Origin of the sequence: Desulfosarcina variabilis str. Montpellier, assembly GCF_048565275.1 — a bacterium.
Lineage (GTDB): Bacteria > Desulfobacterota > Desulfobacteria > Desulfobacterales > Desulfosarcinaceae > Desulfosarcina > Desulfosarcina variabilis.
Map to the genome: position 1 here is coordinate 1 of NZ_CP159846.1, position 115,343 is coordinate 115,343.

107 protein-coding genes, 1 tRNA gene, 1 pseudogene and 1 riboswitch (1 of these 110 running past the window's edge) are annotated in these 115,343 nt (G+C 50.4%); of the genes and pseudogenes, 49 read left to right on the forward strand and 60 right to left on the reverse strand.

Translation table 11 applies throughout. The annotated features are described in order from the left end of the window. Window positions 1–704: 704 nt before the first annotated feature. Entirely contained in the window at window positions 705–986 is a 282-nt protein-coding gene (locus Dvar_RS00005; protein ID WP_419659674.1) for a hypothetical protein, read from the reverse strand. 675 nt (window positions 987–1,661) lie between these two features. Between Dvar_RS00005 and Dvar_RS00010 the strand changes: the two genes are divergently transcribed. After that, window positions 1,662–1,913, forward strand: a complete 252-nt coding sequence (locus Dvar_RS00010) for a hypothetical protein (protein WP_419659675.1) — start codon at window positions 1,662–1,664, stop codon at window positions 1,911–1,913. Here Dvar_RS00010 and Dvar_RS00015 read toward each other — a convergent pair. The 6 genes and pseudogenes from Dvar_RS00015 to Dvar_RS00040 form a co-directional block, all read right to left on the reverse strand. Beyond that, window positions 1,855–2,223 (reverse strand): annotated as a pseudogene (locus Dvar_RS00015) (DUF6144 family protein); the annotation flags it as partial. The gene Dvar_RS00010 and the pseudogene Dvar_RS00015 overlap by 59 nt on opposite strands. Window positions 2,224–2,250: 27 nt before the next feature. Beyond that, the gene (locus Dvar_RS00020) at window positions 2,251–2,538 is read right to left on the reverse strand and encodes a hypothetical protein (protein ID WP_419659676.1); all 288 of its coding nucleotides are present in this window, start codon (window positions 2,536–2,538) and stop codon (window positions 2,251–2,253) included. Window positions 2,539–2,748: 210 nt separating this feature from the next. Continuing rightward, complete coding sequence (locus Dvar_RS00025) at window positions 2,749–3,120, reverse strand: type II toxin-antitoxin system VapC family toxin (protein ID WP_419659677.1); 372 nt, start codon at window positions 3,118–3,120, stop codon at window positions 2,749–2,751. Then, window positions 3,117–3,326, reverse strand: a complete 210-nt coding sequence (locus Dvar_RS00030; protein ID WP_419659678.1) for an AbrB/MazE/SpoVT family DNA-binding domain-containing protein — start codon at window positions 3,324–3,326, stop codon at window positions 3,117–3,119. Before Dvar_RS00030 ends, Dvar_RS00025 begins: the two co-directional genes overlap by 4 nt. A 114-nt stretch (window positions 3,327–3,440) precedes the next feature. Next, window positions 3,441–4,199 (reverse strand): substrate-binding periplasmic protein, encoded by a 759-nt coding sequence (locus Dvar_RS00035; RefSeq protein ID WP_419659679.1) that lies wholly within the window; start codon window positions 4,197–4,199, stop codon window positions 3,441–3,443. A 157-nt stretch (window positions 4,200–4,356) separates the two neighbouring features. Further along, window positions 4,357–4,473, reverse strand: coding sequence for a hypothetical protein (locus Dvar_RS00040; RefSeq protein ID WP_419664243.1), 117 nt, complete (start codon window positions 4,471–4,473; stop codon window positions 4,357–4,359). 977 nt (window positions 4,474–5,450) lie between these two features. On the opposite strand from Dvar_RS00040, the gene Dvar_RS00045 reads away from it, so the two are divergent. The 3 genes from Dvar_RS00045 (at window position 5,451) to Dvar_RS00055 (ending at window position 9,114) form a co-directional block, all read left to right on the forward strand. Further along, a complete protein-coding gene (locus tag Dvar_RS00045; RefSeq protein WP_419659680.1) occupies window positions 5,451–7,613 on the forward strand; it encodes an SUMF1/EgtB/PvdO family nonheme iron enzyme in 2,163 nt (720 codons plus the stop codon). A 376-nt stretch (window positions 7,614–7,989) separates the two neighbouring features. Continuing rightward, window positions 7,990–8,811: an HD domain-containing protein gene (locus Dvar_RS00050; RefSeq protein ID WP_419659681.1), complete on the forward strand. Its 822-nt coding sequence runs from the start codon at window positions 7,990–7,992 to the stop codon at window positions 8,809–8,811. 36 nt (window positions 8,812–8,847) lie between these two features. Next, window positions 8,848–9,114 (forward strand): hypothetical protein, encoded by a 267-nt coding sequence (locus Dvar_RS00055; protein WP_419659682.1) that lies wholly within the window; start codon window positions 8,848–8,850, stop codon window positions 9,112–9,114. 166 nt (window positions 9,115–9,280) lie between these two features. Here the strand turns inward: Dvar_RS00055 and Dvar_RS00060 are convergent, their stop codons facing one another. Next, complete coding sequence (locus Dvar_RS00060) at window positions 9,281–10,270, reverse strand: tyrosine-type recombinase/integrase (protein ID WP_419659683.1); 990 nt, start codon at window positions 10,268–10,270, stop codon at window positions 9,281–9,283. 133 nt (window positions 10,271–10,403) lie between these two features. Here Dvar_RS00060 and Dvar_RS00065 point away from each other — a divergent pair, with 133 nt between their 5' ends. From Dvar_RS00065 to Dvar_RS00130, 14 genes are all read left to right on the forward strand, one after another. Next, window positions 10,404–10,898 carry a MerR family transcriptional regulator gene (locus Dvar_RS00065; protein ID WP_419659684.1) on the forward strand — a complete coding sequence of 165 codons (495 nt, stop codon included), beginning with the start codon at window positions 10,404–10,406 and terminating at the stop codon, window positions 10,896–10,898. Window positions 10,899–10,953: 55 nt separating this feature from the next. Further along, complete coding sequence (locus Dvar_RS00070; protein ID WP_419659685.1) at window positions 10,954–11,151, forward strand: helix-turn-helix domain-containing protein; 198 nt, start codon at window positions 10,954–10,956, stop codon at window positions 11,149–11,151. After that, the gene (locus Dvar_RS00075) at window positions 11,144–11,323 is read left to right on the forward strand and encodes a hypothetical protein (RefSeq protein WP_419659686.1); all 180 of its coding nucleotides are present in this window, start codon (window positions 11,144–11,146) and stop codon (window positions 11,321–11,323) included. The genes Dvar_RS00070 and Dvar_RS00075 overlap by 8 nt, the downstream gene beginning before the upstream one ends. Further along, window positions 11,320–13,560, forward strand: a complete 2,241-nt coding sequence (locus tag Dvar_RS00080) for a DUF3631 domain-containing protein (RefSeq protein ID WP_419659687.1) — start codon at window positions 11,320–11,322, stop codon at window positions 13,558–13,560. The genes Dvar_RS00075 and Dvar_RS00080 overlap by 4 nt, the downstream gene beginning before the upstream one ends. Continuing rightward, a complete protein-coding gene (locus tag Dvar_RS00085) occupies window positions 13,557–13,916 on the forward strand; it encodes a hypothetical protein (RefSeq protein ID WP_419659688.1) in 360 nt (119 codons plus the stop codon). The genes Dvar_RS00080 and Dvar_RS00085 overlap by 4 nt, the downstream gene beginning before the upstream one ends. After that, a complete protein-coding gene (locus Dvar_RS00090) occupies window positions 13,903–14,061 on the forward strand; it encodes a hypothetical protein (protein ID WP_419659689.1) in 159 nt (52 codons plus the stop codon). The genes Dvar_RS00085 and Dvar_RS00090 overlap by 14 nt, the downstream gene beginning before the upstream one ends. A 12-nt stretch (window positions 14,062–14,073) precedes the next feature. Further along, window positions 14,074–14,283: a hypothetical protein gene (locus tag Dvar_RS00095; RefSeq protein WP_419659691.1), complete on the forward strand. Its 210-nt coding sequence runs from the start codon at window positions 14,074–14,076 to the stop codon at window positions 14,281–14,283. Continuing rightward, window positions 14,276–14,482: a hypothetical protein gene (locus Dvar_RS00100; RefSeq protein ID WP_419659692.1), complete on the forward strand. Its 207-nt coding sequence runs from the start codon at window positions 14,276–14,278 to the stop codon at window positions 14,480–14,482. Before Dvar_RS00095 ends, Dvar_RS00100 begins: the two co-directional genes overlap by 8 nt. Window positions 14,483–14,519: 37 nt before the next feature. Beyond that, window positions 14,520–14,867 (forward strand): P27 family phage terminase small subunit, encoded by a 348-nt coding sequence (locus Dvar_RS00105; protein ID WP_419659693.1) that lies wholly within the window; start codon window positions 14,520–14,522, stop codon window positions 14,865–14,867. Window positions 14,868–15,245: 378 nt separating this feature from the next. Beyond that, window positions 15,246–15,434 carry a helix-turn-helix transcriptional regulator gene (locus tag Dvar_RS00110; protein ID WP_419659694.1) on the forward strand — a complete coding sequence of 63 codons (189 nt, stop codon included), beginning with the start codon at window positions 15,246–15,248 and terminating at the stop codon, window positions 15,432–15,434. Between the two features lie 97 nt (window positions 15,435–15,531). Further along, window positions 15,532–15,756 (forward strand): hypothetical protein, encoded by a 225-nt coding sequence (locus Dvar_RS00115; RefSeq protein WP_419659695.1) that lies wholly within the window; start codon window positions 15,532–15,534, stop codon window positions 15,754–15,756. Between the two features lie 28 nt (window positions 15,757–15,784). Next, a complete protein-coding gene (locus Dvar_RS00120) occupies window positions 15,785–17,143 on the forward strand; it encodes a phage major capsid protein (RefSeq protein ID WP_419659696.1) in 1,359 nt (452 codons plus the stop codon). A gap of 521 nt (window positions 17,144–17,664) precedes the next feature. Further along, window positions 17,665–18,105, forward strand: coding sequence for a Panacea domain-containing protein (locus Dvar_RS00125; protein ID WP_419659697.1), 441 nt, complete (start codon window positions 17,665–17,667; stop codon window positions 18,103–18,105). 2 nt (window positions 18,106–18,107) lie between these two features. Further along, window positions 18,108–18,545: a hypothetical protein gene (locus Dvar_RS00130; protein ID WP_419659698.1), complete on the forward strand. Its 438-nt coding sequence runs from the start codon at window positions 18,108–18,110 to the stop codon at window positions 18,543–18,545. A 158-nt stretch (window positions 18,546–18,703) separates the two neighbouring features. On the opposite strand, the gene Dvar_RS00135 is transcribed toward Dvar_RS00130, so the two are convergent. The 9 genes from Dvar_RS00135 to Dvar_RS00175 form a co-directional block, all read right to left on the reverse strand. Continuing rightward, window positions 18,704–18,779 (reverse strand) — tRNA-Ala (locus Dvar_RS00135). Window positions 18,780–18,854: 75 nt separating this feature from the next. Beyond that, window positions 18,855–20,114, reverse strand: a complete 1,260-nt coding sequence (locus Dvar_RS00140) for a peptidoglycan DD-metalloendopeptidase family protein (RefSeq protein ID WP_419659699.1) — start codon at window positions 20,112–20,114, stop codon at window positions 18,855–18,857. Window positions 20,115–20,288: 174 nt separating this feature from the next. Then, a complete protein-coding gene (locus Dvar_RS00145) occupies window positions 20,289–21,083 on the reverse strand; it encodes a general secretion pathway protein GspB (RefSeq protein WP_419659700.1) in 795 nt (264 codons plus the stop codon). A gap of 262 nt (window positions 21,084–21,345) precedes the next feature. Beyond that, complete coding sequence (locus Dvar_RS00150) at window positions 21,346–23,130, reverse strand: ExeA family protein (RefSeq protein WP_419659701.1); 1,785 nt, start codon at window positions 23,128–23,130, stop codon at window positions 21,346–21,348. Window positions 23,131–23,151: 21 nt separating this feature from the next. After that, window positions 23,152–23,994 carry a VacJ family lipoprotein gene (locus tag Dvar_RS00155; protein WP_419659702.1) on the reverse strand — a complete coding sequence of 281 codons (843 nt, stop codon included), beginning with the start codon at window positions 23,992–23,994 and terminating at the stop codon, window positions 23,152–23,154. 73 nt (window positions 23,995–24,067) lie between these two features. Then, a complete protein-coding gene (locus Dvar_RS00160; RefSeq protein ID WP_419659703.1) occupies window positions 24,068–24,697 on the reverse strand; it encodes an MlaC/ttg2D family ABC transporter substrate-binding protein in 630 nt (209 codons plus the stop codon). Window positions 24,698–24,821: 124 nt separating this feature from the next. Beyond that, the gene (gene mlaD / locus Dvar_RS00165; RefSeq protein ID WP_419659704.1) at window positions 24,822–25,274 is read right to left on the reverse strand and encodes an outer membrane lipid asymmetry maintenance protein MlaD; all 453 of its coding nucleotides are present in this window, start codon (window positions 25,272–25,274) and stop codon (window positions 24,822–24,824) included. After that, on the reverse strand, window positions 25,271–26,083 hold the full coding sequence (locus Dvar_RS00170; protein ID WP_419659705.1) for an ABC transporter ATP-binding protein: 813 nt from the start codon (window positions 26,081–26,083) through the stop codon (window positions 25,271–25,273). The genes mlaD and Dvar_RS00170 overlap by 4 nt, the downstream gene beginning before the upstream one ends. A 27-nt stretch (window positions 26,084–26,110) precedes the next feature. Beyond that, complete coding sequence (locus Dvar_RS00175) at window positions 26,111–26,965, reverse strand: MlaE family ABC transporter permease (protein ID WP_419659706.1); 855 nt, start codon at window positions 26,963–26,965, stop codon at window positions 26,111–26,113. Window positions 26,966–27,147: 182 nt separating this feature from the next. Between Dvar_RS00175 and Dvar_RS00180 the strand changes: the two genes are divergently transcribed. From Dvar_RS00180 to Dvar_RS00190, 3 genes are all read left to right on the forward strand, one after another. Continuing rightward, entirely contained in the window at window positions 27,148–27,666 is a 519-nt protein-coding gene (locus Dvar_RS00180; protein ID WP_419659707.1) for a GIY-YIG nuclease family protein, read from the forward strand. Between the two features lie 214 nt (window positions 27,667–27,880). Continuing rightward, complete coding sequence (locus Dvar_RS00185) at window positions 27,881–28,573, forward strand: GntR family transcriptional regulator (protein ID WP_419659708.1); 693 nt, start codon at window positions 27,881–27,883, stop codon at window positions 28,571–28,573. Window positions 28,574–28,844: 271 nt separating this feature from the next. Further along, window positions 28,845–33,287: an acyl-CoA dehydratase activase gene (locus Dvar_RS00190; RefSeq protein ID WP_419659709.1), complete on the forward strand. Its 4,443-nt coding sequence runs from the start codon at window positions 28,845–28,847 to the stop codon at window positions 33,285–33,287. Between the two features lie 6 nt (window positions 33,288–33,293). Here the strand turns inward: Dvar_RS00190 and uvsE are convergent, their stop codons facing one another. Further along, window positions 33,294–34,223 (reverse strand): UV DNA damage repair endonuclease UvsE, encoded by a 930-nt coding sequence (gene uvsE / locus Dvar_RS00195; protein ID WP_419659710.1) that lies wholly within the window; start codon window positions 34,221–34,223, stop codon window positions 33,294–33,296. A gap of 185 nt (window positions 34,224–34,408) precedes the next feature. On the opposite strand from uvsE, the gene Dvar_RS00200 reads away from it, so the two are divergent. Further along, window positions 34,409–35,257 (forward strand): HDOD domain-containing protein, encoded by an 849-nt coding sequence (locus Dvar_RS00200; protein WP_419659711.1) that lies wholly within the window; start codon window positions 34,409–34,411, stop codon window positions 35,255–35,257. A 167-nt stretch (window positions 35,258–35,424) separates the two neighbouring features. Here the strand turns inward: Dvar_RS00200 and Dvar_RS00205 are convergent, their stop codons facing one another. The 3 genes from Dvar_RS00205 to Dvar_RS00215 all read right to left on the reverse strand — a co-directional run bounded on the left by Dvar_RS00205 (window position 35,425) and on the right by Dvar_RS00215 (window position 40,094). Continuing rightward, entirely contained in the window at window positions 35,425–38,229 is a 2,805-nt protein-coding gene (locus Dvar_RS00205; protein WP_419659712.1) for a choice-of-anchor J domain-containing protein, read from the reverse strand. Window positions 38,230–38,290: 61 nt separating this feature from the next. Further along, window positions 38,291–38,602: a hypothetical protein gene (locus Dvar_RS00210; protein WP_419659713.1), complete on the reverse strand. Its 312-nt coding sequence runs from the start codon at window positions 38,600–38,602 to the stop codon at window positions 38,291–38,293. Window positions 38,603–38,804: 202 nt separating this feature from the next. Continuing rightward, window positions 38,805–40,094, reverse strand: coding sequence for a caspase family protein (locus Dvar_RS00215; protein ID WP_419659714.1), 1,290 nt, complete (start codon window positions 40,092–40,094; stop codon window positions 38,805–38,807). A gap of 525 nt (window positions 40,095–40,619) precedes the next feature. Continuing rightward, window positions 40,620–40,713, forward strand: a riboswitch (SAM riboswitch). Window positions 40,714–40,953: 240 nt separating this feature from the next. Between Dvar_RS00215 and Dvar_RS00220 the strand changes: the two genes are divergently transcribed. Then, a complete protein-coding gene (locus Dvar_RS00220) occupies window positions 40,954–42,255 on the forward strand; it encodes an O-acetylhomoserine aminocarboxypropyltransferase/cysteine synthase family protein (protein WP_419659715.1) in 1,302 nt (433 codons plus the stop codon). On the opposite strand, the gene Dvar_RS00225 is transcribed toward Dvar_RS00220, so the two are convergent. Continuing rightward, on the reverse strand, window positions 42,252–42,860 hold the full coding sequence (locus Dvar_RS00225; RefSeq protein ID WP_419659716.1) for a PilZ domain-containing protein: 609 nt from the start codon (window positions 42,858–42,860) through the stop codon (window positions 42,252–42,254). The two genes, Dvar_RS00220 and Dvar_RS00225, sit on opposite strands and share 4 nt — an antisense overlap. Window positions 42,861–43,130: 270 nt before the next feature. On the opposite strand from Dvar_RS00225, the gene Dvar_RS00230 reads away from it, so the two are divergent. The 4 genes from Dvar_RS00230 (at window position 43,131) to Dvar_RS00245 (ending at window position 47,347) form a co-directional block, all read left to right on the forward strand. Continuing rightward, window positions 43,131–44,447, forward strand: a complete 1,317-nt coding sequence (locus Dvar_RS00230; protein ID WP_419659717.1) for a TIGR04283 family arsenosugar biosynthesis glycosyltransferase — start codon at window positions 43,131–43,133, stop codon at window positions 44,445–44,447. Continuing rightward, window positions 44,444–45,820, forward strand: a complete 1,377-nt coding sequence (locus Dvar_RS00235; protein WP_419659718.1) for a radical SAM protein — start codon at window positions 44,444–44,446, stop codon at window positions 45,818–45,820. The genes Dvar_RS00230 and Dvar_RS00235 overlap by 4 nt, the downstream gene beginning before the upstream one ends. After that, complete coding sequence (prmA, locus tag Dvar_RS00240; protein ID WP_419659719.1) at window positions 45,817–46,737, forward strand: 50S ribosomal protein L11 methyltransferase; 921 nt, start codon at window positions 45,817–45,819, stop codon at window positions 46,735–46,737. Before Dvar_RS00235 ends, prmA begins: the two co-directional genes overlap by 4 nt. 211 nt (window positions 46,738–46,948) lie before the next feature. Continuing rightward, window positions 46,949–47,347, forward strand: a complete 399-nt coding sequence (locus Dvar_RS00245) for a hypothetical protein (RefSeq protein ID WP_419659720.1) — start codon at window positions 46,949–46,951, stop codon at window positions 47,345–47,347. Window positions 47,348–47,481: 134 nt separating this feature from the next. Here the strand turns inward: Dvar_RS00245 and Dvar_RS00250 are convergent, their stop codons facing one another. The 9 genes from Dvar_RS00250 to ftsE all read right to left on the reverse strand — a co-directional run bounded on the left by Dvar_RS00250 (window position 47,482) and on the right by ftsE (window position 57,861). Further along, window positions 47,482–48,543, reverse strand: coding sequence for a hypothetical protein (locus Dvar_RS00250; RefSeq protein ID WP_419659721.1), 1,062 nt, complete (start codon window positions 48,541–48,543; stop codon window positions 47,482–47,484). Window positions 48,544–48,617: 74 nt separating this feature from the next. After that, window positions 48,618–50,339: a tetratricopeptide repeat protein gene (locus Dvar_RS00255; protein ID WP_419659722.1), complete on the reverse strand. Its 1,722-nt coding sequence runs from the start codon at window positions 50,337–50,339 to the stop codon at window positions 48,618–48,620. Between the two features lie 9 nt (window positions 50,340–50,348). Next, window positions 50,349–51,512 (reverse strand): caspase family protein, encoded by a 1,164-nt coding sequence (locus tag Dvar_RS00260; RefSeq protein WP_419659723.1) that lies wholly within the window; start codon window positions 51,510–51,512, stop codon window positions 50,349–50,351. A 208-nt stretch (window positions 51,513–51,720) separates the two neighbouring features. Next, window positions 51,721–52,467: an EI24 domain-containing protein gene (locus tag Dvar_RS00265; protein ID WP_419659724.1), complete on the reverse strand. Its 747-nt coding sequence runs from the start codon at window positions 52,465–52,467 to the stop codon at window positions 51,721–51,723. Between the two features lie 4 nt (window positions 52,468–52,471). Continuing rightward, window positions 52,472–53,461, reverse strand: a complete 990-nt coding sequence (locus Dvar_RS00270) for a divergent polysaccharide deacetylase family protein (protein ID WP_419659725.1) — start codon at window positions 53,459–53,461, stop codon at window positions 52,472–52,474. Then, window positions 53,454–54,833 (reverse strand): S41 family peptidase, encoded by a 1,380-nt coding sequence (locus tag Dvar_RS00275; RefSeq protein ID WP_419659726.1) that lies wholly within the window; start codon window positions 54,831–54,833, stop codon window positions 53,454–53,456. Before Dvar_RS00275 ends, Dvar_RS00270 begins: the two co-directional genes overlap by 8 nt. Window positions 54,834–54,843: 10 nt before the next feature. Then, entirely contained in the window at window positions 54,844–56,283 is a 1,440-nt protein-coding gene (locus Dvar_RS00280; RefSeq protein WP_419659727.1) for a peptidoglycan DD-metalloendopeptidase family protein, read from the reverse strand. Beyond that, complete coding sequence (ftsX, locus tag Dvar_RS00285; RefSeq protein WP_419659728.1) at window positions 56,280–57,158, reverse strand: permease-like cell division protein FtsX; 879 nt, start codon at window positions 57,156–57,158, stop codon at window positions 56,280–56,282. The genes Dvar_RS00280 and ftsX overlap by 4 nt, the downstream gene beginning before the upstream one ends. A gap of 13 nt (window positions 57,159–57,171) precedes the next feature. Further along, window positions 57,172–57,861, reverse strand: coding sequence for a cell division ATP-binding protein FtsE (gene ftsE, locus Dvar_RS00290; protein ID WP_419659729.1), 690 nt, complete (start codon window positions 57,859–57,861; stop codon window positions 57,172–57,174). Window positions 57,862–58,212: 351 nt separating this feature from the next. On the opposite strand from ftsE, the gene pyrE reads away from it, so the two are divergent. Beyond that, a complete protein-coding gene (pyrE, locus tag Dvar_RS00295) occupies window positions 58,213–58,782 on the forward strand; it encodes an orotate phosphoribosyltransferase (protein WP_419659730.1) in 570 nt (189 codons plus the stop codon). Between the two features lie 98 nt (window positions 58,783–58,880). Here pyrE and queD read toward each other — a convergent pair whose 3' ends face one another. Both queD and dnaJ read right to left on the reverse strand, forming a co-directional pair. Continuing rightward, window positions 58,881–59,252 (reverse strand): 6-carboxytetrahydropterin synthase QueD, encoded by a 372-nt coding sequence (gene queD / locus Dvar_RS00300; RefSeq protein WP_419659731.1) that lies wholly within the window; start codon window positions 59,250–59,252, stop codon window positions 58,881–58,883. Between the two features lie 74 nt (window positions 59,253–59,326). Then, window positions 59,327–60,442: a molecular chaperone DnaJ gene (gene dnaJ, locus Dvar_RS00305; protein ID WP_419659732.1), complete on the reverse strand. Its 1,116-nt coding sequence runs from the start codon at window positions 60,440–60,442 to the stop codon at window positions 59,327–59,329. Between the two features lie 108 nt (window positions 60,443–60,550). Here dnaJ and ubiE point away from each other — a divergent pair, with 108 nt between their 5' ends. The 5 genes from ubiE (at window position 60,551) to Dvar_RS00330 (ending at window position 66,809) form a co-directional block, all read left to right on the forward strand. Further along, complete coding sequence (gene ubiE / locus Dvar_RS00310; protein WP_419659733.1) at window positions 60,551–61,255, forward strand: bifunctional demethylmenaquinone methyltransferase/2-methoxy-6-polyprenyl-1,4-benzoquinol methylase UbiE; 705 nt, start codon at window positions 60,551–60,553, stop codon at window positions 61,253–61,255. 238 nt (window positions 61,256–61,493) lie between these two features. Continuing rightward, window positions 61,494–62,441, forward strand: a complete 948-nt coding sequence (locus Dvar_RS00315; protein ID WP_419659734.1) for a PhnD/SsuA/transferrin family substrate-binding protein — start codon at window positions 61,494–61,496, stop codon at window positions 62,439–62,441. After that, the gene (locus Dvar_RS00320; protein WP_419659735.1) at window positions 62,441–63,385 is read left to right on the forward strand and encodes a phosphate/phosphite/phosphonate ABC transporter substrate-binding protein; all 945 of its coding nucleotides are present in this window, start codon (window positions 62,441–62,443) and stop codon (window positions 63,383–63,385) included. The genes Dvar_RS00315 and Dvar_RS00320 overlap by 1 nt, the downstream gene beginning before the upstream one ends. Then, on the forward strand, window positions 63,386–65,053 hold the full coding sequence (locus Dvar_RS00325; protein ID WP_419659736.1) for a sensor histidine kinase: 1,668 nt from the start codon (window positions 63,386–63,388) through the stop codon (window positions 65,051–65,053). After that, window positions 65,031–66,809: a response regulator gene (locus tag Dvar_RS00330; RefSeq protein WP_419659737.1), complete on the forward strand. Its 1,779-nt coding sequence runs from the start codon at window positions 65,031–65,033 to the stop codon at window positions 66,807–66,809. Before Dvar_RS00325 ends, Dvar_RS00330 begins: the two co-directional genes overlap by 23 nt. 51 nt (window positions 66,810–66,860) lie before the next feature. On the opposite strand, the gene glpK is transcribed toward Dvar_RS00330, so the two are convergent. After that, on the reverse strand, window positions 66,861–68,372 hold the full coding sequence (gene glpK / locus Dvar_RS00335) for a glycerol kinase GlpK (protein WP_419659738.1): 1,512 nt from the start codon (window positions 68,370–68,372) through the stop codon (window positions 66,861–66,863). Window positions 68,373–68,810: 438 nt separating this feature from the next. Between glpK and Dvar_RS00340 the strand changes: the two genes are divergently transcribed. Further along, complete coding sequence (locus Dvar_RS00340; protein ID WP_419659739.1) at window positions 68,811–69,614, forward strand: YkgJ family cysteine cluster protein; 804 nt, start codon at window positions 68,811–68,813, stop codon at window positions 69,612–69,614. 77 nt (window positions 69,615–69,691) lie between these two features. Here Dvar_RS00340 and dapA read toward each other — a convergent pair whose 3' ends face one another. Beyond that, entirely contained in the window at window positions 69,692–70,726 is a 1,035-nt protein-coding gene (dapA, locus tag Dvar_RS00345; RefSeq protein ID WP_419659740.1) for a 4-hydroxy-tetrahydrodipicolinate synthase, read from the reverse strand. 387 nt (window positions 70,727–71,113) lie between these two features. Here dapA and Dvar_RS00350 point away from each other — a divergent pair, with 387 nt between their 5' ends. The 6 genes from Dvar_RS00350 (at window position 71,114) to Dvar_RS00375 (ending at window position 77,597) form a co-directional block, all read left to right on the forward strand. Beyond that, the gene (locus tag Dvar_RS00350) at window positions 71,114–71,737 is read left to right on the forward strand and encodes a tetratricopeptide repeat protein (protein ID WP_419659741.1); all 624 of its coding nucleotides are present in this window, start codon (window positions 71,114–71,116) and stop codon (window positions 71,735–71,737) included. Between the two features lie 84 nt (window positions 71,738–71,821). Continuing rightward, window positions 71,822–72,982: a hypothetical protein gene (locus Dvar_RS00355; protein WP_419659742.1), complete on the forward strand. Its 1,161-nt coding sequence runs from the start codon at window positions 71,822–71,824 to the stop codon at window positions 72,980–72,982. 338 nt (window positions 72,983–73,320) lie between these two features. After that, window positions 73,321–74,631: a dissimilatory-type sulfite reductase subunit alpha gene (gene dsrA / locus Dvar_RS00360; protein WP_419659743.1), complete on the forward strand. Its 1,311-nt coding sequence runs from the start codon at window positions 73,321–73,323 to the stop codon at window positions 74,629–74,631. Window positions 74,632–74,646: 15 nt separating this feature from the next. Beyond that, entirely contained in the window at window positions 74,647–75,792 is a 1,146-nt protein-coding gene (dsrB, locus tag Dvar_RS00365) for a dissimilatory-type sulfite reductase subunit beta (protein ID WP_419659744.1), read from the forward strand. A 74-nt stretch (window positions 75,793–75,866) separates the two neighbouring features. Next, window positions 75,867–76,106, forward strand: coding sequence for a dissimilatory sulfite reductase D family protein (locus tag Dvar_RS00370; RefSeq protein ID WP_419659745.1), 240 nt, complete (start codon window positions 75,867–75,869; stop codon window positions 76,104–76,106). 57 nt (window positions 76,107–76,163) lie between these two features. Beyond that, entirely contained in the window at window positions 76,164–77,597 is a 1,434-nt protein-coding gene (locus Dvar_RS00375; RefSeq protein ID WP_419659746.1) for a cobyrinate a,c-diamide synthase, read from the forward strand. A 59-nt stretch (window positions 77,598–77,656) separates the two neighbouring features. Here Dvar_RS00375 and Dvar_RS00380 read toward each other — a convergent pair whose 3' ends face one another. The 8 genes from Dvar_RS00380 to mobA form a co-directional block, all read right to left on the reverse strand. Beyond that, on the reverse strand, window positions 77,657–78,136 hold the full coding sequence (locus Dvar_RS00380) for a cytochrome c3 family protein (protein WP_419659747.1): 480 nt from the start codon (window positions 78,134–78,136) through the stop codon (window positions 77,657–77,659). A 102-nt stretch (window positions 78,137–78,238) separates the two neighbouring features. Next, window positions 78,239–79,963 carry a YcaO-like family protein gene (locus Dvar_RS00385; RefSeq protein WP_419659748.1) on the reverse strand — a complete coding sequence of 575 codons (1,725 nt, stop codon included), beginning with the start codon at window positions 79,961–79,963 and terminating at the stop codon, window positions 78,239–78,241. Then, window positions 79,960–80,730, reverse strand: coding sequence for a twin-arginine translocase subunit TatC (gene tatC / locus Dvar_RS00390; RefSeq protein ID WP_419664050.1), 771 nt, complete (start codon window positions 80,728–80,730; stop codon window positions 79,960–79,962). The genes Dvar_RS00385 and tatC overlap by 4 nt, the downstream gene beginning before the upstream one ends. 20 nt (window positions 80,731–80,750) lie before the next feature. Beyond that, entirely contained in the window at window positions 80,751–81,191 is a 441-nt protein-coding gene (locus tag Dvar_RS00395) for a twin-arginine translocase TatA/TatE family subunit (protein ID WP_419659749.1), read from the reverse strand. A 255-nt stretch (window positions 81,192–81,446) separates the two neighbouring features. Further along, window positions 81,447–82,679 carry a murein transglycosylase A gene (locus Dvar_RS00400; protein ID WP_419659750.1) on the reverse strand — a complete coding sequence of 411 codons (1,233 nt, stop codon included), beginning with the start codon at window positions 82,677–82,679 and terminating at the stop codon, window positions 81,447–81,449. Next, window positions 82,676–83,161 carry a cyclic pyranopterin monophosphate synthase MoaC gene (gene moaC / locus Dvar_RS00405; protein WP_419659751.1) on the reverse strand — a complete coding sequence of 162 codons (486 nt, stop codon included), beginning with the start codon at window positions 83,159–83,161 and terminating at the stop codon, window positions 82,676–82,678. Before moaC ends, Dvar_RS00400 begins: the two co-directional genes overlap by 4 nt. Window positions 83,162–83,185: 24 nt before the next feature. Then, window positions 83,186–83,545: a molybdenum cofactor biosynthesis protein MoaE gene (locus tag Dvar_RS00410; protein WP_419659752.1), complete on the reverse strand. Its 360-nt coding sequence runs from the start codon at window positions 83,543–83,545 to the stop codon at window positions 83,186–83,188. Between the two features lie 11 nt (window positions 83,546–83,556). Further along, a complete protein-coding gene (gene mobA / locus Dvar_RS00415) occupies window positions 83,557–84,162 on the reverse strand; it encodes a molybdenum cofactor guanylyltransferase (RefSeq protein WP_419659753.1) in 606 nt (201 codons plus the stop codon). A gap of 397 nt (window positions 84,163–84,559) precedes the next feature. Between mobA and Dvar_RS00420 the strand changes: the two genes are divergently transcribed. Together Dvar_RS00420 and Dvar_RS00425 are read left to right on the forward strand one after the other, a co-directional pair. Next, window positions 84,560–85,060, forward strand: coding sequence for a MogA/MoaB family molybdenum cofactor biosynthesis protein (locus tag Dvar_RS00420; RefSeq protein ID WP_419659754.1), 501 nt, complete (start codon window positions 84,560–84,562; stop codon window positions 85,058–85,060). Next, window positions 85,050–85,409 carry a nucleotide pyrophosphohydrolase gene (locus Dvar_RS00425; RefSeq protein WP_419659755.1) on the forward strand — a complete coding sequence of 120 codons (360 nt, stop codon included), beginning with the start codon at window positions 85,050–85,052 and terminating at the stop codon, window positions 85,407–85,409. Before Dvar_RS00420 ends, Dvar_RS00425 begins: the two co-directional genes overlap by 11 nt. Window positions 85,410–85,420: 11 nt before the next feature. Here Dvar_RS00425 and pabB read toward each other — a convergent pair whose 3' ends face one another. The 12 genes from pabB to hisI form a co-directional block, all read right to left on the reverse strand. Further along, window positions 85,421–87,670 (reverse strand): aminodeoxychorismate synthase component I, encoded by a 2,250-nt coding sequence (gene pabB, locus Dvar_RS00430; RefSeq protein WP_419659756.1) that lies wholly within the window; start codon window positions 87,668–87,670, stop codon window positions 85,421–85,423. Continuing rightward, entirely contained in the window at window positions 87,670–88,347 is a 678-nt protein-coding gene (locus Dvar_RS00435; protein WP_419659757.1) for an anthranilate synthase component II, read from the reverse strand. Before Dvar_RS00435 ends, pabB begins: the two co-directional genes overlap by 1 nt. 211 nt (window positions 88,348–88,558) lie before the next feature. Continuing rightward, entirely contained in the window at window positions 88,559–89,677 is a 1,119-nt protein-coding gene (locus Dvar_RS00440) for an HD domain-containing protein (RefSeq protein ID WP_419659758.1), read from the reverse strand. A 131-nt stretch (window positions 89,678–89,808) separates the two neighbouring features. Then, window positions 89,809–91,296 (reverse strand): ATP-binding protein, encoded by a 1,488-nt coding sequence (locus tag Dvar_RS00445; RefSeq protein WP_419659759.1) that lies wholly within the window; start codon window positions 91,294–91,296, stop codon window positions 89,809–89,811. After that, window positions 91,280–92,776 (reverse strand): ATP-binding protein, encoded by a 1,497-nt coding sequence (locus Dvar_RS00450; RefSeq protein ID WP_419659760.1) that lies wholly within the window; start codon window positions 92,774–92,776, stop codon window positions 91,280–91,282. The genes Dvar_RS00445 and Dvar_RS00450 overlap by 17 nt, the downstream gene beginning before the upstream one ends. Window positions 92,777–93,247: 471 nt before the next feature. Next, the gene (locus Dvar_RS00455; RefSeq protein WP_419659761.1) at window positions 93,248–93,550 is read right to left on the reverse strand and encodes an HNH endonuclease; all 303 of its coding nucleotides are present in this window, start codon (window positions 93,548–93,550) and stop codon (window positions 93,248–93,250) included. After that, on the reverse strand, window positions 93,547–94,428 hold the full coding sequence (locus Dvar_RS00460) for an ATP-grasp domain-containing protein (RefSeq protein WP_419659762.1): 882 nt from the start codon (window positions 94,426–94,428) through the stop codon (window positions 93,547–93,549). Before Dvar_RS00460 ends, Dvar_RS00455 begins: the two co-directional genes overlap by 4 nt. Then, entirely contained in the window at window positions 94,428–95,333 is a 906-nt protein-coding gene (gene era / locus Dvar_RS00465; RefSeq protein ID WP_419659763.1) for a GTPase Era, read from the reverse strand. Before era ends, Dvar_RS00460 begins: the two co-directional genes overlap by 1 nt. Then, window positions 95,326–95,922, reverse strand: a complete 597-nt coding sequence (gene yihA / locus Dvar_RS00470; RefSeq protein WP_419659764.1) for a ribosome biogenesis GTP-binding protein YihA/YsxC — start codon at window positions 95,920–95,922, stop codon at window positions 95,326–95,328. The genes era and yihA overlap by 8 nt, the downstream gene beginning before the upstream one ends. 22 nt (window positions 95,923–95,944) lie before the next feature. Beyond that, window positions 95,945–97,087 (reverse strand): pyridoxal phosphate-dependent aminotransferase, encoded by a 1,143-nt coding sequence (locus Dvar_RS00475; protein WP_419659765.1) that lies wholly within the window; start codon window positions 97,085–97,087, stop codon window positions 95,945–95,947. 24 nt (window positions 97,088–97,111) lie between these two features. Continuing rightward, window positions 97,112–97,987: an ATP phosphoribosyltransferase gene (hisG, locus tag Dvar_RS00480; protein WP_419659766.1), complete on the reverse strand. Its 876-nt coding sequence runs from the start codon at window positions 97,985–97,987 to the stop codon at window positions 97,112–97,114. After that, the gene (hisI, locus tag Dvar_RS00485) at window positions 97,984–98,361 is read right to left on the reverse strand and encodes a phosphoribosyl-AMP cyclohydrolase (protein ID WP_419659767.1); all 378 of its coding nucleotides are present in this window, start codon (window positions 98,359–98,361) and stop codon (window positions 97,984–97,986) included. The genes hisG and hisI overlap by 4 nt, the downstream gene beginning before the upstream one ends. 439 nt (window positions 98,362–98,800) lie before the next feature. Between hisI and Dvar_RS00490 the strand changes: the two genes are divergently transcribed. Beyond that, the gene (locus tag Dvar_RS00490) at window positions 98,801–101,110 is read left to right on the forward strand and encodes a penicillin-binding protein 1A (RefSeq protein ID WP_419659768.1); all 2,310 of its coding nucleotides are present in this window, start codon (window positions 98,801–98,803) and stop codon (window positions 101,108–101,110) included. 92 nt (window positions 101,111–101,202) lie between these two features. Beyond that, a complete protein-coding gene (locus Dvar_RS00495; protein WP_419659769.1) occupies window positions 101,203–101,841 on the forward strand; it encodes a response regulator in 639 nt (212 codons plus the stop codon). 46 nt (window positions 101,842–101,887) lie between these two features. Here the strand turns inward: Dvar_RS00495 and Dvar_RS00500 are convergent, their stop codons facing one another. The 3 genes from Dvar_RS00500 to Dvar_RS00510 are packed head-to-tail and all read right to left on the reverse strand — an operon-like array spanning window position 101,888 to window position 106,560. Then, entirely contained in the window at window positions 101,888–102,769 is an 882-nt protein-coding gene (locus Dvar_RS00500) for a HEAT repeat domain-containing protein (protein WP_419659770.1), read from the reverse strand. Window positions 102,770–102,771: 2 nt separating this feature from the next. Beyond that, entirely contained in the window at window positions 102,772–103,152 is a 381-nt protein-coding gene (locus Dvar_RS00505; protein ID WP_419659771.1) for a hypothetical protein, read from the reverse strand. A gap of 9 nt (window positions 103,153–103,161) precedes the next feature. Continuing rightward, window positions 103,162–106,560, reverse strand: coding sequence for a UvrD-helicase domain-containing protein (locus Dvar_RS00510; RefSeq protein ID WP_419659772.1), 3,399 nt, complete (start codon window positions 106,558–106,560; stop codon window positions 103,162–103,164). Window positions 106,561–106,783: 223 nt separating this feature from the next. Between Dvar_RS00510 and Dvar_RS00515 the strand changes: the two genes are divergently transcribed. From Dvar_RS00515 to gyrB, 4 genes are all read left to right on the forward strand, one after another. Further along, window positions 106,784–107,398: an exonuclease gene (locus tag Dvar_RS00515; RefSeq protein ID WP_419659773.1), complete on the forward strand. Its 615-nt coding sequence runs from the start codon at window positions 106,784–106,786 to the stop codon at window positions 107,396–107,398. A 10-nt stretch (window positions 107,399–107,408) separates the two neighbouring features. Then, on the forward strand, window positions 107,409–107,933 hold the full coding sequence (locus Dvar_RS00520) for a hypothetical protein (RefSeq protein ID WP_419659774.1): 525 nt from the start codon (window positions 107,409–107,411) through the stop codon (window positions 107,931–107,933). A 97-nt stretch (window positions 107,934–108,030) separates the two neighbouring features. After that, the gene (dnaN, locus tag Dvar_RS00525) at window positions 108,031–109,149 is read left to right on the forward strand and encodes a DNA polymerase III subunit beta (protein WP_419659775.1); all 1,119 of its coding nucleotides are present in this window, start codon (window positions 108,031–108,033) and stop codon (window positions 109,147–109,149) included. Window positions 109,150–109,154: 5 nt separating this feature from the next. Next, entirely contained in the window at window positions 109,155–111,551 is a 2,397-nt protein-coding gene (gyrB, locus tag Dvar_RS00530; RefSeq protein WP_419659776.1) for a DNA topoisomerase (ATP-hydrolyzing) subunit B, read from the forward strand. Window positions 111,552–111,888: 337 nt separating this feature from the next. On the opposite strand, the gene asnS is transcribed toward gyrB, so the two are convergent. Beyond that, window positions 111,889–113,271, reverse strand: a complete 1,383-nt coding sequence (asnS, locus tag Dvar_RS00535) for an asparagine--tRNA ligase (protein ID WP_419659777.1) — start codon at window positions 113,269–113,271, stop codon at window positions 111,889–111,891. Next, on the reverse strand, window positions 113,271–114,692 hold the full coding sequence (locus Dvar_RS00540) for a Do family serine endopeptidase (protein WP_419659778.1): 1,422 nt from the start codon (window positions 114,690–114,692) through the stop codon (window positions 113,271–113,273). Before Dvar_RS00540 ends, asnS begins: the two co-directional genes overlap by 1 nt. A 42-nt stretch (window positions 114,693–114,734) precedes the next feature. Between Dvar_RS00540 and Dvar_RS00545 the strand changes: the two genes are divergently transcribed. Further along, window positions 114,735–115,343 carry the start of a TIGR03960 family B12-binding radical SAM protein gene (locus Dvar_RS00545; protein ID WP_419659779.1) on the forward strand. It continues 1,911 nt past the right edge of the window, so 609 of the gene's 2,520 nt are visible here — the first part of the coding sequence; its start codon is at window positions 114,735–114,737; its stop codon lies beyond the right edge, outside the window.

A 115,343-nucleotide genomic window follows, 5' to 3' on the forward strand; every position in this document is an offset into this window, starting at 1 on the left:
AGCATCATTTTTCTTTAAATTGGCACACCTGTTCGAGAATCAATGTATAAAGGGCCACGGAAAATTCCGTAACCCCTTTTAAAATGATGAATTCAGCGTCTGTCCTAATAGCGAGCTTTTTTCGAAAATGCTATAAAAATATCAAAAAGGCCGGAAAGTGGATGAACTCCTGATCAAAGAAATGAACATTACGAAAAGCACCATCATTCAAGGCAATTCTCATATAGCCGGGCTGCTTTTACGATGCGTTGATAAGTACCGTCCCCTTTCATTTCGTTAAAATTTTTCTGCCATAAGGCAATTGTCTCATCCGAGACAAATGTCGATGAAGGTCCGCTTTGTTGAAGTGGGTACGACAAAAACAAAACAATCCTTAAGGATCGGCCCAATCCACTTAAAATCTTTTTCCCGGTAGGGCAACCGAGTATAAGGAAACAGCATCATTTTGTGATTTTTTGAGTATTTCAACGCCCGGTTCCATGGCAGCATGATAATCTTTCCATCAAAATCTGCCCTGCTCATCAATTCTTTTATGATCTCCGCGGCGATTCCAGAAATATGCCCTTTTTCCTCAAAGGCATGTGGAGGAAAATCATTGGTTACCAGCATTAATTCGCTAAAATTCTGAGTAAAACCAAAACCATCCTTTTCCGAAAAGAAAAGCAGAAAAAGCACCGTCAGGATTGTTTTAAGAAAAGTTAACCCTATTGATTAGGCAGTGATGAGGATAATCGCTTGGAACAGGGAGTCGCTGAAGCGTTAGACAATGTTTCTATCACCGGCCGAAAATTGAAACATTGAATCTGTCTTGTCAGGAGTATGGCGCTGAAAAAAAATGCCGCCAAACTGAGCAAAGCAATGGCGGCGAGAAAAGTGACTTTGATGCGGGTCTTGATTTTTTCGGCAGGGAAACCAACATCATCGGTTGTTTGATGGTGGGCGAGTGGTAAAATCAGATCGGATACCCTGCTAAGATCTGGATCCATTTCAAGCTCCGGTAATCAATGCCTCGACATTTAAATTTTAAGATAGGGATCAAAAATGCCATTCGGCATCAAACACTAATACCTTTAGCTTTTTTTTAAAATTTTTTGGGAGACCTGAGATCTTCAAATGGGAAATTCTTCTCTTGATCAAAAAAACCCCGGTTGAAATTTGTTACAGATCACCTCCTCTTTTTCACGAGGCCACCTGATGCTTTTTCATTTTGATTTTTTTAGATCCTTTAGCGTATTCTATATGACACGTTGCTTATTCAAAAGAGGCCCCATCTCCGTGACTGCTCATCAACACCATCGCCAATGTGACTGCAAGAAAAAGAGTATCGTGTGCTATAACGGGACAAATCGGTCCGGAAATCCAAGTTAGTGTCCATCCAGTTATAACAGGGCCTGAGAGTCAGACTTTTGACGTTAAACGACAAAAATGCCATCACAATGACAGAGGAGATGGCGCCTATAGCCTGATTGCATCTCATGTAAACCCCAATGTTACATAATTAAGATTGGGGTTAAATCCTGTGTCGACAGAGCAAATGAGAACAAAGATCTCAATATCCCAAGATTGAGGCATGAAACTCGCAAGGCCCAGATGGACACCGGTCGTAAGGCGTTTTAAAAACGCCGATGAAAGCGTTTTGTTACTGAGAAAAGGAGATACTGATGAAAATGCTTGAAGCGATGCGTAAATGTGAACCTGGCGGCTACGTTGCCCGAAAAGCCTATCCGAACCGGAAATATAGCAAGGATAAAAACGGAATTTTTCCGGAGGCCGCAACTGTACATTATATTGATTTCCTTGCAAAAGATTGGAAGCATTACCCTCCAGAGAACCAGAATTTTCCTCTACACCAATTCAATCGGCTTGGAGAAGTTCGAGGTCAAAACCGTCTCTGTTTTGGAAATAAAAAATGAAAGGGGGGTAGCCATGAGTAAAGCAAAAAGGGTTTAAAATAACCAATCCATTTTGATGCTTATAAGGGCCGCATTTAAAAAATGCGGCCCTGTGACACTTAAATGAGTGCGTTCTTATTTCCAGGTGGAGGCGAGGGGAATGATTTTCATCAGGCAGATATCGTGGCCCTCTTTGATACTTTTCATCCATGCCTATACCATACCCGCATTGGCAGTTCATCCGAATCCGCTTGACGGTGGAGCGGTCAAAACGGCTTTCCAGCCGGTCCATCGTAGATTTCACCCAGGTCGCGTTGTCTTCGGACGAAAAGTGTGTGTGATCTTCAGAAACAGAGGATTATCCAAACCATTCAGATTTATTGTCATACCGGTGCATCGTCAGTGCTTCAGCACCATCATCTAAAAATTGGATAATCAAGACTTTGCCTTCGTCTGCGGCTTTGGCTTTCTTTGAATAATACATTCGGTCTTTTATGGGAAATTTTGCAAGATGATCTTCAGCCATCAGGGAAATAACGAAACAACCGCAGACCGGACACACGAAACATCTGTATTGTTCGGAATCATCAGGTGGGTTGTCGTATTTAGCTGTTTTTCCACAGATGGGGCATTTTTGTGTAGGCACTTGTTATCGCCTTTCTTTTTTTTCCTAGTTCATGCCAATTAAAAAGGGTTACAGGTTCTATCATCTATTTTTCGGTGGCGTCAACCGGGTCCTCGGCCGCTTCAGGATGCTCCTCCGGTTTTACGGACAGCATCCTGACGCGCATAAGTTCCACGTACCACACCTGTCAAAGCGTGGCGACCTGCTCCAAACTTTACAAGACATGGAAATTTATTTTGGATAAAACTTGACCATCGGCAGATTTTCAAAATCGGAATCCTGGGTCCAAACCACACATTTATGGGCTTTCGCGGTGGCATAGATGATACTGTCAGCCATCGGAAGGTCATGTTTAATACTCAGTTTTGCCGCGCTCATTGCCAAGCTGGTGGTCAGATCCTTGACTTGCCCCTTTTGCATTGCCGCAACGGCTTGCAAGGCCTCGTTTTCCCCTGCTTCGCGCAGCACGACTTTGAATACCTCATAAATTGAAATACCGGGGACGATCAGTGAGGCATGATCCTGAAGGGGGGATGAGAAATGGTCAGCGTTGGGTCCCCCGGAAAAATATTCAAGCCATCCGGATGAATCAACGACATTCATAATCGATCGCCTTCACGCTCGAAATCCGTGTTGATTCCTTTTAGAAAACCTTTTAGCTCGGAAATATCCCGATCAGGAATCAATTCAATGCGCCCCTCATACTCAATGATTTTCATTTTTTGCCCAGGGCGAAGGTGCATTGCCTCCCTGATGACCTTTGGAATAACGATTTGATATTTAGGAGAAACAGTAACAGTTTTCATCATGGAACCTCTATCGATTGTATTTTTGACATACGATATCATTATCGATTCTTACTTGTCAAATTTGGTTATCGTTATCACTGATTGGGAATCGTGCCGTGTCCTAAAGCCAACTGGCTAAAAAACCGGTACCGGCAGCCCCCGACTGGTGTAATAATCGAGAATGACCCGCTTAAGTTCTCCGTTTTCGATCATCGACCGAACGAGATCTTCAACTTGTTGAATCGAGTTCATCAACCATGATTTTTTCGAAATGCCTATGTACACATTCTTTTGCTTGGAAAATCGATAGTCCGCTGCTTCTACGTATTCCTTGAGGCCCATCCGATCAATCAAATCAAGACCTGCTGATTCCGGAAATGCCGCCGCATTGATGCGCCCCGCCATCAGTTTCTTTAAATTCAATTCGGCATAAGGACAAACCTCTATATTCAGACTGGTGTCATCATCGAATTTTGGGAAATATTTGGACCCTACTATGGTCCCTATTGTCAAGTGATGTAAATCTTCATACCGCCGAATCAGGGCCGTTCTTCCTCGCGGTACAAGAAAAACGGTATCTGATCGGCTTTTGTAGGGTGGGTGAATGTAATGGATGTATTTTTCCCGCAAAGGACTTTTCAGTAATCCTGCCAAAAAATCGATGTCCCCAGCTTCCATCATTGCGAGCCGGCGTCTGAATGGTGCATATATAATTTCCAATCGGGCATCCAGCTTCCCTGCAACCGCGTTCATAATAGCAGCGGCCGCACCATCTTTAAGTTCAGGGGGCAATGAACTGATCAATTTTTTATCTGCCGAGATGCATAGGTGAGGGAAACAAACAATAGCAAGGCTCATAAGAATAATACAATACCACTTTAACAATTTTTTCATTGTGTTTTCCAATCCAGGTTGTTTATTCCGATCGAGTTAAGCAGTGATGAACCCAGGTAAATCGGTGCTGAGTACTTATTGAATAGAACAAAAGTGGAAAATGGAGATAACGCTTCTATCGTCGCTTCCGGAATGATCTTTCTGCGCCGTGCATATTTCAAACAAACCGGTCAGTAGAATGTCTTTTTGAAACCCTTATTGTACTCCATGCGGAATTGCTTAAATCAATGGGCTTGCCGGTGCCTTGGATATTTTCAAATTCTCCTTCGGCCATTGCCTTTTTGAAGTTAATATCTATCAACGTCTCCCGACACGTTATAGTATCATTCCAAGTGTGAAGATCTATAATTTGGCATCATTGATCATGTCGGCCATGGTCTCAGAAGTTCTTTGCCTGCCAAACCCACTAGGCTCCCAGAAAAAATGATCGAACGGGATTACCAGGCTATCGCTAAGATCAGAGAACTTTGGGGCCAGCCAAGTTTTTCGGCTTCCGCTGTTCTCTATTATTATGATTCGCATTACAGGAAAAGACCAATCGGTTAATGTTTTCTCCACGGGTTTGCATAAATCACGTATCGCGAAAGCAGCACCTTTAGCGTACCCCACAACTCGACTAAATATATCCGGCGATAGTCTCTTGATGTCAAGCAAATCTTGAAGGAAGGTCACGAATTCAGAGCTGATATCATCTGTTTTTTGGCCGGTTTCGAAGTGTCCACATATCGCAACTCGTCCTTCCTATTGAACCGGTTGACTACAGCACCAGAAGTCTGGATTTTTTCTTGGTGCATTAAAATAGGTGTCGAGCAGCTTTCAATCGGGTAGGCGAAAACCCCTCGGTTCCTGGTATCATCATCGCTGATACCGATGACAAGGCTTGTCCGATGGACATCAATATCATGAAATACGTTTACAACGGTGAAAGGGTACAAATCGGGGACATGCTATGTAGCAGCATTTTTGACTGGACTTCAAAACCACCCAAAATCGCATCGAACAACCAATTACCATCAAGATTACATAATTCCGTCTATCACAACAATTGACAGGACTGGCCTACAGAAGGTACTAAAAATATTTGTAGTCCATTCGATGCTAAAATTGGATAAAATACTATAGTGAAGAAACAGCTACGACCGAAGCGATCTTCAATGCAGGGAAAAGATGACACAGCGAATACTGCTTAAAAAGATACGATGTACTAATATGTTAGCAATATTCTGCTTTTTGGTGTGCCTGCCTGGCCTCATGCTATCAGAATCGCATGGCGACACCCGAGGCCTTTCGGTCAAGGCTCACACCAGAACGGGCGAGACGCGAGACATCTTACTATACAGCGGTTACTACGCCCTGGTTGTGGGATGCGGGGATTATCACGCCGGTTGGCCGAGGTTGCCCAATCCGGTCAAGGATGCCTGCGAGGTGGCCCTGGTTTTGAAAAAGCTGGGGTGCAAGGTCAACCTACTAAAAGATCCCGACTGGTTGTCCCTACGGAGAGCCCTTAACAAATTGATCATCGGACCGGGCCGGGACCCGGACAAGGCCATATTATTCTGGTTTTCCGGCCACGGCCACACCTTGAAGGAGGCCGGCGGACGGGAGTTGGGGTACATCGTGCCCGTGGACGCCCCCAACCCGGATCGGGACGAGATCGGTTTCATGGAACATGCCATCAGCATGCGGCAGATCGAGACCTATGCCCGGCGAATCAGCGCCCGCCACACCCTTATGCTTTTCGACTCCTGTTTTTCCGGGGCCATCTTCCAGGCGGTGCGATCCAAACCATCTCCTTATATCGAAGAAAAAATCCAAAAACCCGTCCGCCAATTTATCACCGCAGGCAATCAGAACGAGCAGGTTCCCGATGAGTCGGTGTTCAAGACCGTCTTCGTCCAAAGTATCGAGGACGGCTACGCTGATAGAAACCGGGATGGCTATGTGACCGGTATGGAATTGGGAGATTACCTGCAGGAACAGGTGGTCAACTACAGCCGTGGCGCCCAACATCCCCAGTTCGGCAAAATCAACGACCCGGCCTTGGACAAGGGGGATTTCGTTTTTTCCCTGGCCAGTTCCGGAACCATTATCGATACATCTTCACCGACGTCGAGTCCCACTCGGGGCCGCCTGTCCGTGACATCCAACATATCTGGCGCCGAAGTAATCGTGGACGGACGTTTCGTTGGTCGAATCCCGCTGTCAAACATGGAAGTGGATGCCGGACCGCATCGGGTTCAGGTGAGAATGGACAAATACGACACCTATCGGACAACCGTGGAAGTGACCGCCGGCCGCACCGCCTATCTGGAGGCCCATCTCACCGAACAGGGACCCAAGATGGGACGGCTTTATGTGTACACCGACCCTGCCGATGCCATGGTGAGAATTCTCAATATCCATCCCGTCTTCATTCAGGGGATGACGCTTGATCCCGGTGACTACCATGTTGCGGTTTCGGCAACAGGGTATGGCGAAAAGACGCGTTGGGTGAATATTTCAGCAGGCGAGAACAAACAGATCGACTTTCGACTGCCCCCGGTGGCGCAGTTGCCGTCGACAGCGAAGGGGAAATCCATTATTTCCAACCGCCTGGGCATGGAATTCGTCCATATCCAACCCGGCACCTTCATGATGGGACAAACCAAAGCCGAAAAAAAGCTGCTCATCAAAATGTTGGGGAAAGAGAACTACAAAAAATGGATCAAGGACGAAACCCGTCATCGCGTGACCCTGACCGGTGGATACTATCTCCAGACCACGGAAGTCACGGTCGGTCAATGGCGCGCCTTTGTCCGCGCCACCGGGTATCGAAGCGAAGCGGAAACCGGCGACGGGGCAATAATACACAAAGGGGCCCGTACTAAGAAAGTAGAAGGAACCGGTTGGAAAAATCCCGGCTATGATCAAGACGACGGCTTTCCGGTAACCTGCATATCCTGGAATGACGCCCAGGCCTTTATCGGTTGGCTCAGCCGTGAGGACAGCCGAACCTATCGTCTGCCCACCGAGGCCCAGTGGGAGTATGCGGCACGGGCGGGGACCCAAACCCTGTTCAGCTTCGGTGACTGCATGTCCTCGGATCAGGCCAACTATAACGGGTACATTCCCATGGAGGGGTGCAAAAGGGGCCGAATACGATCGAAACCGGTTGCCGTAGCAAGCTTTCCTGTCAATGCCTGGGGGCTTTTCGATATGCACGGCAATGTGCAGGAATGGTGTCAGGACTGGTATGGAAAATATCCCTTGGGGGAAACCACCGATCCGATCGGCCCCGCGTCGGGCACGCACAAGGTGACTCGGGGCGGCATGTGGCTTGGTAGCGCCTGGCACTGCCGTTCGGCTTATCGCTTCCCACGAGAGCCGGATCACCGGCGCAGTACCCTGGGTTTTCGCCTTGCCATGACACCGTAGATGCTGGATAAGACAGACTTGACGGATTCGTAAAAAGTCCGATATCGGCGTTACGCTTCATCCCTCGTCACTGCGGAGTACGATTCGTACGCTGCCTTCGGCACCCGCGATAGCAGTATTCCTCAGGATTCGCAAGCCTTGATCTCGGGCTTTTTACGAGTTCATCAGACTTTTTACTTCCACATAGCCACGACCTTGGGAGAAGTCGTACGGCAACTTGAAGAAAGGCATATGCATAGGCAGACGCCCATTGATTACGTTTACCGAAAACAAATAAATGCTGATTTATCAAAAAGCATCGTCAGTTTTTAATCTGTCAAAGCAGAGTTAATGCCCTGCTTTTATTTTAGGTCAACTGGTAAGGTACGATATTAAAATGCATAAACTCGTTAGCGAAGCCAGGAAATATGCCACCGAAGTGCATCGGCGAATTGACCAGCGTCGCAAATATACAAACCAGCCTTACGAAGTGCACTTAAAAACGGTGGCCCAGATCGTCACCACTGTAAGCGATGATCCAGAAATGATTGCTGCGGCTTGGTTGCACGACACTGTGGAGGATACCCCTGCGACAATTGAGGAAATTGAAGCGGTCTTTGGCACCAATGTAGCTTTGCTGGTTAGAGAACTGACCGATGTAAGCAGACCCGGTGATGGTAATCGCTCTGTCCGAAAAGCCATTGATCGAACCCATATAGCGAATGCCTCGGCGCGTGCCCAGACAATCAAACTGGCCGACCTGATTGACAACTGCCAGGATATTTGTCGAGAGGATCCAAAATTTGCCATCGTTTTCTGTAGTGAAATGGAAGCATTGTTGGCGGTTTTGAACAAAGGTGATGAACGCTTGCACAGACGTGCAGAAAAGGTTCTTTTACAATGTAGGTCACGGCTCGATAATGAATCCGATTTCGTACCTCAACCAGACGAGCTTTCCCCCTTTGAACGTCACAGCATTTCTGAGCATCAGCGGGCACTGAGAACATTCGCCCGTACATTTACCGCGGCAGATATTGCCGAACCACTTCGATCATTTGATGCGGTCAACCCTGTACAGGAAGGTGCAGAACTCAAAGAAGAGAAAGACAGCGGCTACAATATGGATAAAAATGGGGTCTTCTTTGAAAAGTATGATAAAAAAGGGAACGTCATTTTCAGGATACCGTCTGAAAAAAAGCCCGTCGATAAACACGTTTAATTTGCAAATAATTTAATTCGGTTATCTGGAAACGCGATGAGGTTTCCAGATTGGTTGATGAATTTGGACAAGTCAAGCATCGATGCAGCCAGCGACAATTCGCCAGGGAAAATGGTGTGCCCCGTACAACGCTGCAACACTGGCTGGCCAGAAAAACCGAATTGCTTTCATATGATCTACGAAATCGGCAAAGGTACCAGCGTCGCCATGTCATCAAAGATCAAAAAGGCTGAAGCAGAATATGATGCCAAAGAAAGACTGGCTATCGAAGCGGTTAACAGGTGGAAGGAGTGGACTAAATAAGGTAGGGTTCAAAAAAAATAACCCCTCGTTAAAACGAAGGGTTATCAATAATTGTGGTGGAGATGAAGGGGATCGAACCCTCGACCTCAGCGTTGCGAACGGAATTATCGGTTATAATAACAAATATTTTCAAATGTTTATAATGACCAATTTTGACCAATATCTTTTATTGGTCAATATCTGGTAAACGGTCAATATTGGCCTTGTGCATGGCGCTGTTGGTATGCTGGTAGACCTTCAAAGTTGTGTCTGGTCTGGTGTGCCCCAACATCTCACTTGTGGCCTTTAAATCACCGCCAGATGATAGTATCGCTGTAGCGAATGCGTGGCGGAAATCATACGGTCTTAACCGCCTGGTGATACCCGCCTTCTTTTTGGTCGATGCCCACGTGGTCTTAATTGTGGATATCGGCTTTCGTTTTTTCCCGTAATGCACAAGGTGCCCCCTGCCATTATCAGACTTGTGCCATTTTTCAAGTGTCTTTTTAAATGACGGATGTAACGGGATTGACCTTTCACGAATACCGCCCTTCTTGGCCGATACGATATTGATATACCCTGATACCATATCAACATCCCCCCAGGTAAGCCGGAACAACTCAGCATTACCCGGGCGCAGACCGGTAAAATAGCTGATGGTCAATGCTCGTTTCAAATGTTCTGGAGCATGTGCAAGGATGGCCTTGATTTCCTCCGGTGACGGTGGACGAATAACAGCATCGTCTCTTGATGGCTTCTCATACCCATGGACCGGATTATGGGAAATCAACCGGCGCTTCACCGACCAATTAAGACAAGCCTGGATATCGCTTAATTCTCGGTGCACCGTCGTCATTTTGACGTTCTTTGACCGGTTAGCGACGTACCTATCAAGTATATCCGGTGTCAACTTCATGGCTTTGTAATGGCCGACAAGGGGCAGGATCACCGATTCAAATTTATATCTGGTGTTCCTGAGCGATACGGCCGGCAGAGTGGCTGCTTTCGATTTTAGATACGCGTCAACCAATTCTGTGAGTGTAGGACCGAATGTTTTTGATCGTTTTTTATATGTGCGGATCTGTCCGGATGCCTTCAACCCATCGTTGAATTCATTGCCTGCCTTTTCGGCTTCAACACCTTTACCGAAATATTTCCATTTCTGCTTTCCATCCACATAGTGGGAAACATAGATTCGGCCATCGGTTTTTTTTACGAGTGACATGGTGCCATACTATTTAAAAATAGAAAAAATGCAATCGATTAAAAATTGATTGACAACTAAATGCATGTGTGCCTATAAATGCAACATGCAGCACGACACACTTCATAAACATCCGGCATGGAAAAAAGGACCGTTCACGTCTGGCGTGGCTGGAAAGCCATCTGGTGTGGCGCTGCGAACAGTCCAATCATGGGTTGAAAAGGGTCTCGTTATACCTGTCAAGGAAGGCGCTAAGTCTGGTGATAAACACGAGTTCAGCGTCACAAATTGCGTTGAAATTGGGTTCATTAAGGGTCTGGCCGATTCAGGTTTGCCTATAAAATCAATTAAGGTGATCATGGATTGGCTTAGAGGCGAGGCCAAGCACACTCTCAAGACCTACAAAATAACAACGTCTTACTTTTTAATTATCAGGCCAGATCGTGGAGGCGGTGAACTAAGGCTCGAGGGGTGGATCGGCACACCTTTTAACGGCAAACTTCCAGATGAGTGGTTGAAGTGGACCATCCCGGATAGGTGCGAACGAACTATTATCTTAAATCTATCAACAATCGCAAAGCGCGTGTTGGATAATATTTAATTTTTTTTGTCGTTTAAAATGCATCATGATGCACGGTGCATAATAAGGAGGCAAAGTGAACTACAACATTAAACTGTTTGCGGCAATCAAGAGGAGCGGTTTGTCACAGAAGGAATTCGCAAGAATTATCGGTGAACAGCCGTCAACTGTTTCACGGGTTATCAACGGATGGTTCAACCTGAACGACCATGGAAAAGCAAAATATGCACATTTTCTCGGCTGCGATGTCGAAGAGATTTTCCCCGATGCGTGAAATCACGCCCATAGAGCGCATGCTGGCATTGATTGAGAAGTTTGAGCATGAGCTTGAACTCATGAAGGCCGAAGTTGCCGCCTACCTGCCCGAAGATGGTCACCCGGTCCAAGATTGGATTACGGACCCCCTTACCGGTGAGCGACGGTACATCAAACGGAAAAAATTATGAGTAAAACGAGCGGAACAGGGCCGAAGCCTGAAGATTTTTCACAGATCTTGCTCAATGGGAAAAGACCGATTGAGAAGGGCTGGGAGCGCTATTGTGAAGAAAAACGGGTTTTGTCTCCAGACCAGATTAACGGTCACAATGTTGGCAATGCCACCGGGCCGGCATCTGGTTGCATAGTGCTGGATATTGATGACCATGCAGCCTTTGACGCCACTTGTAATAAAGAAGGCTGGACCACTCCAAACACCTACACGGTTGAAACCGGATCCGGCGGCCGACACCTTTACTTCCAGTATCCGAAAGCCGGTAATTATGGCAACAGGGCTTGCAAGGCACAGGGTTTTGATATTCGGGGTACCGGCGGTCAGGTGGTTGCCCCTGGATCAATTCATCCAGACACCGGGAAACCGTATCGAATTGTAAAAGACATTCCCATGGTGCCAGCGCCTCAATGGTTGCTTGACCTCTATAAAGAGGTGTCAAAACAAGCCACCGACACCAAGAATCACACCGCCGGCGGCGATATCGACAGCCTACCGATAAAACCGGAAACGAAAGCCATAATCAAATATGGGGCAGCCAAGGGGTGCCGGTCAGAAGCGATAATGACCGCATTGAATGCCCTGGTATGGTCTGACCTCTCCGACGCCGAAATAATTTCAATTTTCGAGTCTTACCCGATCGGTGAAAAGTACCTTGAAAAAGGCAATGCGCGGGAACGATGGCTTCAGCCTCAGATAAGCAAAGCCCGATCGTATGTGACCGATAGAGCGACCGAGCAACAAACCCCAAAATCCGATTTCACCACAAGATTATCCTGCGCACTTGATTTGGACAGCTTCGAATATGAACGCCAGCGTGAAAAGATAGCTGATGATTTAGGTGTTCGGCGCTCGTGGTTGGACGAACAGCGAAAAATAGCCGAACGCGAACAGCAAGCCGCGGGGAGCGACGATGTTGTCATAGAAGATACGCCCTGGAATGAGCCGGTGGACGGGAATTGGTTGATGGGTGAAATTGTTGACCAGTTCGAAAGGCATATCGTATTGCCCGATGGCGCGGCCGTCACGATGTCGGCATGGGTGGTGCTTACATACTGTTATGACTCTTTTCGGGTTCTCCCGATTATAGGGCTTGTCTCTCCACAAAAGCGTTGCGGGAAAACCACCACAATGACGGTGCTTTCCGGCATGTCAAACCGGGCGCTGCCCGCGTCAAACATATCTCCTGCAGCTGTATTCCGAGCGGTTGAAAAATTCAGGCCTACCCTACTTGTGGATGAAGCCGATTCCTTTCTCAAAGACAATGAAGAACTAAGAGGCATCCTGAATTCAGGACACACAAGGTCAACGGCATTTGTAATCCGCTGCGATGGTGAAAACAACGATCCAAAAAAGTTTTCGACATGGGCGCCGAAGGCAATCGCGGCAATAGGGCAATTGCCTGGTACAATCGCCGATCGTGCCATCCTTGTGAAACTTCGAAGAAAAACCACCAAAGAGCGACGGGAAAAAATAGGGGAACGGTTTGACAACCACGCGGCGATATTGCGTCGGATGATTCTGCGCTGGGTCAACGACAATATCGATTCCCTCAAGAGCGGCAAATCAACTCTTTCGGTACCCGGGAACGATCGTGCAACGGACAACTGGGCTCCACTTGCAGCCATTGTCAGCACAATAGGCCACGAATGGCCAGATAAACTTGCCAGTGCTGCCAGGGCAATGCTCGAGGTAAAAGACGAAGCCGACGACGATCTATCCATCCTGCTTCTTGCGGATATTCGGGAAGCCTTCGTCACAATAGGCAACGAACGAATCTTTTCAGCCAATCTTGTGAACTACCTCAACAGCCTGGATGAACGCCCGTGGAGTGATTTGAAGAGCGGCAAAGGGCTGACCACCAATGTACTCGCCCGGTTTTTATCTCCGTTTGGAATAAAATCAAAAACCTTGAGAATCGGTGTTGAACTCAAAAAGGGATATGAGCTCGAAACGTTTAAAGATGCGTTTAACAGGTATATTCCATCCGACCCCCCTAAACAAGCCGTAACACCGTTACAAACCAATAATATCAACAAGTTAAGCAAAAAACAAAATGTAACATCAGGAGATACGTTACACTTTAAAAATGACGATAACCACCCGAAATCAAAGGAGTGTTACGCCGTTACGGATCAAAAGGGGGGTGCTGGCAAGGATATACACATCAACCGTGATGATGAGGTGTTGATATGAGCGCAATCAGCTTTTTTGAAGATGCAGGGGTCAGGGCCGAAGTCGTGGGTAATTCGATCAAACTGAGCGGGTTGTCCAGACTGACCTCGGAACAAAAGAATCAAGTCATTGAATTTGCTCGTGAGCACAAGGCAGCGATACTGGCCGCCATGGCTCAAGGCAGCCAGCCGGGCGAATGTGAATCATGTCCAGCGGCTGGTTATTGGGATCATGGTGAATATGCCGGGAATGGGCTGATGTGCTTCCATACAGCGTATTTTCTCCACAAAGCTGGATCGCCAACACCGTGCAAGTACATGCGGAACGAATGCCCATTAAACGATAAGACAGGAAAGGATTCCCATGAAAGCGAATGACCTACCCGAAGCAAAAGCAGCCATCGATGGCCTGAAGGAAGCCGTAGCAAATTTCGAGCAGGTATTTAAGAAAGTCTGTTTGGCCCTGGTTTGCCTGGACAATAGGATCCAGAAGCTTGAGCAGCATTTTGACCGCAATCAATAGGAGGATGTGCACATGATACGCATACGATTGACCGACGCACAGATTCACCAGTTGAGACGCCTAAACGACCAAGCCACAAGGGCTGCCGAGAATGACAGGCCCGGCGCAATCATCGGGCAAGTGGACGGTGGTTGCCTTACGTGCACATTCGCTGACCATGAGGTTGCCAAGCGCTGGCTGTTCATGATGGGCATCGATGCCACTGAGGCGCTGAATGAGTGATCGGATTTACATACCTTACAGTGGCTGCCCGGTGGAGGCACTTGAGGCAGCCATTGCCCAGCATGGGGCGGATAACGCCTATATTTTGGTGCCGCATGAGCATTGGCATAGATTCCAAATGATCGGCCTGAAGGGTGCCCCCCCAGCCCGATCCTTGGCCCGCCTTGTCCCGACAGCCGGGCTGGCATATGTGTTTTAGCGAAATTAATTCAAAATAATTGTTTTTAGGTGAAAAAATGAAGCAGCGTGGAAAAGCCCGATGGCACAAAGAAGTCAGGGAATTTTACCGTCAAACGCACACAGAATACGAATTTTCAGATGATGAAGAGCGAATTTTACATGCTATCTGCGAAAACTTGGATATTTTTTGGAGGGCCACTGACCAGCTGAACAAAGAGGGCCTCACCTTCGTCAGTGAAAACGGAATGATACGCAAACACCCAGCTTGTGAAATCTCTAAAAATTCCTGGGCTGCATTTCTTGCCGGATGCCGGATGCTTGAAATAGGGAAACAGCAGGCGGAGCAGCCCAAGCGCGGACCGGGCAGGCCACCTGCAACTCCCCCGGCATTTGGAGGATTCTAAGATGCCAGTTCGGCATGGCGCACGGTTAAACCTGGGACCGTTCGAGCAACGGCACCTTCTACATGGCTGCTGCTTCTGTGGGTGCTCCTTGTGTTACGGCCCACGCAGCATAGCCAAGGCTTCTGGCCGGCTTCCCTGGGAATTGCGACCGCAAGCCAAAAACGTTTGGCGCCAGAACAGAACAGCGCTTTTAAAAATTTGGCGACAACCATTTTGTCGAACGTCCGGATTTAAACCAGCCCCATGTGGAAAATACTTTCCTTGTTTTTCCGAAGTAATTTTTGACGGCAAAAGGCTTCCAGAAATGTCTGAATCATGGCCGGATGATGTCAAAAGCCACTATGAATCGCTCGAAATCTATATAAAGGCTTACCAGATATGAAACTTCTTGACGTCACACAGACTGCCAAGCGCTTGTCCGTCTCTGAATCCACGGTGCGTAGAATGATCACCGACCCCGATTGTCCCTTACAGGCCTGCCGGCTCCACAAAGGGTGCCTTCGGGTGCTTGAGCCAAGCATCGATGCCCTGATAAGCGCCCGCATGGTAGAAAAAGCCGTTTCATGAGTATTCAATAATTGTCAATTCTTCCAATCCTTTCAAGGCACCTTTTTTCTCTTTAGTAACTATGTTTTCTTGGATTTATCAGAAAGGAGCCAGACCCGTGAAAAACAGAAATTTTCAAATCTCAAACGATGCGCACCGACGGTTAAAGGTTTTATCGGCACAGCGGGATTCAACACTTGGCAGGACGATAGAGTATCTGCTCGACGTGCACGAGCGGGTGCTTGAGCACAATCACACCATAGCCCTGCAGGACTTTCAAGATCAGCAGTTTGCCGATGCCCGGCAGAGCATGGCCGAATTGAAAAAACGACTTCAGAAGTAATCAACTTCTCATAGAAAGGCTTTAAACAATGAAAAATCAAGGTATTATCGAAACACCCAAGATTCCCAACGGTATGCGTGTTTATGGGATGCCGAGGCCCGATGTAAATACATTGACACAAGAGCAAATTTTTGACGAACTCGAAGGCCTCAACCTGATACGGGATAAAACCCCCGAAGAGCAAGAGTATTTGCGCGAGCTCGTTGCTGCGCGCTCCACCGGCCGCAGATCCGAACCGTCCCAGCCGAGTAACAGCGCGCACAGCCCCATCGATGGTGGCCACCACCCGGCGACCGGCGGCCACCTGGCCGGTGCCAGCGATGAAACCGGGGGCTTCCAGACATTTGGCCACTATGCTGTTGCGATACGTGACGCAAATCGGCGCGGTGGTGGATCCATTGACCCGCGTTTGGTTGTTAACGCGCCCACCACCACCTCAAGGGAAGGTGTGGGCGCTGATGGCGGTTTTGCCGTACCCAATCAATTCAAAACCGAGATCTGGCAGAAGGTGGCCGGCGAAGACTCCCTGTTGCCCCGCACCGATCAGCTACCCGCAGTGAGCAACCAAATTATCATTCCGGCGGATGAGGGTGCACCATGGGCAAGCACCGGACCCCAAGCCTATTTCGAATCCGAAGCCAGCCAGCTTAAACAGTCCAAAGTGGCCCTGAAAGACAAGACCATCCGCCTGAACAAGCTGACATCGCTGGTGCCCGTCACCGAAGAGCTGATGGAAGATGCCCCGAGCCTGGATGGTTATTTGCGGCGTGTTGTAGGTTCCCGATTCCATTTCAAATTGAACCACAAGCTCGTTTCTGGCAGCGGGGCAGGTGAGCCACTTGGAATCCTGAACAGTGCAAGCGCTATTTCCATCGCAAAAGAGGACGGACAGCCGGCGGATAGCCTGGTGTTCGAAAACTTCAGCAAGATGCGATCAGCGCTGTACGCTGGTTGCTGGCGGAACTCGATTTTTCTTGCCCACCAAACGATTTTACCCAAACTGGACTCCCTGGTCTATCCCATCACGGAATATGGAACCCCGGATGCTGTTGCTGTTGCCGGCCACCCAGTTTACAACCCCGACAGCACAAGCGCCGATGCGCCCCATGGCCGACTTTTCGGTCGCCCGATCCTCTTTACGGAAGCTTGCGAAACACTCGGCGACAAAGGCGATATCATCCTTGTCGATCCCAAGCAGTACATGACCGCAGTGAAAACTGGCGGCATCAAGACCGATGTTTCCATGCACTTGTGGTTCGATTATGACGTGATGGCCTACCGGTTTATTCTGCGCATTGCCGGCATGCCCTGGTGGGCTGAGCCGATCACCAGCCGGGACGGTTCGACTCAATATAGCTGGGCCGTGACCCTCGACGAACGAGCATAAGACTTCGACCGTTCGGAATCTATATTGCCATTGGGGCATCGTTGTTGCTTGGATGCCGAACGGCCGATCAAATCACGGCGTGGGTGAGCCGGGAAGGACCGATCTGGTCCGAAGCCCCGGACAAGGCGTGAGTGTCCGAAAAAACCGCGTCAGCCGACCCGGGCCCATCCTTTCGCCCGGCGCATCGACCAGCGGCGGCTGTAAAACGTTTTTATCCGGTCCGGGCCACCAGTCCTATAATGGGTTGGTGGCCTTTTTTTATTGACGGCCGAGAAAGCTGCTTAATCTCAAACCGCCATTATGACACAGACCGCCCTGGGACGGGGCGGTTGGTAAGCTAAATGCAGAGTTCACCCTGGCCTATCGGCCCTGCTCCGGGTGTGCTTGGCAATTTTTTTACTTAAGCGATGGATAGTTTAGCCCGATAATGTTTGACAGGTGAATGAACTACGTTGTAGGGGGTTGATAGTCATTCTTCAGTCAACGTTATCAAAGGACGCCTGCAAAATAGGGGGGGATTTATGGCAAACGTGTTTGATGTAGCGGCCTACATCCTTGAGCAAAAAGGCCCTATGACGACGATGAAACTTCAAAAATTGGTATATTATTCACAGGCTTGGTCATTGGTTTGGGATGAAGCGCCTCTCTTCCCTGAAGAAATCCAAGCATGGGCAAATGGACCTGTTGTAAGGGACCTTTACGATCAACACCGTGGCATATATATGATTTCTTCAATGACGAATGGCGATCCCAACAAACTAACAGGTACACAAAAAGAGACAATTGACGCTGTGCTCGAGTTTTATGGTGATAAATCATCGCAATGGTTGGTTGATTTAACCCATATAGAAGCGCCATGGAAAAATGCTCGTATCGGTGTGCCCGATCTAAGCCGAAGCAACAAGGCTATAAGCCTTGCTTCAATGGCCGAATATTACAGCAGCCTTCCATCTCAAGAATAATAATGGGGAAGAAAAAGCCTAAAATTAGCAAAGATCCTGGATCAAAAAAACATGTTCGAGCAACCAATCAGTTTGCAAATTATGATAGAATGCAACCGGTGTGGAGGGTGAGCTCTCTTGATATTGGAGGTCCCTGGTGCTGGAAAGGTATAAGCAAAGAGGTTGTTTGGACCGCGATTCATCAAAAAATAGCTGAATTTGAAGAAATGACCTGGTACGATATTAAGAGAAATGGGAGTCACTCCATTCCCATTTATAATTTGTGTCCTCAAGCAAAACAGCGTTTATCTGAAATTCAACTTGACGATATCGACGAAATCTTTTCGCTCCGGCTGACCGGACGGCAGCGCATATTCGGGATCAAGCACAACGAGGTCTTAAAGATCCTCTGGTGGGATCCTGACCATCAAGTCTGCCCTTCGCAAAAAAAACACACCTAACCCGAAAATCTTTCCAATTCTAAAAGCCACTGGCCACCCAGGGGCTTTTTTTGCGGATTCTGCGCAAGTGATTTGAAAACAGAAACTTGACCAATAATTGGTCAAAACACAAAGGAACAGGGGCATAGGAAATCAATCCTAAACCCCTGTTTTTATTGTGGTGGAGATGAAGGGGCTCGAACCCTCGACCTCAGCGTTGCGAACGCTGCGCTCTCCCAGCTGAGCTACATCCCCACGACTATCTAAAAGCGGTCTGTTAAAGAAACAGTCAACCCTCAATAGGCTTTTTTTAAGGCGGCGTCAAGAGATTCAATTGTCAGGCGTCAACATCACCAGCTGCGTCTTTTCTTTCAACAACCGATCCACCAGCAACACCCGTTCCTGAATCTCTTGCCTGAATTTGGCTAATAGACTGGTATTAAGCGGCTTGCCCCGGCTTTTTTTGACCGTATTGGGGTTGATGGGCTTGCCGTTCACGCGGACTTCATAGTGTACATGGGGGCCGGTGGCCACGCCTGTCTGCCCCACCAGAGCAACAACCTGGCCCTGCTCCACCAGCTGGCCCGGTTTTTTTAGCAGCCGACTGCAATGGCCATAATAGGTCTGATAGCCATTGGGGTGCTTGATGATGACCAACTTCCCGTACCCGGACTTCCATCCCGAAAAGGTAACCCGGCCGTTGGCCGTCGCAAAAATGGCCGTGCCCGTGGGAGCACCGTAATCGATGCCGGTGTGGGCCTTGTAGCGTTTGGAAATGGGATGAAATCGCCGGATGGAAAAGGAGGATGTCATTTTGCCGAATTTCACCGGTGTTCGCAAAAACATCTTTTTTAACGGTTGACCGTCTTCGTCATAGTATCCGTCGAATTGACCGTCATTGAACAGATAGGCGGAAAACGTCTTTTGACGGCCCACATAGCGGGCCGCCAGGATACGACCATACTTCACGAACTGACCGTTTTTGTAGCAGCGTTCATAAATAACGGCAATCTGATCCCCTTTTCGCGGATATAGATAAAAGTCGATATCCCAGGCGAAAATATCGGCGATCAGGACGGCAACCTTTTGATTCTCACCGCTTTGGGCAACAGCCTGATACAGGGAGGATTCAATGGTGAACACCTTGGAGACCAACTCCCGCTCCAAAGTGATATGGCGCTTGTGTACTGTATAACCGCCATTGCTGTTCTTGATCGCTTCGTACTCATCGAGCGGACTGGTTTTGTAAACAAATCGTTGGATCAGATGTTTCTCGTCAATACTGGCCTGATAATAATGTTTTGGCCGGGCACAACGAAAATCAAAAACCGGTTTGAATGATTTCGACAGGGAAAGAATTTCCGTAGGCGGTACATCACTCTCCGCCAGGGCTTCGTAGAGCGTCCGGTTACGGAGCTGTCCCTCGACGACATTGATTCGAGCAATCTTGGTCAGGTCAATCACAACGGTTTCATCAGTGGATGCCGTGGACCTGTCACCGGATGCCAGGCAGGCAAGGGGAGCCAAAAAGAAAACGGCCAGCAAAAGCATCAAACCGTGTCTGGCCAGGAACCGACTTTTATCGTGCATACGTGACTTTCCTTTCAGGCGTTCTACCATCTGCCGCGTCTGGCTCCAAAAAGTCCGCTACGGATCTTCCAGATAGACACGTGTCTTAAGGATCGTTTCGGTCTACACAATCAATCTCTTTAGGGAATTTCGTATAATATTAACAAATACATGGGTGTCCGGCAAACGATTTTTTCAGCGGATTTTAAACTCCTGGTGCCACCGATCAGAGCCATCTGATAGCAGCACATCATCCGGATTGATGCGCAGCACAGTGATATTGTCAATGGCTCCCCCTTCTTTGAGCAGCAAATTGTTGATCACGACAAACCGATCAGCGGCTTCCGGCGCCCACACCAAAGCCTGTAGATCAATACGATCGTCCGTGCGAAAAACCTTTTTTCTATTCGTTTGCCGGGAGCCTTCGGACGGTTGTGGCGCGGGTGCTGTGGATGGCGGCCTGGTTTCGGTTGTCATGGTCGGCCTCGACTCGGCTTGCGGCGGTGTTATGGATGCCGTCATGTCTTCCGGGGTCACGTTCGGCCTCGACTCGCCCTGTGGCGGCGGTATAAACGCAGGCCTGGCTTCCGGGGTCACGCCCGGCAGCGGTTCACTTTGTGGCGGCCTGTTGGATGCCGTCATGTCTTCCGGCGTCTGGCCCGGCTTCACCTCGCTCTGAGGCGGCTTGATAAACGCAGGCCTGACTTCAGATGACACGCTTGGGGGCGATTCGCTTTGTGACGGCGACTTGATGGAAGATGCATCGTGTGCTTCAGAAGAAACGGTCTTGTTTTGCGGTGACCGTGCGGGTGGCGTAGGAGATGGGTCCTCGGGTATTTTCCGGCGTATGGGAGAAGGCGTTTGCGGATCAGGGGAAACAACGGATCGGGTTTCGAGTTTCGCGGCAGCGATCGGTTCAATCACCCGCTTGGTAACCACAGGTTGTGGATCGGGTGTGGACAGCCGCGCCAGCCAAAAAACAGAAGCCATAAAAAACAAAACCGCGATTGACCCCAAGGGTATCCACAGAAGCCACCGGAGCGGCCTGTCAACCGTTCTGTTTACAGGCAGAACCAGCCCCGGCAATGGCGCGTTTTGACCATCGCCCACCGCGGATTCCCGCTCAACTTTTTTTAATGCCTCCAAAATTGAACTCAACGCCGGCACCCCTCATAGTCTTGATCATCGATCCCTTACGGGTTGGTTGTTAAAAGTCCTTACTCCCGCTCAATGTCCGTATCCGCTGAGTGCATCACTCAACTGATGGGGGAATCAAAAGTGGAATATCCAGTGATCGGTCCTCATTGTAAAGTACTATTTTGGTTAACGGTCCCACCATCCCATCGGGATTCAAACCATGACGGGACTGAATCGTCTCAACCGCTGATCGTGTCGTGATATCGTATGCAGCGGTCATCTCGGAAATGGGAAAACCAATGGTTTTCAAATGCATTTTCAAAGCAATAATCACTTCTCCCGGTGAAGAAACGGGAATCACCCCCTCGAAGTGATAAAAATTTTTCCAGAGCACATAGGCCACACCATTCCATAACCCGGCCAGTGAAGCCGGCGCCACAGAAAAAATTGTTTCGTTATCAGATAAATGAACCTTGCCATCAACCAATCCCACGACGGCCAAAAACCGGAAGTCACCGGTATCGGACAGCTTAAATTCCAAAATGGCCGGCAAATTGAGTTTCCGGATCATATTCAGCGTGCCCTTCACCCTCAGGGTTTCAAGATCACTGCGCCGGGCGGTGATCCGAAAAAAAATTTCATTGTCCCGCACATCTTTGGAAAAGGGAATCCTTGGGATTGGTGCATCCCAAGCCTTGATAACAGCCAGAAGCGCCCTACTGCGCGAACGAAACGGATCTTGCATGGTTGCAATCGTTCGTTGCAAGTCCACGACAATCGGTCCGGCGGATAAAGCCGAATCCGGTTGTGCATTTGTAACCGAAGGGGGCAAGGCGTCCAAAGGCTCCCTAATCCCTGGCAGGGTCAATTTTTCCGATAGAGAGGGTTGCGGGGCATTGGCGGAAGCGGCTTGCGGCACCGATGGGCGGGTATCTTCAATTTTATGATGACTCACCGGTTCAACGGAATTGGCCCTGCGTCTGGAAAGGATCTGGGCGGCAAAGAGCACGGCAATCAGAACCACGCCCCCCATGACCAATCCAAAAACCGCCATCCTCCATTTTGGTGGAAGCCATTGTCGATTGGGTTTCCCCCCCACCTCTTTAATGGCCAGCTTGGCAATGTCCTTGCTAATCCGGTGTTTTCCAAGATTAAAGGCAATCAACAATGCCCGATCACAGATAATGTTGATCAATCGGGGCACACCACCGGAATACCTGAATATGGATCGGCAGGCGGCCATTGTAAAAGACACGCCTGGACGTGTCGCGGCAATATAAAGACGATGACGGATATATTCCTGGGTTTCCTCTGAATCTAACGGGATCAAATGACATCTCAAGGTGATCCGTTGTTTCAACTGGCGCAGCCGATCGGTTTCGAGCAGATCACTCAATTCCGGTTGCCCAACCAGGATGATCTGTAACAATTTGCTGGAATTGGTTTCCAGGTTGGACAATAGCCGCAGCTGTTCGAGGACATCGGCGCTTAGATTCTGGGCTTCGTCCACCAGAAGAATCACCCGCCGGCCTTGGGCCTTCTTTTTTAATAAAAATGTATTGAAATTGTCGATCAGTGTTTTGACGGAATCGGCCCCATGGGTATCGGTGGGAATGTAAAACTCGTCGTTGATGGCTTTGAGCAGTTGCAGGGCATCCAGTTTGGGGTTGAAAATATAGGCGATTTCTGTCTTGTCATCGAGACTTTCCAGAAACATGCGGCAAAGGGTGGTCTTACCGGTACCCACCTCGCCAGTAATGGCCACGAAACCATCACCGTAATTCACGGCATAATTCAAATGGGCCAGTGCCTCCTCATGAACCCGCGACAGGTAAACGTAGGCCGGGTTGGGCACCAGCTTGAAGGGTCTTTCCTTGAAACCAAAAAAACGCTTGTACATGGTTAACCCATTTTCATCTGCCTATTCGGCAATCTTGCTGATCCGGTTTTGAATGTACGCGTTACGCATCATTTCATACGGATCCAGGGCCGCATTTTTGAGGGTTTCGTAATCGCCAATGCGAAAGGTGGTATCATTGACGGTTCTAACGCCGTAAACCGCCACATTGGTGGTTCCCGATGTCAAGGCCCCGGCATCCACGTTGACCAGTTGCATGAATGAAACCGGGTTCATGGCCCAATCACCGATCGTCCCCACCGTATCGCGCAGGGTGGAAGGACCAAAAAACGGCCAAACAATGTAAATGCCGTTGCCGACGGAATAGTAGCCCAGGGTCTGGCCAAAGTCCTCGGTCGGTGGATTCAATTCCGGAAACTGCTCTGCCGGATCTAAAAAGCCCATCATTCCCACCGTGGTGTTGATGAAAAACCGTCCGAGCTCTCCGCCGGCAGCCTTGCCTTTGCCCTGTAATAAACAGTTGACAAACCGAACGGGCATCAACAGGTTGTAAAAAAAATTTTTAACGCTCACCCGCACCGGGGTGGGAACCACGGTCCGAAAACCGATGGCGGCTGGTTTAAGAACCCAGAAATACATCTTGTCGTTAAAGGTGAACATGACCCGGTTAAATCCGGCGATAGGATCGGCAACCGTCCGAAAGACCTCATCATCAGTTTGTTCCTGTTCAAACGGATCTTCCAGGTCATCGTCAAATGGGTCAAAGGGAATCGCTTCGACAGTCTCGGAAGAAGTGTCATCCGTAACAGAATCGATTTCCATGGGCGTCTGGGCCTCTGCCCACGCAAGGTGGCTGATCAACAAAAAAAACACCAGCGTCAAGACCAACGGTTTATGTTCCATCATCTATGTATCGGTGTGTTATGGTCATATATGAAAAGATCGCGGCCGTTGTTTCCCGGTCACCCGGCATCCGGCGTCATCCGTTTTTTGAAAGGCGTTGATTCTGCTCGGTCAGTTTCTTATTGAGACGCTCTATGAGTTGGGCTGGGGTTTCTTTTTTTAAGATACTGGCAAACTGGGTACGATAATTCTTTACCAGGCTGACACCTTCGACAATGATATCATAAACATGCCAACTGTCTTCGTTATTCTTAATCAAACGGTAATATACGGGAATTTGGACGGCTTCCCGGAGAATTTGAGTCTTGACTTCGGCATACCGGCCCGACGCCAACGCCTGGCTCAGATAAACGATCTTCTCGTTGTGGTACTCCCCCTGAATTTTATCGATATACGTATTGCCCAGAAAATCGGCAAACACATCGGAAAATTGTGTTTTTTCCGTATCACTGAACTTGTCCCAGTGACCGCCTACGGCACGCCTTGAAATCAAACGAAAATCAAACATGGGTTTTACAGCGCTCCATATTTTATCACGCTGGTCGGCCTTGGTTCCCGCGTTTTTGTATTGCGGATCGTTCAATATGGCGATAGCCGCATCAATGGGCCCTTTTATCGTGTCCATGGGGTCCATGGATCCGGCCGACGCCGGCTGAAGCATCAACAGGGAAATCAAGAGCATCGCGCTAATTGTCTTTAAAATCATGTTACCCTCCCAGGTGAGGTCTCGATTATTGTTAGTCGGCGACAGCACAAGCATCTGTGCGAGCGGACAACAGCGATCATCAAGGTTGACGGATTCGTCCGAATGGCAACTTTTTACGAGTTCATCAATTTTCAGCGTTCCCAAAAACATATTTGCTGACCAGTTCCTCGATATCCAGAGCAGACTCGGTGTCGATGATCATATCCCCTGAATTAAGCATGCGCTCCGACCCCCCCGGTGTCAATCGGATGAATTTGTCGCCGATCAATCCGGCGGTTTTAACCGAAGCGATCACGTCATCGGAGAGCGTCACCTCTTTGTTTATTTTCATGTCCACGATGGCCATTTGTCGTTCAGTGTCAAGTCGGATATCGGCCACCTGACCGACTTCTACACCCGCCAAGTCAATCTGGGCCCCGGATTTCAGTCCGGACACCGAGTCAAAACGCGCGTGGACCAAATAAAAGTTGTCACCAAACCATTCCATTTTGCCTAACTTGATGGTGAGGTAGGACACGCAAATCAGCCCCATCAGAACAAAAACGCCCACCATGGTTTCAACAGATGTTTTTTTCATTTTGCCTCCGCAGGCGTCCCTGTAAATACAGGATCATCCCCTAGCATACTGAACGCGGATTGTTTCTCATTTTGCACCTGGCCCCGGATAAAGTGCCGAATAAGGGGATTATCGCTTTTTTGTATCTCCTCCGGGCTGCCTTGAAAAGCAATCCGGCCCTGGTCCAGCAGGGCAATACGTTGGGAGATGTAAAACACGTCGGGAATTTCATGACTGACCATGACCCCGGTAAACCCAACGGTTTTCTGGTAATGCGAAATCATGGCATGGGCCGCATTTTTGCGGATCGGATCCAAACCTGTGGTCGGTTCATCAAAAAGAACGATCCGGGGCTCGGTCACCAACGCCCGCGCCATGGCCACCCGTTTTTTCATCCCCCCGGAAAGCTGGGAAGGGTATTTATCCTCGCTGCCTTCCAAATCCAGTTGGATCAGTTTGTCGCGTACCCGACGATCGATTTCGTGGTAGGCAACCTGCCCTTTTTCTGCAAGGGGAAGGGCCACATTGTCGTAAACGGTCATGGAATCAAAAAGCGCATTCCCTTGAAACATGTAGCTGAAATTCATCTTCAGTGCGTTACGCTCGGCAGGCGCCATAGCATGGATGGACTGGCCTTGAAACAAAATCTCGCCTTCATCCGGCTCCAAAAGGCCGATGATATGTTTGAGCAGCACGCTTTTACCGATGCCACTTTTACCAATGATGGTGGTTACCTGTCCCTGGTAAATGGACAGATCCACCCCGTTTAGCACAATATTGTCGCCAAAACGTTTAACCACCTGCTTGAATTGAATCAACGGCTCAGTCATGATCATCTCACGTATAACCATCGAAAATTACAGCAAAAATGAAGTCAGTACATAATCGGCCACCAGGATCGATACGCAGGAAACAACCACCGCCGAGGTGGTCGAAAGGCTGACGCCTTTGGCACCGAAGCCTTCCTTGCGCGTATGGGTTGTGTACCCCTGGTAACAGCAGATGGTAACCACGATGGCGGCAAAGCAAAACGCTTTGATAAATCCCCCGTTAATGTCCGGCATGGATACGCTTGATTCAACGCGAGCAAAATAGATCCCCGAGTTGATCCCGAGAAGCAGGGACCCTGTCAAGTAACCACCGAAAATACCGACTACATCAAAAATGGCTGTGAGAAAAGGAAAGCTGATCAGCGCCGCACCTAACCGGGGACTGAACAGAAACCGCAGTGGGTTGATATCCATGGTTTCAAGGGCATCTATCTGCTCGGAAATACGCATAATACCGATTTCCGCAGCCATGGCGGAACCGGCCCGGGCAACAACCATGATCGCTGTCAGTACCGGCCCCATTTCGCGAATCAGGCTTAAGGCCACGGCCGCCCCCAGCATGCCTTCCGAGCCGAATTTCACCAAGGTATAGTAGCCCTGCAAACCGAGAACCATCCCCGTGAACGCTCCGGTCAGACAGATGACAAAAACCGACTTCATACCGATAAAATAAACCTGGTCGATAATTTTGTCCGCCTGGATGGGCGCGGAGAAAAGATGCATGACGCCTTGAAAAAAGAAGACGGTCACCCGGCCCAGCTCCTGCGTAAGCGCAATGGTCGTTTGGCCGAGACCGGTCAGGAAGTGGGTAATCGCATCGGATGGCGCCATTAAATCAATACCGTGGTTGAATGTTTTTTTATTCATCTGCTTTGTGGGCATTTGTCCCGGACCACGCCACAGATCCTGGTTGAAATTTCATAAATAACTGAAATCGCGGAGGGTGTAAAGAACAGAAGGCACCACTGACAGCGCGCGTCTACGCCCTAATCAGATTTGACCGGTGCATGATTTTTCGATAACCAGTTGTCACCTATGCCCTTTGATCAAAACGAGATATACCCATGCCCAAAAGACAAACCGACCATAAAAATCCGCCACTGGCACCCATTATCCAAAAAATTCCCCCGGCCCATGGAACCTATGCCCTGATTTACCGGTGCGATACCCCATTTGAGGTTGCGGTAGGAAAACTCGGTCCGGTGTCATTTTCCACTGGTCATTGGGTCTATATCGGCAGTGCTTTCGGCCCAGGCGGACTGAAATCCCGCCTGAACCATCATCTGACCCCTTCTGCCCGTCCGCACTGGCACCTGGATTATGTCAAACAGGCCTTGCTCCCCCTTGAAATCTGGCTCACCACCGATACCCTCAAACAGGAACACGCCTGGGCAAGCGATCTATGGCACCTGAAGGGGGCCACCTGTCCGATTGCCGGATTCGGCGCCTCGGATTGCGCCTGCCGCGCCCACCTGATCCACCTACGCCACCTACCGCGTTTTGCCGCATTCAAAAAGCGAATCGCCAAAACAGTCCAAGGGGTTGTAATACGGATTCCTATCATTATCCAACACACTGGATAATTGGATCAACGACGACCACCCATTTTGCTCTTTTCTGGTTGTTCGGGTACAACAAACGACCCATCGAAAAGGTTTATTGAGGGGATTGGGCCTGAATTAAATTGACTTTTTTGCAACTTTTATTTAATCATATTTTTGATCAAATTTTGAGTGCCGACCGGATACACACAAAGGGCGCCCGGTTGGTATTTGTTTTGGTAAGGAAAGTTAATCCATGGCACCCAAAAATATGCTAAAATCGGAAGCCGGTCATACGCGCACGGCGTATCAGGGTATCCGGCGAATGCTGTTTCACAACGAAATCGTGCCGGGCCAGAAAATTGCCTACCGCGACCTCGCCGAACGACTGGGCATGAGTCAAACACCGGTTATCCAAGCCTTGAAGTGGCTCGAATTCCAAGGCTTGGTCCGTCATGAACGCCATCGCGGTTACTATACGGAGCCGATCAGTGTTCAGGAAGTGGAGGAAATCTACGATTTTCGTTTGCAGATTGAACTGGCCCTCTTGCCGCGCACCATCGCCCGCATGGACAAAGCAGGATTGAAAACGCTGAAAACGGCATTGGACGCCCACCTGAAAGCGTCCCGAGAAATTTACCTCCACGACCGATTGGTCAAGGACATGGAGTTTCACCTGACCTTGGCCTTCCTTTCCGGCAATCAGGTCCAACACCAGGCCCTGCGCAATCTATTTGATCTGCTTTACCTTAAATATGGGGGCAACCTTCTTTTTTCCACCTCCATGGACAAAGCCGATACCGCCCATAAAGAGCTGTTCAGCCGCATCAGCGAAGGGGATTTAGACGGTGCCCAATCCATTCTTTCTCACCATATCCAACGGGTAAAAAGACATGTTCTCAACGGCCTGGAACGGCTGATGGAAGAAAAAGACAACTCCGGGTTTTGACCCGTAGCAATCCCCTTGTTGTTTCCTTTTTAGACTCGGTTTCCGGCAGCCCCACCCAAAAACAGCAAGCGAAAATCGGTTTCCCTGCACCTGGCCGCGTCTGAATCGTTGACAGCCAAGGGCCAAGCAGATTAATATTGGAACCTTGGAACTTCCCGGTTTCTCTTTGTTGGGTCAGATACGAGCCACACCTTACCGAAATTGATATCAGCAGCGCGTGTGATATTACCCCGGTTATTGAAAACAGAACACAAAAACAACTGGTTGGATTATGTATGATCCTGTAACCGCATATGGCAGATCCGGTTCTCAAAACATCGGTGCAGCCGACTCTGGAATACACAGCCACTGCCAGGCAAGTATTGGGTTGGGCATTTGTCTGGGTGCCTCCACCATTTCGGCGTCGCTAATTAGCAGGGTAGCAACAGATTCCGTTGCTCAAAGGACACCCCACACACGAATCATCAGGCAGGCCGCCTATCCCCACGAGGGTGATCCCAAACGGACGCTGCTGAAGGTTTTGTCCGATTTCGACCCCTCGCGGTGTGACCGACTGGCCATCACGGGACGACGGCTGCGTGAGGGGATCGATTTGTCCTCCATTTCGGAACCCGAGGCGGTGGGGTATGCCTATCGCTATTTGAAGCCACCGGACATTGACTGCCCGGCCGTTGTATCCGCCGGCGGGGAAACCTTCATGGTCTATGCCCTGGACCCGTCCGGCGACATTTCCAATGTGATTACGGGCAACAAATGCGCATCCGGAACTGGTGAGTTTTTCCTTCAGCAATTGCGGCGCATGAACGTGAGCCTGGAGGAAGCCTCCCAGTGGTCGGAAACCGAAACGCCGTATCCGGTATCCGGACGCTGCTCCGTGTTCTGCAAGTCCGATTGCACTCACGCCACCAACAAAGGCGTTCCCCGGGCACGGGTGGCCGCCGGCCTGTGCCGCATGATGGCCGAAAAAATCCTCGATCTGCTGAAAAACATTCCCCGCCGCAACATCATGCTGGTCGGTGGCACCGCCAAAAACCGGATGATGGTCGCTTATTTACGAGAGCACATCGACAACCTGATCATCCCTGACCAAGCCCCCTGTTTCGAGGCCCTGGGTGCTGCGTTATGGGCACTTGACCATCCCACCCAAGCCTATTCCAACAGCGCATCCCTGTTTGTAAAAAATGTGTCCAGCTTTAACCGGCTTCCGAAGCTTGCCGATTTTAAGCAGCAGGTAACCTTCAAAACCATGGCCCAGGACACGGCCGGTGACGGCGATGTCTGCCTGTTGGGGCTTGATGTGGGGTCCACGACCACCAAGGCGGTGCTACTCAGGCAGGAAAACCATGCCCTGTTGGCATCGGTCTATCTGCGCACCAATGGTGATCCGGTGGCCGCGTCGCGCAAATGCTACAACGCCTTGCTGGACCAAATCAAGGAAACCGCCAGGCCGCAAACCATCCGTATCATCGGGTTGGGGGTATGCGGCAGCGGCCGACAAATTGCCGGCTTGCATGCCCAGACCGATGGCGTGATCAACGAAATCATCGCCCATACAACGGCAGCCGTGCATTTTGATCCGGATGTGGATACCTTGTTTGAAATCGGCGGCCAGGATGCCAAATACACCCACATTACCACGGGCGTGGCCTCCGACTACGCCATGAACGAGGCATGCTCGGCCGGTACCGGCAGTTTCCTGGAGGAATCGGCCCTGGAAACCCTGGGAATCAATATGCAAGACATCGCCGACTATGCCCTGGTTGGCGAAAGCCCCCCCAATTTCAGCGACCAGTGTGCCGCGTTCATCTCTTCGGATATTAAAAATGCCATCCACGAGGGGATCCAGCGCGAAGACATTGTCGCCGGACTGGTCTATTCCATCTGTATGAACTACACCAACCGCGTCAAAGGAAATCGGCCGGTGGGCCGGCGCATTTTCATGCAGGGCGGTGTTTGCTACAACCGGGCGGTCCCCATGGCCATGGCCGCCCTGGTCGGTAAACCCATCGTGGTTCCCCCCGAACCAGGTCTGATGGGGGCCTTCGGGGTGGGCCTGGAGGTGGAAAAACGCATGCAGGCGGGTTTGATGGCCCCTGGCGCCTTTGATTTAAAGGTGCTCAGCCAGCGCCAGGCCACCTATGGCAAAAGTTTCATCTGCCGGGGTGGGGGCAGCGGCTGTGACCGGCGCTGCGAAATCGCCATGGTGCGCATTGAAGGCAAAAACATCCCCTTTGGCGGGGCCTGCAATCGCTATTACAATTTACACAAAAATATCCAGGTCGATGCCGATGCCTTGGATCTGGTGAAAAAGCGGCAAGATATCATCTTAGGCAGCGCCAGGCCCGACAAGCAAAAAGCCATCGCGCAAAACCGCCCCACGGTGGGCATCAACCGCAGTTTTCTGTTTCATTCCTATTTTCCGCTATACACCACTTTTTTTGAGGGGCTGGGATTCGATGTGCGCGTTCCAGACACCCCCTCGCAGCGCGGTATTGCCGAACGCAGTGCTGCGTTTTGTTACCCGGCCGAGCTGTCACACGGCTTTTTTCACCGCCTGATCGAAACCGATCCGCCCCCGGACTATCTTTTCTTGCCTCACGTCAAGGCGCTGCCCAGCCAGAGCCAGGCGGACAATGCCCTGCTGTGTCCATTTGTGCAGGCCGAACCTTATTTTTTACAGACCACCTTTCGCCGCCATCTGGAGCAAGCCGGCATTAGCGGCAACCGTATTTTAAGCCCGGTACTGAGCCTCGGCAAAGGCCTTGGCGCAGCCCGCGCCCCACTATTGAAGATCGCACGCCAGATGGGACGGTCCCGCCGGCGGGCCGTAGACGCCTTCGAACGGGCCGTGGCCGCACAGCAGCAATGCGAGGCTGCAATCCATCAGCTGGGCAGACAGGCCGTGCAGACCCTTGCGGATGATCCCCAGCGCATGGCAACCGTGATTTTTGGCAGGCCTTACAATGCCTGGGCCGACGAGGCACACATGGGCATCCCCCGTAAACTGGCCTCCCGCGGCGTGCATGCCCTGCCTTTGGACTGTTTGCCGATTTCATCCTTTGCCACCAAACAGCATATGTATTGGGCCATGGGCCAGCGCATCATCCAGGCCGCCCGCCTGGTCAAGGACCACCCCCAATTGTTCGGCGTTTATATCACCAACTTTTCCTGCGGACCGGACTCTTTTATCATCAATTATTTTCGCCGGATCATGGGGCAAAAGCCCTCTCTGACGCTTGAATTGGACAGCCATACGGCCGATGCGGGCCTGGAAACGCGTATCGAGGCCTTCCTAGACGTGGTCAACGCCTGGCGCGGTCTGCAGCAGTCGCGGCAGCATCCCGTTATCAAGCCCACGTTCACACCGGCCCGTGTGGCCCCATCGGGAGGCATGCTTGGCGTGCACCCCTCGACCGGCCCCTGGCTGCCCCTGTCCGACGATCGGGTGACCCTTTTGTTTCCCTCCATGGGTCGGCTTTCCTCCGAGGCCCTGGCTGCGGCCTTCGCCGGCCAGGGAATCCGCAGCATTGCCGCCCGGCCGGCCGATGAGGCCATCCTGAAACGAGGCCGGGCCAATACCGCCTGCAAAGAATGCCTTCCCTTGATCCTGACCACCGGCACCTTGTTGGAATATCTGCACCAGCACCATGATAACGGCAATGTGCTGATCTATTTTATGGCTACCGGCGCCGGCCCCTGCCGGTTCGGACAATACCGTATTTTCATGGAAGATCTGATCCGTGACCGAAAAATCGAAAACGTGGCGCTGTTTTCACTCAATTCGGAAGACGGCTACAGCGGACTGGACCAACAGTTTCATCTTCGCGGCTGGCAGGCCGTGGTTATCGCCGATGTCATGGAGGATGCCCGGAGCATGCTGCTGGCCAATGCCGCCAAGACCGATGCGGCCATGCATTGTTTTGACCAGGCATGGAAAGGACTGGTTCAGGCCATCGAATCCGGTCGTTCCGACATCCTAAACGAGCAACTCACCCTTGCCGCAGACGCCCTCAAGGAAATTGATTTGAAACAGCCGGTCGAAAAGGTGCCAACCATTGCCCTGGTGGGAGAGATCTTCGTCCGCCGCGACGGCATTTCCAGACAATATATCACCGAACGGCTGGCCCAGATGGGCTTTGCATGCACCTGCGCCCCGGTAGCGGAATGGATTCATTACGCAGACTGGCTGGTAAAAAACAATTATGCCCTCAATGGACACCAGAGCTGGCGTAAAAAAATCGGTCTGTTGTTAAAGCAACGCGCCATGCGCAAAGCCGAAATGGACATCAAACAGCGGCTGGCCCGGTCTGGCCTTATCCATTCGGACATCGTTGATATTCCGGATATCATCCGTCATGCCCACCCCCATATAACCCCGGACCATCTTGGGGAAGCCATTCTGACCGTCGGTTCGGCGATGAAAGAGGTCGTCTCCACCGCCTGCGGGGTCGTGTCCATCGGCCCCTTCGGATGCATGCCCAACCGGATTGCCGAATCCATTTTGGGTGAAATCATGACGGCCGACGACAAACTCAAGGTGGCACCCGATAACCATTGGCTACGGACCGTTCTCAAGGATGTAAGCAGCCTGCCGTTTTTATCCATTGAAAGCGATGGCGCACCATTCCCGCAGATCATTACGGCCAAGCTGGAAGCCTTTTGCCTTCGGGCCCGTCAGCTCCATGACCGGCGCCATCCCCGCAATGCCGGATAAACCCTTTTAATCTTTGGTTTTTATTGGCGTTACCGGAATTTTTTCCCGTTCAAGGGCCTTGCGCAATTTCAGGACGGCCAGTTCCTTGGCCTTGGCTTCCACATCCACGGTGATGTCCAAATTTTTCCAGCATTGGGGGAAATCCACCGGGTCGATGTAGTCGTGATGAGGTCGGCAAGGATCTGATCTCCTCTTGTTCAAGGGACTGGACAGGTGAAACAGCGGCTCGCGGTTCCAGGTAGCCATGGCTTTTTCTGTAGTGTGCCGGATGGTATTACCGTCGGGAAGGCATCGATGGTGGTGGACATCGTAAACCAGCGGCACGCCGGTATGTTGGCACACGGGAAGCAGCTCAGAAGGGGTATATACCCGGTCATCATTTTCAAGGGTCAACCGGGTTTTGATTTTTTCTGGAAGCGTATCGATCACGTCAGCCAGTCGATTAAGGGCGGCTGGTTTATCCCCATAAGCGCCACCGCCATGAATGTTGATCACATCGGCGGCCACCCACTCGGCGACTTCGGCATGGTAGGCCAGCTCTTCTTTGGATCGTCCCACCACACCAGCGTCAGGCGAGGAAAGTACCAGAAACTGATCCGGATGAAACGACGTGCGGATGTCGTGTTTACGGCTAAACGTGCCGCATTGTTTGAAACGATCGATGATCCCCTCGCCCTCCGGCAGCTGCCTCAAATCGTAACCGACCTTTGGATGGGTTTTAACCGGCAAAATCTGGCTGTTGATGCGAAAGGCCCCGATTCCATTGGCTGCGCAGAATTCAAGGGCACGGTAGAGTGCGTCGGCGTTGTCGCTGCAAATGGATGCCAAGTGGCCGAACCGTTTGGCCGGTGAAAGAGATTGAAGATACTTGGCCGTGGTACGCCTGAATTTAATCGGCGCCTTTCTAAAAATGCAGCAAAGACCTAAACGAAGCATCGGTTCACCTCCTTGACCAATTTCTGGATGGACACTTGACGATATCGATTACCGGCCTGGTTTCTTCCAGCCTTTCGGCAAAATATGCTAATGCCGCCGCGAAAAAGACCGATGATTAAACCAGTACTTAGCAGGGGTTAACCCCTTGAACCAACGTTTAAATACCAAAAAGGATGTCGCTTACGATGGACGATCTTTCCACCATATTGAAAAAAGTCAACCGGCTGGAACCGATTCCCATGGTCATTCATAAGGTTCTGGCTCTGGCCGACGATCCGGACTCCTCCCTGAAGGATCTGGTGGAGGTGGTTGAGCGTGATCCGGCAATCACCGCCAACCTCCTCAAGACCGTCAACTCCGCCCAAATGGGGCTGCCGGTCAAGGTGGATTCCGTACAACAGGCTGTCTCCATGCTGGGCCTGCAACAGGTGGTTGAGATGGTTCTGTCGCAAAACCTGTCCTCCAACCTGGACCGGCCCCAAAAAGGATACGGACTCTCCAAAGGCGACCTGTGGGGCCAAAGCCTGGCCGTTGCCGTGGTTGCCAGGGACCTGGCCCGGCAACGGGACCTGATGAGCCTGCCGGCGATTTACACGGCGGCCCTGCTCAAGGATATCGGTAAAGTCATTTTACATGAATACGTGGCCGACCAGCTTGACGCCATTCAAAACCTCGTCGCGGAAAAAGGATTGAGTTTTGTTGAGGCGGAAAAAGAGGTCCTTGGCATGGATCACACGACACTGGGCGGCATCATTGCCAAACAATGGCAATTCAGCCCGCATATGATCTACATGATCGAAAACCACCACCTGACCAATCCGGCTTCGCGAACCGACCCGGCCACCGCCACCCTTTATATGGCTGATATGATAGCGATGATGGTGGATACGGGCATCGGTGTGGACCGGCTTGCCTACCATGTCCACCAGGATGTGTTCAACGATTTTTTCGCCGATAAAAAACAGATCAAAGAATTGATGATCACTTACAAAAAGGTCAAACGGGATATCAAAGCATTCCTTGAAGCCAGTTGATTCGTCCGTCGTTGACAAGCGGCCATCACGGATTCCCAAGCTTCGGCTGACATCTGTTCCGGCATAGCAGCATCATTTAAGTTTAAAGTGTTAATATACGTACAGCGCATCGGCTTGTCCTGCGCTGTCATCGTCCTTTAGCCGATGCAACTCACCCCAACCGATCTTTAATCGCTAATTTCGATCTGAACATCATCCACAAACCAGCCGGGACCAACATAAGACGCGTATCCTTGGCTGAGTTGAAAACCGATACGAACCGTTTGGCCGGCGTATGCGGAAAGATCCACCATCGCATTGCTCCAGACACCGGAAGAACCACTGTAGGTGTCAAGTGTCACCCAGTCAGCCCAAACGCCGGTCGCCGTCTGCTGGGAAACCTGCACGTTCAGGGAATCGTTGGTGCCCAGGCTGAACCACTGCCAAAAGCGCAGGTGAATCTCCGCTCCGCTTTCAATGGCCGGTAGTTCAATGGTGGGGCTGATCAAGCGGCTGGTGGTGTTGGGATAGTCGCCTGAGAGCACCGTCCCGGCAACGTTGCTGCCCGAGTGAGCGCTGTTGGGACCCGAGGTGGGCGCACCCACTTCCCAACTGCCGTTATGCGCCCCCCAGTCACCCATGCCTTCATCAAAGTCAAAGCTATATTGGTCGGTTGTACCCAGTACCGTTGTTGAACGGATTTCAATGGAGACATCATCCACAAACCAGCCGGGACCAACATAAGACGCGTATCCTTGGCTAAGTTGAAAACCGATACGAACCGTTTGGCCAGCGCATGCGGAAAGATCCACCATCGCATTGCTCCAGACACCGGAAGAACCATTGTAGGTGTCAAATGTCACCCAGTCGGCCCAAACGCCGGTCGCCGTCTGCTGGGAGACCTGCACGTTCAGGGAATCGTTGGTGCCCAGGCTGAACCACTGCCAGAAACGCAGATGGAGTTCTTCTCCGCTTTCAATGGCCGGTAGTTCAATGGTCGGGCTGATCAAGCGGCTGGTGGTGTTGGGATAGTCACCTGAGAGCACCGTCCCGGCAACATTGCTGCCCGAGTAGGCACTGTTGGGACCCGAGGTGGGCGCACCCACCTCCCAGCTACCGTTATGCGCCCCCCAGTCACCCATGCCTTCATCAAAGTCAAAACTATATTGGTCGGTTGTACCCAGTACCGTTGTTGAACGGATTTCAATGGAGACATCATCCACAAACCAGCCGGGACCAACATAAGACGCGTATCCTTGGCTAAGTTGAAAACCGATACGAACCGTTTGGCCAGCGTATGCGGAAAGATCCACCATCGCATTGCTCCAGACACCGGAAGAACCATTGTAGGTGTCAAGTGTCACCCAGTCGGCCCAAACGCCGGTCGCCGTCTGCTGGGAGACCTGCACGTTCAGGGAATCGTTGGTGCCCAGGCTGAACCACTGCCAGAAACGCAGATGGAGTTCTTCTCCGCTTTCAATGGCCGGTAGTTCAATGGTCGGGCTGATCAAGCGGCTGGTGGTGTTGGGATAGTCGCCTGAGAGCACCGTCCCGGCAACGTTGCTGCCCGAGTGGGCGTTGAAGGGACCCGAGGTGGGTGCACCCACTTCCCACACGCCGTTGTCGCTGGACCAGTTGTCCATGCCGTCTTCAAAGTCAAACGAGTAAATTTCGCTGTCTGATTCTGTTGCTGTGATGGTGACGCTATCAGCAGAGCTGTCCTGGGAACCATCGTTGACAACCAAGCTGACCACATAGTTACCGGCGATATCAGCTACAAATGAGGGCGCCTGTGTTGTATCGTCCGTTAATTGGGCCGTGCTGTCCGTGGGAATCGACGTAAAGGACCAGCTGTAGGTCAACGGATCATCGTTGGGGTCACTGCTGGCGCTGCCATCAAGGTTAACGGTATTACCAACGGTAACGCGTTGGTTGGTTCCGGCATCTGCCACAGGTGCACCGCTACCAATAATGGTGACATTGATGGAAGCCTCCCCTGTTGCCCCGTCGCCATCGGTGGCAGATAGGGTAATGCGATGAGTTCCCTCTGAAAGGTCGTTTTTCGTAAAGGTTTCACCGGTGCCGATTTGACCGTCGAGATCAGAGTTCCATACCAGGGCATTACCGGTGAGTTCACCGTCCTCATCGTCCACGCCAGTGCCGCTGAAAGCGACATCCTCTCCCAAGTTGTAGGCATCGTTGTTAGCGGGAGATTGGACATCGGCGCTGGGGCTCTGATTGATTGTTGTATCGGTAGTAAAATGCCAGATATCTGACCAGAGGCTCTGGTTGCCATATTCATCCATCGCTGCCACGCTCCAATAAAAGGTGGTGGACGTAGCAATGTCGTTTCGACGATATCGTGCCTGGGTAATGATGATATCATCAAGAGGGTAGGAGAGATCCTCGTTTTCAGAAATCACCAGATTATATTCGCTTGCGCCCGAAACCGCCTCCCACTGGTTATCAAATGCGTTGCTGGTAACCGTGTCACCATCAAGCGGTAGCGTCAGCACTGGGATGAAATCGTTACAATTGATGGTTCCGGCATCGTTGGTCTGTCCGGCAGTGATGTTGATCCCGGATGCCTGGCCACGATAAAGAATATTTTGATTTGCATCGTAAACCAGCACGATAACATCACGCCCTGTACCTGCTGGAATGCCTTCGACTGTCCCGGAGCCTGCCGACCAATTCCATGGCCCTCCCTCTTTCAAGAGAGTCTCGCCATCGTAAACACGGACCCTTATATGATCAATTCCATCGTCTTCAGCGTCCGCCTTGACCGCATACGAAAAGGTGGCCCCATCGCCATTTTGGACAAGGCGCTTTTGAAGCACGATCTTGAAGGCAATATCACCGACTTCGGTGTTGGCGGATGAGTCATCGGACTGGTCAGCGCATCCAGAAAAACAAAAAAGCAGCACAATACACACGAACAGCGTGAGTAGTGAATCGATATCCAAGTGGTTTGCCATTATTCTTTTGTTCATGGCTGGTTCCTGTTGAGAATAAAATAGTGGGTAACATCCGACTTAGACAACGGTTGACCCGTCACTCCCACGCTACCGTGAGGTTGCCTGTATCGCTTGTATCGTCTGTTGGGTCGTCACCGCCACCACCACCACCACCACCACTCATGGCCAAGCCGATTGCACCGCCTGCCAGGACGATACCGGCAACGTACCACCAGACTTTGCTCTTTGAGACTTTTTGCTCCGGGCTCATGTAAACCGTGGGGGGAGAACTATCGACATCGGCTTGGGCATCCACTACCGGCGGTTGGGTATATGCACTTGAAGGCATTGACAATAGAAAGAAAGAAAACACCAGAAGCGCTGCCAGGAATCGATGAGCTCTTTTCATTTTGCCTCCTGTGTAACATTACATTGTTAGTGATTTTTCCTAAGAGCCTGTTTGATAAATCCGTCTAAGGCCCGCTAACGGCGTTGGAAAGTTGCTCAAAATGCTCACATATTACCTATATGCTCCGCTTTTGAGCCACTTTCCGCCTTGTTATCGGGCCTGATCCAGACTTCCAAAACAGGCTCTAAAGAAAAGGGAATGATTATTGTCCAATGGTCAGAGCCGGGTCAAACTTCCCTGATACTATCGGGCTTTGCTGATTTTCTGTCTCACGCCTGACATTCTGAGATAGATAAGGCGTAAGCTCTCCAAGATTCACTTCACCATCAGCGTTGTAGTCCGCATCACCTTGAAGGCCTTTTTGCAGAAAATAAGTGAATACACCATGCCCCCCACCCCACCTTTCACTTTCCTGTGAGAACTGGTTGGTGTCTGAAGCGCTGATCACACAGATGCCGTCACCCACTTTAGAAAGACCCTCCAAAGCCGAGCTAATCCGATTATTGAGCAGTACACCTCTACCGGCTCGTCTTGCCATGTCGAAGGATTGGCCCACGCCTCCGGAATGACATGCATCCGCCAGGACGATGACCTTCCTCGCTCTGATGTAACGTCTCAATGCCGTTTCAATATCCCACATGGGAAAAGCCGTTGATGAAATCCTGTCGTACTCCGTATCATATGGTAGCAAGTAATAGTTGCCTTGGGATTCTGGAGATTCCGATGAACCATGGCCGGCGAAATAGACCGTTACCTTGTCTTCTTTTAAGGCTTTTTTGAGCCAGTCGTTCAATAGATACTTTATATTTCTACCTGTTGCCCTCTCGTTGATTAAAAGCTTGACTCGTTCCGGCGCATATTTGCCGCCTTTCGGCGAAATGATCCATTCATAAAGCGCCTGTGCATCTTTATCGGCATAGTGAAGGCGGGAGATTCTTGTATCTTGATATGATGATATCCCAATGATTACCGCCCAGCCAACACCTCGAACACCTGGGCATTTCGCGGGACTGATAGTAAATATCTGCGTGTCCAAGGGTTTGTCGTCCAGGTAGACCATGACCTTCCATTTTCCCGGGAGTGTGGCCGCCGGTTGGTCCTTGATTGATAGGGTGTGCCAGGCGGTAATGTGGTCACGCTCGTACCCGGGCCTGGTTCTTAAAAGAAAGTCATTTGAAGTCGCATAAAGTTCACCACTGGGGGTTATCCAATCCCAGCGGATTTGGTGAGATCCTTTGATGTTGTGCAGCTTAATGAAAGAAACCGCTTTACCATCCTTTGGAGAAAACTGACTTGTCAGCTTATCAGGTCTGGAATTGACGGTATCCTCAACCACATTTTTTGCTATGCTGTGAGTAACTTCCTCTGAATGAGAAGAAGCGTATCGGCTGTTACTACATGCCTGATGGATAAACGGCAAGAGACAGAAGATAATGAGAATTCTTACATACGACTGCTGCAATGCTGAATGCCGTACGCCGAGTATGCGCATGGCTGTCTCCTTTGGTGTTCATGAGGTATGTGCCAACAAAACGGTATTTCCACTCAGATCTCGGCCATAGCGGTTCCCGAATCAATACGAATATCATGGCAGACCGGTGCGCATTGCTCTGCATCGATGCCTTCAATTGGATACTATAAAAATTTAAGAGGATTGCATTTGTATCATTATATGATGAGTTCTCTCGTGCAAGCCAGAGCCATGTACCATTTTCCACTAATTACTCAATTCTATTGAGAATTCCGCATCTTTTTCAGGTCACGAAAGATTTTACAACCAAATTGTTACAAAAGTGTGGGGTTATAGATACCATAGATATTCAGTTTAGTCACGCGATAATCAGACATTTCAAGGCAGTACTATAGGATTTCCGCTAATCGATGGATTGAACTTACGAGAAAACGCTAAACAACCAGTCCTGCTCCTCGTCAAAGAATTGATGATCACCTACTCGATAGCAAAGTATTGGATCCGTCCCCCTTGACAACCTTTCATCGACCATTAGCTTCTTAAAAAACCATGCAGAGTGGCGTGAGGGACCTGGCCCGTTGACCGTCCGGCAACCTGTTTTTCAAGGTGCTAATTCCAGCCCGCAAGGGAAACATGCGGCCCACTAAAGTAGGGCAACCGAAAACAGCCGCCACCTTCCTCGAGGTCGCGGTTTTTTTATCTAGTGCCCATCCGGAAATGGCCAATTTGCCCGATATCGGCGTTGCGCGAAAAATTTTATCCTCGGAATATCAGCCATATGCCTGTGGTAAACCCGAGCTAAAATTGGGTCGTGCGCCTTGATCTCGACCAAATTTTCCTATTTCCGGATGGACACTATCTATGAAAGGAGCGTTCGCCCATGAACGACATCATCCGTGGTTTTGCCACCAAAGCGATACACGCCGGCCATACGCCCGATCCGATCACCCACTCCCGGGCGGTCCCTTTGTACCAGACATCTTCCTATACGTTTGACAATACAGCGCACGCAGCAGACCTTTTTGGCCTGCGGCAGTTCGGCAACATCTATACCCGCATCATGAATCCGACCACCGAGGTGCTGGAAAAACGCATGGCCGAGCTGGAAGGTGGCGTGGGTGCCCTGGCCGTGGCCTCGGGTCAGGCAGCCGAAACATTGACCATACTGACCCTGGCCCAGGCCGGAGACGAAATTGTTGCCTCGGCCGAGCTTTACGGCGGGACGGTGAGCCTTTTTACTCACACGCTTAAAAAATTGGGCATTACCACCCGTTTTGTCGCCCCCCACGACATGGCCGCCTGGGAAAAGGCGGTATCATCCCGGACCAAGGCTTTTTTCGTGGAAACCATTGGCAATCCCAAGCTGGACATCATCGATATGGAGGCCATCGCCGCCATTGGCAACCGCCACGGCATTCCCCTGGTGGTGGACAACACAGTCACATCCCCCTATCTGATGCGTCCCATCGAACATGGCGCGGCGATTGTGATTCATTCGGCCACCAAATTTATCGGTGGTCATGGCACCTCCATCGGCGGCATCATCGTTGACTCGGGCCGTTTCGACTGGGCTGGATCGGGCCGGTTTGCTGCTTTTGTCGACCCTGATCCGGCCTACCACGGCCTGAAGTTTGTCGACACCTTCGGCGATCAGGCCTTTGTCCTGCGCGCCCGGGTGCTGGGTTTGCGCGACATGGGCGCGGCCATGAGCCCGTTTAACGCCTGGATGTTTTTGCAGGGGTTGGAAACCCTGCATCTGCGCATGGAGCGGCACTCCCAAAATGGCTTGGCCGTAGCCCGCTATCTGGAAAACCACAGTTGCGTGGACTGGGTGCGCTACCCCGGTCTGGAATCCGCTTCAACCGCCTTTTTAAAAGACAAATACCTGCCCAAAGGGCAGGGCGCGTTGGTCGGTTTCGGTATCAAAGGGGGTAAAGCGGCAGCCGTGAAATTTATCGAAAGTCTTCAGCTTTTCAGCCACCTGGCCAACATCGGCGATGCCAAAAGCCTGGTCATCCACCCGGCCTCGACCACCCATGAACAGCTCAGTGAAACCGAGCAGCGGGCCGCCGGCGTGACTCCGGATTTTATCCGGCTCAGTGTGGGAATCGAGGACATAAAGGATATTATCGACGATCTGGATCAGGCCCTGACCGCCGGTGTCGCATGTAATGTTGATTAGTGGTAGGGCGGTACCCAGGCCTGCGCTTCGGTGAAACGGATGCCGATGGTCAACTCGTTGGATGCCCGATCCACTTCTGCGATGTGACCGGAAGCAATCTGCTCCCCCAGAATGCCCGGGAACGTGCAACGCAAGGTGATGGCATCGTCAACGCAAAGCTGGCCCTGTAAATCCTCGCTCGGCTGGATCACGCAGCGGGCGCCGCTTTTGCTGATGTCACGAATGATCGTGCCCATGAAAAGCCCCTTGTCCATGGATTCTATTTTTGCAGAGACGAAGCATTGAATCCGCTTATGATCACGCAGTTCGAATCGATTGACCTGGGTGGGAAGCTGAATCCGCCATAGTAAAACAGGCGTTTTAATAATTTCGGCAAGCTCGGAACAGAATTCGGCCATCGCACCCTGATATCCATAGCGGACCCGCAGGCGGTCGCCAACGTTTAGCGTCAACGCTGTTTGATCACCCAGAGGAACCGTAATGAATTCGCTGTTATCTTCAGGCCCGACGAACAGGCCCTTGGTGATCTCATGATCTCCGGTTTCATCGAAAAAGCGCACCATGGCGCCTCGTGGCAAGGCTAACGCGCAAGTTTCCATATCCATGAATGGGTCTCCTTTGTGGATTGAGGAGAGAAGTGATCCGTCAGCGCCCTTTTTTACCCATAGTACACATCCAACATCTTGTAAAGTGTCGGCTTCTAAAGCAAAAGAGAGCATTGAGCTAAGGATTAAAGCCGCATCAGCGATGTGTCTGCCGAAGGCTCATCCGCGGTTGTAATTTGTTGATTTGTTATGATAAGGAGGATTTTTTAACTGCTTGACGGCACCCATATCCGTTTTATATGGAACCATCACTTGTGCACAGGTAATCGCTTGCAAGCCCCAACCAGCCATGCCCAATTAATTATTTTCGGCCGCTATCCCGCTGTCGGACGGACAAAAACCCGTTTGATTCCGGCCTTGGGTCCGGCAGGAGCCGCCGCCCTTCAAAAGCGACTGACCGAACAGACCGTGGCAACCGCTTGCCATCGTCTGATCAAACGAGGCGTTCGACGGGTACTGTGCCATGAAGGCGGGGATACGCATCGGTTTGAACGGTGGCTGGGAAAATGCAAGCTGGACTATACGCCGCAGGCGACCGGCGATATTGGCCGGCGCATGTTTGCCGCCATCAAACAGGCTTTTGATCAGGGCGCCAGACGGATCATCCTCATCGGAACGGATATTCCCGGTATTACAGGCAAGATCCTGGATCAGGCGTTTGCGTCTCTTGACAACCACGATCTGGTGTTAGGCCCCAGCACGGATGGCGGCTACTGGCTGGTGGGAATGAATCGGCCCGTCGACATTTTTGGTGGTATCGCGTGGAGCCAGGCCGATGTGCTTGAAAAGACGCTGAAGATCGCCAGACAAAAACGGCAAAGGATTGAGCTTCTGGATCCGCTCACCGATCTGGATACACCGGCTGATCTTGATCATCTGCCAGGCTGGCAAAAGCCATTTGCGCCATATCTGTCGGTCATCATCCCCGTCTTGAATGAGGCGCACCAACTGGGTCGGACCCTTCCTGCCGCCGCATCAATGGATGCCCAGATTATCGTCTCCGACGGCGGCTCCACAGACGGCAGCGCGGCCATGGCCCGCGCCTGGGGAGCCGATGTAATCACCGGTCCCAAAGGGCGCGCCGGGCAGCAGAATCGCGCAGCAGCAGCGGCCCGGGGTGATGTGCTGCTCTTTTTGCACGCCGATACCCGTCTGCCCCGCAACTATGTGACGCATATTTTTGATACCCTGATGGACCGGCGCACCATCATGGGCGCCTTTCGCTTTGACACCGATCTTCAAACGACGGCCATGCGCCTGATCCGGTACTTGACCAACCGGCGGGCCGCCTGGTTGAATCTGCCCTATGGTGACCAGGGGCTGTTCCTCAAACGCCGTGATTTTTTCAGAATCGGCCGGTTTCCCGAGGTTGCCATTGCCGAGGATCTGTATTTGGCCAGAACCGCAACCCGTCATGGACGCATTGCCCTGGCCCCGAGCGCCGTGGTGACCTCGGCCAGACGCTGGCAGCGGTTGGGCGTGCTGCGAACCACCTGGATCAACACCATCATCGCCACCGGTTGTCTGGCCGGTGTGTCACCAAACCGGTTGGCCCCCTTGTATCGGTTACCGTTAAGAAAACAATGAATCAAACCAATCGTAGACATAAAAGAAAAAAACCGCGCCGCCGCAACGCACCGGAAATACTTGCTGCCGTGGTGGCCAACGCGCGCGGAGAAATTTTTGACCTGGACGGTTTTGCTGCCGTGGGTGCTGACGGCCCAAAGCACACCGCGCTTTCAGCCGGCCAGACCATCGACATGCCTCACGGCAGTGAACTGATGTTTCTGCCGGATCGGGTGCCCATTCTCATGGATTTGGCCACAGGCAAAATCAAACCGGTCGCCCAAAATCCCTATTCGCCGTCAGAGCCGATTTTTCCCGTGGCGGTTTTCAATTCCCCAGGCGTGGTCTTGTCCCACACCTGTGCGTATGAGGAAACCCGCAGCGCTAGCCTATTGCCACTTTTTTCCTATGGTGCCGTGGGATGGCATCAACACGGGTTCCGATCGGCGGCGATCGTCGTAGATCGGGAACCGCGCCAGGACCTGCGGCGCATGCCACGGGAAAAAGTGGTTTCCGGTGTCGAGCACATGCGAGTGCATCTGCCGGACAATCGGCTAGCCCGCCACCTGGAGCTTTGCGCCCTGACTTATGGCTGCCCGGCCGGCAAAAATTTTTTTCTGGCCCGTTATGAAGCGCCGCTGCCCACCGCAAGAGCCTGCAATGCCCGCTGTCTGGGCTGCATCTCCCTGCAGCATGATCCCCGGTTGACCAGCAGTCAGAACCGAATCGCCTTTACCCCCACGGCAGACGAAATTGCCGATGTGGCCCTGACGCATATCGAACGCGTGAAAAACAGTGTAGTCAGTTTTGGCCAGGGGTGCGAGGGAGACCCGCTGATGGCCGCCCGGGTAATCGGCCCGGCCATCCGCCGTATCCGTGAAGCAACGACCTACGGCACCATCAACATGAATACCAACGCTAGCCTGCCGCATATACTGGCACCGCTCCTGGAGGCCGGCCTGGACAGCATTCGGGTAAGCATGAATTCGGTCCGCGAACCATGCTATAATGCCTATTTCAGGCCCAATGGATATCGCTTTGATCATGTTCTGGAAAGCATCGACCTGGCCATTTCGCGCGGTGTGCATGTGGCCATCAATTACCTGAACTGTCCCGGTTTTACCGACAGCCCCGAAGAGGCGGCCGCCCTGGCTGTTTTTCTGGAAAAGCACCCTGTGCACCTGATTCAATGGCGCAATCTGAACTATGATCCACAACAATACCTGCGCATCATGAATCGCTGTGCGCCGCTGGGTCCACCGGTGGGGATGAAGCGGCTGCTGCAGATGATCAAAAAGCGCTTCAAACACCTGCAATACGGATACTTTAACCCGCCCCGGGAACGGTTTGCGCAAAACCTTGGAGGCGGCTCAAAGGAGGCAGGATCGATATGAACTGGATTGCCGCCAAAATAACGTTCGACGCACAGGATCAAGCGCTGGCCACCGATCTGATTGCCGATATATTCTATGATCTGGGAATTAAAGGCGTGGTCGTGGACGACCCGCAAATGGATCCAACCCAGGATTGGGGTGAGAATGCCGTTGCTCCTCCAAAACGACCGGGTGTCACAGGCTACTTTGCCGATACCCCAAAAGCCGCCGAAACCTGTAAAACCCTTGAGGCCGCCCTCAAAGACCTTCAAGTGCGGGCCGACATCGTCAGCCAGGCCACCTACACCCGGGTTGCCGAAGCGGATTGGGCCGAGGCCTGGAAGGAGTATTTCTGGCCGGAAGAAATCACCGACACCATCGTGGTCAAACCCACCTGGCGGGATTACCCGGACGATGAAAATAAAATCATCATCGAGATCGATCCCGGGATGGCTTTTGGCACCGGCACGCATCCCACGACAGCCCTTTGCATCCATATGATCGAGGCCCATCTGCAGGCCGGCGACACCTTTCTGGATGTGGGCACCGGCTCGGGCATCCTGATGATTGCCGCCGCCAAACTGGGCGCACATGACCTGTGCGGTATCGACAGCGACAGCATGGCGGTAACGGTGGCCGAGAAAAATCTTAAAGTCAATCACATCGACCATTTCCGTCTTTTTACCGGAAACCTTGTGGATGCCGTGCACGGCACCTTTGATGTGGTCGTGGCCAATATCCTGGCCGAGGTGATCCTGGAGCTGCTGTCGGCGGTGACTACCGTGCTCAAACAAAAAGGCGTGTTCATCTGTTCCGGCATCATCACCGCCAAAAAAGAAGCGGTGATGGCCGGATTGAAGGAAAGGGGAATGATTGTTATCGAGGTGCTGAAAAAAGAGGGGTGGGTGGCCATCGCGGCGCGTCGATCAACCCATTGATAAATTCAATCAAAAAATGATGAAAAAATTTTCCCACATAAATAAAACTGCTGGCGATGCGGTGCGTCGTTACCCCGAACTTTTTTTGTCCTTTTGTTCCCATATCAGTCATCTTTTTCTATGGTTTGGCCTGGTCTGTGCCATCTGTGCGGGGTGTTCAAATCAAGACGGTTCCGAAGCCATTCGGGCATTGATCGAAAAGGGTGCTGCCATGGCAGAGGATCACGACATCGCTGGTATTCTGGCGCTTACTACCGAGGATGTGCGGGCCATGCCCATGGATCTTGACCGAAGGGGCATCAAAGGGGTCCTATGGCGGACGTTCAAGTATTATGGCCCCATGAAAATCCTGTATCCCCGCCCCAAAATTGAATTAAACGAGGTGGGTGATCAGGCCAGTGCCCGCGTTCCTTTTCTGATCGTAAAAAAAGAGCAGACATTTCCAGGCCTTTATCAACTGCGTGACGACCCCTTGGCCTGGCTCGAAGCGATCGGTGATAATGCGGACCTATACAAACTTTCCCTGACGATTATCAAACAAGATGGCGACTTGCGGGTTCAACGGACGCTTATCGAGCGTTTTACGGGTATGGGGTTTGATACTGAGTAAGGCGCATCCAATCATTTGAGGATTGGATGCAAAGGGGCTGCGTTGCGCGAAACGCCTTAGGATCGTTGATTTTCCATGGAAGCCTTTTTCGCGCAACGCTGATATGGGCAAAATTGATCATGCCAGGATGGACATTATTTAACAATAACGGAATCGCCCGTTTGAACGTCCCACTCGTATTCATCCAGGGAATCCCCACTCATCCCTCGTGGATGCAGTAAAACGGCCGTACTGGTCTTATCGAAGACCTCGGTAATGATAAATTCTCCAAGGTAGGAAAAGTGCCTGGCCTTGCCGATCGATTCCAGACGGACACTGTCCTCGGAGTAAACCACATAGCCGATCATTCCCGCAATCAAATGCTGGTCGCGTCCCCGGTCAACAACGATCACTCTTTGATCGCGTTTGATGACCTGGGCATTGCGTACTTCTTTGGGATGGGGAAAGATGTTGACGATGCTTTTTGCGATGTCGGCCACATCCTTTCGATTATAAGCAACCTCCTGGGTCGTACTGCTCTTGTAGGACACGTTTTTGTTGCCGGCAAACAAAACGATTTCACCGCCCCGCCGTCGGCTGACAATGCGATAATCCACTGAAAAGTGACCGCCTTTTTGTTTGCCCACCCGGGACGTTACGTATACGAGCAAGATACCATCAGCTTTGTTCAACACATCTTCCAACCGCTTCTGGCTTTTCTGTTTGCGGTCAAGATATTGAAAGGTTTTATCAAAAGCCGATTCTGCCTTTTCGGCGGAATCCTTGTCACTTCGGGATGCCGCTTTTCGATCTTCCTGCTTGGATAGGTCGGTGAGTGATTTTTTCAGAGAAGAGGTCAGCCATTCGGGATCAAGATCCATCAACTCACCCCGATCCAAAAGGTTGAACCGGCCCGTGGCAAACAATTCCGTGTACAGCATGTCTGCCAGGGAACGCTGAAGATCCTGGGCTCTTCCACTCATGTCGATCGCATTGGGAATGGCAAGGGTAAAATACTGAGATCCCGGCCTGATGCTTTTTCTTTTGCCTTCAGGCCGCAGCAAAGGCGGATAGGCGATCGTGCCCTGTGTGGCGGTGCCGCCCTGAATACTGGTTGGCGCAACGTCATCGAAGTAGTAGATTTTTTTAGGGGCACAACCGGAAAAGATAAAAAGTGCAAAAAACACCATAAAGATGAACAGCCTATTATTTTTCATGTGTGGTTTACTCCCGTATTGAATTTGAAAACCGGTGTTATCATTCACCCACGTTGAATATGCTGAGAGTGCAACTATTTACCCGGGGTCTGCATGGTTTTCAGTTCAATTATTTTTTCTTGATTCGTTTTCCAGTTGGACAGCCCCCGCGTCTGATCCGTTTTTTTCAACGAATCCTTGGCTGAAATCAAATCGCCGGATTTTACCGCCAGATACGATTGCCACGCCGTGATGTAGGCATCGGCATCCACGTTCATGCTGTCTGAGAAGACATTGAGCTCTTTGGTCCGCAACTCCCGGAATCGTTCCGCCAATTCATCCAGTGTTTGCTGCGCCTGCGATGGATCGGAAAAAACAGCCTGATATTCAAAGGCCAGTAATTCAGCCGATAGCACACCGTTGGCCATTTTTCGCACAGATTCGATATCTTCACCCAAAGAAGCAACCTGATTTGACCATTCCTGCCATTGGGACAGATAATTGACGACTTCCTCCTCTCGCTCCTCTTGTCTGGTTTCAAGCAGAGCGATAAGTTTTTTATTGTAAAGGAGCGGTTTGGAATTTTCGATCATCTGCTTGAGTGCCAGACCGCAACTGGATTTCTGGAGCCGGTAGTAATAAGACACGGATGGATTACGATTGGCCAGTTTGTCCCAGATTTCCATCAATTTGTTCAGCTCGACGCCCGATTCATAAAGCGTCTCGACCATGTCGGCATATCTGCTCAAGTTTTCACTGGTCTTGTCTGATTCCAGGGTCAACATCAACATGGGGTGATAGGCGGCATTGACGGTGAGTGATTTGAATTTTTCATCGGTCATGTTGGTCGGTATTGGACCTAAAGGGCTACTCAATGCACTTCTGACCGTAATGATGGCCTGCTGGGTCTGAACCATTAATTGATCCAGGTCCATGTCGTCGGGAGGTTCAATTGCATGATGGTCGAACACCGTCCAATGGGTATTGGCCATGCGTTTGGATCGCACCAGACTCGATGCCCAGCTGGAATTTTCCGGTGGTTCCGAGAAAGCCGACGCCCGTTTCAGTTTTTCTTCGGCAAATTGCGTATCCCCCTGTTGAAGCGCGATATAAGCCATCCAACTGTTCAGGTAAGATCGTTTTTCACCGAGTACCCCTTCTGCATCGAGTTCCATAAATGCCTGAAGGGCCGCATCGTAATCCTTTTGAAAAACCATTAACTGGGCTTTTATTATCCGCGCATCATCATAAAACGGGTCAAGGGACAGGGCCTTTTCAATGGATTCCTGAACCCGGACGAGATAGGATTCAGCCTTGATCTCCCACTCGCTGCTTTTCATATCCCATGCAGGCATGTCCGGGGATTTTTCAAGAACGGCACAATCGATCCCCTGCACATCCGGTGTATACACCTTAAGAAATCCCAGATACACATTCGGCTGGGAATAGATGCTGTACATGGCCAACTGCAGCGTGGCCACATAGGCCCGGTAGACCTTGTCGTTTCGGTTTTGTTTAACCAGTTGTTTCCAATCCTTCAAATTGATCTCAAGCTCGTCCAACAGGTCGATGACCTGCGTATAGCGTTTGGCATATTTGCAGATATTGGACCGACTTTGATCTGAAAAGAGCGCATTGAGCTCGCTCGTGCTCAACAGCAGATGATTGAGCTCGCTCAACAGCCGTGCGCTTTCCTCCTGCAATTGGATTTTATCCCTGGTTTTGGCTTGCGCGTTGAATGCGAACACCACCATACAAAAGAGTGTCAACATTACGATTAAAGTATTGGATAATCGCCGGTCAGAGCTGTGTTTCATTGTCCCTCCTTATCTTTTATACTGCTCGTAAAATTCAATGGATACCTCCACACGAATACGATCTTTGGGCATACGCTTAATCACATGGCAATACATGCGGTATACGGACTGCCGATAGAGAAAATCCGAGGGGCGTCCACCGAAAAACGCTCTTACAATCTTGGTCTTGGCTTTGGCGCATCCTTCATCCATGGTTTTGCCGATGGCCGATGCCGATTGAACCACTGTTTTGCCGTGTGCAACGGCGGTGGGAATGTCGACCGGCGGAAGCGGCCATATTGCTGCGCCATCATCCGGATACACCCGGGTTTCCAAATTCGTGGAAATCCCTTGTGTTGGAGTGAGGGGGCCACCAGGGGTCGTGATCGCCGTGGATGACGATGGCGGCGCCGTGAAATAAAAATCTCCCGTCAATGACGATGCATCCCATGGAACCTGACGATTGTTCGTATCCGTCATGACGCCGACCCTGACTTTTTTCATTACGGCCTCAATGGAAAGTCCTGGAACGACCATCGCTTCAAGAAGGTGATGCGTGTACACCCCATTTTGCCCATCTCCATCATAGGCAACCGCATCGGGGGCGGTGGCATAGGCGATAAAGGTTCCGGTCGGGGCATCAATGCTGGCCAGGCCTCTTTTGTGGGAGCGAAAACTGCGCTTAAAAGGATTGTCGCGGCAGGCATCGAGAATGATGATATTCATCGCATTGCCTGCATGGGCCATTTCGGAGAGCACGCGTCCCAGGTCAACGGCCTCGTATGGCACATCCGTGTCCTTTTCAATCCGGTTACCGATGGGAATCAGGTAGTTCACGCCACTGACCTGCATCCCGTGTCCGGCATAAAAAAAAAGACCGACCCCGCCTGACTGTAACTGGCTGCCAAAACGCCGGATCGCCGATTCAATGCCCCGCTTGTCGGCATTGACGATCAGATGCGTATCAAAGCCAAGGGATTGCAGACATTGATCGATACGACGGGCGTCATTTTCAGGATTTTTTAATGGGGATTGGCGATAATCGGCATTGCCGATCACCAGCGCATGCCGGCGAGCCTGGGAATCAACATGAAGGCCTCTTTCTTTGGAAACCAATTCGTCCGGCCAGGCCATGGCACAGATACACGTCAAAAAAGCACTCAGAAGAAAAACTTGGCGATAGAAAGGTTTCATCAGAGTATATCGTTGCACAAAAAAAAGGGGGAGTCACTATCGTTATGAAGTTGACGGCATGGACTTGCAAGGCTGCCCCCCAACCAGACAGCCCGCACGGATGTTATCGACCGTGTGATTATCCCCAACCGTACAACAAGGAAAGTACATAACGGTTATCGAACGATTGGCAGGAAACCTTAATGGTCTGGATTTAAAAACTTATCTATTACGGATTGGAAGATGTTGCCGGAGCAGGGGCATCTTTGTGCCGATCCAGGTGATATAGGGTCGCGCCCACCGGCGCAAAACTGAGGAAAAACAAATTTAGGACAGGAAAAAGAAAAGGCAGACCAAAGCCCAGGTGAAAAGGCAGGGTGGCGCCCAGGGTCTTGAATCGTTGTCCGAAAGGAAGAAGCTGACGGGCCGGAATAATGTCGGTGTTGTCCCAGGCCAAAAAAATGACCGCGACCATGGGTCCCACAATGGTTAAAACCGGCCCCAAGGGCGTAAACCATCCCAACCCCATGAGAATCAGGGTAATCAGGATGGGAATGATGTTCCTGGGCAATTCCTGGCGAACCAGAAAGGCCATTTGCGTCATCAAGGACGCGTTGGGCGCCACTGCGGGTTGTCCGGTTGCCATGGTCTCGGTGATCCGCGACATCAAATCCATGATGAAAACGGCAAAAAACAATTGGGCAAAAACATAGGCCAGCACCGCGGCCACTCCCATCAGCAGCAGGGAAAGTATCCAGGACGCCAGATACCAGGCCCAAAGGATCCAGGCGCTTTCCGGCTGTGGCCACATCATTGATAGAATGTCCGTGTGCTTGGCCAGAATCAGCCAAGACAGGCCCACCGCCAACAGGGCCACAATGAAAAACCGCAACATGCCCAGGGCCAGCAGCCGCGGGGTTCTGAGTCCCAGCCAGAGCCCTTGCAGGTTATAGCGAATACCGGAAAGCAGACTCATCAGATCATCCCTGCTGAAACGCCACAACGTCGGACGCATGGGTCAGAGAAACCGTTTTCTTCAATTCAGGCAGCATCTCTTTAAGCACCGTTAACGTCACTGTATGGGGATGGCCGATCGCAATGGCATACCCTTGCTGTTTGGCGCGTTTCATTAATTGTTTAATTTGTTTTCTGACAAACGCGGGGGTCTGTTCATGATCAAGAAACACATCCCGCTCGGCAAAGGGCAATTTGAGCAGTTCCGCCGATTCCCGGCAACAGGTGTCGGCTGTGGTGCGACTGTCCACGAAAAAAAGCCCTCTTTTCTTTAAAATCGTAAAAACTTGGCGCATCTGATGGGACGATGCGGTCAGTTTGGACCCCATATGATTGTTGACCCCTTTTGTACTGGGAAGACTGTCCAGGTTGGTATTGAGTTGGGCAATCAGCTCATCGGGATTCATGGACGTTAGCAGTGCACCGGGACCGGGATTGACCTTGGGGTAATTGCTGGGCTCCATAGGTTGATGCAGCATAATTTCCACATTTTTTTGAATGGCTTTGTCGATAATCCGGTGGTTGAACGTTCCCATGGGAAGAAGGGAAAAGGTCAAAGGCACATCCAAGGCTAAAAAACCATCGGCCATTTTTTTATCATAACCGATATCATCGATGATGATGGCCACCGGAATACCGTTGGTGACCGGTTTCCGGCGCGTGATGGGTGGTGGGGGAGGCACCGTTTCCCGGGGAAAGGCCTCATAATCAGGAATGCTGTGATGCGCCCGGCCCGGTTCCGGCCGCGTGACCGGAACCGGTTTCTGTTTTGAAGCCACCGTTGGCGGCTGTTTCATCAACAACCGGTTGGTCAGCAGACCGGCGGTAACGATCAGACAGATGATAAGGGCCAACCCCGCAGCGATCTTCATAAATTGAAGTTTGTAATTGACCCCTGTCTTCTTTTTTTTGGTTTTTCTGGCCTTGGATTTGGCCGCCTTTTTTTTTTTAACCATTTTTCAGGTTTTTAAAAATATCATAGCTAATCAGAATGTCCAACGCACGCAATACCTGGTTGTCATTCATCAGACTCTCCCGGTCCAGGGGACTGTTTTTGGCTTTAAACTTCTTTAGTAGTGGTGGATCTTCGGGTACATCAGCCTCTTTTTCCGGCTCGTCGTGTTGAACCACAGGCTCATGCAAAGCGTCTCCCGGTTCTGCATCCAGATGATTTTTCAGGTCCTTTTCCTTGATCATCCGATCACCGGTGATCTCATTGTCCGATAAGGTTCGCTGCGGAACCTCAACATCCGGCTCCACCCCTTTGGCCTGGATGGAGCGACCCGAGGGCGTGTAGTATCGTGCAATGGTAAATTTTAAACCATAACCATCACGCAAGCTCTCCACCGTTTGCACGGATCCCTTACCAAAGGACGTGGTGCCCAGGATAAGGGCCCGTTTATGATCCTGGAGTGCCCCGGCAACGATTTCCGACGCACTGGCACTGCCGCCGTTGATCAGTACCACGATCGGATAGTCCCGATTGGTCTCGTTGCTGTGGGCCCTGAAAATTTTTGTATGCTGTCCCTCCCGGCCTTTGATGCTGAGAATTTCACCACTTTCCAAAAAGAGGTCGGACACGTTAATGGCCTGATTCAGGATCCCGCCAGGATTGTCCCGCAGGTCCAAGACCAACCCTTTGAGCGGTGTGGTATCCTGCTCCATGGCGTCCAGCGCCTCGATCAGATCGTCGGTGGTGGTTTCCCTGAAATTGGTTATCCACACGTACCCATAACCGGGTTTGAGCAGTTCGGCCTTGACACTATAGATGGGAATCACATCGCGGACCAGGCTGAATTCCAATGGCTCCGGTTCCCCTTTGCGGATGATGGTGATTACGACCGTGGTGCCCTTGGGTCCGCGCATCCGCTTGACTGCATCCCTCAGGTCTTCCGTTGGTTTTCCATCAACCTTGATGATCTTGTCACCGGCCTTTATCCCCGCCTGATAGGCCGGGGTGCCTTCGATGGGGGAAATGACTGTCACCAGGTTGTTGCGCATGGTCACATGAATGCCAATCCCGGTGAATTCTCCCTGGGTATCGATTTGAAGCTCTTTCAAGGCGTCCGGCGGAAGCAGGGCCGAATGCGGATCAAGACTGTGCATCATGCCCTGGATGGCCGCTTCGATCGCCTTTTGGGTGTCCACCTCATCAACGTAATTTTTTTGAACCAACTCAATCACGTCCGAAAAGAGCTTCAATCCTTTGTACGTTTCTTCGGTATTGGCAGATAGATCCCGGTAAAAGCCATGGCCCAGTATCAGTGTTGCCGATACGAGCAGCATTGCCACCCATAGTTTTAGGTGTCGGGTTTTTTTGGCTGACATTGTTTCTCCTTTAGCCTTTCTTTATCCAACCCATTGGATTCATTGGTTTCCCGTGATGCCGAACTTCGAAATGAAGACCGGCTCCGGTCAGGGAGCCGGAATCGCCCACGGTGGCAATCACTTCGCCGGTTTCAACCGGATCACCTTTTGATTTGAACATTTCTTCCAGATGGGCATAAACGGTGTAATAGTGATCACCATGATCAATTATAATCATATTGCCAAAGCCCTTAAACCAGGAAGAAAACAGTGTCTGGCCACTGTAAACGGACCGGATGGGTTCGCCCCGGTCCGCCTTTATCGTAATCCCGCTTTGAAAATGGGTCACGTTAAATTTTGGGTCCTTAAAAGGTCCGAAAAAAGAGATTATTTTACCTTTCACAGGCATCATTAGCAAGCCTTTAAGCGCCGCAAAAGGTTTTTCAGCAACAACCACCGGGGCCGGTGGCCCGGTTTTTGCGCCAAACGCTTCGACTGTTTGTTCCAACTTTATGGCGGACGCTTTTAAGGATTCGATCATGGCCCGTTGAAACGATTTTTTAGTTTTTATCTCAGATAATAACATTTCACGCTGGGCCTTCTTGGCGCTCATGGCGTCAATCTCGGCATTGAGGTCTGCCGTGGTCGCCTGTTTTTCATGCTTGTGCGCGATCATCTGATTTAAAAGCGCTTTCATGCTGGCCTGGTCTTGGGCCAGTTTTTCCATGCCCGCCTCATCATGACTCAAAATCTGCTCCAGGCAACGCTTGCGAAAAAAAAAATCAACCATGGAGTCTGCCGAGGCCAGGACTTGAAATTTTCCCAACCAACTGAGTTTATATAGTGCCGCCAACCGTTTGGCGACATATTGCTCCATTATATCGGCCTGTTCTTCCAATTCGTGATAGCTGTTTTCAAGATCCGTGATCTGATCGTCGAGAATCAATAGTTCCTGAGTGAGGCGAGTCACCTGTTTACGCGCTTTGTCCAGAGCCTTTTCCGTTTCCTCCAGGGCATCGACAATGGCGCTCTCCTTCTTTGAAAAGGCAGCTATTTTTTCGGCTGAATCTTCAAGTTTACGATTGACTTCATCACTTTTTGCACCTTGCCTTGGATGGCTGGCAGGGGATGCCTGATCCGGCTCGTCAATTCGCAGATAGCGGGCACGGTTCATGATAAATCCCGTCCGCTCTTTGAAAAGGATACGGACCCACTCGCCTTCATAGGACAGGACCATCACCTGATCCCCGCGACGCAGTTTATCGATGGGAGGATGATGCAGGCCGGGGCCGGAACGCATGTTGAGGATCGGTGACAGAATAATGCCCGGTTTGGGATTACCGGTCGCCATCAGCGGCCGGGCAAGACAGACAAAGAATACCATCCCACATAACAAGGAAAAAGGCATCACCATCCGGGAAAAAAGCCGGCCCTGGGGCTGGTGTTTAATTGGGGGATGTCTGATGGTCATACCCTCATGAACTGCTTCAGCGAAAAGAAGGAGCCCAATAGTCCGGTGGCCATGCCACCACCGATAATGAACGCACAAATTTGCAAGGGGAAAAAACGAATCGAAACCATTTCAGCGGACAGGGATTGCTGAAAATGAGATCCGATAGCGGAAAACGCAGCGTATAAAATTATCAGGCCAATCAGACCGCCGCACAGCCCCTGGATCAGGCCTTCCAGATAATAGGGAATCTTGATGAATCGATCGGTGGCACCCACCAGCCGCATAATCTGAATTTCTTCCCTTCGCGAGTAAAGAACCAGGCGGATAGTATTGGCGGCGATAAACACCGTGGCCATAAAAAACATCGCCCCCATGCCGAACCCGGCCAGTTTGAACAAATTGAAAAAGTTGGCAAAACGCTCGATCCACTGTTGACCATACTCCACTTGGGCAACCGATGGCAAGCCCTCGATGCGCTGGGCCAGAAACTCGATTTTTTCGGGAGAACTGGACTCACCGTTCAACGTGATTTCAAATGCGTCGGGAAGTGGATTTTCACTCAGGTTGTCAAAAAGCGATGCCTGGCGGGGCATACGCTGCTTCATCAGTTTGAGGGCCTGATCTTTGGAAATGTAATGGATATGCTGGATACCGGAAATGGCCTCAAGCCGGCGGTGGGTATCCAGACGCTGATCGGCGGTTGTTTCAGGCATCAGGTAGACCATGATCCGGATTCCCTTTTTCCAGGTGTTGAACATATCCTGAGCATTGAGCATAAAAAGCCCAAAAGCACTAACGATCAAAACGGACAACGATATGGTGATGATCGTTACCCCGTTGAGAAAGGGATTTTCCAGAATATCTTTGATGGCTCGCCGGGTGAAGACGGTCATTTGCGTCGGTCCTTCAAATATCCGCAGTCGGATCCAAGCGGCCTTGCCGAATCTGCAAAACGCGGCCGGTGGCACCCGAAATAAGGGATTTATCATGGGTTGCCACAACCACGGTGGCACCTCGCCGATGAAACACGTCGAGCAGCTCCAAAATAACGGCAGCCGAATCGTCGTCCAGACTGCCGGTGGGCTCGTCGGCCAGAATGATCTTGGGATCACCGGCGATGGCCCGGGCCACGGCTATGCGTTGCTGCTCCCCGCCGGACAGGCTGAGCGGATAAGCCGCCTGACGGTCTTCCATGTCCACAACGCGCAGCACACTTTTGACCTTCTTTTCGATATAGCTGCGCTTTTTTCCCTGAGCCTCCAGAACCAGGGCAACATTTTCATAAACCGTACGCGTGGCAATCAGTTTGTAGTCTTGGAAGATAATGCCAAATTTTCGTCGGAGAACAGGGATTCGCCGCCGGTGAATGCGGGATAAATTCATGCCATCCACCAGTATCTGTCCTTCGGATACCGGCTCGGCCAGATAAAGCAGTTTGAGTAATGTTGATTTTCCAGCGCCACTGGGCCCGCTGATGAACAGGTATTCGTTTTTTGCTATGTCCAGGGTAACATCCGCCAGGGCCTGTTTGGCACCATACCGTTTGTGAACACGGAACAAGCGAATAATGGTGCGCTTCTCAGCGATATCGGTCATTGAACCTCATTGGTGTCGAGTAAGGCGTTTAGGGCCAAATGGTCACCGGAACCAATCCTTAGGAGATGGGGCGAGACAACGAACGGGAGTATAGAAATCTTTAAATGGACGCGACTGGTCACGGAATATGGCCATCCAATGGATTATCACGGGGTTTTGGCATTGACCGGCCCCCCCCACAGCTGTTATGAACGCCCTTAAGCTCAAGGAGTGCTGTTTCCAGTTTTCCTTGCCGATGCCTCCACTGAATCCCAATGTTGGGCTTCTTCCAGTTCGGTGGAGGCTTTTTTATACGAAAAACCTCCTAAAATCAAGTACTTCATACAAATCCAATATCCTGGGAGAATCGAAATGAAAAAGGAATTGATCCGGCTGTTGTGCCAAAAATCCTTTAAATATACAGAAACACCTTCATTCAAGCTGGTTTCAGGCCGCATGAGCCGGTTTTACGTCAATTGCAAGCCCACCACATTAAGCGCCCGAGGCATGTACCTTACCGGTCATCTGATGTTTGCCGCCATCCGTAACAGCGGTGCATCGGCCGTGGGTGGCCTGACCTTTGGCGCCGATCCCATTGCCATGGCCACGGCTTTTGCCTCTGAGCTCGAGGGTGCGCCGCTCAACGCCTTTTCGATCCGCAAAACCCAGAAAGATCATGGCATTGTAAAATGGATCGAGGGCGACGTCAAACCCGGAGAAAAAGTAGTTGTCATCGATGATGTGGCGACCACCGGCGGATCGACCATCAAGGCCATCGACCGCGCCCGCGCCGAGGGTCTGGAAGTGGTCCGTGCGGTTGTGCTGGTCGACCGTCAGGAAGGTGGCGTGGAAAATATCCGCAACCATGTGGCCGACACGTTGGCCATCATCACCCGTGATGAATTGGTGGATTGCTGGAAAAAAATGGCCATGCAGCCGTAAACGCCGATTCAATCGAAAAGCGGAAAAAAAATCAAAACGGGGAACGGCTGCCATGGCGGCCGTTCCCCGTTGGCGTATCCGTATCCATCGGTCACAAATTACTGTGGATAATAGGTTGCGCAGGCATTGTCCGACTCCCACGTGGTCACCCGGCTGACCACGACCCCCGGCTCATCGATCATTTCCTGGAGGCTCTTTGCAATATAGATCGCCAGATTCTCCGAGGAGGGTTGATCATTTTCAAAAAAGGGCAGTTCATTTAAAAATTTGTGATCCAACCGTTTCATGATTGTCTTGACATGTGTTTTGATAATACCAAAATCAACCAGAACCCCGGCTTCGTTAAGACGTTCGCCTTTGACGTAAACTTCGACCCGCCAGTTGTGCCCGTGAAGATTTTCACATTTTTCGCCGACCATGGTCAGCTGGTGGGCAGCGGAAAAATGATTGAGAATTTTTAGCTCGAACATGGCCTGTGCGCTCCTATTGCGTGTCTATCCGAAAAATAGGCAAAACTGGATAAACACGATTGCGTGTCCGCGTTTCAGTTTGCCGCCCTGGAGGGGCCGCTTTTCAGAATGCTTTTGAGCTTGCTGGTGAATTTATTGGATTCCAAAGAGGCAAACTCTTTGAGCAGGGCAACCTGCCGTTTATTGAGATTGGTGGGTGTTTTGACGTTGACCTGAACGATCTGGTCCCCCCGATGACCGTTTCTCAAAGAAGGAATACCTTCACCCCGCATCCGGAATAAATCCCCCGGCTGGGTGCCTTTGGGAATTTCCAGATCGGTTTCGCCCTTAAGGGTGGGTACTTTTATGCGGTCTCCCAGCGCGGCTTGAATAAAGGAGATGGGGATCTCGCATAGCACGTGGGTGTCTTCACGCTTGAAAAAGTCGTGATCTTGCACATGAATGAACACGTAAAGATCTCCGGAAGGCCCCCCATAGCCACCAGCTTCGCCTTCTCCGGTGAGTCTGAGACGGGACCCATTGTCCACACCGCCGGGAATTTTAACCGCCACTTTTTTTCGGACCATCACCTTGCCCTGGCCCCGACAGGTCGAACAGGGCGATTTAATCACCTGCCCTTGACCCCGGCAATGGCCACAGGTGGTCCGCACGGTAAAAAACCCCTGACTGCGTCCAACCTGGCCACTGCCCCCACATTGGGGACAGGTTTCCACGCCGGTACCGGGAGCAGCCCCGGTTCCCTTGCAATCCCCACAGGTTTCGGCTTTTTCTACATCTATCTCTTTTTCTATACCAAAAGCCGCTTCCATAAAGGTCAACTGCATATCGTAACGCAGATCGGCCCCACGGTTCACCCGGCTTCTGGACCGGCGCCCGCCGCCAAAACCAAAAAAATCTTCAAAGATGTCACCGAAACTGGAAAAAATATCTTCGAATCCACCAAAACCGGAAAAACCAGACCCCTCCAGCCCTTGGTGACCATATTGATCATAGATCTGCCTTTTTCTGGTATCGCGGAGTACATCGTAGGCTTCGGCGGCCTCCTTGAATTTCTCTTCCGCCTGTTTATCACCAGGGTTTTTGTCAGGGTGAAATTTCAATGCTAGTTTGCGATAGGATTTTTTCAGATCCGCATCGCTTGCGCTTCGGTCGACGCCGAGCACTTCGTAATAGTCTCGTTTGGCTGCCATGGACAATCCTACATGGTTACTTTATTCGTGTTGATGCCAAGGGGTTGATGTGTTAGTTGTGCCACCTTTAAATGATGCTAAAACGTAATGCAAGATGAAAGGATGTCAATGGAAACCAAAGAGCTTCCATTTGTCCGTGACATGTTTGACCGAATCGCACCGCGCTACGATCTGCTCAACCGTCTTTTAAGCCTTCGCCAGGACGTCCGCTGGCGAAAAAAAATGGTGTCGAAAATGACCGTCCCCGACAGGGGCCGGATCTTGGATGTGGCCTGTGGCACCGGTGACGTACTCATGGAAATCCGCCGCCAAAAAGGACCAAAGGTCCATGTGATCGGTCTTGATTTTTCAGCCAAGATGCTGGACCTGGCCCGGGAAAAAACCCGCCCTGAGTCATCCGGAACCATTTCCCTTGTTGCCGGTGATGCCTTGACGCTGCCTTTTGAAAGCGAATCCGTGCATGCCATCACCATCGCCTTTGGCATTCGCAACATCCAAAATAAAGCCCTGGCCCTTAAAACCTTTGCTAACTGCCTTGCACCGGGCGGCATGCTGTTGGTGCTCGAGTTGGCCACACCGAAAAAAGGCCCTTTGCGCGATGCCTACCTGGCCTATTTTCAGACGGTGCTGCCGCTGATCGGCCGTTTTTTTTCCCGCCACCATTATGCCTATTCTTACTTGCCGGACTCGGTTTCCCGTTTTCCGGCGCCCGAGCAATTCATGAACCTCATGCAAGCAGCCGGTTTTAACCATATCCGCTGCATGCGCCTGACCCTGGGGGTTGCCAATTTGTTCGTGGGCATCAAAGCATAAAAATATTGGCGCCTTTTTTCCCCCGGCTTAAAGCCTCTTGAAAACGGACTTTCCAAACGCGTGCCATACTCACACGATCAAAAGTGAGTCCACCGGCGCTTATCCTGAAGCAGCCTCCCCGTGGTTGCTTGTCCGGGCCTGATCAAGTAATCAATCATTTTACCGATAATTGTTTACATCGTGAAACTGAGGTAAGCTCGATCATCACTCAACGTCGGTACGTATTTTGCCGTGTGCTATGAATATTCGCAAATCCTTGACATACTGCTGGATACTGGTGCTGATGGTTTTCATGTTCACGTTCCCGGACCGACTCCTTTTAGCCCAGGGCGTACCGGCTGAATCGACGGTTCCAAATGAATTACGATTGGCAAGCATCACCGCGCTGGCGCCGGGTGTAAACAGCGAAGATGCTCGACTGGCCCTGGAGATCATCATGCGTCAGACCATTGTGCGGGAAACCTACCCATTCAGGATGAAGCTCGATTTTATCAGTGATTACAACGCGGCCGACACCATCGTGGCCAGTGGCCGCTATCATTTTGTGACCCTGACCAGTCTGGACTATCTTTCCTTGATCCAATCCATTAACCTGACGCCCCTGATGATCCTTTCCAAACAGGCACAGCCGACCGAGGTGTTGTACCTGGTAGCGCAAAGGGGCAACCCCCTTGAGAAAATAAAAAAGCAAACCGAGCGGATCTTGATGATCGATCATGGACGCACTGGCGGGCTGTCCCGGCTGTGGATGGATACGGTGTTATGGAATAGCGGCTATCAGTCGTGCGATCTGTTTTTCACCCAAATCAAAGCAGCCAAAAAGACCAGTCAGTTGCTGCTATCGGTTTTCTTTGGACAGGCCGATGCCTGCATTATCAGCGCCAGCGCCTATACAGTCATGGCCGAACTCAACCCCCAGATCGGTACACGCCTTGAAATTCTTGACCGTTCACCCCAATTGGTGTTGTTGCTCCTGTGCGCCACGGATCTGGCCGAGCAGGAGATGCGCAGCGCTTTGCTGACTGAAGCCGTTAGTTCAGATACGGATCCGGCAGTACGCCAGGCACTGCTCATGGTTCAGATGGAGCGCATCATTCCGTTCAGGCAAGACTATTTTTCCGCTACCGAGGCATTGGTGCGACATCACCAGCAATTGGCGGCGATAAAAGCAAAGGGTGATTCCTGATGGCCTATCACCTGAATAAACGGGTTTTGTTGTTCACGCTTTGGATAAAACGATGCGGGGTAGCCTGCGTGTTGGGCCTACTTTTTCTGTTCAATCCAGCCGTCAGCCTTGCCGAAGGCAAATTCAAAGAGCTCTATTTCCTGAATTTGAGAAATACCCTGGTCGGCATCCATGTCAGGGATACCCAATTGGCATTTCAGGTGATGATGAACAAGATCATCCGCACCCGATACCCCGACTATCGAATTATCGTCGCCTTTCCGGAAGATATCGCCGCGGCAAAGCTGGCCATTGATAAGCAACGCGGCCATGTGCTGATCATCAATAGCCTTGATTTTGTCGACAAGCGCCAAGAATTGACCCTGGAACCGCTGCATATCCTGAGCAAAGCAGACCAGCCCACGCAATCCTATTTGCTTCTCGCGGCTGCGGACAAGAATTTTGAAACGCTGGCCAAACAGCAGCACCATACCCTGGTGGTCGAAAACGGCGGTAGCGGTGAAATCGCCAGAGCCTGGCTGTCCACCTGGCTTCGGCAGCGAGGTTATAAACCGGTGGAACCCTTTTTTTCAGCGATTCGGGTGGCGGACAAACCCAGCCGGGCCATATTGCCTGTTTTTTTCGGTGAGGCAGACACCTGCGTGGTCACGGAATCCGCATTTTCCGTAATGGCGGAACTCAACCCCCAAATAAAACAAAAATTGAAGATACTCGCCCGATCACCTGGCTTCGTCAACCTGATTGTGTGTACGACAAAGCATATTGATCCATTGGACAAGCAGCGGGTGTTTGATGAAGCCATGGCCATAAACGAGAGTGCCGACGGTCAACAGGTACTGACCATCATTCAGATGAAGCGTATCTTTAAGTTTGAATCCAATGATTTCGCGGCCACGGAAGCCCTTTACCGCAACTACAACCAACTAAGCAAAAAGGACGGCTAGATGGGCCGGGATGCCTCGGACACCCCCTCCGGCGAAAACACGCCTAAACCGCACCGGCGCAGGCGGCGGCGTATTCTCATGCGTACCATTGGGATGTCCTGGGCCATGATCCTCTTGACCGTGGCGGTTTTCCTGTTTGCCTTGATTCCTTACCAGCGACAGCAACTGGTGGCTGAAATGAACCAACGCGCCCAGGTGGTTTATACATCGACGGCTCAGGTCGCCATGGAGTCCGTTCTATTGCAGGATCTCAGTACCGTGGTGGATCATTGCATGAGTATCGTTGATCAAAACCCGTCCTTGATCTATGTTGTACTTACCCGTTCAGACGGTTTCAGCCTGCTGCACACCCGCCGTTGGTGGAAGCAGGAGACGCTTTCCGGCTTATGGATGCCAGCGTCTCGACGGACACTCGGCCAGGGACGTTTCATGACCAATCCCCTTGGCGAAAACGAAGTTTTTCATATCAGCTACCGTTTTGAGTATATGGGGGTCAACTGGGGATGGATCCATCTGGGGCTCTCTACGAACAAATTCAGGCTGGATTCTCAGTCTCTTTACCAACGTAGCGTCTTGATCGCCGCCCTGGCGATTTCTGCCGGATTTATTTTGTCGCTGATTTATGCAAGGCGAATCAGCGTTCCCATTTTGCAATTGGAGGCATTTGCCCGTAAAATTGCCGTAGGGGATCTGAGTGAGCGGATTCACATCCACAGCGGTGATGAAATGGAGCAACTGGCCGAATCATTCAATTTCATGGTCGACGAATTGCAACGCGCCAATGCAGAACGGCAGACCACCCAAAAAAAACTGTTGGATACGGCCCGGCAGGCGGGTATGGCGGAGACGGTCATCAATATGCTGCACAATGTGGGCAACGTGCTCAACAGCGTGGGCGTAACCACGACCACCATGAAAATGCGTATTGAGCATTCAAGGATTGAGTCCTTGAGCCAAGTGGCGTCTTTGCTGGAAGAACAGAAAGCGGACCTGGCCGGCTTTTTTGCCAATGATCCCCGGGCGGATCACATTCCCGCCTATCTGTCGGCACTGGGCACCCATTTCAAGGAGGAAAGAGATACCTTCATTTCCGATCTGGGTACATTGGAGCGATTGGTGGGGCATGTAAGGGATATCATCCACCTGCAACAGGATTACAGCCGGGCATCGGGAATGGTCGAGTCGGTGGGGATTCGCGATGTGATCGAGGACGCCCTGCAGCTGAACAGCGAGCTTTCCACCCAGCATAAAATCCAGATCGCCACAGAGCTTGAAGACCTTCCCGATTGCTGGGCAGATCGCCACAAGCTGATGCAAATTCTGATCAACCTGATTTCCAATGCCCAGCATGCATTGGTTGCCGGCGATGGAGAGCAAAAAACAATGCTGATTCGATTAAAACGGATCCCCGACAACCAGATTCAGATTGAGGTTACCGACAATGGTATGGGCATTGAGCCGGAGAATCTGACCCGAATTTTCCAGCACGGATTCACCACGCGACCCAACGGCCATGGATTCGGGCTGCACAGCAGCGCCATTGCCGCTCGGGAGATGGGTGGCACCCTGACGGTGTCGAGCAGGGGCAATGGACATGGTGCCACATTCATCCTGGATCTGCCCTATCGCCCCATGGAGGCGTCTGATGAAAGAAGATCACCATCCTGATCGTCGCAAGATACTGATTGTGGACGATAACCCGGATATTCACCGGGATTTCGCCAATATCTTGAACCCACCCGCTGAAAGCAACCTATTGGATCATCTGGAATCGGAAATATTGGGGCATTCAAAAAAACCCAAGTCAGTCACGGCCTACCATTACGCGTTGTCCTATGCCACGCAAGGGGAGCAGGCCCTGGAAATGGTCACTGCGGCCACAGGCTGCGCTGATCCGTTCCTCTTGGCCTTTGTGGACATGCGCATGCCGCCGGGGTGGGACGGACTTGAAACCATCGAGCGCTTGTGGCAGGTGGATCCCCAGCTTCAGATGGTCCTGTGCACGGCGTATTCGGACTACTCCTGGCAGGACATTCAACAGCATCTGGGGCAGACCGCCAACCTTTTGATTTTGAAAAAACCATTCGACGTGTCCGAGGTTGCCCAGCTGGCGGCCACCCTGACCGAGAAATGGCGCCTGTCCAAAAAGGCCGCCACCAAACAGGCAACCCTGTCCTTTATGGTAGAACAACGCACCCAGGAACTCCAGGCGGCCAACCAGCAGCTGAAACATGAAATTGAGGAACGCAAACAGTTGGAAAAACAGCTGCTCCGGGCTCAGAAAATGGAGGCCATCGGTACCCTGGCAGCCGGCGTTGCCCATGATCTGAACAACATTTTATCCGGCATTGTCAGCTATCCGGACCTGCTGCTCATGCAGGTAGATCAACGAAACCCCATGCACCATCAACTCAAGGTGATTCAGCAGTCCGGGGAAAAAGCCGCCGCTATCGTGCAGGACATGCTGACCCTGGGCAGGCGGGGCGTCACCAATTATTCGTCGTTGGATCTGAAAACAGTCATCGAGGAGTATCTTCAAAGCCCTGGATTCATGACCCTGAAACGCCATTATGCCAATGTACGGGTTGAAACCCAGATTTGTGTCGACGCCGGCTGGATCCAAGGGTCTGACTCCCAACTGGGCAACTGTCTGATGAATCTGGTGGCCAATGCCGCCGAAGCGATTTATGGCGGCGGCATTGTAACCATCGAACTGGCCGGCACCGTAATGACCGAAGACCACGAAGGATATGTCTCCATTCCATCGGGAAACTACATGGTCATGAGTGTTGTCGACACCGGGGAAGGGATTCCCGAGGAAGACCTGGAGCACATCTTTGAGCCTTTTTACACCAAGAAAAAAATGGGCCGTAGCGGCACGGGCCTGGGTCTGGCCGTGGTCTGGGGAGTCGTCCGGGATCATCGGGGATTTATCGATGTCGTTACCCAGGCAAACCAGGGCACCCGCTTTGATCTTTATTTCCCAGCCATTAAGAAATCCGTCATGGACCCCCAGGCCAGCGAACCGGCTGATAAAAAGAAAGAATTGAAAAAATGGATTCTGGTGGTCGACGACGTGGCCGAGCAGCGTGAGGTGGGTGTGGCCCTGCTACAGGCCCTGGGCTATCGGGCCGAGGCCGTCGCATCGGGAGAAGCCGCCCTGGAAATGATCAAGAACCAACCCATTGATCTGTTGCTGCTCGATATGGTCATGGATCCCGGCATCGACGGCCTGGAAACCTACCAGCGGGCATTGAAGATCGATCCGCAGCTAAAGGCCATTATCGCCAGCGGGTACACAAAATCCGAACGGGTGGAAAAAGCCCTGGCCTTGGGCGCATCGGGTTTTTTACGCAAACCCTATCGTTTGGGCGACCTGGCAAAAGCCTTGAGCACAGCCCTGAAGGCACCATCAGACGAATAAATAAACCATCCTTGACAGGAATAAACCGCTCTCGCTCTGCTTGTGCCATCATCACTCCATCCAGTCAAATGTTCGTTGAACCGCTTTTTTCCATCCCTGAATCCCTTGTTGCCGGACCTCTTCAGCCATGCTGGGGTGCCAGATTTTGTCTGTGGACCAGAATTTTTTCAACGCGTCAAGATCTGACCACAGGCCGATGGAAAGGCCCGCCGCATAGGCGGCCCCAAGCGCGGTGGTTTCCGTGACCGATGGGCGAATCACCGGCACCTTCAACAGATCGGCCTGAAACTGCATGAGCAGCTCATTGGCCACCATTCCGCCGTCCACTTTGAGGCTGCTCAGCGCCACTCCCGAATCCTTGTTCATGGCCTCCATGATGTCCAGGGTCTGGTACGCATTGGCTTCCAACACGGCTCTGGCGATATGGCCCTTGTTGACATACCGGGTCAGTCCGGCGATCACACCACGGGCATCCGCGCGCCAGTAAGGGGCGAAGAGACCGGAAAAGGCCGGCACGAAATAGACACCGCCATTGTCTTCCACCGTGCGGGCCAGGATTTCCACCTCTGACGCCGAGTCGATTAACCCCAGGTTGTCCCGCAGCCACTGGACCAGCGCACCGGCGATGGCCACGGATCCTTCCAGGCAATACACCGGCTTTTGGCCGCTGATCTGATATCCCACAGTCGTCAACAACCCATGCGCAGACGGTACCGGACGGGTACCGGTATTGAGTAGCATGAAACACCCGGTACCGTATGTATTCTTGGCCTCTCCGATCTCAAAACAGGTCTGGCCCACCGTCGCGGCCTGCTGGTCTCCAAGCGCACCACACACCGGCACGGTTGCCCCCAAAGGCCCCTCTTTGAGGGTGTGGCCCCAGGTGTTCTTGTCGATGGACGGTACAATCCGCGGCAGCATTTGCCGGGGAATGCCCATGCAGGCCAGGATTTCATCGTCCCAGGCAAGGGTCTCAATATTCATCAACAGGGTTCGCGAGGCATTGGTGACGTCGGTGACGTGGGCACCGCCGCGCGTGCCGCCGGTAAGCTGCCAGATGATCCAGGTCTCAATGGTACCGAACAGGGCCCGGCCGTTTTCGGCAGCCGTTCGGGCACCGGTCACGTTATCCAGAAGCCATTTAATTTTCGGCCCTGAAAAGTAGGTGGCAACGGGCAGTCCGGTTTTTGCCCGGAACCGATCCTGCCCCCCTTCCTTTTCCAATTGACGGCAGATCGCATCGGTTCGCGTGCACTGCCAGACGATGGCATTGCATAGCGGTTTCCCGGTTTGTCTATCCCATACCACGGCGGTTTCCCGCTGGTTGGTGATACCGATCGCGGCAATCTGCTTTCCTGAGACACCAACCTTGCCCATGGCGCCTTTGATCACGCTGCAGGCATTTTCCCAAATTTCCATGGGATCATGCTCGACCCATCCCGGTTTGGGAAAAATTTGGGTGTGCTCCTTCTGATCCACCCCTTTGATCCTGCCCTCGGGGTCAAAAAGGATGAACCGGTTGCTGGTGGTGCCCAGGTCCAGGGCGCCGATGTAAGTTGACATGGTTCGCTCCTTTGCCCATCCAGAAACGGCGCCGCTCACCCGAGTTCAAGGCGGGCGAGATTCACCATTTCTGGATTGACACGATTTTTTACTGGATTGCTTAAAAGCACCAGTTTACAAAATCCAGACACCATCGTCATTAGTTTATTGTTTGTTGATCACCTGAAAAATGCAGACATCAATTGCTGAATATCCTGACACCGGGTTGTGATTCCATAAATTGTGTCCATCCAGAAATAGGCCAATTTGGCCTTAGATCAAGGCGCACGAAAATTTAACCACAGGCATATGGTTGATATTCCGAGGATTAAATTTTTCGCGCAACGCCGATATCGGGCAAATTGGCCATTTCTGGATGGGCACATGAATAGGATTTGACTTTGATCCCGGCCTTGGTTAAGTTCGCCCTTTAAATTGATTGATAGGAAAGGATGATTCATGGACAACGCAATGAATGACGCCAGTATTTCCCCGGTACGTCTGGGGTTCAATAGTAAATTCAATTTCAAATGCCATCCCGGGGTATCGTGTTTTACCCAGTGCTGTCGGGGCATCAATATTATCCTGACCCCGTACGACATTATTCAGTTGAAAAATCGACTGGGCCTGTCTTCGCATGAATTCCTGGCCATCTACACCGTTCCGCACCTGCTTGAAAAAACCGATCTGCCCATGGTCACCCTCAAGCTGCTCGATGATGAGAAAAAATCCTGTCCGTTTGTCAAAGATAAGGACGGCTGCATCATCTATGAAGATCGGCCCACATCATGCCGTTACTATCCATTGGGCGTGGCCACCTTGCAGCACAAGGAAGGGGCCGATGACGAAGGCTTCTTCTTTTTTGTCAACGAACCCCATTGCAAAGGCTTTGAAGAAGAAAGCGAATGGACCGTCGCCGAATGGCGAGCTGATCAAGGCGTGGATCTGCGCGATGAAATCAATCGCGAATGGACGGATCTGGTGGTCCGCAAGCGTTCCTTTCCCTCCAGTATCAAGCTTACCGACAAAGCCAAGCAGCTGTTCTTCATGGTCAGCTATGATATTGATAAGTTCAAGGATTTTGTTTTTGAAAGTGCTTTTTTAAAACGCGTGGATGTGGATGCGGCCACTGTGGAAAAAATTAAAAATGATGAAGTCGAGCTGCTTAAGTTCGGCCTGGAGTGGCTGAAAGGGGCACTTTTCAAACAAACCGATCCGGAAACCCAGGCAGCCAATATGGGCGATAGCGCCCCCCAAAACTAAGATCAGTTCCCAATCCATAGAATTAAAAAACCGTCCGCTTGCGCAACTTCGCACAAACGGACGGTTTTTTGTGGGTGTTAGTAATCCGTGTAATACAACCCCTCTTGAAACCGCTGATCATTGAGTCTGGCGTCAATGTCCACATTAAAATAATCGGCCAACGGTGCCAGGATCTCCGGGCTATTGGCCTGAACGGTTTTGGTGATCCCGATGACCACATCCAGGCCCGCCCGGCTCATTTTGCCCAACGGTGCCCGGCAGGGACCTGCAGGCACGCCCAGAAGCTGCATCAGGGTTTTAATAGCCAACGGATTCCTTGCCCGACAAACCGCTTCTCCGTATGGGGTTTTCTCATGGGTGACCACCGTGACCAATCCAAAAAGCGGTTTCAAGGCCTCGGCCAATTGCCTGGCCTGATCCAGCTTTTTATCGGCCAACAATTGTACCAGATCTTTCATGGCTTTGGGCGCGATATTGGAAACCACCGAAATGACGCCGGCGGCAGCGATATCCGGATCGGTCATCATCTGATCGGTTAACCCATCGTCTCCGGATAAAATGGTAAAATCAGGTCCACAACATGCTCGGGTGCGTCGCATGTTGTCCAGGTTTCCCGTGGCCTCTTTGACAACGTTGACATTGGGATATGATTTGGCCAGCAGCGCCAGGTCCTCGGGAAGCAGTTGGGCACCGGTTCGTCCGGGGATGATATAAGGAATAATTGTCATATCGGGAAATGCGGCCGCTACCGGCGCAATGTATTCCTTGCGGATCTCCATGGAACTGGGACCATTATAATACGGATCCACCAACAGGACACCATCCACGCCGGCCTCCACAGCATGGCCGGTGGCAGCCAGCGCCTCTTTGGTGTTGTTGCTGCCGGCGCCGGCAATACAGCGACATTTACCCTTGGCCTGCTGTGCATAAACTTGAACGACCTGATGATGTTCCTGCCATGTCAAGGTGGGACTCTCACCGGTGGTACCCACCGCCAGAAGTCCGTCAATCCCGTTTTGAATCTGGAAGTCGGCAAGGCGGGAAAGCCCTTTCTCATCCACCGCGTCACCGAGAAACGGCGTTACCATCGCGGTATAACACATTGAATCCATGTTACCTCCTGAAGAAAAATCTAAATTGTAATGGAAAAAAAGAAACGCGTGAAACAGCCGTTATAATCCGAAGCGATCCTTACTAAACGGGGATTTGTCATCATCAGCGCACACCCTTACGGTGTAAATTCTGGCAACATCCCCGATGGTCTCCGGTTTCATGGCAGTCTTTCCTGGTGATTTGAAAAAGGCCGCGCCAAACACGGTTGCGCCGCCACAGGTGTGAATTTTTAATGAATAAAAAGACTAAAAAAGTTGATATTTTATGTCAAGCAAAAAGCTGGTTTTAGTATATTATTTTTCTTGACACAGACCATCAGCCACGCTACCCATCTTTTTTTCATCATAAAAATGATATCGATGATATCGCCGGAAAAGGACGTGTTCATGGAAAAACCAAAAAATGCAGAAGCCTTTATCGCTCAACAAAAACAAGCCATTGCCAGCAATCCGGATTGCGGCACATCTCATTATAACCTTGCTGTCGCCCTGCTTGGTCAGGGAAAAGTTGAAGAAGCCGAACAATCACTGGCCACGGCCATTGAATGCAGCCCCGGTCTAGCTGAAGCCTATGTCCAAATGGGCGGAATCTGTCTGAAGCGGGGCGATATGGACGGCTGCCTGGACTGGAACAGAAGGGCGGTCAAAGCCAAACCCAGTTTTTCTGAAGGATGGGGCAACATCGGATTTGTGCTGCTTCAACACGGCGATGTGGAAGGTGCCATTACCGCCCTTGAAAAGGCAACCGCCTTTAATTTCCGTTTTATCCAGGCCTTTGCCACCCTGGCCAATGCCTACCTGATGAACGGCCAGATCAAGGAAAGTATCGAGGCCAATCTCAAGGCCTTGGACCTTTCGCCGGAATTTGCCGTGGCACACAATAACCTGGCCATTGCGTATCTTGAAGATGGACAACCGGAAAAAGCCCTGGCGCACGCAGACAAGGCCAAACAGTTTGGGTATGAGGTGGCGCCGGAAATCCTGAAAGAACTTGAGCCACACCGAAATTAATTCATGGTAGATACAACCGGATCATGCCTTCCCATGATCCGGTTGAATTTATTTATACACGCCAGATAATGGCTTAAGGCCGCCATGCCATCCATCCAATTCTTTTTGGCCAATACAGACCATCCCATGGACAGCCACCATCCGCTTTGGCAAAGGCAGTTGCCTGAACGAAAGGATTCGGTTGCCTTAGCCGCGGATCACCAATCCCGTTCCATGACCTACGGCGACTATTTTAGCGCCATCGCCGATTTCTGTGCGTCAAACGCATGGCACCCGATCCTAAGCGCCATGCAGCAATCGCTTCAACGGCCGATAACCATACAGGAAATTCTTCAATTATCGGTTTTCCTGGAAAAACATGGTGCCTTGTACCATCCGGGTCGCGTGATGGTAACCACCCCGGACCAGGCGATATCGTTCGTGGTCAATGTGGCCGCCTCTGACGCCGGGCGTAACACCCTGCCCCTGGAAATGGATGCACTGGCACGGCTTGGCGACCAGCGTCCATTCGGCTGGTTTCCCACGCTTTACAGCGGTGTGCTCGAGCCAACGCCGATGTTTTTGGCGAACTGGTTTGACGGTTATCATGAATTTCACCTGACCCGATCGAAAAAAAAAGCGGATTTATCCACGATTGTCTGGGATGGCGCCCAAACACCGCACCTCTTGACGGACCAACAGTCCGCCGATCTTTACCGACAGGCGAGCATGATTCTTACCGCCTGTTATGATCCCTTGACCACCGATCAAATTTATCCCTGGCATCATGCCGCCGGCGATTTTGTGGTCCGCGAAAAAGGTCCTAGCGTGGATGTAAAATTGATTACGGTCAGAAATTACGCACCCGTGCCCACGTTGACGACGGTCCCGAAGAATGAACGAGCGCTGCTCGACAACCTGGTCGCTTTTTGTCTGCATCTGTCCATTGGTATGCGACTGGATCGGCTGGACGGTGTACTGGAAACGGTCTGGGCACCGGAAACGTGCCTGATATCGGTGATCGATGGATTTTTCAAAGGGCTCGACCTGACCAGCCGGTTAAACGGCTTTCCCGATACATTTCTATCCCTGTTTCAGGATTATTGTTGCCACCAATCCGAAGGACAGCTGATGGAAATGGCGCAGCCCTTGCTAAAATCCCTTTTCGAGGGAAAAAGGGAAGAACGTCACATCATCGATCAACACGTGGAACAACATTTGCGTCAGATCCGCCGCTGCATTCGAAACCAAACGATCGCTGACTAACATGTAACCAACAACAAAATTACGGATTGCCCCCGTTTTTAGCTTGAACACCACATAAAGACGTTTTTATAAAACGGGTCACAACATTTTGTATAAAAAGCGTATTTTCAGCGTTACTTGAGGCTTAACTCCGTGAAACCATGCTTTTTTATTGACAACGCCGGTCAATAATTCTATATCTGCTCCTTGCAATTTTATTGATTTAAACCGCGTGATTTCAACTATCCCGACAAGATATAAAGAAAAAATTTGAGAGGAGGTGACCTTAACCCCCCGTTGGGGATGATTTTATTTCGATTGGCAGGTTGGTATACTATCAATTCAAATGGAGGTAAAAGATGGCAAAGCATGCAACCCCTTTGTTGGACCAGCTTGAGTCCGGTCCGTGGCCAAGCTTCGTGTCGGACCTGAAGCAGGAAGCGGCAAGCAGGGCCAAGAATGCAAACAATGTGGAATTCCAGGTGCCCCAAGACTGTGTTGAAGACCTGCTGGGTGTATTGGAACTCTCCTACAAACACGGCGTAACCCATTGGAAGCACGGCGGCATCGTCGGTGTTTTCGGTTACGGCGGCGGCGTTATTGGCCGTTATTGCGACCAGCCGGAAACATTTCCCGGCGTGGCTCACTTCCACACCATGCGTATCAACCAGCCTGGCGGGAAATACTACACCACCGATTTTCTGAAAAAACTGTGTGACCTGTGGGAGTTCCGCGGCTCCGGCATCACCAATATGCACGGCTCCACCGGTGACATCATTTTTATCGGTACCTCCACCCCGCAGTTGGAAGAAATTTTCTATGAACTGACCCATAATTTTGATCAGGACCTCGGTGGTTCCGGCTCCAACCTGCGGACTCCGTCCGATTGTATCGGTTCGTCTCGCTGTGAATACGCCTGCTACGACACCCAGGCCATTTGCTACGAACTGACCCAGGAATACCAGGACGAATTGCATCGCCCGGCCTTCCCGTACAAGTTTAAATTCAAGTTTGACGGCTGCCCCAACTGCTGCGTGGCCTCCATCGCCCGCGCCGACATCTCCTTTGTCGGAACCTGGAAAGACGACATCAAAATCGATCAGGAAGCCGTAGCAAGCTATGTCGGCGGTGAATTCGCTCCCAACGGCGGCGCTCACAGCGGCCGCGACTGGGGTGCATTCGACATCCAGAAAGAGGTTATCGACCTTTGCCCCAGCCAGTGCATGAAATACGAAGGCGGCAAACTCGCCATCAACACAAAAGAGTGTACCCGCTGCATGCACTGCATCAACGTTATGCCGCGTGCCCTGCACATCGGTGATGACCGCGGTTGTTCCATGCTGGTCGGCGCCAAGGCTCCGATCCTCGACGGCGCTCAGATGGGCTCCCTGCTGGTGCCTTTCATCAAGGTTGAAGAGCCCTACGATGAAATCAAAGAAGTCATCGAATCCATCTGGGATTGGTGGATGGAAGAGGGCAAGAACCGCGAACGTCTCGGTGAGCTGATTAAACGTCAGGGATTCCAGAAACTGCTCGAAATGACCAACATTAAGCCGGTGCCGCAGCATGTTTTGGAACCGCGGCACAACCCCTACATCTTCTGGAAAGAAGACGAGGTTGGCGGCTGGGATCGCGACATCAACGAATTCAGAAAGATTCACCAGAGATAGAGGGGAGGATTTATAATGGCATTTATTTCTTCAGGATACAATCCCGACAAACCGATGGAAAACCGGATCACCGATATTGGTCCGCAGAAATACGATAAATTTTATCCGCCCGTCATCGCCAAAAACAAAGGCAAATGGCTGTATCACGAAATCATTAAACCCGGCGTACTGGTTCACGTGGCCGAAAGCGGCGACGAAGTCTACACCGTACGCTGTGGCGGCGCCCGTCTGATGAGCGTCACCCATATCCGCGAAATCTGCGAAATCGCCGACAAGCATTGTGACGGGCATCTGCGCTTCACCACCCGTAACAACATCGAATTCATGGTCGACGACAAATCCAAAGTGGACCCGCTGATCAAGGATCTGGAAAGCCGCAAGTTTGACGGCGGCAGCTTCAAGTTCCCCATCGGCGGCACCGGTGCCGGCGTAACCAACATCATCCATACCCAGGGCTGGATCCACTGCCACACCCCGGCCACCGACGCTTCCGGTCCGGTCAAGGCCACCATGGACGAGCTGTTCGCCGACTTCCAGAATCATCGTCTGCCGGCCCAGCTGCGTGTTTCCCTGGCCTGCTGCCTGAACATGTGCGGCGCCGTACACTGCTCTGATATCGCCATACTCGGCTATCACCGTAAACCGCCGCTGCTGGATCATGAATATCTGGACAAGATGTGCGAAATCCCGCTTGCCATCGCTGCCTGCCCCACCGCCGCCATCAAACCGGCCAAAGTCACTGTCGGTGACAAAGAGCTGAAATCCGTGGCTGTGAACAACGATCGTTGTATGTTCTGCGGTAACTGCTACACCATGTGTCCCTCCATGCCCCTGGCCGACCAGGAAGGCGACGGCATCGTTCTGATGGTGGGTGGTAAAGTCTCCAACCGCATCAGCATGCCCAAGTTCTCCAAGGTCGTCGTGGCCTTTATTCCCAATGAAGCACCGCGTTGGGGATCCACCACCGCGACAATCAAAAAGATCGTCGAAGCTTACAGCGCCGGCGCCAACAAGTACGAGCGTCTGGGCGACTGGGCCGAGAGAATCGGCTGGGAGCGTTTCTTCGACAAATGTGAACTTGAATTCACCCATCATCTTATCGATGATTTCCGTGATCCCGCCTACTACACTTGGCGTCAGTCCACGCAATTCAAGTTCTAATTTGCGCCGTATAAATTAATCCGTGCAGGGGGAGGCCACGCGCCCCCCCTGCCTTCTTTAGAAAAGAGGTAACTATGGATTACGAAGAGGCAAAAGAGCTGATCGTCACCAGTCTGACCAAAAAGCTGAAGATGAAATCTAAATTCTACTTCAACGACTTGTCCAAAATTCTGGAAATGAAACCCCGTGAAGCAAAAAAAATCGTTAACAAACTGGTTCAGGATGGGGTGTTGGAATACTGGTCTTCAGGCAGTACCTCCATGTACGGCCTGCCCGGTACCGGCAAGCAGTCTGGCGCTGAGCACGAAGATTAATATCGAATTGCGACGGCAGATCCATTTTTTGGTGAACCGCCGCTTTGTGCTACGCTTTTGAAACAGGCTTCCTCCATTCAGCAGCCCACAGCAACGCCGGGGATCGTCGTTGCCGCCCTTCGTGGGGGATCGGGAAAAACTATTTTTTCCGTGGGCATTATCGCCGCGCTGAGAAGCCTGGGCAGATCCGTTTCGCCCTTTAAAAAAGGTCCGGATTATATCGACGCCGGCTGGCTAGCCTTGGCGGCCGGCCGGCCCTGCTATAATCTAGACACCTTCCTGATCGATCCGGAAACGATTCTCGCGTCATACCATACCCATACCCAAACGGCCGAATTTTCTGTCATCGAAGGCAACCGTGGCCTTTACGATTGCATCAATACTAAAGGAGAAACCAGTACAGCCGAGCTATCGAAGCTGCTTGGGCTACCTTTGATCCTGTGCATCGATGCCACCAAAACCACCCGCACCATGGCCGCCGTAGTCGGCGGTATTGCCGCCTTTGATCCTGATGTGCGTATCGGCGGGGTGGTGTTGAATCGGGTGGCCGGCAAACGGCATCAGGGTATTCTTACCCGCAGTATTGAGGAATACACCGGCATTCCTGTGGTCGGCGCGGTGCCCAAACTCAAGGAACAGCGCTTTCCCGAGCGCCACATGGGTCTGGTGCCGACCCCTGAGCATAGCTGGGCCGGGCCCGCCATCGATGCAATCCGCTCGGTTGCCCAGCAGCACCTTGATCTTGATCGGATTCAAGAAATTGCCACGACGGCAACATCGATCAGATTGCCTCAGGAAAAAAGGATGGAAAGGCAGATTCTGGCCGACCCAGTCAGAATCGGCATTCTGCGTGATGCCGCATTCCAGTTTTATTACCCTGAAAACCTGGAAGCGCTTGAAGCCGCCGGAGCAACCCTGGTGTTTGCCAGTCCGCTGACCGACCAAGGCCTTCCCCCTGTGGACGCCATTTACATCGGTGGTGGATTTCCGGAAACCCACGCCCGGGAGCTGGAGGCCAATACAGCCTTTCGTCACCAAATCAAATCCCTGGCCGAAGGCGGCCTGCCCATTTATGGAGAGTGCGGCGGTCTGATGTATTTGGGAGAGCAGCTACTTTTAGACGATGGTGCGTTTGAAATGACGGGGGTGCTGCCGGCCGTGTTTGGTTTTTCCAAACGCCCCCAGGGTCATGGGTATACCATCGTTGAGGTCGAACGGGAAAATCCGTTTTATCCTCCGGGTCAAACCTTGCTGGGCCACGAATTTCACTATTCAAGTGTAAAACAGTGGCAGGGCAACGATACCAACCTGGCGTTTTCCATGCAGCGCGGTGCCGGATTTTTTGAAGGTAAGGACGGCGTCTGCGTCAACAATGTTCTGGCCACCTACACCCACATCCATGCCCTGGGCACCCCCCAATGGGCCCGGGCAATGGTCGATCAGGCCAAAAAATATAAGGCCGCCCGTCAGAATCAACACGGATTCAAATAAAAACAGGCTGAATTGCGAGAAGCAACCCAGCCCGTTTTCAGCAGATATAAGTCAGGGAATTATTTTTTCTTCGGATGACACTTGGTGCAAGCCTGAGGGGCGGCCTTGGTTTTATTTTTCTTATTGTAATCCTTATGGCAGCCGATACAGTTTTCATGAATCGCCTCGGCATGGTACTCCATCTCCTTGGCGGCGATCTCTTTCTTGGAAGCCTTGTTTTTACGCATCTCTTTTTTCAGTTTTCCAGGCATCTGACCCGGAAGCTTATGACATTCGATGCAGTTTTTCACATCATCGCCAAGCTTGAGATCATTTAAGGCTTTACCCTTGTCATCATGATGGCACTCGCCACAACCAATTTTATACTCCTCATTGTGCTTTTTGTGCGTGAAATCGACAATGGCCTTTGAATGTTTCTCGTAAGCCTTGTTGTCCATCTTGATCACATCCTGCACCGCCGTAGCCGCATACATCGTCCCCGCGGCAAACAGAAACACCAGACAAACCGCTGAAAATACCAAAATTCGTTTTTTACCCATAACCTCCACTCTCCCTTCTTTCATGCAAGGTTAAACCACCTAAAATCACTCCGCAAAAAAATCTCTATCAGGCCTTTGGGCTTTAGTCAATGGGAATCCCGATTAATGTTTTTGATGAATTTTTAAGTAGTTACTAAAAAGTCTGCGGCTGATCCGACTGTACTGATCAAAATCGGCCATCAACTCGAAATGGGGCACCAAAGCCTTGACCACGGGGATGTTAAGGTCGTTGCGCGTGATATCCACATCAATGGGAGAATAGCCGTTGGCCAAGAGTGCTTCTTCAACCACCTTCAAATCCATATCCGGTGTTTGGGTCGAAAAATCAGGCAGCGATTCATATTGCAGCCAGGGCAGATCGGCCGGCGCGGGTGATGAGGGTGGACCTTTCGGATAGGGGTAAGGGGTTTCGGTCAACGCCGAAAGAACAGCCCGCCTGCCATCAAGGTTGACGCCGGCGCCCTTGGCCACCGTGCCGTTCGGGTGAACGGCAAAGCAGGCGCAGCCGGGAATGCCAAAGGCCGGGCTGATGTCCTGAAAATAAACATGAATGCCGCGCGCCCGGTAATCATCCAGAAGCCCCTTGATGGGCTCATCTTCAGCATACACCCGGAAACAACGGGATGGATGATACGGGTTGATCGCCGCATTGTCCCGTTCGAGCAATTCGTAGAGCGCACTGAGTCTGGCTTCGGCAACCGTGTTGCCCGACGCCAGGCCCGTGGACCCCAGTCCGGAAAAAAGCGAGCGTTCATCCAGATTGCAAAACAAAAAGACGCTTTGGGCCGGCACCCAAATGGGCTGAAAACCGGTCGTGGTCAGTTGCTGCCCTTCAATCCAGTAAAGCGGTTCATCTTCATACGGCACTTCCAGGCCCAGCTGATTCGGATCGAGCAGATGCTCCCCCTTGGCCATGAGCTGGGAACGGGATCCATGCAGCAGTGGATGCTGACGCCGGGTGCCCACTATACCGCTGTCATCCACACTGACAAATGCACTGCAGCGCTCGATAACCTCCATCAGGCACGAGGCCCTGGCCGCTTCCACACTCAGCCCCCGGCCATAGGCGGTCTGAACGCTGGAAAGGGTATAGTTCAGACCACCGCTTTTCACCGCATGATTGAATCGCCATTTGCGCAGCAGCGCAATGGGACTCAAAGAACTCTGGTGGCGCATTTCCGGGCCTTCCAGAATATCCAGGTCCTCCAGTCGCTGCAGGGCCAGATCGATGGTTTGGGCCATGGGCTGTCGCGGCGTCCCCATGCCGTCCATCCCGGCAGGCAGGCGATCAATAATTGCTTTCACATGAGCGGATTCAGACGGCGGCTGTTGATCAGCGTGGCAATCTTTGAAGACCATGGATAGACCGGTTTTTTCAGGGGGGGGGAGGGGCCGATGCCGCGTCAGGTTGGCATCGAACAGCTGTGCCCACTGCCCGTGCAGGGCTTGATCGGCACGCATGATTGATCGTAGAAAAATCAATGGCGTCTGCCCGGCCAGTTGCCTGGTCTCCCGGCGATTGAAGCGTTTTTTGATTTCAGCCAGATGGGGGTGAATGGTGCCGGCTTCCAAAAACAGGGCCCGCAGCGCCGGATCACCGCCGGCATCGGCTTCAATCAGGTCCATCACCGCCGGTGCCGGTAGCTCTCCCACTTGCCCCAATAAATGCAAATGCATAAAACTGTCTGTTGGACAGCAACGAAGATAATCGATCATCGCCGTCAAATCAGATATGTCCTGGGGAACAGCGGAAAAGAAACCGGTGCTGCCGGCAGTCTGATTTAGCTCAAGGCGGTAGTTGATCGGTGATCGGCGGGTGGTATTCATGAATCCATCGCGCCGTCGGCTTCTTCTGTCACCTCATCGGCATCTTCTTTCTTACGTCCAAAGATGCGCGCACCAATAATGCTGATCTCATACAGCAACATCAGTGGCAGGGCCATCATGATCTGGGTGACCACATCAGGCGGCGTTAGAATGGCCGCACCGACAAAAAAGAGCAATAAAGCGTACTTTCGATTCTTTTTCAGGAAAGGGACGGTAACAATTCCCAGCCGGGCCAGAAAGGTGATAACCAGGGGCAGCTCGAAAACCAGGCCAAAGGCCAGCAGCAGCTTGGCTGAAAAACTCAAATACTCCTTCATGGACGGCATGGGACGGATCGTTTCCGTGGCAAAGCCCAGGAAAAACTGAAACCCATAGGGAAAGACAATGAAATAGCCAAACAGGGCGCCGCCCACAAAAAAAAGGGTCGATAAAAAAACAATGGGCAGCAAAAGCCGCTTTTCCCGATCATAGAGCCCGGGGGCAACAAACATCCAGAACTGGTAGATGATCACTGGTGACGCGATCATCAGACCTCCCAGAAAAGAGACTTTTAAAAACGTGAAAAACGCCTCGGGCAGGCCGGTATAGATCAGTGTCTCACCGTCCTGCATGACACTGATCAGTGGCTGGGTGAGGATCTGAAACAGCCACTCCTTAAATCCGTAACACAGCGTAAAACCGATTCCCACGGCAATAAAAGAAATAATCAGCCGTTTACGTAATTCTTCCAGATGGGCGGTAAAGGGAATTTTATCGTCTGTATCCATGTCCGGGTCAGCCACCTCGTTTATCCTTTGCGGGGTTCAGCGTCAGATCCGGGAATATCGGCGGCCGGCCCTTTCTTATCATCAGAAAGGGCCGGTTCCGATTTAGCCGTGTCATCGCTACGGTGAAATGCCGCTTTTACGTTGTCCACCGGATCATGATCCGGTGTAGTCTGGTCCGTCTCAAGATCCGCCTTACCGTCATCAGTCGCGTCGGGTTTGGCCGGACTGGTCCCGGCAGGTCGATTGCCTTTTAGATCCCGGTTGATGTCGTCAAATGTTGTTTTCACTTCTTTGAGTTCATCGTCAATCTGAAAGCTGTCTTTCAGCTCGTTGGTCGCCTTTTTAAATTCCCCCAGGGCCCTGCCCAGGGATTTGGCCAGATCCGGCAGCTTTTTGGGGCCGATAACAATCAGCGCCACGGCCAGAATCAGTATCATTTCCGGCATTCCGATACCGAACATGCCTATCTCCTTTTTTGCCCAAAGTTGGCGGTTTTCCAAAAAATCAGAGACTACTGGTTTTAAAAAAGGGTGTCAAGATTGACGGTTTCGTAAAAAGTCCGATATCGGCGTTACGCTTCACCCCTCGTCACTGCAAAGTACGATAAGTACGCATCATTCCTCGGGATTCGCAAGCCTTGATCTCGGACTTTTTACGAAACCGTCTGGAAAGGGAATTTTAATAAATTCATCAAGATTGAGCCGCAGAGATGGGGATTAAAATGAATTCTTTTCAGGATCGAGAATCAGCAAAAAAAAATTTCCCTCATGCTGCATATGCCCGGCGGCAATCTGGGCGTAGGGTCCGTTGCCCCAGAAAATATCCACGCGCCCCGGCCCACGGATGGCGCCGCCGGTGTCCTGATTCAAGGCAAAACCTGAAAAATCCATCCACCGGTCGATTCGGCCATTGCCATCCACCACCGGAATCTGGGTTTGTAAAAAGGCGGGTGCCGCCATCGGGAACACCCGCCTGTCTATGGCAACGGAGCGACCCGGTGTCAGATCCACACCAAGGGCGCCGATGGGGCCTGCGGTTTCGGTTTTAAAAAAGACATAACTGGGGTTATGGTTGAGCACATCCTCAACCTCTTCGGGATGGTTTTTCAGATAGGCCTTAAGCCGCTGCATGGACATCTGCTCGGACGGGATCTTGCCCTGATCAATCAAAAGCCGTCCAATACTGCGGTAGGGGCGGCCGTTGACACCATGGTAATGTACCCGAAGCACATCCCCATTGGTCAGGCAAATTCTTCCGGATCCCTGGACGTGTAGAAAAAAAAGATCGATTCGGTCATCCACCCAGGCAATGGGTTTCGCCACCCGAGTAAAGGATTCGTCCGTATCAATAGCCTGACGGTCAGGGTAGGGAACCACGGTGTTGCCTTGCAAACGGCCGACAATACGCTGTCCCCTAAACTTTTTACTAAAGGCGGACAGGTCAATGACCATCAGGTCTTTGGGCAGGGCATAGATCGGATAACGGTAGCGGCCATCTCGTTTAAGGCTCCCCAAAAGTTGGGGCTCGTAATAACCGGTAAACAACACGCGCCCTGTTTTCGGCCCCCCTATGCTGCGATACACCCGGTAATTTTCGGTGATGAACCGATTTATGGCCGCTGTGTCGGGCCGGGTAGCCAAAAAGTCTTTGAGCACCGTTAACGAGCGCATCAGATGGCGGGCACTGTAAGCGTCATCACCGAAATGAAAAACACGCTCAGCCGGCAGCCGCTCAAGATATTCCAGACTTTTGTCGATTCCACGGCCAATGTTATCGAGAAAAAAACCGTCCGAGAAATTAGGATAATCGGCTGCGGAAAGCCTTTCAAGCGAGGTTGCGGGTTTGGTCGGCGGTGGCTTGAAAAATGCGCAGCCGCCGGCCAGGATCAGGTAAATGCTGGCCAACACTGGTATCAAAGCGAACCCGTATCGGCAGACGGTTTTCCTCAAACCGCTTTATCCCTGACGAATGTTCCACTTTTTCCGCCGGTTTTTTTAAGCAGGCAGATATCCGTGATCGTCATGGATTTATCGATTGCCTTGCACATGTCGTAAAGGGTCAGCGCGGCAACGGAAACGGCGGTCAACGCCTCCATCTCGATACCGGTCTGATCGAAAATACGCGCAGTGCCCTCAATGCGAATGCTGCAGTTGGTTGCATCCGGGAAAAAATCAACCTGGGCATGGGTCAGATTCAGCGGATGACACATGGGGATCAGGTCGGCAGTTTTTTTAGCGCCCATGACGCCGGCGATGCGCGCCGCTTCCAAAACATTTCCCTTGGAGACGGTACCGGCGGTGATGCGCTGAAATGTTTCTTCTGACATATGCACAACGGCCTGGGCCACGGCCGTGCGCTGGGTGGGCTTTTTTTCGGTGACATCCACCATGCGCACGCGGCCACTCTCATCAATGTGGGTCAATTCGGACATGTGTTGCTCCCAAAAACAGCTTACTTAGATAAAGAATTCAGTCTTGGCGGTCACCGTATGTTTAATGGCATTGAGCGTGTCCCCCAGGACCTGGATCACGTTATCCCGGATATCTCCAGCCACTACCAGCAACATCACGTCATCGCCCACTTTTAGATCGCGGTCGGCAGCGATTTCCACCTGAATATCAATGATTCCCGGCCGTGCCCGTTGCTCGGCCAATACCTTGTCCAACTGTTCCATATTAGCGGCCACCCGCAGACCTGAAACGTTACGGCCGTCACGGGAGGTGCCCCGGACGACACCGTTATGGCACAGAATCATGCCCACTTTTTCGTATTCCGGATGGGTTTTTATCTTGGAAATAAGTTCATTAGCATTCATATCGGTCTCCATTAGCTGAGGCCCTGGTCAAGGCTTTCCGCCAGAACCAGGTCCTCGGGCGTATTGATGTTAAAAAAAGAAATCAACTGCGGATCAATGGCCCGCAGTTCGGGCTCGGCAACGGTCTTGACGCGTAATTTTCGAAAAAGCCCCTGTATTTTAAGCAGATCCCTTTCAAGTTGCCAAGCAATGGACGGCAAACAGTTTTTTTTGTACACCGCAAACATGGGCTCGAATCCCGACTCTGTTGAAGGAATAATGATATCCGCCTTGGAATCAATATGCCCTATCAGACAGGAAATCAACGCATCATTGATAAACGGTGTGTCACAGGCGGTGCAAAAGACATAATCATGGGCAGCGGCGAACAGGCCGGCGTGCAGGCCATTTAACGAACTGCGTTGATCATAGTGATCACTGACAATCAGCGCGTCCACATCGATGTAAGTCACCGGGTCATTGGTAACCAGAATAATCTGATCAAACAACCGACGGTAGACTTCCATCTGGCGATCGATGATGCGTTTGCCACCGATTTGGATAAAGGCTTTGTTTCGGCCTCCGAGCCGTTTGCTCAGGCCACCAGCCAGGATTACGCCGCTGCAAGGTATTGCCATCCCACATCCCCCGGAAGGGTTTATCGATTCATTCATACCGAAAGACTGAAGAACTGAAAAGAACAAACAAAAAGTCGTGTTTGGTTGAACATAATGAAAAGCCTTGATAAAAGCAAGACTCTAAGCGTGCCGACGCGTTTTTCAGACAAATGCTTTAGGAAATGAATATAAGGACTTGCCTTGCAATCCCCGATGGTTTAGTTAGTGCCCATCCAGAAACGGCGCCCTTCACCCGATTTCGGCGTTGGGCAACAAATTCAAATCCTCAAAATATTACTAATATTCCTCCGGTTTGAATTTGTTGGCCGCCTTGAACTCGGGCAAAATTCACCATTTCTGGATGGACGCTAGTTAATTTGTTGATTAAGAAAAAAATGAAATTATAAGGTAGGTGAATATGGGCGTACACGAACATCGCAAATCAGCACCGCGGGCAGTTGATGTAGGCATCCTGTCGGTTTCTTCCACTCGATCCCTTACCGACGATGAAAGCGGTCTGTGGATTGCCGGGCAGGCCAAAAAAGAAGGGCACAATGTACGCTTCCATGAGGTGGTGACCGACGATATCACCGCCATTCGGGAAACGGCATTGAAGGCCATCCGCCATCAAAATCTTCAGGCCCTGTTGATTACCGGTGGAACCGGTATCACCCCCCAAGATGTCACCATCGAAGCCATCAAACCCCTGTTCACCAAGGAAATGACTGCGTTCGGTGCCATATTTGCTCAGCTAAGCTTCGAAGAAATCGATTCGGCCGCCATTCTTTCCCGGGCAGCAGCCGGTACCATCGGCGAAACAGTGGTATTTTGCATGCCGGGCAGCAAGAAGGCCTGTCAACTGGCCTGCAAGGCGCTGATTTTTCCGGATTTAGGGCATGTCGTAGCCCATGTCAAATAAATCCTTTGCTGAAATGACCGTCAAGGACCTACAGTCCAGGGTGGATCACTGGATCCAGACTTATGGGGTGCGCTACTTTTCCGAATTGACCAACCTGGCGATTCTCATGGAAGAAGTGGGGGAACTGGCCCGTATCATGGCCCGCACCTATGGTGAACAAAGTTATAAAACCCCTGAAAAAGCATCGGATCTTGGCGATGAGCTCGCCGATATACTCTTTGTTCTGGTCTGTATCGCCAATCAAACCGGTGTGGATCTGGATGCGGCCATTTTACAAAACCTTCAAAAGAAAACATCCCGTGACCACCACCGTCACCTGCAAAACCCAAAATTAAACACCTCAACCTGAGAATGAAACAATTAAGCATTGACGAGCCCCTCATTCAGTGCCTCACAAAGTGCGGTATCAACACTGAGCGTCCGCCCATCCAGACCAACGGCCGGCACCGCGCCCATCAGGGCGTTGGTTAACAGAACCATATCAGCATGAAATAAGGCATCGGGATCAAGCGGCCGATCGACAATCGCATACCCGTTTTTCGAAAACCACTGGCAGGCCGCCGCCTGCATCACCCCGGGCAGCACATGGGGGGAAACCGGGCACGTCACTGTTTGTCCCGATATCACCAGCAGATTGGCAGTGTTGGTCTCGGACACACTGTGATCCGGATTCAAAATCAAGGCTTCGTGGGCGTCATGCTCAAGGGCCCAGGCGCCGGCCCGGTAGTAGTAAAGATAATTCAGCGTTTTGTGGTCAGCCAGCGGCGTCAGGCGCGCGTGGGGATAGGTGACAAGCCGAAGGCCTTTTAATCCCAGGGCCTCTAGACGATGGGTATACGGCCGGGCGGTCACCAACAGGGTGCCATTAAAAACGGTTGCGTTAGAATCGCCCCGGGTGGCCAGAATTTTGACCGCCGTGGTGGTATCAGCCAACCCGTTTTTGTCAATCACCTGGTCAATCACGTCCGACCAAGTCAGATCCGGTACCGGCCCGCCAAACAGATCCGCCCAAGAGCGGTTGAATCGTGACAGATGCTCGGCCAACCGGCAGACAATCCCCTTTTCAACCCGGATGGTTTCAAAAAAACCAAACCCGTATTGCACCCCTAAATCACTTGTCGAAACAGCGGCCTTGTCCTGCACGGTCAGACGACCGTTTTGCCACACCCAGGGTCCCTTGTCGCTATTGGGTTGCCGGGCCGTTCCCTGAAATACCCGCATCAGGGTTTCCCCTTTATGCAGGGTTTCGGCAAATTCATCGGCAGGGTCGGAATCATAGACGATTCCACCGCCCACGGAAAACAGCAGCCGATCGCCGACAATGGTGGCCGTACGGATGGCAATGGACAGATCCATGGTATCGTGAAACCCGATGTATCCGATGGATCCCGTGTAAACATGACGCCGGTGCGATTCCAATTCGTCAATAATCTCCATGGACCGGATCTTTGGGCATCCGGTGATGGAACCGCCGGGAAACGTGGCCCGGATCAGGTCCACACTGTTGTTGCCGTCGGCCAGGATTCCGTCGACCACGGAAACCAGGTGGTAGACATTCTGGTAGGCCTCAAGCCGTTTGTGCTCGGTCACCGTGACCGATCCGCCCGTACATGCCCGTCCGATATCGTTTCGCAAAAGGTCCACGATCATGGAAAGCTCGGCATCGTCCTTGGGACTACCGGAAAGCTCGGCCTGCATGGCCCGGTCCGCATCGGGTGTTTTGCCCCGCGGCCGGGTGCCCTTGATGGGCCGGGTTTCCACCTGCCGGCCACGCTGCATCAGAAACCGCTCCGGAGAGGTGGAAACAATCTGATGATCGCCGGCATTGACAAAAGCGAAAAACGGCGCTGGATTCATCTGATACAGTGAGCGGAAAAGGCTGAATGCATCACCGTTGAAGCCCATTTCAAAACGTTGGGAAAAGTTGACCTGATAAACATCACCGGCGGCGATATATTCACGGATGCGTTGCACCGCGGCCTCATACTCGCTTTTCGAAAAATTGGATACCATCGGCCGGCCATCACCCGAAAAGGAACCGGAAGCCGGTGCCGGCTGCTTTATCTCGGACAAAAAATCAGCAATGGCCGTATCAGCCGATGGCACATCCCGATCCTCGCGCACCGGTGCATGCACCACCGTGGTACCGGCGATCTTGTCATGGACCACAATCAACGATGGCGCGACCCAATACAGATGGGGCAGGTTAAGGTCGTCCATTGATGTTCGGGGCAGGGTTTCAAGGTTGTCTTTCAAATCGTAGGCCAGGTAACCGAAAAGTCCGGCGGTGACGGGCGCCCATTTTTCGTCGGTGGCCAGTCGGCAACGCCCCAGCACCGCGTCAAGAACATCCAGTGGCGAATGGTCCATGCAATGCGCTGTGCCATCCAGCACAATCTGCGTTAGTCCATGACGCCCACAAAGGGTGAGCCAGGGATGCAAAGCCATGATGTGATAGCGGGCGCAGTCCAGGTCCGAGCCGCTGAGCAGCACCACGCAGCCCGGTTCATGGGCAAAGCGGGCGGCCAGAGCGTCAAATGGACAGTCCAGCTGAAACACACGCGAACGCACCCCGGTCAAGGTCGGCAGATAATCAATGACCCGTTTCATCAACACCGGACCTCCATGCATGCCACCGATCCGATCCGTAAAGGACGAAAAGCGTTTACCGATTGCTGCAATGTCTGGTCGGTCAATGTATCCCTCAAGGGACCCAGGCATAAAAAATTCTCTATGAGGGCAAACCCATGGTCGGTCAGAAAACTTTCCGGGTGGAACTGAACACCGTGAATGGGATACCTGCGATGGGAAATCCCCATGATGGTGACGCCTGCCGTGCGCCCGGTCACGACCAGCTCGGTATTCAGCGCTGCCGGGGTCGGGGCAACGGCCAGGGAGTGGTAGCGGGCCACCTGAAACGGGGAGGGCAGGCCGGCAAACAGATGCATGCCTTCATGGATCACCGGACTGGTTTTACCGTGCATGGGCCGATTGGCGCGTACGGTGCGACCACCGAAGACTTCGTTGATACACTGCATCCCCAGACAGACTCCCAATATGGGGGTGGTCCGGTAAAATGCATCGATAAGGTCCATGGAAATGCCGGCATGCGTTGGATCCTTGGGCCCCGGACTGATCAGGATATAATCCGGTTTTTTTTCGGCCACCTGCTCGAGTGTGATACGGTCACTCCTAAAAACCCTGATGGAAAGGTCATAGCGCATAAACATCTGCACCAGATTATAGGTAAAAGAATCATAATTATCGATCACCAGCAGACTATTCATCAATATCTCCAAATTGATTAAATGATTTTAAAAGAATACTGAAATCGTGGTTGTCCAGAAAATAGAACAGCCACCCAGGTTGAGCCTGGGTGGCTGATGCCTATTGCATAACTCAATATTATCAGTGCGTCACCAAAATGGAGGCACACCTTTTCGTTTATTTGTTTTCCTTCGGTAGCCTAAATGGCTGATTTAGGTCAAGCAAAAACTTTTACGAATCCGTCCGAATGGCTAACCGATCAGATCCGGATCGGCTATCCGGCAAAACACACGATACCAATTGACGCTGGTGTTTGCGTGGCAACCCGTTGACATTGGGCAGGCAAAAAGAAAATTCATTGGCGGTATTGCAGTCCATGCATCGATAGGTCACAACCGCCGATCTGCATTTGACCGCATCGCGAATATCGGATTCACACACCAAATTGCCGCCACAGTGACACTGGCAAGGAACCACAAACACGCAAACGATACCGGCAATATCCTCCTGTATGATGGTGACATCACCCAGGCCCAAGAGCGTCCATTCTTCTACCAAATCCGTGTAAAAACGCCTCGTGCGAAGGCTGCGTTGCTTTGCCAGGGCCCTTCCGGTGGCTGTTTTCAGTGTATCGGGTGCATGATAGGCATAGGTCAGCTCAACGCTCATGCGGATCATCAGTTGATCATCCAAAAACTGGCGACGCATGGCTTTTTTAGCAAAAAACTGCGCAACGCCCATGTTGCCCAGTTTATCAAGGCTATCCGCATCGAAAACAATACGTCCCACATCATTGGTCGCTTCGCCGTCAAGGTAACAGGAAAGAACGGCCTCCCTGATGGTGGGAATCCATTTTTCATAGGCGGTTCCCGAAAGAATCTGTTCGGCGAGCAGGACCGCATTTTTTTCTTCCGGGGTATCGTCCGCATGGTAGCGGCCGTGGGCAAATTTTCCCATATCATGGAAAAGACCGGCCAACAGTGCCGGCTGCGTTGGGCAGCCCTCCTTTTCCGCAAGGTAAACGGCAATGCGGCCCACTCTTGAGCTATGGGCCCAAAGGCTGGAAAAAGTCTCTTCGACCCACTGATGCTGAAAGGCGGTTTCCTGTTCTATCAGGGTCTGGCGAATGGCCTGCAATACCGCTGGTGAAAGGGATTGAAAGGCGTCCCTACCGGGTGGCGTCTGTGCCTGAGGCTCGGTTAAGCGGTCAGTATGACCTGATAATGCCTTGGGCTGCCAGATTCGCGAGCCGTTATCTTTATCCAGGTGATTCGATACCCGTTGTCGATCTTGATTGCCAGCCTCTGAAAAACGAGAGGCTGTGAACATTTTGGAAATGGATCTGATCATTTTCTATCGTTTCTACGACACACGCATCCAGACCATGGATACTTTTTTATACCATCATTATTGATAATACACTGAAATTTGTTCTTTATCACTATGCAGATATTGAGCCAATCATTTTTTAACCTATTTTATCAATCCACAGGTATCAACACCGTAAACGTGGTTCCCTTGTCCGGCTCACTCTCCACACTGATGCGGCCCTTTAGGGCTTCCACCAATCCTTTGACGATGGGAAGTCCCAGCCCGGTTCCCGTGATAAATCGGGTTTTATCATTTTTTACGCGGAAAAACCGGTCAAAAATTTTATCCAGATACCTTTCATCAATACCAAACCCATTATCGATCACCTGTACCCGAAGGTTAAGCCCGGACAAATCGACACGAACGGTAATCTCGCCACCTTCCTGGGTGTAATTGATGGCATTGGTGATCAGATTACCGAAAATACTTTCCAGGGCCAGGGGGTCGGCCTTGATGGTCGGCAGGGCGGTATCCGGTTTAACCAATGTCAAGGTCTGGGATTTGTTTTTGGCCCGGGTGCCAAGAAAATCGACAATATTGCTTAACAGTTCCTCCAACATCACGGGTTTGGGTTCCTGGCAGGTGGTTCCCGATTCGATGCGGGACAGATCCAAAAGGTCTCCGATGGTGGAAATCAACCCTTGGGTTTTTTCTTTGGCCCTTGCCAGAAGATGCTCTTCCGATTCGCTTAGCTGCCCCATCAAATCGTTGAGTACCAGTGCCAGCTGCTCGTGGATCGTGGACAGTGGACTTCTGAGTTCATGGGATACCTTGGCGACAAACTCTGATTTGAGACGATCCAGCACTTTCATGTTGGTGATGTCGACCAAGGTTACCACCGCTCCCAAACATTCTTTACGCTCTCCCAGCACGGGTCTGCCGCGGGCCATGAAAAACCGGTCCCCCCCCACAGCAAATTCGTAGGATGGAATATCGTCAAAATCCACATGACGGCCACCGGAAATTTCCACAATCAACTGACATAATCCTTCATCGGGAATATACGCCGAAATATGGTCGCCGGTGGCGGTGTCTTCGCTTAGTGATAAAAGCCGGCCAAAAGCCGGGTTCATCAGCACCACTTGACCATCGGCATTGGTGACGACAATACCGTTGGGAAGCGAATCGATGATGGTATGCACCCTGCTTTTTTCCGTTCCCAGGTCGGCAAGCGTCCGCCGGCGCTCGGCCTCTAAGTTGGCCGCTTCTTTTTTCAGGGTTATTTTTTCAAGTGCCCGATTGACCACAATGCGCAGTTGATCCGGCTCGAACGGCTTGGGGATGAAATCATACGCGCCCCGTTTCATGGCCTCGATGGCCGTTTCAATGGTGGCGAAACCGGTGATGATAATAACCAGGATATCCGGGTTCAGGGTCTGGATGCGTTTGAGTACCTCCATGCCGTCGATACCTGGCATTTTCAGATCCAACAGGACGATGGACACATCGGTGCGTCCGATAATATCCAGCCCTTCTTCGCCATTTTTGGCCGTCAGCGCATGGCATCCCATGCGGTCGATGATTCGCGCCGATCCGTCCCGGATTCCCTTCTCATCATCTACCACCAAAACGGTTACAGGATCAGGCGTGCTCTGCATGGTCAGCTCCTTTTTTTGTTTCATGGGTTATGGGAAATTCAATTGTAAATGTACTGCCACGGCCGGGAAGGCTACGAGCAAAAATATTTCCATTATGGTTTTCAATGATACCATAGACAACACTAAGGCCTAATCCAGTGCCCTTGCCCTCTTCCTTGGTTGTAAAAAAGGGTTCGAATATATGTCTCAAATCTTCCTCAGGTATACCTGGCCCGGTATCGGCAATGTCGATAATCACCCGATCTTTATTGGCGGATTCCCGTGTGGTAATCGTGATGGTGCCACAGCCGTCCATGGCCTGGGCGGCATTGATGATAATGTTCATAAAAACGTGGCCGAGCTGCTGGGGATCCGCTTTTACCAAAGGAATAAATGGAGTCATTCGTTTTTGTAAGGTGATGTTGTGAAACAAGGTCTGGTTTTCGATTAAAAAGAGGGTTCGCTCGATGGCCTTGTTGATACTCAAAGGGCGCATAAACTGCCTTGTCTGACGGGCAAATTCAAGTAACTCCTTGACCGTTTCCCGGCAGCGCTGGGCATCCTTTAAAATTCTGTAGAGATCTTCCCGGGCATTGTCCTCCAGATCGTAATCCTCGAGCATCAATTTGGTGTAAAGGGTAATGCCGCCCAGTGGATTGTTCAGCTGGTGGGCCACACCGGCAGACAGCTTTCCCAACGAAGCCATTTTTTCAGACTGGATCAGCTGCAGCTGGGTTTTTTCCAGTTTTTTCTGGATATGGATACGCTCTCTTAAATCGTGGAAAAAGCCAATCGAGCCGGCTTCTTTCCCGTTTTCATCATAAATGATGGATGCATAGAGACTGATGGGAAAAATTTCTCCATTTTTTGCGATGGCATTGGTGCGGTATTTTTTGAGTTTGCCCTTGCCGCCATAATCCTCGCTTCGCAAAAAACGCATGACCTGCCTAGCCCCATCATCTTCGTAAATTTCCCAGATATACAGCTTATCCAAGGCTTCATCGACACTATAGCCGGTTACCTCGGTGGCGGCGTCATTGAAAATAATGATCTTACCGGTCATATCTGAAGCGACCACACCATCACAGGCACTTTGCAAAAGATTGTATAAAAAGGTATTGGCCCGGCGCAATTCTTCCTCCAAGCCATCCAAGGCGGGCAGCTCGAAATTAAAAATAGCCATTACCTGTTGGCCGTCGTCGTCCTCAAACGGATAAGCGTAAAGACAAGCGTGTTTTTGTTTGCTCAATGCGTTTGCAGAGAGGTCCCGAAGAGAGGGGAGGCCCGATTTTAACACCTTTTTGACCGGACACTTATCACAAGGATCGGGACGATTGAAAAAAACCTGGTGGCAACGTGCACCGATAATGGTGTTTCCATTAATGGAGTCATCCATCCCAGCAGACGCTAAAATTTTAAAATCATTAGATATAATGACAACCTTACGGTTGAATGCATCTAACGCCTTGAGTAGCAAGTTGTGTTCTTTTTCCGTGCGCATCAGACCTCCCGGGGGTTGAGGTTCCTGAAACACTCGCAATCGAGCGATTAAAAGACAGATTGGTGACGTTGTCAACAGCTATACGGCGAAAATATCGTGTTTAAGATTTTGAAGGAATTAATCATCGACATATTTTGCCATACAAATCGACGTTATTAACAAACAACTGTTGAAAACTGGTCAATAAATCGGAAGTTATTAACAATTTGCTTAAGCCCTTCTATTACGCATCGGTAATTGAAAATCAATCTCATACTTATCAACAATCAAAATTAAAAAAATAATATTAAAATCAAATATTTATAGAGTTATTAACTTTTTGTTAATTCCTAATAAGACTATATAATAAAGAAATAGATTTAATTATTATAAAGAAAGACTGATCAAACAGACCTGAATGGTTTGCCGGTAGAGATGGCTTATTCAAAAATCAGTACGAAAAAATTAGAATTGAAAACGGGAAATGATGAATTAATCGGAGGCTTCACGGATGGACTGGAGATAGGTTTCCCATTCCATGGGAAGGAGTTGTTTTTTTTTGTTATTGCACGTTTTGCAAGCGGGCACTACATTTCCTTTGGTGGTTTTTCCCCCTCTGGCTACCGGAACAATGTGATCCATTGTCAATTCGCCTGCCGGTATCGGTTGGCCGCAATAATAGCACACACCCTTGGCACAACGTCGTTTCCACCACTGGGACGAGCGAAGTTCCCGGGCTTTTTGACGTTCCCGTTTGATATCCCGTTCATCCAAGTCGTATGCGTAGGGTTTCATTCTTTTTCCGTGGTGCTAATGTTTGCGGTTGCAATATTGATATTCAACCCGATATTTGCCAGCCAGTTGTCGATTTCGGCTTGCAACATGGCATAAAAAGGCGTGGACCCGCCCAACCCCGTCCTACCAAAAAAATAATTGATTTCCAATATCAGCGGCTGCGGATTATCGGCGATCAGGTCCGATTGATGAAAAATAAAATCCAATCCGGCAAGATTGATTTGCGTTTGGTGGCAAAATCGTTTGGTCAGCGTTAATGCCTCACGCTCAATGTCCGGACTGACTGCATGATCGATGCGAGCGCCACCCGTCAGACTGGTACCGAAAATGTCGGGGTTATCCTGAACTCTCCAATAGGCTTTGCGGGCTTGTCCAACAACCACCATTCGCAAGGTTCTATTTTTATGGGGAATTACCGACTGCAAGAGAAATCCCCGCTGACCGGATTTTTCGTAATCAGCTGCTTTGCAAAGCGCCTGATCAAGATCAGAAGGGGATTCAAGCAACATCACCGTCTCACCTTCACCCCCCCAATCCAGTTTGAACACGATGGGAAATACAATGGCTGAAGCGGTCTGCTGCCAATTCTTAAACTGTTTCAGATCACTGAAGATCCATGTTTTCGGATGGGAAATCTGGGTAGCTTCGAACAGCCGGGCCTGACCGGTTTTTCCAGGATAGGCGAAACGGGCGTCGTAGTTTGGAAAAACATGGCGGCAGTTATCCTTGGCCATGCGATAAAGCGTTTGCCTGCAGCCTTGGGGCAGGATTACAGCGTCGGCTCTTTGAATGGCTGCCAGATCATCGGCATCCGGATCCCGTCCGGCGCATAAACGATTGGTGTCGGTTTCGTAACAGGGATGATAGGAAAGAATCATCAGTACCCGAATTTGCGTAGCGCTTTTGTATCCTTGGTCCAGTTTTTTTGCACCCGCACAAACAGCTTCAGAAAAACACGGGTTTCCAGCATCTCTTCAATCGCCTGCCGGGCGGCTTCACCGATCTGTTTAAGCTTGGCCCCTTTTTTGCCGATGACAATCCCTTTTTGAGAATCGCGTTCCACATGAATGGTGGCGTGGATACGAACCAGCCTACCGTTTTTTTCCGTTTTGAATTCATCCACGGTGACCGCTACGGCATAGGGGATTTCCTGCCCGGTTAATCGAAACGCCTTTTCACGGATCAATTCTGCGGCAATGAACCGGGTCGGCAGGTCCGTCAGGCTGTCCGGAGGAAAAAACGGGGGGCCCAGGGGAAGGTTGGTTTCCATAATTTCCAACAGCTGGTCCACCTGCTCTCCACTTTTGGCGCTGATGGGAACCACAGCCATAAAGGAAAGCGCGGCAGACCACGCTTCGATATGTCCCAACAGCTGCTGGCGTTTGATTTGATCAATTTTATTCAGGGCCAGCAGAACCGGCTTTTGTTGCTCGGCCAATTTTTGGATCAAAAGCGCTTCCGCGGTTTTGTCCGGTGAGCTGACATCCACCATCATCAAGATCAGATCCACTTCTGCCAGTGTGGCCAGGGCAGCATCCACAATCCGGTTGTTCAGTGGGGTTTTTGATTGATGAACCCCAGGGGTATCCAGAAAAATAATTTGCGCGGCCGGTCGCTGAACCACGCCTAGGATACGGTTACGGGTCGTTTGGGGCTTTTTGGAGGTGATGGATATCTTCTGCCCCAACAACCGATTGAGCAGCGTCGATTTTCCCGCATTGGGGGCCCCTAAAATAGCAACATAGCCTGATCTGAAATGTTGATCGGTTTCGTTTTCACTCACGGCATTCATCCAAAACGATTCTGTCGATGGCCGACCAGACATCGGGTTTTCCCAGCCGCGACTTGGCGGAAAAAAGAATCAGGGTCGACGGATCCATGTTCAGGGCAGTGGCGATTGCCTGCCGTTGTTTTTTTCGTGCGGACGTGGACAGCTTATCCGCTTTGGTCAATACCAGAATGCAGGCCCGGTGATATAACGCCAGCCAGTCAATAAAATTTTTTTCCTCGATACCCGGTGTGCGGCGGATGTCCATAATCAGAACCACCGCTTTGAGGGTATCACGCCCTTTCAGATAGGTTTCAATCATCGGTCCCCACTTGCGCTTTACCGATGCAGGAACCCTGGCATACCCATAGCCTGGAAGATCCACCAGACTAAGGGCATTGTTGACTGAAAAAAAATTGATCAGCTGCGTGCGGCCGGGTGTTGAACTGGTTTTGACCAGTCGTTTACGATTAACCAGGGTGTTGATCAATGATGATTTGCCCACATTGGATCGACCGGCAAATGCCACTTCGGGCCAGTTTGCCTCGGGATATTGTGACGGTTTGACCGCGCTGGTGACGAATTCTGCCGTTTTTACGATCATGTGAAAAATACCAAAATACCGTTTAACTGCGGGTTTTTAAATAGGCTTCCAGCCGATTTAACCCCTCGATGATGTTTTCCATGGAATTGGCGTAGGAAAAACGAAGGTATCCTTCACCCTGTTGACCAAAATCGATGCCCGGTGTAACGCCGACACAGGCATTTTCCAGGATGTCGAAGGCCAAGGCATAGGAATCACTGGAAAGATGCTTGGCATTGGCAAATATGTAGAAGGCGCCGGTAGGCTCCACGGTGATGCCCAGACCCATTTCCCGCAACCGTTTGATCATATACACCCGCCGCTCGTTGTAGATGCGTTTCATTTGCTTGACATCGTCACCGGCCTCTTTGAGCGCGGCAATACCGGCCTTTTGGATCATGGCGTTGGCGGAGATAAAAAAGTTCTGCTGAACTTTCTGAATCGGACGCATGAATGCTTTGGGAGCGATCAGGTAACCGAGGCGCAGGCCGGTCATGGCGAACAGTTTGGAAAATCCATTGAACACGAAAGCACGGTCGGTGAACTCCAAAATGGAGTGTTCTTTCCCCTCGTAGACCAGGCCGTGGTAGATCTCATCGGAAACAATCCATGGCGACATATCGGCGATGGCCTGCATGCGTGACTCGGAGAGCAGATTACCCGTGGGATTGGATGGCGAGTTGATGAAAATGGCCTGGGTGCGGTCAGACAGCTTGGCCTTGATCGCCTCGGGCCGAAATTGAAAACCGTCTTCCTCGAACACCGGTACCGTCACCGGCACACCGCCGACAAATTTGATGAAGTTGGGGTAGCAGGCGTAATGGGGGTCGGACAGGATTACCTGGTCACCGGCTTCCAGCAGGGCGGCAAAAAGCATGAAAATCGCCGGTGAACTGCCTGAGGTGACCACCACCTGGTCTGGATCCACGGTTACGCCATAGGTGTCGTGATAATACTCACAAATGGCTTCACGCAGCTCCAGCATCCCCAGGCTGTGGGTGTAATGGGTAAACCCGTCCGCCAACGCCTTGCAGGCCGCATCTTTTATACATGCCGGTGTGTCGAAATCGGGCTCTCCCACTTCCAGGTGGACGATGTTTTTGCCTTCACACTCCAGAACACAGGCCCGTTCCAGAACATCCATGACGATAAAGGATGTCATTTCTTCCGTGCGTCTCGATGCCATGGGTTTCCCTTTTTGATTATTATTCTAAATCACTTTATTCAAAGGATATTCAATAATACCTTCTGCTCCTTTTTTAAGCAACTCCGGAATCAGGTCACGCACGACCCCCGTACCAATCACGGTTTCCACGGAAAACCAGTCGGACTGGTATAGCGAGGCAACCGTCGGGGCATTCAAACTGGGCAGCAGATCAACCACCTGTTCCAGTTTGTCGTGGGGCACATTCATTTTGATGCCGACCAATTTCTCACCCAGCAACGCGCCTTTGAGCAGCAGGGCGATCTGTTCGATTTTTTCGCGTTTTTGCGTATCCTCCCACGACGAGCGATTGGCGATCAACTGGGTATTGGTCTGCATGAGTTCATGGATGATGCGCAGACCGTGGGCCTTGATGGTGCTGCCTGTTTCCGTAACCTCGACGATCGCGTCCGCCAGACCGGAAACCACTTTAGCTTCCGTAGCGCCCCAGGAAAATTCAACTTTTACGGAAATACCGCGGGACTCGAAATAGCGTTTGCTGAATGCGACCAGTTCAGTGGCGATTTTTTTGCCTTCCAGATCATCGATGGTCTTTACCGGTGAATCGTAAGGTACGGCCAGCACCCAGCGGGCCGGTCTGGCACTGACTTTGGAATAAATCAAGTCTTCGACAACATGAACGTCTGAATTGTTTTCGGCGATCCAGTCCTTACCGGTCAATCCGGCATCCAGGGTGCCGTTTTCCACGTAACGGGACATCTCCTGGGCACGACAGATGGCACATTCGATGGACTCATCGTTGATTTCCGGAAAATAACTGCGATCGTTGACATTGATGGTCCAGCCGGACCGTTTGAACAGCGCAAAGGTGGCATTTTGCAGGCTTCCCTTGGGAATACCCAGTTTCAAGGGCAAAGTCATTCTTTGTAAACCTCCTTGGGATCGAAAACCGGCTGACCCACAGTCACCAGGTCTCCATCTTTCACTTGTTGGTAAAAACAACTGGCATAACCGGTGTGACAGGCTGCCCCGCCCACCTGCTCAACCTTGAGCAGCACGGTGTCGTTGTCACAGTCGACCCGGATTTCCTTGACATTTTGGATATGACCGGATGTAAGCCCTTTTACCCATAATGTATCTCGACTGCGGCTGTAATAAGTGGCCCGACCGGTTTTCAGGGTTTCTTCCCAGGCTTCTTTGTTCATAAACGCCAGCATTAGCACATCACCGGTTTCAGCATCCTGGGCAATGGCCGGCACCAACCCCCCCATCTTTTCAAAATCTAATTCTATCATTTGATTTTACTCCAAAATAGCAATATCGTATTGCGAATTTATTTGTTTTTTATAAGGATAAAATCCAATGCATCACCCATAACAAATCAAAAAACTGAATTATCTAAACAGAAGATTTGTCAGAGTCAATCTATTTTTTTTGTAACTGAGGGATTTTTGCAACTAAGGGATAATCTTGCGAAAACGTATTTCTTTTGTTAGAGTTTAAAACTTGTAATATGAATATAAATAGATATATATATTCGACTTCATTTCATATACACATCAATATGTTCATGTACCACTAACAAATACTCATCTACTTCTTGACATAACATTAAATTAAAGGTTTTTACTGTTTGCCATGCCGAAAGAAAAAAGTGCGTCGCAGATTTTAAAAAAAAGAGCCCGACGGCAATCATCAGCAACTTTTGGCCGCTTGGTAAAATGGTCGCTGATCATGGCCCTCATCCTGATGTTGATCGGGATGGCAGGCATGGTGGGGATTTATTTGTATTTGAGCGACGACCTGCCTAAAATCACATCCCTGACCGACTATCACCCATCCATTATTACAACTGTGTATTCGGACGATAACCGAAAAATTGCCGAATTTTATAAAGAACGGCGCATTGTGGTTCCCTTGTCCGACATCCCCCTTCAGCTTCAGCAAGCCTTCATTGCTGCAGAGGATGCCCGGTTTTACAAACATCGGGGAATTGATTTTTTTAGCATTATCCGTGCGTTTATTAAAAATTTGGAAGCGGGGACCATTGTTCAGGGAGGCAGTACCATCACCCAGCAGGTGACTAAATCATTTTTACTGACTCCTGAACGCAGCTATGAAAGAAAAATAAAAGAGGCAATTTTAGCCTACCGGATTGATAAGGCATTTAGCAAACAAGAGATCCTTTATTTATATTTGAATCAGATTTATCTGGGGCACGGCGCTTATGGTGTTGAAGCCGCTGCTGAAAATTATTTCGGCAAAACGGTCAGCGAACTGAATTTGGCCGAATGTGCCATCCTCGCCGGATTGCCTCAGGCACCCAGTCGCTATTCACCCTTCAGATATCCCGAACGGGCCAAGCAGCGCCAGATTTATGTATTAAACCGAATGCTTGCTGACGGATTTATCAATAATCAGGAAGTCTCCGAAGCCATCGACGTAAAAATGGATATCAAGCCGCGTCGCAACTGGTACATCGAAGAAGTTCCCATCTACACTGAGCATATTCGGCGCTATGTGGAAAAAAAGTACGGCGCCGACGCACTGTATTCCCAAGGTCTGAAAATCTATGCCGCAGTGAATATTGAAATGCAAAAGGCAGCCCGCAAAGAGATCGAGAAAGGCCTCACCGACCTGGACCGACGACAAGGATATCGGGGTCCTGAAGAGCATTTATCACCCGAAGAAATCGAAAGTTTCAGTGATGAACTTCAAGCCGCGTTTACGGATAACCCCCTGATCGAAGGCATGTCGACCAAAGGGGTGGTCATTGATGTGGATGACAGCGCCGGTACGGCAACGGTTCGTTTGGGAGATGCCCGGGGCATCATTTCGCTGGAAGACATCCGTTGGGCCCGCAAACCCAATATCAATGTCGCCTATTATCAAGCCCGCGTCAGAAAAGTCAGCCAGGTATTGAAAATAGGGGATGTCATTCTGGTCAAATTGATAAAAAAGCAAACATCGGATGATATGTGGGATTTGTCTCTTGATCAAAATCCTGAAACCCAAAGCGCGCTGGTTTGTATCGAGGCTGAAACCGGCCTGGTCAAAGTGATGGTGGGCGGACGCGACTTTACTGAAAGCCAGTTCAACCGGGCCATTCAGTCCCGGCGGCAACCGGGATCGGCTTTCAAACCAATTATTTATTCTGCCGCTCTGGACAATGGATATACTGCGGCAACCGAAATCATCGATTCACCGATCGTTTTTAAAGATCAAGTCAATGATTTTACATGGAAACCGAAAAATTATGGCAAAAAGTTTTATGGTCCCACACTGCTTCGGGAAGCATTGGCCAAATCCCGTAACGTTGTGACCATAAAAATTCTTCAGGATATTGGAATCGATGCATGCATTGATTACGCCAGAAAGCTGGGGATCACATCAGAACTGACCCGGGACCTTTCCCTTGCCTTGGGATCGTCGGGGGTATCGCTTTTGGAACTGGTCAACGCTTACGCGGTGTTTGCCAACAAGGGATACCTGGTGGAACCGGCATTTATCACCAAAATCGAGGATCGCTACGGAAACATTCTGGAAGAGATGAACCCTGCGCGCAAGCGGGTTGTCGATAAAAGCACCGCCTACATCATGACCAGCCTTTTGAAAAGTGTGGTCAAAGATGGAACCGCAAGGCGGATCAAAGCACTCAATCGACCGGTTGCCGGAAAGACCGGAACCACCAATGATCTGCAGGATGCCTGGTTTCTTGGCTATACGCCCGATTATATATCCGGGGTCTGGGTCGGCTACGATAATGGCCGGCCTTTGGGAAAAGGCGAGACCGGATCACGAACGGCCAGTCCAATCTGGTTGGGGTTTATGCAGGATATATTGAAAGACAAACCGGTTCGGGAGTTCCCTGTTCCCGAAGGTGTGGTTTTTTCCAAAATCGATGCCCAAACCGGCCTGTTACCGATTCCCGAATCCAAACAAACTATTTTTGAATGCTTTAAAGAAGGCACGGTACCGACTGAATATACCAAAAAACCGGATTCAATCGTGGATACCGAGTCCTTTTTCAAGTCTGATATGTGATCATTCAAGGTCGACGCCAACACTGCCCACGGATCAGAAAATGGCCATTTTAACGAGATGTTGTATATTTTTGGACGAGAAAGTGGAAAACCATGATTAAGGTTCTTTTGGCCGATGATCATAGCATTGTGCGTGAAGGGCTTCGACGTATCGTAGAGGAAAGCGGGGATATCGAAGTGGTGGCCGAAGCCGCCGATGGACGGGCAGCCGTATTGGCGGTTCGCCGCGAGGAGCCGGATGTTGCGGTGATCGATATTTCCATGCCTGTTCTGGATGGATTAGAGGTCATCACCCAGCTGACAGCCGAATTTCCCCAAATACCCATTTTGGTTTTGACCATGCACGAAGAGCATCAGTATGTGATTCGGGCCATTGAAACCGGTGCCATGGGATACATCACCAAACAAAGCGCACCGGAACAATTGGTCAATGCCATCCGCAAAGTCCATTCCGGGGCTCGTTTTTTAACCGAAGATGCTGCTGAAGCGCTTGCTCTGCGGGTCGCCAAAGGCAATCAGATCCAAAGTCCCTTGGAGACGCTCTCTACCCGGGAACTTCAGGTATTAAGGCGCCTCGCCCTGGGAAATACCAATCGTGAAATCGCTGCCGCATTTCATATCAGTATTAAAACTGTGGATACCTACCGATCACGGCTGCTGAAGAAATTAAATCTTCGCAACAATGCCGACCTGTCTCGTTTTGCCATCCAAAATAAGGTCATTGAAGCGTAGGGAAATATCATCAGACCTATGGTTGATATTTAAGCGCGGGGGGGCACTATCTCGGCCGGGCGAACAATTTGATGGCTGCCTGGCGAACACGGGCGTCTTCGTCATCCAACAACTTGCGCAGGTGCTGATTCAAGGCTTTATATTCAAGCGGGCTGACGGTGGATAGATTCTCCACAATTTGATGGCGGATTCGGGCATTTTTATCGACGACGAACAATCGGTACAGATCAATCAGTTTGGGGGAGAGGGGCAGCATCGCTAATCCAACCAGCATATCCAGCCGCAAATCCGTGTCAGCCTTGGCCATGTGGTTGATGTAGATATCTTCAACCTGGCTGAGGTGTTTGCGAAACCGCCATAAATGTAAAAAAATGACACGTTGCTCTTCTTTGGTGCCGCATTTCAATCGGTTCTCGAGCAATACCAATACGTCTTCGTCTTCCACCGAAGACAAGGCGGTAATCACGGCGGCTCTTACATCCTGGTCTGGATCACAAAAACGCAGTGCCAGGGGTTTGATTGCCGGCCGGTTTCCCTTCCAGCCCAGCGATAGGGCGCAACTGCAGCGGATGGCAGCATCCGGGTGATTTAGCTTTTCAATCAGCGCGTTTCTGATGGCCAGTGGATTCTGGCTCAACGATGCGGCCAATCCCAAATGGATTGCTGCATTGGTCCTTAAGGGATCATCCAGTGACCTGGAAGTAATCAGGTGAAATAAAGGCCACAGCACCCGGTCATCACCCGCGCAGCCCAAAAGGGGCAGCATTTTCGAGAGCAGCCGCGAATCGGCATGGGGAAGCGCATCCAAAAAAAGCGTAACCGCGGCAGAAGCATTTGAAAAAAAAAGTTCTGAGTTGGATACGTATTGGTGCACCCTTTTTTGGAGACGGTGCTCCCGATCCATGGGAATGAGTTTTGCGGTTTTCATGATTATCGGTGCCGCATTTTTTCAGTATACGTTTTCAAAATATATTTGGCCGCAAAATTGGGGAGGCCGAAATAGTGTTTCGTCGTATCGATGGTGGTATCATAAATTTCTTTGATAACATCGTCTTTTTGAGTGGCACTGACAAAATTACGGTCTTTTTTCTGCTCAAAAAGGATTGTGTCCCCCAACACATGCCGTATATCCTGAAATTTAAGGTCATCCACCGGTTGATGGTCAAACCATTTTTTTTCTATGGGAATATTTATTTGAACCATGACGCATACGTACCATCGGTCCTTGGCGATTTGCCTTGATTGATCCAGAAACCTTAAATCCAATCCATTATCGAGCCGTTGAGTGCTAATCAGACTACCAGTTGACATAATTATCCTTTAAAATAACGAAAGTTGCTCCTGAACGGGGTTGGCTTTTCTTTTTATTTCTGTTTGAGAAACCTGTTTATAGCGGTTTTCAATATCTTTTACAAACGGGGACAGTTGTCGATGGCATTGCTGTCCATGGATTTGTCTGGTATCGGCGGTACTTAAAAAAAGATGCCGCATGGCCCGGGTCAGGGCGACATAAAACAGGCGCCGTTCTTCGTAAATGTCAGCCGGTCTGCCGGGGGCATGATAGGGGATATATTCATCTTCGCAGCCGGCGATGAAAACAACCGGAAATTCAAGACCTTTGGAAGCGTGCATCGTCATCAGGGATACTTTTTCGACCTGGTGATGATAAACGTCCGTATCTTTGCAAAGGGCAATGGTCGCTAAAAATCCATTGGGATCCGCTTCATAGTCATGACTGATTTGTAACAGCTGCTGGTAACTGCTTTCAAATAGGCGATCATCGGCAACGGTTGGGGTGCTTCCGGTTTTATCCATCAGGGATTCGATCATTTGAGAAACCAAAAGCCCTTGCATTGATTTTTTTATTTGTGTCAGCTCAATAATAAAGTCGAATAATTTCTGTTGCTGGGCAATGGGGATGTGGGGAATCGGCAATCGACGCGCCTGGATCAACGCATCGGTTAAAGGCAGTCCTTTTTTGTAAGCCCAGGTTTTCAAGCGCTGTATCGTTTTTTTTGACACAGATGCATATAGCATCTGGGCGGCGATTTGAAGATCATCGAACCCGCCTGTTTCATGGACCATTTTGAAAACGGCAATCAGTTTTTTAATGCCGTCATGATCCAATATGGTTTTACGATCAACAACCTGACAGGGGATGCCTGCTTTTTCCAGGGTTTCACCAATGATTTGGATCTGGCCCCGCGTTCTGACCAATACGGCAAAATCGGCAAAACTCAGGGGCTGCCCATTGTCATCCACTGCACCGGAATCAATTGAAAAAAAACCCGTTCCACCGACCATCTGTTCGATTGCTTTACCAATGGCCACGGCTTCCGATCGTTCCGTTTTCAATTGCATCATCTGAATGGTTTTGTCACCGCATAAATCCGAAAAAACCGCCCGTCGGTGACCGGTTTCAAGTGAATCCGGGTTGGACCGTATCACCTGTGAAGATACATCCAGAATGGTTTGAATGGATCGATAGTTTTTGCGTAGGAAAACGGTTTTGGCGTCGGGAAAATCATGTAAAAACCATTTAAAACAGTTTGTGTCCGAGCCTCTGAAGCCATAAATGGATTGATCCGGATCACCGATGATGCATACGCTTGCATGGGCGCCGGCCAGTAATTTGACGAGCTGGTATTGACCGGCATTGATATCCTGATACTCATCGATAAAAATGTGATCTAACCCTTCAGAATAGAAGGGGCAATGGTTTTTCTTTTTTCCAAGCAGCGCTACTGATTTAAAAATAAGATCTTCAAAGTCCACAAGATTAAGGATGGTTAATAATCTTTCATATTCTTGATAACACGATACAAAAACACCGAGTTGATCAGGCGGGCAGATCCCGTCCGGCACCTGGGTGCATGCGTGCAGATTTTGTTTGGCACACACCACCCACTGCATCAGTTCATCCACCTTGATCGAATCGCTCATTTTGTTCATGGAAAGAATGTCTTTCATCAATCCACGGCGCATCTCTTCGTCCACCACGCCAAGCGATCCATCAGGCATGGATGATTTCAGGATATGGTAGCCCAGTGCATGAAAGGTTCCCACAAAGGGAAGGCGGCAATCCGCGCTCAACAGACCTTCCAGGCGCGTTTTCATTTCCATGGCGGCTTTATTGGTAAAGGTAACCGCCAGCATGCGATCGGTATTCGATCCGTTTTGGATGAGTTGCGCAATTTTATGGGTTAGCGTGCGGGTTTTTCCGGTTCCTGGTCCGGCCACGATCATCAGATGACCGTGGCTGAGGTCGACCGCCTGCTGCTGATCCTCATTCAAGGCAATGACCGGCGTTGGTGACACCGTGGACGACTTGGGACCGGGATTCGGTTTTGGATTCGATGGGGGTTGACCATAGGGCGGGTCAAGGTTCTTTTTTTTTGAGGACACTTTTTTTTCAAAAGCGGTGAACAGGTTTTTTTGGCCTAAAAGTTGGTTTTTTTCCTGCTTCTCAAAAATCCGGACCGTGCCGTAACAGCCGTCATACCCCGGCGAAAAGGAAACCCGGTTATCGCGCATGCGGCCAATGGCCTCCGCCAACAGCGGTACCCCGGCACGCTCGATGGTCTCGGGCGATAAGGTATGCAGAATATGAAATTCGCTGCCCAGTGTCTCAAGAATTGATTGATAGGTGCGTTGAACCTTTTTCGATTTGGCCCCCACACCAAGGATTTCCGATAGCAGGTCTTCCAAAGGGATCAGTCGGTAAAACGGCAATGCCCGTTCGGGCCGAATGCCTGCCTGTCTTGTGGCCAGTTCTTCAACACGATGAAGAACGCCCAGGGTCAACGGTTTTCCGCATACCGGACACCGTCCCGAATGACTTCTTGTCTGCGATGGGGTAAAACAGACATCACATTTGCGATGGCCGTCCACATGGTATTTACCCTCTTCCGGATAAAACTCGAATGTACCCAAAAACGCATTTTTATCAGCCGTTTCGATGGCTTTTCGAATGGCGAAATAATCCATCCGGGTGTTAAACAGATTGGCTTCACGGCCCAGTTTGGATGGCGAATGGGCGTCAGAATTAGAGACAAGGGTAATATTGTCCAGGGCCGATACCCGCCAGTTCATGGCAGGATCCGATGACAGACCGGTTTCAGCGGCGAAAATATATGAACTGAGGTCATCAAAGCATTCGGTTAATGCGTCAAAGCCTGATTTTGAGCCCAGCATGGAAAACCAGGGGGTCCATATATGGGCGGGAATCAGAAATCCATCGCTCGAAGTGTCAAGCATGATCTCGAGAAGATCGCGCGCATCCAACCCTAAGATCGGTCTTCCATCGGAATGGATATTGCCAATGGCGTCCAGTCGGGCATTGAAACGATTGACACAGTCCAGATCGGGAAAAAAAACAAGATTATGGTTTTTGCGGGTTCGATCCTTCTTTTTATAGATGTTGCTGATTTCACAACTTAAGATAAACCGCACCGGTGCCCTGCAGGACGGGGGAACCCACTCGTCCCAACACTGTTCAATATCCGGTTTTAACCGATAAAGCCCCGGTTCAGCCGGTTCGAGCTTTTCGGTAAGCTCTGAATACCATTGCGGATGGGTGAAATCTCCGGTTCCGACCACAGTGATGCCTTTTTTTTGGGCCCACACATAAAGATGTTCAAGATCCAGATCTTTTGCCGTTGCCCGTGAATATTTTGAATGAATATGCAGATCGGCGATAAATGTTTTTTTAGTCGTCATGGGGGTATGGTTTGGCTAAATTTTAACTATTTGATTAAAATAAGAATAATAATACATGACGTGTGCTTATGGATTTCATTTAGCATGTTTGAATCGATTCGTTAATCGATCTTTTGGAAAATCTTTTTGAGGCGTACAAAATACTTGATATTTTTAAAAAAAAATTGTATATGTATTTGTTTTTAATAATAAATCTTACTATTGGAGATCATAGGATTTTTTAATGGGAATATTATCATCATCTGTTTCCATCACCCAGTACTATGTTGACGGTCATATCGCCGAGCCGATCATTGAAACGGTTGCCAAAGGGTTGAAAAAGTTTTCCGTTGAGGAGATTGACAACGAATCCTCGGATAAAGCCATTGGCTGGGCTTGTTTTAACAATCCTTTTAGCACGGATTTTGATGAAAATCCGTTTTTGATCGGGACTCATTTTGTTTTTTCAATGCGCATTGATAAAAAATCGATTCCCGCTAAAATTGTTCAGAAGCACTATACATTAGAAATGAAAAAACGCTTGGAAAGCAGCGGGCGCGAATTTTTAAGCAAGACTGAAAAAAAGGAAATCAAGGATCATGTATTGAATGTATTAAATTTACGGATCCCGGCAACACCCAATATTTATGATCTGGTTTGGAACTATGAGGCTGAAAGACTTTGGTTTTTTTCCAATTTGAAAGGTGCCAATGAAGAACTGGAAACCCTTTTTACTAGATCTTTCAAACTCAAACTGATCCGTTTGTTTCCATATAGCATGGCCGCCTTAACGTCACCGTTGTCCGACACGGAAAAAGACGAGCTTTCTAAACTGACACCAACCCGTTTTACGGAGTAATTGACCAATTATGCTGGATGTCGCCGTCGCCTATAATCGATATCAATTTTTAGGAAATGAATTTTTAACCTGGTTGTGGTTCACCATTGATACGGCTCCGTCATTTTTTCAAACCGTGGATGCATCCATCACGTCACTGACCATCGGCAATCGAATTGTGCTTGAAAACAGTATCAATGATGCCAGCGAAATCATAACCATCAAGGGAGATGATGCCGGACTGGAAGAAGGGCTATTGTCCCTTCGCAAAGGAGCCGTGGTCGTTGAAATGAATCTGGTTTACAAAGCTGAAAACCAGGAATGGAAGTTCACCCTCAAAGGGGAGAGTTTGAGTTTTTCAGGGCTTAAAGTGCCTGAAACCGGTCCCGTCGAATCCGCCGAGGATATTGAAGGAAGTGTTCTGGAAAAAATATATCTATTTGAAAAAGCAATTGATTTTATAAATCATCTGTTTAATTATTTTCTAAAACAAAGAATTCATCTGGACTGGAACAAACAAACTGTGGGTGAAATAAAAAAATGGCTACAGACCTAGATCGAATTAAATAATAAATAAAAACAAGTCCTTTTAGAGTTATTAATAGAATGTCAACTCCTACTATAACTTTAATTAAATAAAAGGAATTTTTATTATGAAATTTAAGATCAACAAATTCCAAATTGTTAATGTGCTTTCAAAGGTACAGGGGTTGACGGGGCGGCGTAGCAACCTGGCCATTACTGAAAATGTTCTGATCCGAGCCAGCCAGGAAGGCATCCATATAACCGCAACCGATCTGGAAACCGGATTCGAAGGACTTTATCCGGCAGTTGTGGAAGAGGAGGGTGCGATTGCGGTAAGCGCCAAAAAACTCTACGAAATTATTCGCGAGTTTCCATCGGAAGAAATCATTATTCATGAAGTGGATAACCGGTGGATCGAAATCGGAAAAGACAAGGTTCAGTATCATATCGTCGGCATGAATCCAGATGACTTTCCGGAAACCCCCCATATCAGTGAAGTGGATTTTTTTGCCATCGGCGCATCCGTACTGGAGAAAATGATCGACCGGGCCATTATCATATCCGCTGCCGGTGATGAAAAAAGGGCCCACATCAATGGTGTTTTTCTTGAAAGAACCCGGACAGACGATGGGCATCTGTTCAGATTTGTTTCAACCGATGGAAGCCGGTTGAACACGACGGATTGTATCTATGATTCAGAAACGACCGTTCCGGAAGGAGAAGGTGTTCTGGTTCCTAAAAAAGGTCTGAATGAGGTCGCCAAGTTTTTAGACGTCGAAGACGAGGTGCAAATAGGAATTAAAGAAAGTAATTTTATTGTTCAAAAAGAGTCTGAAACCATTATTATCCGTTTGCTTGAAGGAGAGTTTCCCAAGTACCAGGATATTATCGGTAAAGGAGATGGGCATATTATCCGCTTGGAGAAAGCAAGTTTTGCAAAAATGCTCAAGCGGATGTCTATTCTAGCGACCGATAATTACCGGGGGGCGGTTTTTACTTTCGATGAAAACAAGTTGGTTGTCACGGCAACCAATCCGGATTACGGTGAATCCAAGGAAGAAACCGAAATTGAATTTACCGGGGATGTAATTGAAGTTGCCTTTAACCCTAAATTTTTTCTGGATACCATAAGCGTTATCGATGATGAAGAAATAGTGATTAATATTGTAGATAGTAACCATCCTTGTGTCATCGAAGGAGACACGGATAAAACATTTATCAGCGTTATCATGCCAATGAGAATATAAACCCTATGAACGATAAATACGATGCCAGTAGTATTGATGTTTTAGAAGGACTTGAACCTGTTCGGCTGCGGCCGTCCATGTACATCGGAAACGTGGATGTGGCCGGTCTTCATCACCTTGTTTACGAAGTGGTAGACAACAGCATCGATGAAGCAATGGCTGGATTTTGTGATCATATCAGAGTTTTTATTCATCCGGATAACAGTATTTCAGTAGATGATAACGGCCGTGGCATCCCTGTTGATATTCATCGAACTGAAAATGTTCCGGCAGTAGAAGTTGTTCTTACCAAGCTCCATGCGGGGGGAAAATTCGATAATGACAGCTACAAGGTTTCCGGTGGTCTGCACGGCGTGGGGGTCAGCGTGGTCAATGCCTTGTCAAAATTTTTGGAAGTAGAAATTTATGCAAACGGGAAAATCTACTACCAAACCTATGAAAAAGGAACAAAAACCAGTGAACTGAAAGTAATCGGCGAGAGTGAAAAAAGGGGTACCCGAATTCATTTTATTCCCGATGAAGAAATTTTCAATGTCACTGAATTCAGTTATGATGTGTTAGCACGACGGCTCAGGGAACTGGCTTTTTTAAACAAAGGCATTACCATTTCCATTGAGGATGAACGGTTCGATAAAAGCGAAACCTATTTTTATGAAGGTGGAATTGTATCTTTTGTGGAGTATTTGAATCGGCGTCATAATGCGCTGCACGATACGGTTTTTATCGACGGATATCGCAACGACGTCAATATCGAAGTCGCTATCCAGTACAATGATACGTATAAAGAAAATATTTTTTCTTTTGCCAACAATATCAATACCGTTGAAGGTGGCTTTCATTTGATTGGGTTCAAGGCCGCGCTGACGCGATGCATCAACCAGTATGCCGTCAATGGAAATTTACCAAAAAATTTATCGGCCAAAATCAGTGGCGATGATGTCCGTGAAGGATTGACCGCTGTCATTAGTGTAAGAATAATGTCGCCCCAGTTTGAAGGGCAGACCAAAACCAAGTTGGGTAACAGCGAAGTCAAAGGACTGGTTGAATCGCTGGTCAATGAAAAACTAAGTGCCTTTATGGAAGAAAATCCGGCGGTTGCTCGAAAGGTCATCGAAAAGGCAGTCGATGCGGCCCGAGCGAGAGATGCAGCCAAGCGGGCCAGGGATTTGGCAAGAAATAAAGGCGCCCTTATCGATTCCACCTTGCCGGGGAAGCTGGCTGAGTGTCAGATATCCGATCCAGCGATTCGAGAACTGTTTTTGGTTGAGGGGGACTCCGCCGGTGGATCCGCGAAACAGGGCAGGGACAGAAAATTTCAGGCCATCTTGCCGTTGAAGGGCAAAATCTTAAACGTTGAAAAAGCACGGTTTGATAAGATCCTGCGTAGTGAAGAAATAAAAAATATTATCACTGCGCTGGGTACCGGTGTGGGCAAGGAAGAATACAACATCGAAAAAATTCGTTATCATAAGATCATTATCATGACCGATGCGGATGTGGATGGCTCGCATATTCGGACCCTGCTGCTGACATTCTTTTACAGACAAATGCCCGAGTTGGTGGATAAGGGATACCTGTATATCGCTCAGCCACCGCTTTTTAAAATAGGTAAAGGAAGAAGTGAAACATATTTAAAGGATGAAAAAGAGTTAAACGATTTTATTCTTAAAAAAATATGTGAAAAAAAGAAAATTAAGATTGTCGGCAAAGAAGAAATACTTGCCAATCATCAACTCTTCATTTTTTTGTGTGATTTAAGTGAATATGTTTCCGCGATCACGAAGCTTGAACATACTGGTTATGATCCACTGATTGTTGAGCTGGTAATAAAGGCACAAGTCCTGGATAAAGTATTTCTACAAAGCCAGGAAAAAATGCAAGGGTTGAAAAATACGTTGGAAGATAAAGGATACAGTGTTCCATCCTTGTCCTACAGTGAGGACGATGACATGTATCGCTTGATCGTCCAAACATCGTCTGAAAACGATTACCAGCAGACAATGATCATTGGAAGAAATTTAATTTATTCATCAGACTTTCAAAAATGTTTAATACTAAACAAAAAATTAGAGACCATGGATCATCCTCCGTTTGAGGTGATCACCATCGATCGGGAGGAAACACCGGTTGTGTTTGAAGAAAAGCGAGAGCTTTTTCAACATTTGGTCGAGGATGGAAAGAAGGGGCTTTCTATTCAGCGTTATAAAGGCCTTGGTGAAATGAATCCAGAACAATTGTGGTTGACGACCATGCATCCGGATAAGCGCAATTTACTGAAAGTCACGGTGGAGGACGCGGTGGAATCGGATGAAATTTTTACGATTTTGATGGGCGACGAAGTCGAACCCAGACGGGATTTCATCCAAAATAACGCTTTGGAAGTCAGTATGCTGGACATATAAAAAATATCATTGCTACAAAAAAGAACCCCTGACCTTCCAATGGAAAAATCAGGGGTTCTTAAATGGGTGCGCTCTTTTAATGGCAAATATTTATGCAGCACTCACTTCAGCAAAAGCAAACAGCAATCGGCATCAACGTCAGCATCAAAATCAACATCAACTTCAGCATCTACATTTATCGCATCAGAGTGAAAATCAGGACAGGGTCAACTTTGGGTATCTGCAAAAAAGAGCATGTACTCACTCTCATAAACCCATGATGTTGTCAATCCTTTTTTTTGTCTCTTGAAGGCTAATAAATTACCTGTTTATAGTTAACTAATTAAAAAAATTGTATTTAAAAATCTATCGTTCCCGGTGTTCGGGGAAAGGGAATTACATCCCGGATGTTGGTCACCCCGGTCACTAACATTAACATCCGTTCAAATCCCATTCCAAATCCACTGTGCGGGACTGTTCCATAGCGTCTGGAGTCCAAATACCACCAGTAGCTGTCTTTGGACAGCCCGGCGGTTTCCATTTGCCGTTCAAGTACATCCAGCCGCTCTTCGCGTTGACTCCCACCAATTATTTCGCCAATGCGAGGGACCAGAATATCCATGGCTGCGACGGTCTGTTCGTCATCGTTCAAACGCATATAAAACGGCTTGATGGTTTTTGGGTAATCGTAAATGATGATTGGTTTTTTAAGGTGTTTTTCGGTCAGGTAGCGTTCATGTTCGGATTGTAGATCCAATCCATACTCAATGGGATAGGAAAAGGATACCTTGGCCTTTTGCAAGATATCGACAGCATCCTTGTAAGGCAGGCGCTCAAAATCAGACGAAACGATATTGTCGAGGGTCGGCATCAGTTGTTTATCGACAAAACGGGCGAATAATTCCATATCTTGCGAGCAATGATCCATTGTAAACTGGATCAAATGCTTGACCAGGGTTTCGCCCAATTCCATGTTTCCGGTCAGATCACAGAAGGCCATCTCCGGTTCAATCATCCAGAATTCGGCAACGTGGCGGCTGGTATTTGAATTTTCAGCGCGAAAGGTGGGGCCAAACGTGTACACATCACCCAGCGCAAGGGCAAACATTTCAGCCGATAACTGGCCTGAAACGGTTAAATTGGATTCTGTTCCAAAAAAATCATTGGCAAAGTCGAACTTACCCGCTGGTGGGGTCGGCATGGACGGATTCAGCGTGGTCACCCGAAAAAGCTCTCCTGCCCCCTCGCAGTCCGAACCGGTGATAATCGGCGTTTGAATATACCGGAATCCCCTTTGCCTGAAAAATTGATGAACGCCAAAGGACAATTCTGATCGAATTCTGAACACCGCTCCATACTTATTGGTGCGTGGTCTTAGGTGGGCAATACTTCTTAAAAATTCATCGCTGTGGCGTTTTTTTTGGAGTGGAAATGTATCCGGCGCCAAACTGATAACATCAACTTGGCTGGCCTGAATTTCCCATTGTTGACCCCCACCTTTGGATTCGACCAGCTTCCCCCTCACCGCAAGAGCCGCTCCGGTGGTAATTTTTTTGACGGCATCATAGTTATCGATGGTTTCATCGACAATAATTTGAATGTTTTTAAGACAGGATCCGTCATTTAGCTCTATAAAAGAAAAGCTTTTGGCATCCCGTTTGGTCCGCACCCATCCTTTGACCCATACATTTTCGATGGGATGATCACTTTTTATCAGGTTGGTAACTTTCGTTCTTTCCATCACCCGTCACCCCTCATGATTGCATTGATATAATAAAAATATGCGCCCCGTTGAACGAGCAGTACCACAGACGGCTTATCCCGGTATTTGACCATGGCCGCCTTGAAATCGGACAGGGTCTGTATCCGTTCTTCATCCATTTGATGGATGATATCACCAGGATTCACCCCGATTCGATCCAGATGGCTACCCCGGCGCAACTCGACAATAAATACCCCCGAGCTGGCTTTTAGACCATATTTGGCCCGCGCCTTTTTGGTTACATCGGCCACCACAATTCCCAAGCGCTGGTTGGCCAGGTCAACCGCATGGTCCAATGGAAAAATTGTTGTTTTAAGGGAAGTGGTTGAAATTTTTCCGTTTCTATTAATTTCAACCAAGATGGTTTGGCCTGTTGAAATATCATTTAATTTGAGCTGATAATCATCCACAGTATAGATTTTTTTTTCATCGATGGACAGGATAATATCACCTTTTTGGATGCCGGATTTCTCGGCCGGGCCATCTTTGTCCACGGATTTGACCATCACCCCTTGATTGCTGATATTTAAATAATTGGCCAGTTTTGAATCAATCGCTTGAACCGTCATACCGATCCATGGTTTTACAACCGTTCCAAAATTGATCAGATCGGAAATGATCCGTTTGGCCCGGTTAATGGGAATGGCAAATCCGATCCCTTGCGCCTGAGCATAGATTGCCGTATTGATTCCGATCAACTCACCGTTGATATTAAGCAACGGCCCGCCGCTATTGCCTGGATTAATGGATGCGTCCGTTTGGATGAATTCGTGAAACACGCGATCCGATGTCTTGATACTGCGGTTTACTGCGCTGATCACACCGGTTGTCACCGTGTGGGAAAACCCAAACGGATTGCCGATGGCGATAACCGACTCACCGATCATAATGTCATCCGAATTTCCCATTTGAATGGCCGGCAGCGCTTGGTCTGTCTTTATTTTAAGCACGGCCAGGTCGGAATCCGGATCCATACCGACGATCGTTGCTTCAAAGTCCCGTTTATCATTCAATACTACATTGATGGTCGTCGCTTTTTCCACAACATGGGTATTGGTCAATACGAATCCATGCGTTCCATCAATAATCACACCAGACCCCAGGCTGGTTCTTTCTTCCCTGCGCTGCATTTCCGGAGAAAAAAAATCACGAAAAAATTGTTCGACCTGGGGATCCATTGCATACCCTGAAAAAGGATTGGAATTCTTGCGTATTTCATATTGTGAACTTATATTCACAACAGCCGGGCTAACCCGTCGGATGGCACGAACAACGCTGTTTTCGCGTGATTCAGCAGCGCTGGAGAGCGGTTGAGCGTTCATGAACAAAAACAGCAGTAATCCCAAAAGGAAGGACACGATACACTTTTTTTGATTGATTTGTTCCAGTAACTTTGTCATTTCAACTCTTTTTTAAAATTATAGTAAAAATAGAAACATATCATGAGCAAAATGACCATTCAAGACATCCTGGCGCTGGTTCAAAAGCCCAGCCGATATTTGGGGTTTGAGGTGAACCGGATTACGAAACCATGGGACGATGTGGATCTTCATGTGGCGCTGGCGTTTCCGGATCTGTATGAGATTGCCACCTCCCATTTCGGTATTCAGATTCTTTACAGCCTGCTTAACGCAAAAAACGATATTCTGGCCGAGCGGGTGTTTGCCCCGGGGATGGATATGGAAGCCCAGCTTCGAGAAAAAAAATTGCCGTTGTGCAGTTTGGAATCGAAAGTGTCCCTCAAGCAGTTCGATATTATAGGCTTCAGCCTGCTTTACGAGTTGAACTACACCAATATGGTGAACATGCTCGACCTATCTGACATTCCTTTTTTTAGCCATGCACGCAGCCATACCGATCCGCTTGTTATTGGGGGGGGGCCATGCATGTGCAATCCTGAGCCGGTGGCGGATTTTTTCGATGCCATCGTCGTGGGGGATGGAGAACCCGTCATCCTTCAAATGACCGATGCTTGGAAAGCATGGCGAAAAGCGGGGGCTGGTGACCGGCGGCAACTACTAAAATCCTGGTCGCAGATAAAGGGCGTGTAT

Excerpts from the sequence above, each read along its gene's own strand:
- hisG (WP_419659766.1), bottom strand. The coding sequence starts at position 97,987 with ATGACTTTGCCCTTGAAACTGGGTATTCCCAAGGGAAGCCTGCAAAAT.
- Dvar_RS00190 (WP_419659709.1), top strand. The coding sequence starts at position 28,845 with ATGTATGATCCTGTAACCGCATATGGCAGATCCGGTTCTCAAAACATC.
- Dvar_RS00085 (WP_419659688.1), top strand. The coding sequence starts at position 13,557 with ATGAGCGCAATCAGCTTTTTTGAAGATGCAGGGGTCAGGGCCGAAGTC.
- dsrA (WP_419659743.1), top strand. The coding sequence starts at position 73,321 with ATGGCAAAGCATGCAACCCCTTTGTTGGACCAGCTTGAGTCCGGTCCG.
- tatC (WP_419664050.1), bottom strand. The coding sequence starts at position 80,730 with ATGGATACAGACGATAAAATTCCCTTTACCGCCCATCTGGAAGAATTA.
- Dvar_RS00500 (WP_419659770.1), bottom strand. The coding sequence starts at position 102,769 with ATGAAAACCGCAAAACTCATTCCCATGGATCGGGAGCACCGTCTCCAA.
- Dvar_RS00055 (WP_419659682.1), top strand. The coding sequence starts at position 8,848 with ATGAGGTTTCCAGATTGGTTGATGAATTTGGACAAGTCAAGCATCGAT.
- Dvar_RS00105 (WP_419659693.1), top strand. The coding sequence starts at position 14,520 with ATGAAGCAGCGTGGAAAAGCCCGATGGCACAAAGAAGTCAGGGAATTT.
- pyrE (WP_419659730.1), top strand. The coding sequence starts at position 58,213 with ATGAAAAAGGAATTGATCCGGCTGTTGTGCCAAAAATCCTTTAAATAT.
- Dvar_RS00155 (WP_419659702.1), bottom strand. The coding sequence starts at position 23,994 with ATGATGGAACATAAACCGTTGGTCTTGACGCTGGTGTTTTTTTTGTTG.
- Dvar_RS00170 (WP_419659705.1), bottom strand. The coding sequence starts at position 26,083 with ATGACTGAGCCGTTGATTCAATTCAAGCAGGTGGTTAAACGTTTTGGC.
- Dvar_RS00225 (WP_419659716.1), bottom strand. The coding sequence starts at position 42,860 with ATGGATATGGAAACTTGCGCGTTAGCCTTGCCACGAGGCGCCATGGTG.
- Dvar_RS00330 (WP_419659737.1), top strand. The coding sequence starts at position 65,031 with ATGAAAGAAGATCACCATCCTGATCGTCGCAAGATACTGATTGTGGAC.
- Dvar_RS00435 (WP_419659757.1), bottom strand. The coding sequence starts at position 88,347 with ATGAATAGTCTGCTGGTGATCGATAATTATGATTCTTTTACCTATAAT.
- Dvar_RS00175 (WP_419659706.1), bottom strand. The coding sequence starts at position 26,965 with ATGCCCACAAAGCAGATGAATAAAAAAACATTCAACCACGGTATTGAT.
- dapA (WP_419659740.1), bottom strand. The coding sequence starts at position 70,726 with ATGGATTCAATGTGTTATACCGCGATGGTAACGCCGTTTCTCGGTGAC.
- Dvar_RS00245 (WP_419659720.1), top strand. The coding sequence starts at position 46,949 with ATGGCAGAGGATCACGACATCGCTGGTATTCTGGCGCTTACTACCGAG.
- Dvar_RS00180 (WP_419659707.1), top strand. The coding sequence starts at position 27,148 with ATGCCCAAAAGACAAACCGACCATAAAAATCCGCCACTGGCACCCATT.
- Dvar_RS00275 (WP_419659726.1), bottom strand. The coding sequence starts at position 54,833 with ATGTCAGCCAAAAAAACCCGACACCTAAAACTATGGGTGGCAATGCTG.
- Dvar_RS00445 (WP_419659759.1), bottom strand. The coding sequence starts at position 91,296 with ATGCAGAGCACGCCTGATCCTGTAACCGTTTTGGTGGTAGATGATGAG.
- Dvar_RS00340 (WP_419659739.1), top strand. The coding sequence starts at position 68,811 with ATGGACAACGCAATGAATGACGCCAGTATTTCCCCGGTACGTCTGGGG.
- Dvar_RS00110 (WP_419659694.1), top strand. The coding sequence starts at position 15,246 with ATGAAACTTCTTGACGTCACACAGACTGCCAAGCGCTTGTCCGTCTCT.
- Dvar_RS00440 (WP_419659758.1), bottom strand. The coding sequence starts at position 89,677 with ATGATCAGATCCATTTCCAAAATGTTCACAGCCTCTCGTTTTTCAGAG.
- Dvar_RS00270 (WP_419659725.1), bottom strand. The coding sequence starts at position 53,461 with ATGGTTAAAAAAAAAAAGGCGGCCAAATCCAAGGCCAGAAAAACCAAA.
- Dvar_RS00025 (WP_419659677.1), bottom strand. The coding sequence starts at position 3,120 with ATGAATGTCGTTGATTCATCCGGATGGCTTGAATATTTTTCCGGGGGA.
- Dvar_RS00490 (WP_419659768.1), top strand. The coding sequence starts at position 98,801 with ATGGCCCTCATCCTGATGTTGATCGGGATGGCAGGCATGGTGGGGATT.
- asnS (WP_419659777.1), bottom strand. The coding sequence starts at position 113,271 with ATGGAAAGAACGAAAGTTACCAACCTGATAAAAAGTGATCATCCCATC.
- Dvar_RS00420 (WP_419659754.1), top strand. The coding sequence starts at position 84,560 with ATGGGCGTACACGAACATCGCAAATCAGCACCGCGGGCAGTTGATGTA.
- Dvar_RS00125 (WP_419659697.1), top strand. The coding sequence starts at position 17,665 with ATGGCAAACGTGTTTGATGTAGCGGCCTACATCCTTGAGCAAAAAGGC.
- Dvar_RS00080 (WP_419659687.1), top strand. The coding sequence starts at position 11,320 with ATGAGTAAAACGAGCGGAACAGGGCCGAAGCCTGAAGATTTTTCACAG.
- Dvar_RS00100 (WP_419659692.1), top strand. The coding sequence starts at position 14,276 with ATGAGTGATCGGATTTACATACCTTACAGTGGCTGCCCGGTGGAGGCA.
- Dvar_RS00540 (WP_419659778.1), bottom strand. The coding sequence starts at position 114,692 with ATGACAAAGTTACTGGAACAAATCAATCAAAAAAAGTGTATCGTGTCC.
- prmA (WP_419659719.1), top strand. The coding sequence starts at position 45,817 with ATGAACTGGATTGCCGCCAAAATAACGTTCGACGCACAGGATCAAGCG.
- Dvar_RS00160 (WP_419659703.1), bottom strand. The coding sequence starts at position 24,697 with ATGATTTTAAAGACAATTAGCGCGATGCTCTTGATTTCCCTGTTGATG.
- Dvar_RS00090 (WP_419659689.1), top strand. The coding sequence starts at position 13,903 with ATGAAAGCGAATGACCTACCCGAAGCAAAAGCAGCCATCGATGGCCTG.
- Dvar_RS00145 (WP_419659700.1), bottom strand. The coding sequence starts at position 21,083 with ATGGCTTCTGTTTTTTGGCTGGCGCGGCTGTCCACACCCGATCCACAA.
- Dvar_RS00425 (WP_419659755.1), top strand. The coding sequence starts at position 85,050 with ATGTCAAATAAATCCTTTGCTGAAATGACCGTCAAGGACCTACAGTCC.
- ubiE (WP_419659733.1), top strand. The coding sequence starts at position 60,551 with ATGGAAACCAAAGAGCTTCCATTTGTCCGTGACATGTTTGACCGAATC.
- dnaN (WP_419659775.1), top strand. The coding sequence starts at position 108,031 with ATGAAATTTAAGATCAACAAATTCCAAATTGTTAATGTGCTTTCAAAG.
- Dvar_RS00395 (WP_419659749.1), bottom strand. The coding sequence starts at position 81,191 with ATGTTCGGTATCGGAATGCCGGAAATGATACTGATTCTGGCCGTGGCG.
- glpK (WP_419659738.1), bottom strand. The coding sequence starts at position 68,372 with ATGTCAACTTACATCGGCGCCCTGGACCTGGGCACCACCAGCAACCGG.
- Dvar_RS00040 (WP_419664243.1), bottom strand. The coding sequence starts at position 4,473 with ATGGCCGAAGGAGAATTTGAAAATATCCAAGGCACCGGCAAGCCCATT.
- Dvar_RS00140 (WP_419659699.1), bottom strand. The coding sequence starts at position 20,114 with ATGCACGATAAAAGTCGGTTCCTGGCCAGACACGGTTTGATGCTTTTG.
- Dvar_RS00030 (WP_419659678.1), bottom strand. The coding sequence starts at position 3,326 with ATGATGAAAACTGTTACTGTTTCTCCTAAATATCAAATCGTTATTCCA.
- Dvar_RS00450 (WP_419659760.1), bottom strand. The coding sequence starts at position 92,776 with ATGCGCACGGAAAAAGAACACAACTTGCTACTCAAGGCGTTAGATGCA.
- queD (WP_419659731.1), bottom strand. The coding sequence starts at position 59,252 with ATGTTCGAGCTAAAAATTCTCAATCATTTTTCCGCTGCCCACCAGCTG.
- moaC (WP_419659751.1), bottom strand. The coding sequence starts at position 83,161 with ATGTCCGAATTGACCCACATTGATGAGAGTGGCCGCGTGCGCATGGTG.
- Dvar_RS00355 (WP_419659742.1), top strand. The coding sequence starts at position 71,822 with ATGCCATCCATCCAATTCTTTTTGGCCAATACAGACCATCCCATGGAC.
- Dvar_RS00120 (WP_419659696.1), top strand. The coding sequence starts at position 15,785 with ATGAAAAATCAAGGTATTATCGAAACACCCAAGATTCCCAACGGTATG.
- dsrB (WP_419659744.1), top strand. The coding sequence starts at position 74,647 with ATGGCATTTATTTCTTCAGGATACAATCCCGACAAACCGATGGAAAAC.
- Dvar_RS00210 (WP_419659713.1), bottom strand. The coding sequence starts at position 38,602 with ATGAAAAGAGCTCATCGATTCCTGGCAGCGCTTCTGGTGTTTTCTTTC.
- gyrB (WP_419659776.1), top strand. The coding sequence starts at position 109,155 with ATGAACGATAAATACGATGCCAGTAGTATTGATGTTTTAGAAGGACTT.
- Dvar_RS00475 (WP_419659765.1), bottom strand. The coding sequence starts at position 97,087 with ATGGCATCGAGACGCACGGAAGAAATGACATCCTTTATCGTCATGGAT.
- Dvar_RS00320 (WP_419659735.1), top strand. The coding sequence starts at position 62,441 with ATGGCCTATCACCTGAATAAACGGGTTTTGTTGTTCACGCTTTGGATA.
- mobA (WP_419659753.1), bottom strand. The coding sequence starts at position 84,162 with ATGGCAATACCTTGCAGCGGCGTAATCCTGGCTGGTGGCCTGAGCAAA.
- Dvar_RS00495 (WP_419659769.1), top strand. The coding sequence starts at position 101,203 with ATGATTAAGGTTCTTTTGGCCGATGATCATAGCATTGTGCGTGAAGGG.
- Dvar_RS00515 (WP_419659773.1), top strand. The coding sequence starts at position 106,784 with ATGGGAATATTATCATCATCTGTTTCCATCACCCAGTACTATGTTGAC.
- Dvar_RS00410 (WP_419659752.1), bottom strand. The coding sequence starts at position 83,545 with ATGAATGCTAATGAACTTATTTCCAAGATAAAAACCCATCCGGAATAC.
- ftsE (WP_419659729.1), bottom strand. The coding sequence starts at position 57,861 with ATGACCGATATCGCTGAGAAGCGCACCATTATTCGCTTGTTCCGTGTT.
- Dvar_RS00315 (WP_419659734.1), top strand. The coding sequence starts at position 61,494 with ATGAATATTCGCAAATCCTTGACATACTGCTGGATACTGGTGCTGATG.
- Dvar_RS00260 (WP_419659723.1), bottom strand. The coding sequence starts at position 51,512 with ATGAAACCTTTCTATCGCCAAGTTTTTCTTCTGAGTGCTTTTTTGACG.
- Dvar_RS00325 (WP_419659736.1), top strand. The coding sequence starts at position 63,386 with ATGGGCCGGGATGCCTCGGACACCCCCTCCGGCGAAAACACGCCTAAA.
- Dvar_RS00460 (WP_419659762.1), bottom strand. The coding sequence starts at position 94,428 with ATGATTCTTTCCTATCATCCCTGTTACGAAACCGACACCAATCGTTTA.
- Dvar_RS00205 (WP_419659712.1), bottom strand. The coding sequence starts at position 38,229 with ATGAACAAAAGAATAATGGCAAACCACTTGGATATCGATTCACTACTC.
- ftsX (WP_419659728.1), bottom strand. The coding sequence starts at position 57,158 with ATGACCGTCTTCACCCGGCGAGCCATCAAAGATATTCTGGAAAATCCC.
- Dvar_RS00005 (WP_419659674.1), bottom strand. The coding sequence starts at position 986 with ATGGATCCAGATCTTAGCAGGGTATCCGATCTGATTTTACCACTCGCC.
- Dvar_RS00035 (WP_419659679.1), bottom strand. The coding sequence starts at position 4,199 with ATGAAAAAATTGTTAAAGTGGTATTGTATTATTCTTATGAGCCTTGCT.
- dnaJ (WP_419659732.1), bottom strand. The coding sequence starts at position 60,442 with ATGGCAGCCAAACGAGACTATTACGAAGTGCTCGGCGTCGACCGAAGC.
- Dvar_RS00455 (WP_419659761.1), bottom strand. The coding sequence starts at position 93,550 with ATGAAACCCTACGCATACGACTTGGATGAACGGGATATCAAACGGGAA.
- Dvar_RS00075 (WP_419659686.1), top strand. The coding sequence starts at position 11,144 with ATGCGTGAAATCACGCCCATAGAGCGCATGCTGGCATTGATTGAGAAG.
- Dvar_RS00380 (WP_419659747.1), bottom strand. The coding sequence starts at position 78,136 with ATGGGTAAAAAACGAATTTTGGTATTTTCAGCGGTTTGTCTGGTGTTT.
- Dvar_RS00215 (WP_419659714.1), bottom strand. The coding sequence starts at position 40,094 with ATGCGCATACTCGGCGTACGGCATTCAGCATTGCAGCAGTCGTATGTA.
- Dvar_RS00050 (WP_419659681.1), top strand. The coding sequence starts at position 7,990 with ATGCATAAACTCGTTAGCGAAGCCAGGAAATATGCCACCGAAGTGCAT.
- Dvar_RS00095 (WP_419659691.1), top strand. The coding sequence starts at position 14,074 with ATGATACGCATACGATTGACCGACGCACAGATTCACCAGTTGAGACGC.
- Dvar_RS00220 (WP_419659715.1), top strand. The coding sequence starts at position 40,954 with ATGAACGACATCATCCGTGGTTTTGCCACCAAAGCGATACACGCCGGC.
- Dvar_RS00265 (WP_419659724.1), bottom strand. The coding sequence starts at position 52,467 with ATGAGTCTGCTTTCCGGTATTCGCTATAACCTGCAAGGGCTCTGGCTG.
- Dvar_RS00185 (WP_419659708.1), top strand. The coding sequence starts at position 27,881 with ATGGCACCCAAAAATATGCTAAAATCGGAAGCCGGTCATACGCGCACG.
- Dvar_RS00010 (WP_419659675.1), top strand. The coding sequence starts at position 1,662 with ATGAAAATGCTTGAAGCGATGCGTAAATGTGAACCTGGCGGCTACGTT.
- Dvar_RS00250 (WP_419659721.1), bottom strand. The coding sequence starts at position 48,543 with ATGAAAAATAATAGGCTGTTCATCTTTATGGTGTTTTTTGCACTTTTT.
- Dvar_RS00150 (WP_419659701.1), bottom strand. The coding sequence starts at position 23,130 with ATGTACAAGCGTTTTTTTGGTTTCAAGGAAAGACCCTTCAAGCTGGTG.
- Dvar_RS00350 (WP_419659741.1), top strand. The coding sequence starts at position 71,114 with ATGGAAAAACCAAAAAATGCAGAAGCCTTTATCGCTCAACAAAAACAA.
- hisI (WP_419659767.1), bottom strand. The coding sequence starts at position 98,361 with ATGATAGAATTAGATTTTGAAAAGATGGGGGGGTTGGTGCCGGCCATT.
- pabB (WP_419659756.1), bottom strand. The coding sequence starts at position 87,670 with ATGAAACGGGTCATTGATTATCTGCCGACCTTGACCGGGGTGCGTTCG.
- Dvar_RS00510 (WP_419659772.1), bottom strand. The coding sequence starts at position 106,560 with ATGACGACTAAAAAAACATTTATCGCCGATCTGCATATTCATTCAAAA.
- Dvar_RS00385 (WP_419659748.1), bottom strand. The coding sequence starts at position 79,963 with ATGAATACCACCCGCCGATCACCGATCAACTACCGCCTTGAGCTAAAT.
- Dvar_RS00255 (WP_419659722.1), bottom strand. The coding sequence starts at position 50,339 with ATGAAACACAGCTCTGACCGGCGATTATCCAATACTTTAATCGTAATG.
- uvsE (WP_419659710.1), bottom strand. The coding sequence starts at position 34,223 with ATGCTTCGTTTAGGTCTTTGCTGCATTTTTAGAAAGGCGCCGATTAAA.
- Dvar_RS00370 (WP_419659745.1), top strand. The coding sequence starts at position 75,867 with ATGGATTACGAAGAGGCAAAAGAGCTGATCGTCACCAGTCTGACCAAA.
- Dvar_RS00235 (WP_419659718.1), top strand. The coding sequence starts at position 44,444 with ATGAATCAAACCAATCGTAGACATAAAAGAAAAAAACCGCGCCGCCGC.
- Dvar_RS00520 (WP_419659774.1), top strand. The coding sequence starts at position 107,409 with ATGCTGGATGTCGCCGTCGCCTATAATCGATATCAATTTTTAGGAAAT.
- Dvar_RS00200 (WP_419659711.1), top strand. The coding sequence starts at position 34,409 with ATGGACGATCTTTCCACCATATTGAAAAAAGTCAACCGGCTGGAACCG.
- Dvar_RS00065 (WP_419659684.1), top strand. The coding sequence starts at position 10,404 with ATGCAGCACGACACACTTCATAAACATCCGGCATGGAAAAAAGGACCG.
- yihA (WP_419659764.1), bottom strand. The coding sequence starts at position 95,922 with ATGATCGTAAAAACGGCAGAATTCGTCACCAGCGCGGTCAAACCGTCA.
- Dvar_RS00130 (WP_419659698.1), top strand. The coding sequence starts at position 18,108 with ATGGGGAAGAAAAAGCCTAAAATTAGCAAAGATCCTGGATCAAAAAAA.
- mlaD (WP_419659704.1), bottom strand. The coding sequence starts at position 25,274 with ATGAAAAAAACATCTGTTGAAACCATGGTGGGCGTTTTTGTTCTGATG.
- Dvar_RS00045 (WP_419659680.1), top strand. The coding sequence starts at position 5,451 with ATGCTATCAGAATCGCATGGCGACACCCGAGGCCTTTCGGTCAAGGCT.
- Dvar_RS00280 (WP_419659727.1), bottom strand. The coding sequence starts at position 56,283 with ATGACCATCAGACATCCCCCAATTAAACACCAGCCCCAGGGCCGGCTT.
- Dvar_RS00505 (WP_419659771.1), bottom strand. The coding sequence starts at position 103,152 with ATGTCAACTGGTAGTCTGATTAGCACTCAACGGCTCGATAATGGATTG.